This window comes from Undibacterium sp. Ji42W, assembly GCF_049340405.1.
Classification (GTDB): Bacteria; Pseudomonadota; Gammaproteobacteria; order Burkholderiales; family Burkholderiaceae_D; genus Undibacterium.
In genome coordinates this window covers 1-115,343 of the sequence record NZ_JBMPOV010000004.1, presented here as the reverse complement: position 1 = coordinate 115,343, position 115,343 = coordinate 1, and the positions used below count along the sequence as shown (strand labels likewise).

The following is a 115,343-nucleotide window of genomic DNA, read 5'->3' as shown; positions in this document are numbered from 1 at the left end:
CTCACGGCTAAAACCACGGCGCTTCAAACCTTCGACATTAATGCCATGGGCAGCGGCTGGATTGCCGTTCAACATCACAAACGGCGGCACGTCCTGCAACAAGGAGGTACCCATGCCGCACATTGCATGTGCGCCTATCTTGCAGAACTGGTGGACATTGGTAAAACCACCTAAAATCACCCAGTCACCCACATGTACATGACCAGCCAAAGCGGCGTTATTGGCGAATATGACGTTGTTACCAACCTGGCAGTCATGCGCCAGATGCACATAGGCCATGATCCAGTTATCGTTACCCAGACGGGTCACGCCATTATCCTGAACTGTGCCCAGATTGAAGGTACAAAATTCACGAATAACGTTGTTGTCACCTATTTCCAGACGTGTAGGTTCACCCGCATACTTCTTGTCTTGCGGTGCTGCACCTATCGATGAGAACTGATAAAAAGTATTGTTGCGGCCTATCGTTGTATGCCCTTCAATAACAACATGCGGACCTATCTTAGTCCCCTCAGCTATCGTCACATTGGGACCGATAATGGAATAGGCACCCACTTCCACTGTGCTATCCAGCTTGGCTTTAGGGTCAATCAGCGCGCTTGGGTGGATATGCATTGTCTAGCCCTCCTTGGCTTCATCTTTCGTACGCATGGTGCACATCAGTTCACCTTCTACTGCCAATTGGCCATCCACAGTTGCCCTGGCCTTGTATTTCCAGATGCCGCGTGCAACCTTGATGATTTCAACTTCCATCTTCAGCTGGTCACCAGGTTCAACCGGACGCTTGAAACGTGCGCCGTCAATGCCGAGGAAATACACGATAGTATTTTCATCCGGCTTTTGGCCCATGGTCAGGAATGAGAGTATGGCAGCAGTCTGCGCCATCGCTTCTATCATCAAGACACCGGGCATCACGGGTTTGTTCGGGAAATGCCCGTTAAAAAATTCTTCATTCGCCGTGACATTCTTGATAGCGGTAATGGTCTTGCCATTTTCCCAGCTCAGTACGCGATCCACCAGCAACATCGGGTAACGGTGTGGCAGGTATTCTTTGATTTGATTAATGTCCAGGCTATTCATGATCTTTTTCAGTCAGTGTTTTCATTGTTTTTTCAAGGTAACGCATCTTTTCGCGCATACCCGATAAATTACGTACGATAGCAGCAGTTTTTTCCCAGTCAGCATTTTTCGCCAAGGGATAGAAGCCAGTGTATTGCCCCGGCTCCAGTATGGAGCGCGACACCATGCTGGCAGAAGAAATATGTACATTATCGACGATGGTCAGATGACCCAGCACCATGGCTGCGCCACCAAATGTGCAATATTTGCCTATCTTGGCACTACCCGCCACGCCTACGCAGCCAGCCATGGCAGTATGCGCGCCTATATGGCAGTTATGGCCTATCTGTATCTGGTTATCCAGCTTGACGCCTTCTTCTATGATGGTATCAGCCAAAGCGCCACGGTCTATACTGGTGTTCGCGCCGATTTCGACATCGTCACCTATCAGCACCCGGCCCGTTTGCGGGATTTTTATCCATTGGCCTTTTTCATTGGCAAAACCAAAACCATCAGCGCCTATTACTGCACCAGAATGGATAATGCAACGCTGCCCCAGGACACAATGGTCATAAATGCTGACATTTGCATGAATCAGACTATGGTCACCAATCACAACGCCACGGCCGATCACCACACCCGGCTTGATGACAACATGCTCACCAATCACTGCTTCAGCATCGATGCTGGCATTAGCTCCTATGCTGGCAGTGGCAGCGACTATCGCGTGAGGACTGACCCATGCCGCAGGATGCACGCCGACCGTTGCGGGTATTGCATTGAGTGACGCAAAGTACTGCGCCGCACGGGCAAAATACACATAAGGTTGCGGGACAATGAGACAAATGCCAGCATAGTCTTTGCCAATTTGCTCGAAATCGGCTTGCGTCAACATCAATGCAGCAGCCTGGGTAGCCGCTGCCTTGTGACGGAACTTGGGATTGGACAGAAAGGTAATATGCTGCTCACTGGCCTCATCCAGAGGGGCAATGCCAGTGACAGTAATATCAGGTGAACCAGTCAATTGACCACCGAAGCGATCGACCAATTCACCCAGCCGAATGCTCGCGGTCATAGAAATTATTTGGAGAGTGCTTTAAGAACTTTATCAGTAATGTCAATACGGGCGCTGTGATAAACAGAATCTTGCAAGACCAGATCAATTTTTTCGGCTTCTGCAATTTGTTTAATCACTTTCTGCGCACGTTCTACCAATGAGGCAATTTCTTCATTCTGACGCTGATTCACATCTTCATTGTAAGAACGCTGCTTGCGCTTGAAAGCTTGGTCCAGTTCAGTAATTTCACGCTGGCGGACAACACGATCAGATTCTGACAATAAAGGCGCGTCTTTTTCATACTTTTCAGCTGTCGTCTTTAATTTCTTTGCCAGGTTTTCCAGTTCTTCGCCACGCTTTTGAAATTCAATTTTCAGTTTGGCCTCCGCCGCTTTTGCCGGAACGGATTCGCGCATCACTCTTTGAGAATCAAAGATGGCTATCTTGGTATCTTGCGCCTGGGCTTGAGCAACGCTGAAAACGCAAGCCGCACAAACCATCAAGCGTTGCAACAATTTGGTCGGGGTAATATGTTGACTCAAAATAATCTCCGTAACACGTACTAAAACAAAAACACAGCCAAACATAAGCAATTAGAAACCAGTACCCATCTGGAACTGGAATGTTTGCTTCTTGTCGTCTGCCTTGGCATTCAAAGCTTTACCAAAACTCAGCTTCAATGGGCCAACTGGCGATATCCAGCTTATACCTATACCAGCGGAAAAACGTAAGTCTTTCGCGCGAATTTTTTGACCTTCATCAAATACATTACCACCATCCACAAAAGTGAACCAGCGCAAAGATTTGTCGGCACCCGGGAAAGGAATCTGCAATTCCACATTGGCCAGCAAGCGGGTAGCACCACCAAGAGCATCACCATTTGGATCTTTAGTACCCAAAGAAGATGGCTCATAACCACGTACTGAGCCTATACCACCCGCATAGAAGTTCTTAAACAGTGGATAAGGCTTACCACCCAGTCCATGTCCATAATCAACTTCGCCATTCAATGCCAAAACCACAGAGCGATAAATAGGCTGGAATAATTGTGCATTATAAATTGCACGATAATATTTAAAGCTGCCTACAGCTGCCAGTTCCAGATTAGCCCTTTGGTAACGACCAATTGTAGGCGTCAACACGCTGTCGCGGCTATCCCTTTGCCAGGCTGCAGTCAATGGAAATGAATTAGTTACAGCCTCACCAATACCATAGTCAATCGCGGCTGTATCCTTGGAACCAGTGCCGTAATCCGAAACATATTTAAGGTAACGGTATGGGCTGCCAAAGTAAGTTTCAACCTTGGTACGTTCAAAACCAAGACCAAAAAACACCGTATCGACTTCAGAGAATGGTACACCGAAACGCAACGCGCCACCGGTAGTCTGAATTTTATAGTCACCGACACTGCCGATAATCGGACGCGTTGTACGGATATAAACTTCCACATTGCGGCTAACGCCATCGTCCGTGAAATAAGGATCGGTATGAGACAGCGCAATTGTACGATTTTGGCGGCTGGTATTGATATCAAGGCCTATCGTATCACCACTACCAAAAGCATTGGCTTGCTGGATAGAGCCAGTCAGCGTCAATCTTTCGGCGCTGGAGTAGCCGGCGCCAAACATGAGATTACCGGTAGGTTTTTCAGTGACCGTCAGGTTCACGTCAACCTGATCAACGCTGGTTGGCACTTCAGGTGTTTCTATAGTGACATCTTTGAAATAGCCAAGACGCTCTACACGGTCACGTGAGGTTTTGATTTTCTCGCCGTCATACCAGGAGCTTTCAAACTGGCGGAATTCGCGACGGATAACTTCATCACGCGTGCGGGTATTACCAGCCAGATTAATGCGGCGCACATAAACGCGTTTGCCCGGATCAACAAAGATGGTGAAAGCAACTTCTTTCTTTTCTTTATTCAAGACAGGATTTGCATTCACATTAGCAAACGCATAACCAAAATTACCCATGCGTTCCGAAATACGCTTGGTGCTTTCCGTCAGACGGGCAGCATTATAAATATTGCCTTTTTTGAGCAGCAACAAAGAGGCTAACTCTTCTTCCCTGCCCATAGTATCGCCTTCAAGCTTGATATCGGAGACGGTATATTTATCGCCCTCATCAATATTGATCGTGATGTAGATGTCTTTTTTGTCTGGCGTGATGGAAATCTGTGTGGATAAAATCTGCATTTCGAGATAGCCACGGTTTTGATAGAACGAGCGCAAGGTCTCGATATCGCCGGAGAGTTTTTGCTTGGAATACTGATCTGCCTTGGTATACCAGGTAAACCAACCCGGTGTCGTCAAGGTCAACAGATCACGGATTTCACCGTCAGAAAAATCTTTATTACCGATGATATTAATCTGGGCAATCTTGGCTACTTCACCCTCATCTACCGCAAACGTAACATTCACACGATTACGTTCTATCGGCGTAATGGTGGTCGTGATTTGCATGCCATACAAGCCCTTGGACAGGTATTGGCGTTTGAGTTCTTGCTCGGCACGGTCCACTGTTGCCTTATCGAAAATACGTGATTCACCAACGCCTATGTCTTTCAAGGCTTTGACGAGTGCATCTTTTTCAAATTCTTTAGTGCCAGTGAACTCCACACCAGCGATGGTAGGACGTTCCTCCAGCAAGACGATCAAGATGCCGTCCTGCACTTCAATCTGAACGTCCTTGAAGAAACCCGTTGCATACAGGGATTTGATCGCAGTTGTACTTTTTGCGTCATCAAATTGCTCACCGACTTTGACTGGCAAATAACTAAATACGGTACCAGCCTCCGTCCGTTGCAAGCCTTCTACACGTATATCCTTGACGGTGAAGGGCTCAATCGCCAATGCGTTTCCGGTGCAAAGTGCTAATGCAGCCAAAGATAAAGCATGACGACGAAAATGGGCTAAAGTGAACTGCTCGATATGTAATTTCATTGGGTATAAATTTCTTTCAATACTCTCAATATTGCTATCTAAAATGAGTTTCTGTCATCAAGCCAGCTATTATGACATTAGTCGGGCAATGTCATTAAAAAAAGCTATTGCCATCATCGTCAATAACAAAAAAAATCCGGCACGCTGCCCCATTTCGACATAACGGTCCTGCAAAGGTTTCCCAGTCAAAACTTCCAGCGAATAATACAACAAATGCCCCCCATCCAAAACGGGTATTGGTAGTAAATTCATCACGCCAAGGCTAATACTGATCACCGCAATGAAGCCAAGATAGACAATCATGCCAGTTCTGGAGGTTTGCCCGGCATAATCAGCGATGGTCAAAGGTCCGGTTATATGCTTCAGAGAAACACTACCCGTCAGCATTTTCCCCATCATTTTCAGGCTGAAGATGCTGGTATCCCAGGTTTTTTCAACAGACTTGACAAATGCCTGTGGCAGGTTAGCCTGTACCACCGTCATTTCCGGAACCATAGGCTGCAATTTCACTTTCATCAATCCCACTGTCTGCCCGCTTACTTCCTGACTGACAGGTGTGACTTCCACCTCAAATTTGCTGCCATTCCTTTGCACCATCAACCTCAACGGCTTATCAGGATTAGCGTTGACGATTTGCCGGAAATCTATTATATCAAGCAAGGTTTTCTGTCCTATTGCCAGAATACGGTCGCCAACCTGCAAACCTGCCTGCTTCGCGGGACTATCCGGCAAAAATTCCTCCAGTATAACTTCACTGCTTCCAGCAAGACTCAAGCCAATATGCTGCAAAATATCAGCATCAACTTCACTTGAACTTAGTTGTTGAAGTGGGATTTCTACAGAAATTGGTGCGTTACTACTAATGTTGCCAGTATTGGCATGCTGTACTTCAAGTACTGGATTACGCCTACTGACACCGGCCTGCATCATTTTCCAGCGGAACTCTGACCAGCTTTGTATTTGCTCACCATTGATAGAAGTAACCAGGTCACCATAGCGCAATCCCGCTTTATAAGCGATAGAGGCCTCTGATGCTACGCGTACTTTGGAAACTGCTTCTGGCACACCATGGACAAACAAAGCGGTATAAAGGAAAATCGCCAATAAAAAATTGGCCAAAGGGCCCGCAGCCACGATAGCTATACGCTTCCAGACCGATTGCTGGCAAAATTCGCGGGATAGTTCATTTGGGGCGATTTTTTCTGCACCGATCTCACGGGCGTCCAGCATTTTGACGTAACCGCCTAGTGGCAAGAGGGAAATGGCCCATTCCGTCTGGTCTTTACCCAAGCGCTTGGAGTAGATGACTTTCCCCATCCCCAGGGAAAAACGCAGAACTTTGACACCGCACCAGCGTGCAACAATATAGTGTCCAAATTCATGGATAGTGACCAGTATGCCCAGGGTCACCAGAAAGGCCAGTGCGTTTTGTAGCCATGTCATAAGGAGATCATCGCCTCTGCAACCCGGCGTGCTTCAGTATCGCAGGCAAGTATGCTTTCCAAGTCCGGCGTCTCGCTAGCAGCAAGTTTGCTCAGCGTATAGTCTATAACCTGATTGATCATGCGGAAGCCTATTCTCTTGTCCAAAAACGCTTGGACAGCGATTTCATTACTTGCGTTCAATATGGTTGCGGCAGACTTCCCCTCTTTTAGAGCATCATAGGCCAGTTGCAAGCATGGGAAACGCTGGAAATCTGGCTTGATAAAATTCAGGCTGGCGACCTTCAACAGATCCAAAGGTGCGACTCCTGAGTCTATGCGTTCAGGATAGGCCATACCGTAAGCGATAGGGATGCGCATGTCAGGGTTGCCCATTTGCGCTATCACTGAACCATCCATATAAGACACCATGGAATGAATCACACTTTGTGGATGGATCACCACCTCAATCTGCTCTGCCGGCGTAGCAAACAGCCAGTGCGCCTCGATGACCTCCAGCCCCTTGTTCATCATCGTCGCTGAATCGACCGAGATTTTACGACCCATGACCCAGTTGGGGTGAGCCACGGCTTGTTCAGGCGTGACATCATCCAGGGTATTGACATCCCTGTTCAAGAACGGCCCGCCAGAGGCGGTCAATAATATCTTGTATATACCATGCTGGCCAGGTTGACGGTTATAGTTGCCAGGCAAGCATTGAAAAATGGCATTATGCTCACTATCAATGGGTAGTAAAGCAGCGCCGCTGTCTTTGATGGCATCGATAAACAGCTGACCAGACATAACTAGTGCTTCTTTGTTCGCCAGCAAGACTTTTTTACCTGCCTTTGCAGCAGCCAAAGACGCAGGCAAACCGGCCGCACCAACAATGGCTGCCATCACGCTATCGCATTCATTTGCACTGGCAACGGCACACAAGGCCTCAGGGCCAGACAATATCTGAATTTGAGACAAATTTAATTCTTTTAACAGAATCGCCAGTTCATCAGCAGCCTTCGCATTACCAACCACTGCAACCTGAGGTAAAAACTGCGCGCATTGCTGAGCCAGTTTTTTTACCTGGGTATGTGCAGTCAAAGCAAAAACGCCATAGCGCTCAGGATGACGTGCGACCACATCCAAAGTCGATACGCCTATGGAGCCGGTAGAACCTAAGATGCAAAGCTGCTGTTTTTTCTGCATGTATTTTATCGCCACAAATCGACCAGAGCTGCCAGGGGAAGCACTGGTATCAATGCATCTATCCTGTCGAGTACACCACCATGCCCGGGCAAGAGGTTGCTACTGTCTTTCATACCGACACGGCGTTTCAATGAAGATTCAAACAGATCGCCCACTACGCTGGCCGCAGTAATCAAAGTCATGGCACCAACAAAGATAAGCCAGCCTTTTCTGGCAACTAATTGCGCAGTGAAAGTATTTTCCAAAGCGGGAATAAAGCTGGTCGCTGTCGCCAGTGCCAGTACGCAGATCCAGCCGCCGATAGCCCCCTCCCACGATTTACCGGGAGAAATTGTTGGCGCCAGTTTACGCTTGCCGAAAGTTTTGCCAGAAAAATAGGCGCCAATATCAGCAATCCAGACGATGGACATGACAGAAAACAGATACATTGGTGATTGCTTAAAGAAAACAGCAATCGCCACGAAGCAGGCAAAAATGCTGATGCCATACAAGGTACTCAGCATGCCGCTGGAAAAATTATGCGTCTCAGGCAAGCCTCTTGCCAGCGTAGGAACCAATCTGAAAGCCCAAAATGCCGTACTCAGCGCAAATAACAAGGGATAGGAAAAATCTGTCAGATGGAATAAACAATACACCAGCAAGCCTACCCACAGCACTGCCATGATGATGGGGCCAGGCTTTTTAAACAGTCGCTGACATTCCCACATCGCAGCAGCAAAAAAAGCGACCGCCAATACAGCGAAAGCATAAAAATTAGCCGAATACAGTACTGGCAGCAAAATGGCCAGCAGAACCAGAGCAGTCAGGACACGGGTTTTAAGCATTACTTGCTTTCTTGCTGGGCAGATTGTTCGGTTACTTGCGCGCTGGTACGTCCAAAGCGACGTTCGCGGTTTTGATATGATAATATAGACAAGTCCAGAGCAGCTGCATCAAAATCAGGCCAGAACGTATCCGTAAAATACAGCTCACTATACGCCAGTTGCCAGAGCAGGAAATTGGAAATGCGTGTTTCACCGCCGGTACGGATAAACAGATCCGGCTCAGGCGCATAAGCCATCGACAGATAGGCTGCAAGCTGGTCTTCTGTTATTTCCTGATCAGTTTGCCCTGCTGCTACCCGCTCTTTTTGCAAGTGGTTCATGGCTTGCATGATGTCCCAGCGCCCGCCGTAATTGGCGCAGATGGTCACAGTCAAGCCTTGATTATCGGCAGTTTTTTGCTCTGCAGCAGCTATCATTTTCTGCAATTGCGGGTCAAAGCGCGTGAGGTCTCCAACCACCTTCAGACGTATATTATTAGCGTGCATTTTCGCCACTTCTTTTTCAAGAGCGGTCACAAACAAACGCATCAATAATGAAACTTCTTCGGCAGGACGGCGCCAGTTTTCTGAGCTGAAGGCAAAAAAGGTCAGATAAGAAACGCCGCGGCGGGCACAGGCTTCGACAATACCCCTGACCGCCTCAACGCCCTTTACATGCCCGGCGACACGGGGCAAAAAGCGCTTGGTCGCCCAGCGCCCGTTGCCGTCCATAATAATTGCGATATGTTGAGGAATTGCGCCAACTGCCGGAATTTCCTTGGTGGAACTTGTATGGGTCATGTAAATCCAGAATGTGTTGATACGCGGGCGACGACTATACTGTCAACACTTCTTTTTCTTTGTCAGCCAGCAGCTTGTCCACTTCGGCAACAAACTTGTCTGTCAACTTCTGGATATCATCTTGTGCACGACGCTCATCATCTTCCGAGCATTCTTTTTCTTTCAGCAACTTCTTCAACGATTCATTAGAGTCACGACGAATATTACGTATCGCGATCTTGGCACTTTCGCCCTCCGTCTTGACCAGCTTGACCATTTCCTTGCGGCGTTCTTCTGTCAACGGCGGGGTTGGTACACGAATCAGCTCACCCTGGGATGATGGGTTCAAACCCAAATCTGCATCACGGATGGCTTTTTCAATCGCACCCAGCATTTTCTTTTCCCAAGGCTGCACACCAATCGTGCGCGCATCAATCAAAGTCACGTTGGCAACCTGGGTAATGTGGGTAGGTGTGCCGTAATAATCAACCTGGACATGATCCAGAATGCCGGTGTGGGCACGGCCAGTACGGACTTTAGACAAATCAGCTTTCAAAGTCTCAATGGACTTTTGCATACGCTGATCAGAACTTTTTTTAATCTCTGCTACGCTCATAGCGCTCTCCTGTACATCTTGGCATGAGCGGCGGGCCTTGCCGCGCTCCTTGCCGAATTAATATGAAACAATCCAAAGTGCAGGATTATACGTGCACTAAGGTGCCTTCGTCTCCCCCCAGAATGACATTCTTCAATGCACCCGGTTTAATGATGGAAAATACCTTGATAGGCAGCTTCTGATCGCGGCAAAGCGCAAAGGCAGTCGCATCCATGACTTGCAGGTGACGGGCAATGGCTTCGTCAAATGAAATCGTCGTATAACGCGTTGCTGCAGGATCTTTTTTAGGATCGGCCGTATACACACCATCAACCTTGGTTGCCTTCAAGACGATTTCAGCGCCAATTTCTGAACCGCGCAAAGCAGCGGCTGTATCGGTAGTAAAGAAAGGATTGCCAGTACCTGCAGCAAATACAATGACTTTGCCTTCTTCAAGGTATTGCAAGGCTTTAGGGCGTACATAAGGCTCAACGACCTGATCAATGGCGATAGCTGACATGACGCGTGAAGTCAAACCAACCTGACGCATTGCATCCGACAATGCCAGTGCATTCATGACTGTCGCCAACATACCCATGTAGTCAGCAGTAGCCCTGTCCATGCCTTGCGCACCAGGCGCAACACCACGGAAAATGTTACCACCACCGATAACGATGGCCAACTCTACGCCCATTCTTGATACTTCGGCCACATCAGCCACCATGCGCTCTATCGTCGCACGGTTAATGCCAAACGGATCATCGCCCATCAGGGCTTCGCCAGAGAGCTTCAAGAGCACACGCTTGTAAGCAGGTTTTGTCATGATAGGACTCCTTCTGGTAGTTTAAATAGTTTAAAAGAAATGCGTACTGGATGAAGCAACCTGGATAAGGCGCTTCAATGACCATTTGATTTGTAAACTAGCCCGGCCAGGCAATATACAAAGCAAATGGAGCACCATCCGCTCATATTTACACCTGAATACCTAAATTTGATGCTCAGACACAAATACTTACAATCGCTGGATTTAAAAAAACGGGCCTTTCGGCCCGTTTTTTTATTTCGGCAATTACGCTTGTTTTGCTGCAGCCACTTGCGCGGCCACTTCTGCGGCGAAGTCATCTTGCTTCTTCTCAATGCCTTCACCAACTACAAACATAGTGAATGCCTTGACAGTTGTATTAACAGATTTCAACATCTGCTCAACTGTTTGCTTGTCATTCTTAACGAATGTTTGATTCAGCAAAGAAACTTCCTTCAGGAATTTCTGTACGGAACCTTCAACCATTTTTTCAACGATCTCTGCTGGCTTGCCAGATTCTGCTGCCTTCAGAGCCGCTACAGAGCGCTCTTTTTCGATCAGATCAGCGGGCACCTGGTCAGAAGACAAGGAGACTGGCTTCATCGCAGCGATATGCATCGCTACGTCTTTACCAACTTGCTCATCCGCACCGTCAAATTCAACGACCACGCCGATACGTGTGCCGTGCAGGTAAGAAACCAGCTTGGCAGTTGTATCAAAGCGAACAAAACGACGGAAAGACATGTTTTCGCCGATTTTACCAACCAGTGCTGCGCGCACTTCTTCAACTGTTTTGCCATCCAGTGGCAACGCACCTAATGCTGCGATATCAGCAGGATTGTGCTCAGCGATCAGTTTTGCACAAGTATTTGCCAGCGCCAGGAAATCATCATTCTTGGTCACGAAGTCTGTTTCGCAGTTAACTTCGATCAGGGAACCAACATTACCAGCGATGTGAGATGCGACAACACCTTCTGCAGTAATGCGGGAAGATGCTTTAGAAGCTTTGCTACCCAGTTTTACACGCAGAATCTCTTCCGCACGGTCCATATCGCCTTCTGCTTCTGTCAGCGCTTTTTTGCATTCCATCATTGGCGCATCTGTTTTTGCGCGCAGTGCACCTACCAAAGCTGCTGTAATCGCTGCCATGTCATTCTCCTAGTTCAAAGGTGTTTAAAAAAACACCGATATCAAATTTTGTTTAAAAAAAAGGGCGAACGACTGTTGCCCCATTTTTTGTTTCAAGCCGCCATAGGCGGCTTGAAACCATGTGCCAGAACAGGCAATTAAGCTTGTTCTACTTCTACAAACTCATCAGAACCTGGCTTAACAGCTTCCAAAACTTCGTTCACTGCGTTTGCACGGCCTTCCAGGATGGAGTCGGCAACACCGCGAGCATACAAAGCGATTGCTTTGGAGGAATCATCATTGCCTGGGATGATGTATGCAACACCTTCTGGGGAGTGGTTAGTATCAACCACGCCGATAACCGGGATACCCAGTTTCGCCGCTTCAGTGATCGCACCTTTGTGGTAGCCAACGTCAACTACGAAAATTGCGTCAGGAATGCCGCCCATATCCTTGATACCACCGATGGATTTTTGCAGCTTGATCATTTCGCGCTGGAACATCAAAGCTTCTTTTTTGGACAGTTTCTCAACAGAACCGTCTTCAATGGAAGCTTCCATGTCTTTCAAGCGCTTGATGGATGTTTTGACTGTTTTGAAGTTAGTCAACATACCGCCCAACCAGCGTTGATCAACGAAAGGCATGCCAGCACGTTGTGCTTCTGCTGCGATGATGTCACGGGATTGACGCTTGGTACCAACCAGCAACACTGTGCCGCGATTGGAAGACAATTGACGGATGTACTTCATCGCGTCCTGGTACATTGCCAGAGTTTTTTCCAGGTTGACGATATGAATCTTGTTGCGATGGCCGAAGATGTACGGTGCCATTTTTGGATTCCAAAAACGAGTTTGGTGGCCAAAGTGCACGCCGGCTTCGAGCATTTCACGCATTGTTACAGACATAATAACTCCAGGGTTAGGTCTTGAATCCAGCCAGTGATCTGAGCGGCTTAATAGTTACCTAAGCTTAACGCTGCAAGACACCCTTTTCGACCGGATTCGATTGATAAAATATAAATTAGCAAGTACCGCATTTCTATACATCTACAAGCTAACCATCTATTCTACTATAAAAACAGTATTTTCCTCAAGTGCTCCGAACAAGAAGCCAGTACAGTAGTACTGTCAGGGCAATGCGGCACAGCCTTTCATAGACTATAATTCCGGTTCTGCAACACTTTCGCAATTTTACTCAGCCCAAGACTTTAGCTGGTCAGCGAACCTGGCAGCGCCGGCAAAATGCCTGGTCTATGTCATCTGTTCGCTACGCAAGTCTTGGCAAACGACAAGAAAACGTATGGAAGCTATCACTATAAAGACGCCGGAAGATATCGCCGGCATGCGCATTGCCGGCAAACTGGCTTCGGAAGTCCTTGATTACATCACGCCATTTGTCAAAGTCGGTGTGAGTACTGGTGAGCTCGATCGCCTTTGCCATGAATTCATGACCAATGTGCAAGACACCATCCCTGCCCCACTGAATTACTGCCCGCCAGGCTACACACCTTATCCCAAAGCCATTTGCACATCGGTCAACGATGTTATCTGCCACGGCATTCCTGGCGACAAGGTCTTGAAAGATGGCGACTCAGTCAATCTGGACATTACCGTTATCAAAAATGGCTATCATGGTGATACCAGCCGTATGTTCCTGCTGGGCGAGCCATCTATCTTGTCCAAGCGTCTGAATGCTATTACTTATGAATGCATGTGGCTGGGCATCGATAAAATCAAACCTGGCGCACATTTGGGGGACATTGGTCATGTTATTCAACAGCACGCTGAACGTGCGGGTTACAGCATCGTACGTGAATTTTGCGGTCACGGCATAGGCAAGATATTCCATGAAGCACCTCAAGTCATGCATTATGGCAAACCGGGCACCATGGAAAAGCTGTTACCAGGCATGATTTTTACAGTAGAACCCATGGTCAATGCTGGTCGCCGCGACATCAAGGAAATGCCTGATGGCTGGACCATCAAGACCAAGGACCGTAGTTTGTCGGCACAATGGGAACATACTGTGCTGGTGACGGAAACCGGCTATGAAGTGCTGACTTTGTCGGCAGGTTACCCACCTATTCCGGAATTCATCAAACTCGCTTAAGACCCTGGCCACATGCAGACACCGGCACTCTCTTTCAAGGAAGAACTGAAATCAGCGCAACTGATCGTCATCAATGCGTTTAAGGAAAATCATAAGGCAGAACAACTGCTACATGATTTGTGCCGGAATGTAGATCAGCAGCTCAGCAAAATCTGGCGTCATTTTGATTTCCCGAAAGAAGCGGCGCTGGTCGCTGTTGGTGGTTATGGCCGCGGCGAATTATTCCCCTACTCCGACGTTGATGTACTGATTTTGTTGCAGCAAAGGCCAGACGCCGTCTTGCGCGACAAGCTGGAAAAACTGGTGCAGCTATTCTGGGATATAGGCCTCGATATTGGTCATAGTATACGTACCATTGATGAATGTTTGCAAGAATCTGCAGCCGATATCACCGTGCAAACGAGTTTACTGGAAGCGCGCCTGGTAACAGGCAGCCGCAAATTATTCAAGGAAATGCAGCAGCACTATGCGGAAGCCATGCATCCGCAAAAATTTTTCCAGGAAAAATTGCTGGAACTGCAGCAGCGTCACGTCAAATATGAAGATACACCGTATAGCCTGGAACCCAATTGCAAGGAAAGCCCGGGCGGGCTGAGGGATTTGCAAGTCATACTCTGGGTGGCTAAGGCGGCCAATCTTGGCAATTCCTGGCGCGAACTGGCAGAGCGCGGACTGATCACCGATGTTGAAGCCCGGCAGTTGAAACGCAATGAGCGCGCCTTCAAGGATATTCGCATACGACTGCATATTTATGCAGGACGCCGTGAAGATCGCCTGATTTTCGATGTGCAGACAGCAATAGCAGAAACATTTGGGTTCAAGACCACAGAGTCAAGGCGTGCCAGCGAGCACCTGATGCAGCGCTATTACTGGGCAGCCAAGGCAGTCACCCAGCTAAATACCGTGTTACTGCAAAACATAGAAGCCGTTTTATTTCCACAGCCTTCAGTGCCCCGCCCTATTAATGAACACTTCAATGAAGTAAACGGCTTCATCGATATCGCCAGAGATGACACCTTTGAAGCCAACCCATCGACCATACTGGAAATATTTCTGGTCATGGCCAGGCACACTGAACTCAAAGGCATGACGGCCAGAACCTTGCGCGCCCTGTGGCATGCGCGGTTATTGATTGATGCTGAATTCCGCCATGACATTTTCAATCGCTCGCTATTTCTGCAAATTCTGCAATCGCCGCAAGGGATTACCCATGCCTTGCGCCGCATGAATCAGATGAGCATATTGGGTCGCTACCTGCCCAATTTCCGCCGCATCATAGGGCAGATGCAACATGATCTGTTTCATGCCTACACGGTAGACCAGCATATCCTCATGGTTGTACGCAATTTGCGCCGCTTCACCATGCCCGAGCATGCGCATGAGTACTCATTTTGCAGCCAGTTGATGGCGAATTTCAATCAGCCCTGGGTTTTGTATATCGCAGCTTTATTCCATGATATAGCCAAGGGGCGCGGTGGTGATCATTCGCTATTGGGCATGGCAGATGCAAAAAAATTCTGCTACGACCATGGTTTGAGCAAAGCCAATACCGAGTTGATTATCTTCCTGGTGGAAAAACACCTGACCATGTCGCATGTGGCGCAAAAACAGGATTTATCTGATCCAGACGTGGTGCAGAATTTTGCCAATCTGGTCAGGGATGAACGCCATTTGACCGCGCTGTATTTACTCACAGTCTCTGATATCCGCGGTACCAGCCCCAAAGTATGGAATGCCTGGAAAGGCAAGCTGCTGGAAGATTTGTACCGCATGACACTGCGTGTACTGGGTGGTGAAACGCCGAGCAAGGACAGGGAGTTAAAGAATCGTCAGGAAGAAGCCTTAAAAGCCTTGCGCCTGTATGGTCTGGCACCTGATGCGCATGAAAAATTCTGGCAGCAACTTGATGTCGCGTATTTCTTGCGTCACGACTCCTCTGATATCGCCTGGCAAACGCGCGCCTTGCATGACCGCATAGACAGTCAGGCACCGGTGGTGAAATGTCGCCTATCACCCATAGGTGAAGGCTTGCAAATCACTGTCTATGTCAAAGACCAGCCCGACCTGTTTGCACGCATCTGCAATTATTTTGATGGCAAGAATTTTGGTATTCTTGATGCAAAAATCCATACTAGCAAAAACGGCTATGCCCTTGATACTTTCCTGGTGATAGAGCCTGCTTTTGCAAATAATTACCGTGACATCATTAATTTGATAGAGCACGAGCTAACAGAGATTCTGACACGCCAGACACCTCTTTCTCCACCTAACCGTGGACGTTTGTCGCGCATGTCACGTACTTTCCCTATCGTGCCTACAGTCGATTTGCGGCCAGATGATCGCGGCCAGTATTATTTATTGTCTATCTCTGCGAATGACAGAAATGGCTTGTTGTATGCCGTGGCAAATATACTAACCAAATATAAAATCAATTTACATACTGCAAAGATCATGACCCTGGGCGAAAGGGTGGAAGACGTTTTCATCGTCGATGGCCAGGCTTTGCAAGGCGCCCGCAGCCAGATACAGTTTGAAACCGACTTGCTGGATGCGCTGAGAATTTAAACGCTGACAACGCAATACTACAACCGAATAATCAACACTCTTGCCTGATCCGCAACCAGACTCAGGCAAGACTACTCTAAAAGCATCATGACTGAACTTGTAAGACTCTCCAAACGCATGTCCGAACTTGGTCTTTGCTCCCGCCGTGAGGCCGATGAATGGATAGCACGCGGCTGGGTTAGGGTTGACGGCAATGTCATCTCAGAACTGGGCAGCAAGGTATTGCCTCACCAGAAGGTGACGGTGGAAAGACAAGCCGCCGCAGAACAATCGAAACGCGTGACAGTCCTCATCAACAAACCCGTCGGTTTCGTCAGTGGCCAGGCTGAAGATGGTTATACACCGGCAATCGCCCTGATCAAACCAGAAAACCGCTGGGCAGAAGATGAGGTTGATACCCAGTTCCACCCTACCCAATTGCGCAGCCTGGTGCCCGCTGGCCGCCTGGATATCGATTCAGTCGGTTTGCTGGTGCTAACCCAGGATGGCCGCATCGCCAAACACCTGATAGGCGAAACTACTGTGGTGGAAAAGGAATATCTGGTGCGGGTGCAATATAGCAAGCCAGGACGTTTGCCAGATGCAGAACTGCGTCGCCTGAATCATGGCTTGTCACTCGATGGCAAGAAACTCTTGCCTGCCAAAGTCACCTGGCAAAATGAAGATCAGTTGAATTTCATCCTGCGTGAAGGCAAAAAGCGCCAGATCAGGCGTATGTGTGAAATGGTGGGCTTGAGAGTCATAGGACTGAAGCGCGTGCGCATAGGCAAGATCAAGCTGGGTAAATTGCCAGAGGGCCAATGGCGTTACCTCCGCGAAGATGAGCAATTCTAATTTGCACTCTTCAAAAAACAAAAGGGCAAGAATGTAGATTCTTGCCCTTTTGTTTTTGATACTGAAGATTCAATCGATTCATTCGTCGTCGTTTGGATACAACTCCGGGAACAAGACTTCAGTAAAACCAAATTGTGTCAGATCACGTATGCGCATTGGATACAAAATCCCATTCAGATGATCACACTCATGTTGTACGACGCGGGCATGGAAGTCATCTACTTCGCGTGAGATGCGCACACCGAACTGGTCATAGCCCTCATAACGCAATGCACTCCAGCGCGGTACCAGGCCACGCATGCCTGGCACTGATAAACATCCTTCCCATGCATCATCCGTCTCTTCAGACAAAGGTGTCAAAATTGGATTAATGAGTACAGTCTCTGGAACTACAGGCGCATCAGGATAGCGCGGATTGTTCTTGAAACCAAAAATCACCAGTTGTAAATTCACGCCAATTTGCGGCGCTGCCAAACCAGCGCCATTGGCGGCAATCATGGTCTCGAACATATCCTTGATGAGCTCATGCAATTCTGGAGTATTAAACGCTGTAACTTGTTCGGCAACTCGTAACAATCGTGGGTCGCCCATTTTCAGGATAGGATGAATCATGGTGCACCAGATTTTGTATAAATTATTTAATGGATGGCTATATTTAAAACCACGGCCAGATAGTGCCTGGCCATGCTTTCATGTTACTTACTTCAAGGACTGCAGATATTCAGAGAACTCCGCACTGGTTTCCTTGTGCTTCAAGCCGAGTGCAACACTGGCTTTCAGATAACCCAGTTTTGAACCGCAATCATACCTGGTTGCATTCGGCCGGAAAGCATAGACCGGGAAGTCTTTCAGCATGGCAGCAATACCATCCGTCAATTGAATTTCACCACCAGAACCTTTCCCCAGGTTTTCCAGATAAGTGAAAATACGGCCAGACAAAATATAGCGACCGACTACTGCCAGAGTAGACGGAGCAACATCGGGCATAGGTTTTTCAATGATGCCCTGCACTCTCTCCAGGCTATCGGTGTAAGGCGTACCACTGACGATACCGTATTGGCGGGTAAATTCACGCGGTACGTTTTGTACAGCAATAATGCTACCGCCCTCAGCTTCATACTGATGTGCCATCTGAGCCATGACAGAAGGTTGGCCAACATCCGCATCCATCAAATCATCCGCCAGCAAGACTGCAAATGGATCATCACCAATCACTGGACGAGCGCACAAAACCGCATGACCTAAACCCAGAGCTGCTGTCTGACGGATATAAATGCAATTGATGTTCTTGGGGATGACGTTCCTGACCAGATCCAGCAATGCTTCTTTGCCTGCTGCTTCCAGTTCGCTTTCCAGTTCATAGGCTTTATCGAAATGATCTTCGATCGCCCGCTTGTTCCTGCCGGTAATGAACACCATTTCAGTAATGCCAGCTTCTACTGCCTCTTCAACCGCATATTGTATGAGTGGCTTATCAACGATAGGCAGCATCTCCTTGGGTTGTGCCTTCGTGGCAGGCAAGAAACGACTACCCAAACCAGCTACTGGGAATACGGCTTTTTTAATTTTTCTCATTTCAGCTCCTGGAGCAAAGTTGAAGCAATTCTGCTTCTGTCAAAATAGTTAAACCCAATTCTTGCGCTTTCACCAGCTTGCTTCCTGCATCATCACCAGCAACCAGATAACTGGTTTTTTTTGATACTGAGCCTGATACCTTACCACCGGCTTTTTCTATTATTTCTGTCGCCTGGTCGCGGCTCAGCGTAGGCAACGTTCCTGTCAGCACCAACGTCTTGCCAGCCAATACCTGCTCACTTTTTTCCTGCACTTCTATCTCAGTCCAACGTATACCAGACGCCAGCAATTGCTCCACCAGCTCCACATTAAGCGGATCAGAAAAGAAGCGGAGTATCGACTTGGCAACCACAGGGCCAACATCCGATACTTTCAGCAATTGTTCTTCTGTCGCTATCATCAATGCATCCGTATTACCGAAATGCGCTGCCAGATCTTTTGCTGTCGATTCACCAACGTGGCGTATACCCAGTGCGTATATAAAGCGGGGGAAGCTAGTCAGCTTTGAGGTTTCCAACGCTTTCAATACATTTTGCGCAGACTTCTCTGCCATACGGTCAAGCTCAACCAGCGCGCGCAGACCAAGCTTATACAAATCTGCTGCAGTTGTAACCACATTCTTGTCAACCAACTGATCAATGAGCTGTTCTCCTACACCATCAATATTCATTGCCTTACGTGAAGCAAAATGCGACAAGCCCCCCTTGCGCTGTGCTGTACATTTTATCCAACCGCCGCTGCAACGCGCAATCGCTTCATCTTCCGGTTTTTGTATGGGTGAGCCACAAATCGGACATTCAACTGGCATGACAAACTGGCGCGACTCCACCGGGCGTTTTTCCAATATGCTGGCGACAACCTCCGGTATCACGTCCCCCGCACGACGCACAGAAACCGTATCACCTATGCGTATATCCTTGCGCTGTATCTCTTCTTCATTGTGCAGAGTCGCATTGGTTACAGTGACGCCACCAACAAAGACCGGGGCCAGTCTGGCCACAGGCGTAATCGCACCTGTTCTGCCGACTTGCACTTCTATATCCAGCACAGAAGTTAAGGCTTCTTGCGCGGGGAATTTGTGAGCGATTGCAAAACGTGGCGCGCGGGATACAAAACCAAGCGACTGCTGGCTGGCAAAATCATTGACTTTATAGACTACGCCATCGATCTCATAATCCAGGTTGTCACGCCTGGTTTGAATCGCCTTGTAAAATTCCAGTAAACCAGATGCACCACTGACCAAGGCATTTTCTTCACAGACAGGGATGCCTGCCTGTTTATACCAGTCCAGCAAGGCACGATGAGAGAGAGGCACGCTCATGCCTTCCAGTAAACCTATGCCATAGGCAAAAAAACGCAGGCTACGCTGGGCAGTAATTTTTGAATCAAGCTGACGCAGGCTGCCAGCCGCCGCATTACGTGGATTGGCAAACTCTTTGGCACCAGCATCTCGCTGGCGTTGATTGAGTTTTTCAAAATCGCGTTTGAACATCAATACTTCACCACGCACATCCAGTATCTTTGGCGGGTTTTCTACCCTTAAGCGTAACGGGATGCTACGTATGGTGCGGATATTTTCAGTGACATCTTCGCCAGTAAAACCATCACCACGCGTTGCTGCCTGTGTGAAGACGCCATCGATATAGCGCAAATTGATGGCCAGGCCATCAAACTTCAAATCTATCGCGTAGACAATTTCATTTTGAACATCCAGCCCCTCGCGGGCACGGCGATCAAAATTGATGACGTCATCATCTTCAAAGCCATTATTTAGCGACAGCATCGGCACGGCATGCTGCACCTGGCCAAATTCTGGCAAAGGTACCCCGCCTACCCTATTGGTGGGTGAATCAAGCGTTTTTAATTCGGGATGCGCTTCTTCCAGTCGCTGAAGCTCTGAAAACAATCTGTCATATTCAGCATCTGGCACGCTGGGGTTATCCAGCACATAATAGGCATGTGCATGCCTGTTCAACTCTGCGCGCAGTTGTTCTGCGTGTGCAGCTGTTGTTGAGGTGTCTGCTACCTTGGCGGCAGCATCCAAAAGATCATTCTGCATGTCTACAATAATTAACTAAATAGTCGTTGCGCACGCAAGGAGCCAGCTGGAATCTGCGCCTCTGCCATTGCTGCATAAAATTCATGAACCTGGCCAGATATCTCATCGAGTGCCAGTTTGGAGATGGGTTGATTGCCATCGTCGACCACAGTACCGCTGAGGCGGGTAGCCAATGAGCGGGCGCAAGCGGCCATGGCACCAAAGCCGTCGCGCGCAGGAGCAACGCAGGGTACATCCAGCAGCAGGGTCAGGCGCGAAGTCATGGTCTCACTGACGCTGACATTAGTGGACAAAGTAAACAGGCTGCCGCCATCGCCATCAGGCATCATCAAACGGCCATCAGGCCGTTGATCAAAACCCATTTTCTCCAATGCTGCGAGTAAAGTATTCAATGCCCATGGCGCACCATTGGCAGTGATATTGACGCTCAATTGTGCGTCATGCTCAGCAACGAATTGATGTAGTTCGCGAGCGTTGACCATGACTTTATTCATGTCAGGAATATCTGGGTGCGCGCTCAGATTGTCAGCAATCGCCCGCAATTTCATGATGAATTCAGAGTATTCCAATTCATTCAGCGGGCCGTTGCGGCTGACCATCTGCACGCCGGCAAACAGGCAAGTGTAAGCTCCACCAACGGCAATTACATCACGCTCGCCGCTATGACTCTGGCCTATGAAATGCACAGGTTTCTTACCCACATATTTAAGGTCAGCAATTTCCACGAGGATTTTCTCACCACGTACCGGTGTTTCAAATTCCAGTGGAATCACACAATCGATCAATTCATCGACTGGCAATTCTTTATCCTGAATCGCTACCGGAGCTTCCATTTCAGCCTCTACATCTGCATGCATGGGCACATGGTGCTGTTGCACATCTTCAGCTGGTTGCACATCGCCATCAAGGCTAGGTTCATGCCTGACTATGGATTCCACTGGTGCATCAGGATTCATAAGGACATCATCATGTCCATCACCAAACGCATTTTCAACGGTTTTTTTGGCTTTGTATTCTTGCCATTTATTAAAAATAAGGACGCCGACTACCAGCGTTCCACCTATTGCCAACAAACTGATTTGTAGATCTGTCATGCTGCTTGAACCTCAGTAGCAAAATTGACGGCAGATTCCATATCTACCGCCACGATTCGTGAAACCCCCTGTTCTTGCATGGTGACACCAATCAATTGTTGTGCCATTTCCATCGCAATCTTGTTATGGGAGATAAATAAAAATTGTGTGTTTGCCGACATGCGTTTCACCATGTTACAAAAACGCTCGGTATTTGAGTCATCCAGCGGCGCATCAACTTCATCCAGCAAGCAGAAAGGTGCAGGATTCAACTGGAACATCGAAAAGACCAGTGCCGTTGCCGTCAAAGCTTTTTCACCACCAGACAGCAAATGAATGGTTGCATTCTTTTTGCCAGGGGGCTGCGCCATGACTTGCACACCAGAATCCAGAATTTCATCACCAGTCATGATCAGTTTCGCCTGACCACCGCCGAATAAAATCGGGAAAAGTTCAGCGAAATGATGATTCACCTTGTCAAAGGTATCTTGCAACAAGTCGCGTGTTTCAATATCAATCTTGTGAATGGCATCCTGCAAAGTCGTGATTGCCTCGGTCAGATCAGCATGTTGGGCATCCAGGAAAGTCTTGCGTTCAGTTGCCTGCGCCAGCTCGTCAAGAGCAGCCATGTTCACTGCACCGAGTGCTGCAATCGCATTGGTCAGACGGGTCACTTCACCCTGTAAATAAGATGGCTTGAGATCATCATGCAATTTTTGCGCCAGTACCTCTTCATCAACTTCAAAATTGCGTAACTGCTCTGAGAATTGTTCCTGGCTCAGACGTGCGGCCTGCTCTTTCAATTGCAATTCGACGATGCGGTCACGCTGAGGTTGCAGGCTGCGCTCCACCTGCATTTTTGATTCTTCGTGATGGCGCAATTGCTGTGTCAACTGATCCAGTTCGTGGCGGGCATTTGCCAAGGCCACTTCCTGAGAGCTACGCCTGTCCAACAAATCTTGTAAGCCGGCTTGTGCAGTCTGGTCATCCATAGACTCCAGCTCCAGTTGACCTTGTTGCATACTGGCAAACAATTGTGCAGATTGTTCGAGTGCCGTTGCAATACTGCGACGTAACTCCTCCATCTTGCTGCGATGGGATTTTTCTGCAAAGGCAGCTTCTTGCGCAGCCAGTTCAAGGTCGCGCAAACGCTGCCTGGCTTCATTCAGTTGCTGTTCTTTTTCCAGATAAGCGGTCTGACCTTCTTCATGGGCTTCCTGCAACTCTGCCAGGTCCATATCTAGTTGCTCAAATTTTTGCTCGGACTCGGCACGGATTTGCTGCTGCTCACTCTCTTGCGCAGCGATTTCTGCCAGGTCAGTGCCTATCTGCGTGCTCCGCTGATTAAAGCGCTCCTGCACTTCAGACAATTTCATAAATTCAATTTGCAGACTATGCGTAGTCTGCGTCAGGCTGCCCACGCGCTGGCGCAAGTCTTGCAATTGCTGCGTGGCCTGAGTGTAAGCAGATTCCGAACGTACGGCGCGGGTCTTGGACTCGTCCGCCAGCATGTGCTTGGCACGACATTGCTTGGTGATGTTTTCTATCTCTTGCTGACGTCCCAACACGCCATCTTGCTCAGAGTCTGCAGCATAAAAGCGCACACTTGAGCGGGAAATAACATGACCTTGTTTGGTGATAAAACAGGCACCGGCTGGCAATTTAACCCTGTCCATAAAGGCAGAGGTAATATCCTCAGCGATATACACCTGATGCAACCAGTCCTGCATCAAACCGCGCAAACCTGCGTCATTGAGTTGCAGCAAGTCGATGAAGGACTTGAAACCAGCCAGAGGTGCAACGCTTTCTACCACTATCGTGGGAGCGCACACAGCCAGTTTGGCAGGCGGCGCATCACCAAAAAAGGCTTTGGCCCAGTCAAGATTCGACATTTCCAGCGCGGCAGTTCGCTCGCGCAAAATGGATTCCAGCGCGGTTTCCCAGCCAGCTTCGATGTGCAATTTCTGCCAGATTTTTGGTAAGCCACTCAATTCGTGTTTTTCCAGCCATGGCTGCACCTTGCCCTGACTTTGTACTTTTTCCTGTAATTGCTTCAAGGCCAGCAGACGAGCTTCCAGTTGCGCATATTCAGCGCTATCCTGGTTGACTTGTTGCTGTGCCTGTTTACGCTCGTCTTCCAGCAAAGGCAAGCGCTCTTGCGCCTCCTCCAGTTGCATGGTGAGCTCTTCCAGTACTTGCTTTTTCTCTTCAAGCTGCATGGACAGATTGTCCAGATGCGTCGTATCCGGCAACATCAGGCCCTGTTTTTCCTGCATCAGGCGCTCGCGCCGGGTTGTCAGGGTGTTCAGGATATTTGACGCATTGCGCTGATGGGCAGATTCCAGCTCTATCTGCTGTTGCATCTGCATGATTTTGGCGCGTGATTCTGTCGTCTTTAATTGCGACTCACGCCAAATTTGTTCCATTGCGGGCAGCTTGTCTTGCTGCTGCTGGCTGACTTCCAATGCCTGCTCGGCACGCATGGCCAGCTCTTCGACATGGATTTCGCCCTCAGACAAATCATCCTGGAATTGCCGGCTCTGGTTTTGCCATTGATCACGTTGCGCAGTCAGTGACTGCAATTGTGATTGCAAACGGCTACGCGATTCGATGACGAACTTGATTTGCGCTTCCAGGCTGCCAATCTCGGCATTGGTCTGGTACAAATGCCCCTGCGCCTGGTGCATACGGTCACCGACTGCATAGTGCGCCTGGCGCATTTGCTCCAACTCCAGCTCGACATGGCGCAGCTTGGCTGTTTGTTCTTCGAGGTCGGTCTGGGTCTTTTCTATCTCGGCAAAATGCTTTTTTTGTTCATTTTCTGCTTCTTTTTTACGAAGCAACCACAGCAGCTTTTGCTTTTCTTCCTGGTCTGTCTGCAATTCGCGGAATTTATTGGCAACGACGGCTTGCGCACCCAACCTGTCCAGGTTGTTATTCAATTCGCGCAGGATGTCTTCAACACGCACCAGATTCTCGTGGGTGTCATGGATGCGGTTTTCCGTCTCACGGCGGCGTTCTTTGTAGCGGGAAACACCGGCAGCTTCTTCAAGGAAAATTCTTAATTCTTCTGGGCGGGCTTCGATGATGCGCGAAATCATACCCTGACCGATAATCGCATAGGCGCGCGGCCCCAAACCGGTACCGAGAAAGATGTCCTGGATATCACGGCGGCGCACTGGCTGACCGTTAATGTAATACGTGGATGTACCATCACGGGTCAAGGTACGTTTGACGGCAATTTCACCGTATTGGCTCCATTGGCCAGCAGCTTTGCCCATGCTGTTATCAAAAACCAGCTCTACCGACGAGCGGCCAGCGGGTTTGCGGTGGGTAGAACCGTTAAAGATAACGTCCTGCATGGATTCACCACGCAGCTCAGAGGCTTTGGATTCACCCAAGACCCAGCGCACAGCATCAATAATATTGGATTTGCCGCAACCATTAGGGCCGACAACACCAACCAGTTGGCCAGGAACCTGAAAATGGGTGGGATCTACAAAAGATTTAAATCCCGCTAATTTAATAGAAGTTAATCGCACTTTATATAATTTTATTATCTTTTGCAGTCAAATCTACCGCGTATCGTATATATGCCAAGGCCATCAATGCCAGCCGCGTTCCTGTATCGCTGCATCATACCATCGTAAGAGCAAAATTTTCAGTTTTCAAACTTATGACACAATTTACATATTAATCAGTATTTCACGCAAGTACAGGTGAAAGCCTTTCTCTATAGAATCCTCAGGACGCTATAATACGGATTACAAATAAAAAGCAGCAAAATCAAGCAGACCAGAGAAATAAGCTAAAAAGCCTGTTTAGCGTCGACAACAATTCGAAAAATGACATTTAATCCCTACCTCAGTAAGTTGCAGCCGTATCCGTTCGAGAAACTGAAACGCCTGTTTGCCGATGTTGTGCCAAATTCCAAGTTTCCAGCCATCAGCCTAGGCATAGGCGAACCCAAGCACCCTACTCCCGCTTTGATCAAGGATGCCATCGTCGACAATATGGCAGGTCTTGCCAGTTATCCGTCCACTGCTGGATCAGATGCCCTGCGCACCTCCATTTCTGCCTGGCTGGGACGTCGCTACAATATACTGCCGCTGGATGCAGCAACCCAGATTTTGCCCGTCATCGGTTCACGCGAAGCTCTGTTCGCCCTGGCGCAAACTGTCATAGACCCCAGTGACTGCAAAAATGGGCTGCCATTAGTGGTATGCCCCAATCCTTTTTATCAGATTTACGAAGGCGCAGCCTATCTGGCCGGGGCTGAGCCCTACTTTGCCAATGCTGATCCTGAGCGTAATTTTGCACCGGACTACAAGAACATCCCAGAATCAATCTGGCAGCGCGTACAACTACTGTATATCTGCTCACCTGGCAACCCTACTGGTGCAGTATTGGATCTGGATGACTGGAAAGAACTATTTACCCTGTCAGACCGTTATGGTTTTGTCATTGCGGCAGATGAATGCTATTCCGAAATTTACTTTAAAAAAGAAGCCCCTCTGGGTAGTCTGCAGGCCGCGCACGAACTGGGCAGGAACGAGTATCAACGCCTGATTACCTTGTCCAGTCTGTCAAAACGCTCGAATGTACCTGGCATGCGTTCCGGTTTCGTAGCGGGGGATGCGGAAATCATCAAAAAATTCTTGCTGTACCGGACTTATCATGGCAGCGCCATGAGCCCGAACATTCAGGCTGCATCAGTCGTGGCTTGGAATGACGAAGTACATGTACAAGAAAATCGCGACGAATATATACGTAAATTTGCCCAAATCACACCCATCCTACAAGAAGTGCTGGACGTGAAGCTGCCTGACGCTGCCTTTTACCTTTGGGCGAAAATTCCTGATGCCCTGGGTTTGTCGGATACAGAATTCGCCCGTCGCCTCTACGAGGAATATAATGTAACAGTGCTACCCGGCAGTTATCTGGCGCGCGAGGCCCATGGCATCAACCCTGGGCAAAACCGCATACGCATGGCTTTGGTGGCTGAGCCTGAAGAATGCCTGGAAGCAGCGCAAAGGATAGTGAGTTTTTGCAAGAATTTTAGGCCAGTACCAGTCTGATACTGCGACCAGACAGCACACACAAGATTATTTCGCTTTATATTTTTTACATTTTCATTTGAAGACACTCAACATGACTCAACAATTACAGCAAATCATTGATCAAGCCTGGGAAGACCGCACAAATTTCTCGCCAAAATCTGCACCTGCAGAAATCCGCGAAGCCGTTGCCCATGTCTTGAGCGAACTTGACGCAGGCACTCTGCGCGTTGCGCAAAAAATAGAAGGTAGCTGGCAAGTCAATCAATGGGTCAAAAAAGCTGTATTGCTGTCTTTCCGCCTCGAAGACAATATCACTATGCCTACTGGCGACCATATGCAATTCTTCGACAAGGTACCAACCAAGTTTGCCAATTACACGGCTGAAGACTTCATCAAAGGTGGCTTCCGCGTGGTGCCACCGGCAGTAGCACGCCGTGGCAGCTTCATTGCCAAAAACGTAGTGTTGATGCCTTCTTATGTCAATATAGGCGCTTATGTCGATGAAGGCGCAATGGTTGATACCTGGGCGACAGTCGGTTCATGCGCGCAAATTGGTAAAAACGTGCACTTATCTGGTGGTGTTGGCATCGGTGGCGTATTGGAACCTATGCAAGCCAATCCTACTATCATTGAAGACAATTGCTTTATCGGTGCCCGTTCAGAAATCGTAGAAGGCGTGATCGTTGAAGAAAATTCCGTGATTTCCATGGGGGTGTATATCGGCCAGTCCACCAAGATTTACGACCGTGCCACTGGCGAAGTCAGCTATGGCCGTGTACCTTCAGGTTCAGTCGTTGTTTCCGGCAATTTGCCATCTCCCGATGGCAAATACAGCCTGTATTGCGCAGTGATTGTGAAACGTGTCGATGCACAAACACGCTCCAAAACAAGCATCAATGAATTGTTGCGCGGCGCTTGATTTAGTACTTTTTCGCGTCATTTTTACGTTGTTTTTTAATAATTAGCTCAGCTTAGGGACACATCATGGCAGCGATGGAGAGGTTATTTCAATTGATGAAGGAAAAACAGGCCTCTGACATGTTTTTCGCGATGAATTCGCCCATACATTTGAAAATCAATGGCAATCTGCTCCCTATCAATCAGCAGAAGATGGATCAGACAAACATCCTGTCGCTGCTCAGTGAAGTAGTAGAGTCTGAGCACATGGAGGAACTGGAAGAAAAAAACGAACTGAATATCGGCATTGGCGCGCCAGGCATAGGCCGTTTCCGTCTTTCGGCCTTCCGCCAGCGTGGTTCGATATCTGCTGTTTTCCGTTACGTTCCTGGGGACATCCCAAAACTAGATACCTTGCACTTACCACCGGTGCTGGCTGAGTTGATTATGGAAAAACGTGGCTTGATCTTGCTGGTCGGTTCTACCGGCTCAGGCAAGTCAACTACGATCGCATCCATGCTGGACCATAGGAATGAAGTCAAAACCGGTCATATCCTGACGCTGGAAGACCCGATTGAATTTTTGTTCCGCAGCAAAAAATCCATCGTCAACCAGCGTGAAATTGGTAGCGATTCTGAAAGTCTGAAAACAGCGTTGAAAAACTCGCTGCGCCAGGCGCCAGATTGCATCCTGATTGGGGAGATTCGTGATCTGGAAACCATGATGGCAGCGATTGCCTATGCACAATCTGGCCATCTGGTATTAGCGACTCTGCATGCCAATAATAGTTACCAGGCGTTGAACCGTATCATCAGTTTCTTCCCTATGGAAACCCGCAGTGCCTTGCTGCTGGATTTGTCGTCTTCCATACGTGCGATCATCTCCCAGCGCCTGATACGCGCTAAAGATGGTGGCCGCGCGCCTGCGGTCGAGATCATGCTCAATACCCGTTATGTGGCTGAGCTGATAGAACAAGGTGATATCTTCCAGATCAAGGAAGCGATTGAAAAAAGTCTGTCGCCTGGCTCGCAAACTTTTGAACGCGCCCTCATGCATTTGATCAGGGAAGGCTTGATCACCCAGGAAGAAGGTCTGGCCAACTCTGACTCTGCGAATAACTTGTTATGGTTGCTGAACAATGAAGCAGCAAGTGTTACTGCTCCAAAACCAGAACCAGAACCAGAAACCAAAGAAGAAGCTTCTTTCACAGAATTTACCCTGAACGTATAAAAAGTATGACGCGAAGCATTACCTTGTTTGGTATCCCAAACTGTGACACCGTAAAAAAAGCCCGTACCTGGTTGCAAGAACAGGAACTGGCTTTTGAATTCCATGATTTCAAAAAACAAGGACTGAACCGTGCCGCCATAGAAACATGGCTGGAACATCAAAACCCGGATGTACTGATTAACCGCAAAGGTACAACCTGGCGCGCGCTCAGCGATGTAGAAAAAGCCTCTGCCACAGATACTGAACAAGCCATTACACTTATGCTGGATAAACCATCTGTCATCAAACGCCCGGTATTGCTAATCGATAATGATGGCAAATCCCAAGTCAATGTCGGTTTTTCCGTGCCGCAGTACCAGTCCATTTTCCATAAGTAAACATGAGTAAAACACTAGCCCTGACCGAACAGCTGATTGCGCTGGACTCGGTCACACCTGAAGATAAAGGCTGTCAAAACACTTTGATCGCCCTGCTGGAGCCTCTGGGGTTTCAGTGCGAAACCATACAATCCGGTGATGTGACCAATCTGTGGGCCAGACGTGGCCAGGCTCAGCCTTTGCTAGTGTTTGCTGGTCATACTGACGTTGTACCCACCGGCCCGGTGACACAATGGGAGTCTGCCCCATTTACACCGACTCACAGGGATGGCAAGTTATACGGTCGTGGCGCGGCCGATATGAAAACCTCAATCGCTGCGTTTGTCGTAGCGACAGAAGAATTCGTGGCTGCCCACCCAGATCATAAAGGCTCTATCGGCTTCCTCATTACCAGTGATGAAGAAGGCCCGGCTACGGACGGCACAGTTGTTGTCTGCGAAAGACTCAAGGCGCGTGGAGAACGGCTTGATTACTGCATCGTTGGTGAGCCAACATCCGTCGACAAGCTGGGCGACACCATCAAGAATGGCCGTCGCGGCACCATGTCGGGCAAACTGACTGTTAAAGGCGTGCAAGGCCATATAGCCTATCCACAACTGGCAAAAAACCCTATCCACCTGGCAGCACCTGCCATGGCAGAACTGGTTGCTGAAGTATGGGATGAAGGTAATGACTATTACTTGCCAACATCCTGGCAGATGTCGAATATCCATGCTGGCACCGGTGCCTCCAATGTCATACCTGGCGAAGCAGTTATCGACTTCAATTTCCGTTTTTCCACCGCCAGCACAGCCCAGGGCTTGCAACAGCGTATGCATGCCATACTCGATAAACATGGCCTGGAATATGAGTTGAAATGGACAATCGGTGGACATCCGTTCCTGACACCAAAAGGCAGCCTGAGTGATGCACTGGGCGATGCAATACGTGCTGAAACTGGCATAGAAACCGACCTCTCTACCACCGGTGGTACATCTGATGGCCGTTTCATCGCCAAGATCTGCCCACAAGTGGTGGAATTTGGCCCACCAAATGCCAGCATCCATAAAATTGACGAACACATAGAGCTGCAATACATAGACCCGCTCAAGAACATTTATCGCCGCACTCTGGAAAACCTGCTGACCTGATCAGCTTACCACTGGCCGATAAGGAAACAATATGACTACACCCGCTACTACCTTTCTGACCATGCGCGATCTTTTGCGCTATGCCGTCACCCGTTTCAATAAAGAGAAACTGTTCTTTGGCCATGGCAGTGCCAATGCATTGGATGAAGCCGCTTATTTGCTGCTACATACTTTGCACCTGCCGCTCGACAAGATAGAACCTTTCCTCGATGCCCATTTATTGCCATCAGAAATAGACGCCGTATTGCGCGTGATTGACAGGCGTGCAGTAGACCGCGTACCTGCTTCCTACATCACAAATGAAGCATGGCTCGGCACTTACAACTTCTATGTGGATGAACGCGTCATCGTGCCGCGTTCATTCATCGCCGAACTGATACCCGAACATTTTTCACCATGGGTGACAGACCCGGAAGCCATCACCAATATCCTCGAGCTGTGCACCGGTTCTGGCTGTCTGCCCATCATGCTGGCTGATATGTTCTCTGAAGCACATGTGGATGCAGTCGATATTTCCAAGGACGCGCTGGAAGTGGCAAAACGTAACGTGGCGACCTATGAATTGCAGGACCGCATTACCCTGATTGAGTCTGACCTGTACAGCAATGTGCCGGATAAAAAATATGATCTGATCATCACCAATCCACCCTATGTGAATTCTGGCTCCATGGCAAAACTGCCCAAGGAATACATGCACGAACCGCAAATCGCCCTGGCTGGTGGTAATGACGGTATGGACCTGGTACGCAAGATCGTCGCGGGCGCATCACGACGCTTGACCGAAGATGGCTTGCTGATGGTGGAAATTGGCAATGAACGTGCCTTTGCCGAAGCCGCTTTCCCAGAACTGAACCTGACCTGGCTGAGTACCAGTGCCGGTGACGACATGGTATTTTTGGTAGAGGCTGACCAACTGACAAATTTCACTGCATAAATTTATGTAACTCAGTGTAATAAGTACATTGAAGACGGGCAAAACCAGTTTTGCCCGTTTTTCCATTTTTTTGCATCAACAAAACAGCATTACCTATTAATTAAGTTTATATGATACGTCTTCAACAAGTCGTCCTGGCGCGCGGCATTAAACCATTATTTGACAGCGTCGATGTGACGCTCAATCCCGGCGACAAGATAGGCTTGATCGGATCCAATGGTGCAGGCAAATCCAGCCTGTTTGCCATGTTGCGTGGCGAATTGCATCCCGATCAGGGCAGCATCGATTTCCCTGCCAAATGGCAGCTTGCCCACGTTGCGCAGGAAACGCCGCCACTAGAACGCAGCGCCATTGATTACGCAATAGACGGTGACGTCGCCTTGCGCAAACTGGAAGCGCAACTGGCAGAGCTGGAAGCCCAGCCAGAGAGTCATGACAACGGCATTGCCATCGGCAATATGTATGGTGCACTGGCCGATGCCGATGCCTATACCGTGCGCCCGCGTGCAGAGCAATTGCTGCTGGGCCTGGGTTTCAAGATCAATGAACTGGAACAATCAGTCGCCAGTTTTTCTGGTGGCTGGCGTATGCGCTTGAATTTGGCGCAGGCGCTGATGTGCAAATCCGATTTGCTGTTGCTTGATGAACCAACCAATCACTTGGATCTGGATGCCATCATCTGGCTGGAAGACTGGCTCAAGCGCTACGAAGGTACGTTGATCATCATTTCCCATGATCGCGATTTTCTCGACGGTGTAGTGAATGTGATCGTCCACATTGATGAGCGCAAGCTCAAGCGCTATGGCGGCAACTATTCCGGCTTTGAACGCCAGCGTGCGGCACAACTGGAACTGGCGCAAGGCATGCTGGAGAAACAGACCCGCAAGCGCGCCCATCTGCAATCCTTTATTGACCGCTTCAAGGCCAAGGCATCCAAAGCCAAGCAGGCGCAAAGCCGTATCAAGGCTCTGGCGCGCATGGAGGAAATGGCACCTTTGCGGGCTGCTGCCGAGTTCTCTTTTGAATTCCGCGAGCCATTGAGCGCACCAAACCCTATGCTGGTGATGGAAGATGTTGATTGTGGCTACCGTGTAGAATCAGAAACTGATCATAGCTTCAGCGAGAAAAAAATCGTGGGAGATGTCAAGTTCACGCTGCAAATTGGCCAGCGTATTGGCTTGCTAGGTGTGAATGGCGCGGGTAAATCCACCCTGATCAAAACAATCGTTGGTGATATCGCTCCTTTAAATGGCGTCATGCAAACCGGCAAAGGCTTGTCCATCGGTTACTTTGCCCAGCATCAGGTTGAGATGCTGCGCCATGATGAATCGCCGCTGTGGCATCTGGCGCATATTGCCCCGGATGTGCGTGAGCAGGAATTGCGCAACTTCCTCGGCGGTTTCAACTTCCCTGGCACCATGGTGAGCAGCCCGATCAAGCCATTCTCAGGTGGTGAAAAAGCCCGCCTGGCACTGGCAATGATCGTCTGGCAGCGCCCCAACCTCTTGCTGCTCGATGAACCGACCAATCATCTGGATCTGGAAACCCGCGAGGCCCTGACTGATGCCCTGGCGCAGTTTGAAGGGACGCTGGTCGTCGTTTCACATGACAGGCATTTGCTGCGCGCCACGACGGACCAGTTCATCATCGTTGCCGATGGCAAGCTGCAACCTTTTGATGGCGACCTGGACGACTACAAAGACTGGCTGTTCAAGAATAAACTGGAAAAAGCTGCCCCTTCCCTGCCAGAAAAAACCAAGGCTCAGGAAACCGCTTTGCCATTGGCAAAACCTATCCCTGTTGCCAAGCCAGATGACAAGGAGCAGCGCAAACGCGACGCTGATGATCGCCTGCGCCTTGCTAATCTGCGCAAACCTATAGAAACACGCATCAAGCGTCTGGAAGAACAGATGGCCAAGTTGAATATCAAAAAGAAAGACTTAGATGCACAACTTGAAGACGGTGATATCTATAACGATGCCAACAAAGAAAAGCTGAAAGCCTTGTTACTTGATCAGGCTTACGTCGTCAAGGAACTCGGGCAGATAGAAGCTGACTGGCTGGAGCAGCAGGAGTTTCTGGAAGCAGTAGAATAAAGCAAAGGGGCGCATACAGCGTCCCTTGTTTTTTGATTCAAGAATTACACCCAGTCACATGGATCAACCTGATAATACGCCCGCAACTGCCCATACAAATCGGGATGGTAGTGCGCAAGATCACGGCTTTTCTTGAAGAATGCCTCAGTCACGACAGCAAAAAATTCTGCCGGATTGGTCGCACCGTAAGGATCAATGATAGTAGGAATATCGTTGGCTATTGCCTGATGTAGTTGGGCATACTCTCTTTCCATCAACGCAGACCATGCCTTATAAGCTGCTACTGACCTCAAGGCTGGCGCGCCATTGGTCGCTCCCGTTTCACTATCAAGCTGGTGAGCAAATTCATGGATGACAACATCCTGCCCCCGCGCTTCATTATCAGGATTATGCGCTGCCTGATCCCAGGCCAGAATGACACGGCCATCACTCCATGATTCGCCACTGAGCCCCTGATTGGTATGCGTCACGATGCCATCATGATTCATTTGTGTTCTGGGTGCCACAAATGCCGACGGATAAACCAGCACATGTGTGAGCTGCGGATACACATCCGATTCACGGTTCAGCAACAGCAAGCAAGCCTTGCCGGCGATCGTTACCCTGATTTCATCAGTGATAGTCAAACCACCACAACCAACAAAAGTTTTTTGATAGAGAAATTGACGTATACGCTTTTTCAATTGCATTTGCAGATCAGTAGGCATACGCGTGTAGCCTGGCAGGTTTTTTCGCAAAATTCTAGAATAATTCAGCGGAAAGGCCTGCGATAGAACATGTCGCAAACGCAGCTTGGGCAAGACAACAATGCCAAATACGAGTAAAACAATAATAATGAGTAGCCATTCCATATCAACAACCTAATCAGGATTGCGAATGTGATTTTCATCTAACATTCGTTTGTCAGATGCAAATGGGCGTGACGAAGTCAAACTCAATAGCAATTAATATATAAGCGCCTGGCTCTTGAAAATCAGCTTATCAGATCACATGGCATTAAATAATATGAGTAAGATAATTTCATGGGAACATGCGATGCATTGATTTTTTCCATCACAAGCTTGGGCCTTACTATGAAATACTGGGAAACTTTAAGCTCAAAATTACTAATCGACGATAAATGGTTAAAACTGACAGCAGATACCTGCCAACTCCCTGATGGACGAACAATCGAACCTTATTATGTGCTTCATGAAGCAGGCTGGGTACATGTTTTTGCCCAAGCCGATGATGGCAGTATATTGACGGTAAAACAGTTTCGTTATGCGGCAAAAGAGATTTGCATAGAATTACCCGGCGGAGTCATTGATGAAGGTGAGACACCTCTTATTGCCGCGCAAAGAGAACTATTGGAAGAAACAGGTTATAGCGCTATTCACTGGCAATCGGTAGGAGCCATGTATGCCAACCCGGCCCGTCAAACTAATACCATTCACTTGTTTTTTGCTACCGGGCTCAGTTTAATGGGGCAACAGCAACTAGATGTATCTGAAGATATAGAATTCAATTTTCTGTCAATTCGTGAAATACAGCAAAAAATTGAATCCAACGAGTTCTCTCAAGCGCTGCATATTGCCTCGTTTTACCGTGGGTTGCACGCATTAACCTTGAATACGAATAAATAATGAGAAGTAGTCTGAGAAAAAAGATCATAGAAGTATGCGATACCAAGATCGAACAAAAAGGCAGTAATGTTGGACTATCCTTTTACGCTTTCTTTGCCAATAAAAACGATGACCCGCACTTATTGATGGAAGCTGCTATCTGGTGGATTATGGAAAACAAGTTCGATCATTTTGAAAAAGCAGTCAAAATCAAAGAAATTGTTGAAGCACTGGAAGCAAGTTAAAGAAAATTCTGTCTCCTGCAGCAAAAGAAAAGCGCAGGCATAATGAAGAAATCAGATTGTTTCTTTCATTCAGGTATTTTTCAAAAACATGAGCGCCCTCTTCTCTCCAATCAAGCTTGGTTCGCTGAGTTTAAAAAACCGCATCATCATTGCACCCATGTGCCAGTACTCTGCGGAGGATGGCAAGGCGACTGATTGGCATCTCATTCATCTGGGTGGGCTTGCTTTGTCAGGTGCTGGGCTATTGATACTCGAAGCCACTGCCGTTGAAGCCATAGGCCGCATCTCTCCTGGCGACCTGGGTTTATGGTCAGATGAGACTGAAGCTGCGCTGGCTAACGTATTGGCATCGATACGTCAGCATTCTGCCATGCCTATTGCGATACAACTGGGGCATGCTGGACGTAAAGCTTCGAGCCAGGCTCCGTGGCATGGTGGTCAATTAATCTCACTTGAAGATGGTGGCTGGCAAATGGTAGCACCGTCTGCCGTACCTCATGCGCAAGCTGAGCGCGCACCATTGGCATTGGATGATGCTGGCATGCAACGCGTGAAACAGGCTTTTGTTGATGCTGCGGTACGCGCGCACCGCTTGGGTATTGATGCAATTGAGATACATGCAGCACATGGTTATTTGCTGCATCAATTTTTATCTCCCATTTCCAATCAGCGCACAGATCAATATGGTGGCTCGGTCGAAAACCGTTTACGGTTTCCCCTGGAAGTATTTGATGCTGTGCGGGCGGCAGTTCCCAAAGACAGCATGGCAGTTGGCCTGCGTCTGTCAGCGACAGACTGGGTGGAAGGTGGTCTGGATATCTCGCAAAGCAAACTCTTTGCCCAGAAATTGCAGGAGCGCGGCTGTGACTTTATCCACGTTTCCAGTGGTGGGGTTTCACCAGAACAAAAGATTCCCTTGGGCCCAGGCTATCAGGTTCATCTGGCAGAAGAAATCAAACAGCATTGCAGCATACCCGTCATTGCAGTCGGCCTGATCACGGATGCCCAGCAGGCAGAAGATATTATTACAGCAGGTAAAGCAGATGCCATCGCCATCGCCCGTGGCATTTTGTATGACCCACATTGGCCCTGGCATGCAGCAGCGCAATTGGGAGCTAAAGTAGATGCGCCAAAGCAGTATTGGCGCTCACAACCGCGCGATCAGAAAAACCTGTTTGGCGATACCCGGATAGGACAAAGATAGTCAACAAGCATGCGCTATGTGCCACATATCAAGACTGTGCAATCACAGCCTTGATTTTTTATCAGGCGGGCACTTGCTCATCTGCCCATTGATTGCGCATGGCATCGCTATCGATACGACGACCCAGCCAATTTTCAAAACCGAGGCCATCAAACTGCACGACGTTGCATTTTTCTACCGAGATCAGATGCGCTACCACAGACTGCTGCGGCCTCCACATGATCGATTCACGATATGGCAAGGTGCACCAGTCTTCAAAGCTGTCGTACCAGACAAGTGCTACTGGCTTTTTACTGACACCAGGCGGCATTTGCTGGTAGTAGGTTTTTATCGCTGCCTGCGTCTCTGCAATTGCTTTCTTGCGGCACACCATGAGGTAATTAATCATGGATATCACATCTTGCGGTATCCGTTGCGTACCTGCCTCCCAGCTACTCCAACTGCGTAACGTGACACCACCGATTAACTCAGCCGCTTCATGTTGGCTGAAATGTAGCAAACTGCGGATAGCCTTTAAAGTTACACCATTCATTTTTATCCCTTACTCAATTATCGTTATCTCTGAATGCCCTCAAAAATATCAGTTCAATTTTTTCAGAGCTTCTTTGACATAGCTGGCATTCGGACTATTTGGCGATAACTCCAGGAAGCTCGTGTATGCCTTTTTGGCTTTTTCATTGTCATTCAAAAGCGCCCTGGCATCTCCCAGATTCAAATAGGCAATTGAGCGGGAAGGATCAATCTGCAAAGTGTTTTCAAACCAGCGCGCTGCCTCTGCATATTTTTGCTGTTTGAAATAAACAAAGCCAAGGTTGTTTGCTGCCAGACCAAAGTCAGGCCTGTACTTTAAAGCCTCGGTAAATGCCGCTTCTGCCTGGGCATATTGCTTCTCTTTATATAATTGCAGTCCATGGTCATTGGCTCTTTGTGCCAGCTGCCTTGATGAACCATCCACCATTTTGGGTGCTGCGATTTTTTGCTCACCGCCAGTCAGGTTCTTAATGACAATAGGGGTATCACCGCCTGCTTTAGCTGCCCCATCCAGCTTACTGTTAAGCGCAATGGCATCAGCAGACAACTGATTGGTTTTTGCATTCAGGAATTCACCTTCCCCACGTATTTCAAAAACAAATTCTCCGCCTTCAGAGCCTGGCAAACTTCCAAATGCCGGGGTTTGTTGCGACACGCTTGATACCGCGGGCGCAATATAAGCGGCCAACTCTGTTGCAGTGATCATGCCATCGCCATTCATGTCGGCCTTGCCACTCAGGGCTTGCAGCAAAGTCCAGGTAAAGACAGAGTGCCCATTCGGCCCACCGTCAGCAACCAGTTGATCTGCACCTCCTGCAGTCAGCATTTGACGCCCTAGACGCTTGCCATTTTCACGCAGGAATGCACTGGTGCCACCACCGCGCGTCAACCCCAGCCCGCTATAACATGCATCCATGACAAACAAGATATGCTTGGCATTGAGGCTCTCGGCAATGTTCTGCAAATCTGTCATGGGGATGGCATCGACAGACAATTGCTCAGGGTCAGAATCAACGGGGATGATATAACCCAGGTTACGGCCAGAACTCAGCTTTCTGGTTGCACCATGGCCTGCAAAAAAGACGAAGACCCTGTCATCTCTTTTCAATTGACCATGTCCCAGTTTTTCATGGAACAAGGCCAGGATATTATTGCGGGTCGCATCTGCATTGGTCAGTGTCAATACCTTGTCACTGGCAAAGCCCATGCGGTTGATCAGGGTGTCACGGATGGCATTGGCATCTTGCACAGCATATTGCAGTTTGGGCCACTTAGCATAGTCGTTGATACCAATCACGATAGCCCAGCTATTTTGATAGTCGGTACTAATACTGACTTTTTCAGGTGTAGGTTTGCCGCCTTTGGCAATCTTGAAGTCCGTGCCATCCCATGATGCAAAACTATAACCGTCAGCAATCAGTTTATCCAACACCAACGGTAAGGCCTTTACTGTACGTTCATGGATATCATGGAAGAGGATAATACCGCGTTGCTCTTTTTCCAAAGTGCCAAGTACACGACCTGCAATCGAATTAGGTACTGGGTCAGCCCAGTCCAGGGAATCGATATTCCACATGACTGAGCGCAAGCCCAGCTTGTGCAGGATTTGCATACCCTCCTTGTTCTTTGCACCGTAAGGAAAACGGAACAGAGCTGATCTTGCAGGGTCTATCGCCTTCAGCAATTTATCTGTCTGCTCAATTTCTGCATTCAGATTATTGCCGCTTTGCTTGGACAACAAGGCATGACTGAAGCTATGGTTGGCCAGCACATGGCCTGCGCTCAGCAGTTTTTTGCTGGTTGCGGCATTTTTATTCAGTGATTCTTTGCCTTGCGCATCAACACTACCAACGTTCTTACCCACCTGGAAAAACACGCCTGGCACATTGTATTGTTTGAGTATCGCTGCAATTTCATCGGTATAGGTAGCATGTGGACCGTCGTCGAAGGTCAACACGACGGTTTTTGGCGGCAAGCCCTGACCAAAGATCTCCTTATCCTTTTCATCGGCGGCTTCCGGTTTTTCCGGGTAAGGCAGGATGAAGCCGTAATCCTTGAGGATTTGTTCGCGGTTATACAGCTTGCGCAGTTTGGCGATGTAGTCATCCCAGCGCTCACGCTTCAGTTCTATGGAACGGGATTCAAAACGCGAGAAAATTTCTTTGAGTTCTTTGTCGTATTCTTTTTCGATTTCACTGAGTGCAATCAAGTCGTCGGTGACGCGCTTGTGCAACTTGATAGCTGGCAGGGTCTGCTCTGTCGCTATCAGTGTTTGCATCTTGAGCAAAACTTCGCGGAATGCTAGACGGTCTGCATCATATAAATCTTCACCAGATTCTATATAGGTCAGGATAGTGTCAAAGCTGGCTTCGCGCTTGGCATTGCTGAGTGACTTCAATTTACTGAAAAAAGTGTCCAGATCATTAAGCCTGACCAGATTTTCATGGAACAAAGCCTGCCCTACCCGATTTGCCTCATTACGCTCTTTGGGATTAAGTTTTTTCTCATCGGCCAGCAAGATGATGATTTTGCGATAAGCAACCAACAAGCCATTCAAGTCTTCTGGCAATTTGGCAGGATCAAATGCATCTTTTTGCTCAAGCTGGGAGCTTACCGCTTTGCTCTCTGGAGACTGATTAGATTTTTGTACGACAAAATAAGAAGCGACAGCCACGCCAATAACGGCGATGGCAGACAAGATAAGTTTTTGAGGTTTCATCAGGAAAAATACAGGCTGGCAATTAACAAACAAGCGATATCATATTGCAAATGCCATACAGCATGGTTGCTTAATGTGCTGCTGCGGAAGGAACTGCAAAGTTTTTTGTAACTATTTCCCTAATTTCTCCAAGTTTTTAGCAGCTTCGCGGTATGTCAGGCCAGAGAAGCGACCCTGGTTTTCTTGCAAAAAGTCTCGTATGGCAGCAGGATCATGCCAGGCATAGTCACGCAAGGCCCAACCTATCGCTTTACGGATGAAAAACTCTTTTTCATCTGCTAGCGCCAGGGCATAGGCAAATAATCTGTTCACGTCGGTCTGTTCGCGCCAGCCTAACTGATGTAATAAGGCGATGCGCCTTACCCAAAAATCGGGATGCCCAAGCGCTTTGTCCATGCCAGCTTGCATATCCCGGCTCGCTATCAAATTTTGCCGCAATACGTCACCGACCACACTGGCGAGACCATCGACAGTATCCCACCAGGATTTTTGCTGCACTAATGCGAGCAAGGCTGGCACATCTTCCAAACGTAAGCGCCGGTAATGCTTGACCAGGATATCCACTGCCAGATACTGATATTCGCGCTGTTCACAGGCCCACAAGTCATTTGCGATCTGTAAAAGTTCATCCGCATCAGTCGTTTTCAATTGCCGGATAATATCTACACACGCCTTGCGTCTGTCAGGTGCGGGAATACCCAAAAATTCAAAACGGTTTTTCATATAGGTACGCATGGCCTGTGCGCGTACCGGGTCTGCAAGCGACGATAAGCTAAGCTGACATTGACTGATAATTTCCTTCATATCGATTGCTCCAAAAATTGTGAAGATGCCGCAAAAAACAAACAGTCTTAAAAGAATCAGGTGCGCTCAAATATTTTCAAGCACATATTCTTTTATGTTAAAGTCATTACGTTTTGTTCATTTTTTACTGCCGCATTTCGTCTGCATATCCCCCAATCATATCAAGCCAGCGCAGGAGTCGTCTCATGTTCGCAGCCATACCTGAAACACCGCAGCACGCCATCAAGAATCGTCCCCTCTCAGAATTCAACACCGATGCCGCAGCCGTGAGGGCAATTGCCCAGGCGACTGTCAGTGTCGAATTATTTACGATACCCTTGTACATGAATTCCATGTATTCGATCTTTGGCACGCATCAGATCAATTCCAAGGGTAATAATTATTACAAGGGACGCCAATGGCCAGGAATGGCGACCACAGCAAAAGCCGTTACCGCCAACGAGCGTGCCTTCAATATTATTTTCAGTGTTTTCATCCAGGAAATGCTGCACTTGCAGATGGCTGCCAATATCGCCACGGCTATTGGTGTTGACCCCAGCTTCACTGAAAAATCAGGTCTGCAAAACAGTGAGCGTGGCTGGATTTGCTACAGTCCAGATAAGCACACCATACCTTGCATTGTTGATCTCAGGGATACCAACAGCTACAAAGATGTCAGGGTCAATCTGGAATCATTGAATAAAAACCAGATTCAACTGTTTTTGGCAATCGAGCAGCCAGAAAAACAGGCACGCGAAGAATTGCGCCACAATGCCGATAAATATTTCCCTGATATACCACTGGCTAACTGGAATCCGAACAAGGGATTTGCTGACCTGCCTCTATTCGGCACTATAGGCTATATGTATGAATGCTATGCCAAATACATCAGCATGGAATATACGGACGGTCAGACGCTGTGGGAAAAACTGTTTGATAACAGTGCCGTACAAAAAGACATGTTCAATGTTCACAGTACGCCTAAAGATCCTAACGACAGTCATCCCGAAAAAGAATACCCGCAATTTGACACCTTGTTCGGCCCTGATGATCTTGACGGCGGCAAGGCTGGGTCGCAAAACAAAGCTATTGATATGATGTGCGCTATTACCGATCAGGGCGAAGGTAATTCCGCAGGGATCAAGCACTACCGTCGCACGCAATTGCTGCGTGCCGTTCAGCCCGATTATCGTGAATCTGACGAAGCCCTGAAGGTAGATTATCCCTCGTATGATGGCAATGGCAAATTAGACGAATCAAGAGATGCAGCAGCACGTTTCCATAGCGCGGCATTTGACCACTATGAACGCTTCGAAGATATCAGGAAAGACATGGAGCATTCTGGAGGAGGCACCTCTGATCACTTGTTTACTTGGGAACAATGGCACGCGGTTGCAGGCAATCACTGGACCGCCGCCATGCTGACCAATAAGGATTACGATGCAGCCTCAGCACCAAAAAATATCCCGACACCTGACGATGTTGCCGGGGCGCTGAACCGCCTGAAAAGCGAAGGCGAAAAAACCGTGCAGATGTTAAGTAGCGTATCTGCAGGTGCGATTTACGGCATCACTTCGGTACTGGATGAATACTGGACAAATAAGGACGCAGCTTTCCCCTATCCATCCATGGTCGGATCAGGTGACCGTATGTCGATTTGCTGGGCGATTACAGGTTGCTCACCGGACTTATCAGTCAGCGTTCCGCTACCAGACAAGAATATTTTGTACCACTCCTGTCAGGGTCTGGATTTCAACGCCAACAAGGTAACAGACTCAGAAGAAGCAAATAATCAATGCGCTGCAATTGCGGTTTATCACAGCTGCCGTGGCTCAAATAGTTGTGAGGCCCAGGGTGGCTGTGGCTTTGCCCAGATAGACATGGTTGTTAAACCTGAAAAAGAGCCGCTTCTGATCGCAACGCCAGACCGCGGCTCGCACGGCATTTGCGGCGCGCCGCCGGGTCCTCCACCTACCGGCACCTTATATAGCGCGCCAAGTGACAACCGCTGCAGAACGTTTGGCGGCTGTGCTGTGCCTATCTCTGCATCGCAACTGTTTCCCGCGAGTGGCACAATGACTTTATATACTTTTGATGACGCGCCGCCTCATGCAGAGCATCTATTGAACAAGAACATCAAATTCAAGCAAGGCGACAGTGTTTTTGACACAGCTTGGGCAGCCTATAGCACGGTGATGACAACGCGTCATAAAAATCCGGGTGAAATGCCCAAGCCAAATGATTTGCGCCTGGCTTTGCCACCATCAACCTGATGATTAAACATGCCTGAGCAGTATTCTATGTACACTTTGCAGCCACGTCTGGGCCTGCCCAACCTGGGCCTGGGTGTTGGTCTGCGCAACACGCACTTTGATCACATACTTGAACATGGTGCCGGAGTAGCCTGGTTTGAAGTGATTACAGAAAATTTCATTGATAACCATGGTTATGCACGTCATGTGCTGGAACGCATCGCGCAAACCTGTCCTATCGTCATGCATGGTGTTTCGTTATCCATAGGCAGTACAGATGCACTGGATTTCGACTATCTAAAAAAGCTCAGGCAACTGGCAGCGGAATTACAACCAGTTTGGGTATCAGATCATTTGTGCTGGACAGGTGCCGCAGCGATGAATACCCATGATCTGCTGCCACTACCATTGAATGAAGCCACGCTAGCGCATGTGGCTGAACGTGTACGCATAGTGCAGGATTTTCTGGAACGTCCATTGATTATAGAAAACCCAAGTACCTATGTAGAATTTGAACAGTCAAACATGGCAGAGGATGAATTTTTAAGTCGTTTAACTGAAAAAACCGGTTGCGGGCTACTGCTGGATGTCAATAATGTTTATGTGTCGGCCTACAATCACTGCTTTGATGCTGAGCGTTATATACGCAACCTGCCTGCGAACCGCATCGTGCAAATTCATCTGGCGGGGCCAAGTCATCATGGTGACTATATGATAGATACGCATGATCAGCCTGTGCCAACACCAGTCTGGCATTTATATGCACTGGCACAAACCTTGACGGGCGGTGTTTCTACACTGCTGGAATGGGATGCCAACATCCCGGCTTATCCTGACTTGCTGGCAGAACTGGATAAGGCACGCTTGGTCATGACTGGTCATTTTCCAGAGATGAAAATCAATGCTGCATCAGGTACAAGCATTTCTACGCCGCTGCATTTTCAACTGGAAGAACTCAGCACCTCATGAGTCAATCTGCGCCTGATCCATCGCTATCGCAATTGCAGCACTGGTTTTTAACGGTGATGACTGCGCCCGGTGGCCTGGCGAGAGGTTTGTCGCTGGCACAGGAACATCTGGGATTGGACGAGTTGGCCGTAATAAAAATCGCGTCAGGCAAGCAATCTCGCATGCATATTTATGCACATGGCTACATCCTGCGTTTGCAGGAATGCCTGCAAGCTGACTTCCCAGTTTTACATCGCTTGATGGGCGATGAGTTGTTTAATTTTTTTGCCCATAACTATATTTGGCGACATCCTTCCCGTGCGCCTTCTTTGTATGATTTAGGTGCTGGTTTTGCCAGATTCCTTCTGCAGAGTCAACCCAAAAATACAGATGGAGTAAAGACTGGGGAAGCAGACCTGCTATTGCAGTTTCCGGTCGAGATAGCAAACATGGAACGGGCATTTACCGAGGTAATACGGGCACCTGGACTGGAGAATAACCGTAACATCAAAATCCACAATGCGCTTGACCTGCTGATGGGTTCAAATGCAGACATCCATATCCCGGCCTGCGTACGCCTGCTAAAAACCAGCTTTCCTTTACTGAAGTATTGGGAGCAGGCCAAACATGCGCCTGCCGACCAGGATTTACCAGTCCCGCCAGAACCAGAAACCAGTTACCTCGCATTTACCCGCCAGAATTACCGCGTGCAACTGATCCCCCTGCTTGCATGGCAATATCATTTTTTACAGGCTGCTTGCACCAATCCAGATATACATGAGTGCGCAGTCAAGTCATCACAAGAAACCGGTTTGGATATTAAAGCACTGCTGGCAGATATTTGTCTGTGGCAGCCACAGGCCCAAACGCTTGGCCTGCTGACGACAGAAGAAGTGGCTTTGACCTGATAAAAGCCACTTCTGAAATGCAAATTTAACCGGCATTAATAATTGTGGTCCTGCCCTCCCCTTTATTCAATAAGTCTTTTGCAGCGAGTGCCAGGAAAGCATCGACGGCTGAACTGCTACCACTCCCACCAGTCTGTATGCTTGGCACCATGGCGATATGGCCTTTTTCTATCGCTTCAGCAAAGCGCAGCAAAACTGTTTGCTGGAATTGCAGTTCTGGACCACCATACGCTTCTACGTTTAACTCCGTCGCTTTCGCCTGCGCCTCACCTATCTGCTGGATTTGGTAAGCCTCGGCATTGGCCAGGGTACGTTTGGCATCTGCCGCGCCAGAAGCAACCTGGCGCGCTTCTTCTGCTGCCTTGATGGCTTTTTGCACAGCGGCACTACCGTGATTTTCTGCAATCTTGACAGCCAGTTCTGATTCGGTGATAGAGGTCTGCTGTTTTGCGCGAGCTTCTGCTTCGCGCAAGATACGTTCTTGTACTGCCGCGGTTTCCTTGGTTTTATAAGTTTCCAGTTGCTCTCTCGATACCTGGCGTTCGCGCAATTGTTTCAGAATAACTTCAATCTGGGTGTCACCATTCTTGGCGCGCGGTGTGCCTATCAAAACCTCATTGAGGGTCAAGTTATAGCCTTCAAAATTCTTGCGCATTTCTGCTTTGGCACGCTCTTGTATGTCTGAGCGTTCTTGCAGTAATTCGATCAGTGTCTTGCCCTGGCCTATGTTCTTAAAATATGCCGCTACCATCGGGTCCAGTGTTTGCTCTACCAGCTTCTGGATATCGCCAAATCTTTGTATGACCAGCGGTGCCATTTTATAGTCGATATTGACTACAACGGACAAAGGCAAGTCAGGCTCGAACGCATCTTTGGTAATCAATGACACTTCGCTCAGATGTTTGTCCAATTCATGCGAACCAACCTGGCCAGACTGCCATTTCAAGATGAAGTTGGTTGTTGGGACATCGATGACACGTTTGGCATAGGGATTCAGCGCATATTTGCCGGGCAACAGTGGAGATACCTGTACACCTTTTTCATCACTGCTGACCAGTTCACCGTGGCGATATGCGTCGCCAGTCACATCGTTACCTGCCTTACCGGTGTAAGACACGACGACACCGACATAGCCAACCGGCACTACGCGTTTTTCTACTATTTCATAACTGGCGAAACGTGCGTTCAGATAATAGGTGCCTTCCACCAATACCTGCAACTGACGGCCTTTGTAGCCACCAGCTTCGATAAACACTTCAGGATTTTGGAAGTCATGATGATAGTTGCGACCTTCATGCGGATCAGCTCCCACCACTGGGGCAACGATAGTACCCTCGGGCAAAGACTGTCCTTCATGCGTGGTGATGACCGCCAGTTTATCGTCGCGTATCACCAAGGGCAGGAAACCATTACGTGTACGCAGTTCATCCAGCATTTCTGCCAGTTGGCCAACGACGATGCCATCGTTACTGATATTCCCGTCACCAGGCAGAGGCAAGGCATAGACACGCTCAGCAGTCAGCACCACAAATTGTGCCAGGTTGATCGCGTAAGTACCTTCACGCAGTATCTTGCGTTGCAAACCTTTTTGACCAGCATTGGTCAGGAAGCTGCGGACATCGGTAAAGTCATTTGCCTCCTTATTGCAAGCCAGATTTTGTGTAGGAGCCATGGCTTGCCCATCGCGGGCAAATACATAAGCCAGAGTGCCTTGCTGTATCGTCACCAGATCATGTCTGTGTATGGAATATTGAAACGGGAAGAACATATGGAAACCGCCACGCAACACTTCAGGCTGGAAACCAGCCTCGCCATTCAGTGCAATAAACCCATGCTGGACAGAACCACTGGCCGACCATTTCTTTTCAACGATACCGATTTTTTCATTCGAGATATATACGAGCACATTACTGCTATACAACAGCAAAATAAGAACAACAACGATGGTTGCCAAAATAATTTCAAACATACTTAGCCTCTTCTTTTTAAAAATTCCGGTTTGTTCCGGACATGCAGCAGCGCTACTGGCATCTGGTAGATGCCAGCAGTACAACGGGGATTTGTGTAGGTAGTGTTACGATAATGAGGAGCCTGTCACGCCCCTCATTGGATCAGACGGGTCGTCGTGGCGACTCGATGACGGTAGGTTTTTGAGATTTGACAACTTGCATGGCAGTGGCGATCAAGCCACTCATATCACCCAGATTGGCCGGGATGATAATCGAGTTATTAGTTTTGGCCAGATTGGCAAATGCTGCGACATATTGCTCAGCGACTTTCAGGTTCGCTGCATCAGAACCACCTGGTGATTGTATTGCTATGGCAGTCTTGCGTATCGCTTCTGCGCTGGCTTCCGCAATCGAAAGAATAGCGGCAGCCTGACCTTGTGCGCGGTTGATCGATGCCTGTTTTTCACCTTCAGATTTGGCAATCGACGCTTCACGCTCACCTGTCGCGATATTGATCTGCTCTTGCTTGCGGCCCTCTGATGCGGCGATCAGGGCACGTTTTTCACGTTCTGCCGTAATTTGCGCCTGCATCGCATGCAAAATTTCTTTTGGTGGCGTTAAATCCTTGATCTCGTAGCGCAAGACCTTGACACCCCAGTTGGCAGCAGACTCATCAATTGCATTCACGATCGTGGTATTGATGTGATCACGTTCTTCAAAAGTCTTGTCGAGCTCCATCTTGCCGATGACTGAACGCAAGGTAGTTTGCGCCAATTGAGTAATCGCCGCAATATAGTTTGAAGAACCATATGAGGCGCGCATGGCGTCCGTGATCTGAAAATACAATATGCCGTCCACTTGCAACTGCGTATTGTCCCTGGTGATACAAACCTGTGGAGGTACATCCAGCGGGATTTCTTTCAGTATGTGTTTATAAGCGATGCGATCAACAAAAGGCACCACGATATTCAAGCCTGGCCCCAGTGTGGCATGATATTTACCCAGACGTTCCACTACCCAGGCATGCTGTTGTGGTACGACATTGATGGTCTTGAAAACGAATACCATTGCCAACACTAATAAAACCAGAGCGACGCCACCTATATTTTCCATATCCTTACCTTTATTGTTATGTAGACTGTCTTATATTGATCTATATTGATTTTTGTACTGCTATGAAGGTTTCACTATCAAACGGCTACCTTGTATTTCTTCAATCACATAAGCACCGGGATAGCCTGCCGAGTGCTGTAATTCAACATCCCACATGGCACCGCGATACATGGTTCTCGCGGCAAACTTGCCATTACCTAATTCCTTCCATTCATTGACTTGCAAGGTTTGACCGATATCCATATTCACATTCGGGTCACGGGCCGCATTGGCATTTTCTTTCCAGCCATATTTGCTCTTGTGCAAGGCTGCAGTCGCGAGTGCGCCAACAACAGCCGCTACGATCATTTGACTTTCTGTGCCCAATTGAAAAACAGCAGCTACAGCCCCTGCAACCAGACCAATTGAAATCATTAACAAGTAAAACGTACCCGTGAACAATTCAGATATCACGACTATGCCCGCCAGTATCATCCACATCATCCATCCGTTCATATTCTTATTCTCCTTATCAATTTTTGTATTTATAAATTCTGCTACTTTTGCATTTTCCACGACTGGCTTATATTTTTCATCGGTAATCGCCGTAGAAATTTACCCACAAAAAAGCCCCCGTTACCTAGCGTGGTAACGAGGGCTTTTCCAGGAATTTTGTTGAAGTATTGATTTTCTTTTTCTTTAATTTCGACAACAGTAGTCTAGTCTTAATTTAAAAATATACAAGGGCCTCGATTGACCTATGTTGCGGCGCACCAACAAGAAAAAACGGGAATTCTTTTGCAAGACATTCCCGTTTTTACTTCAAGACCAGAACTATTTATTTTCCAACTGCAGCCAGTTTCTGCCAGGTATCAATCACAGAATCAGGATTCAGGGAAATTGATTCTATCCCTTCTTTCATCAGCCATTCAGCAAAGTCAGGATGATCTGATGGGCCCTGACCACAGATACCAACATACTTGTCGAGTTTGCGGCAAGCAGCGATAGCGCGTGACAGCAAGGCGCGCACTGCAGGGTCGCGCTCATCAAAATCTGCTGCCAGCAATTCCATGCCGGAATCGCGATCCAGGCCCAGCGTCAACTGCGTCAAGTCATTGGAGCCAATAGAGAAGCCATCAAAGAATTGCAAGAATTCTTCCGCCAGAATTGCATTCGATGGTACTTCGCACATCATGATCAAACGCAAGCCATTTTCCCCGCGCTTGAGACCATTTTTTGCTAGCAGGTTGACGACTTTTTCAGCCTGACCCAGAGTACGCACGAAAGGCACCATGATTTCTACATTGGTCAGGCCCATCTCATTGCGTACACGTTTCATTGCCTGGCATTCCATTTCGAATGACTCGGCAAAATCCGGTGCCAGATAACGGGCAGCGCCACGGAAACCCAGCATAGGATTCTCTTCATCCGGCTCGTAGCGTGATCCACCTATGAGTTTCTTGTATTCATTCGATTTGAAGTCAGACAAGCGAACGATGACTTTCTTGGGCCAGAATGCAGCAGCAATGGTGGCGATACCCTCTGCCAGTTTGTCGACATAGAAGGCTCTTGGGGAGGCATGTCCACGGGCCACAGACTCGACCGCTTTTTTCAAGTCAGCATCAATATTCGGATATTCCAGTATCGCTTTTGGATGTACGCCGATGTTATTGTTGATGATGAATTCCAGACGTGCCAGGCCCACACCTTCATTCGGTACAGACTGGAAGTCAAATGCCAGTTGAGGATTGCCGACATTGAGCATGATCTTCAAAGGCAACTTGGGCAACTCACCCCGCAATTCTTCAGTGATTTCAGTTTCCAGCAAACCATCGTAAATCTTGCCTTCATCACCTTCGGCACAAGAGACTGTGACCAGAGTGCCGTCTTTCAGTACATCAGTCGCATCTTCACAACCAACGACAGCAGGCACGCCCAGTTCCCGGGCGATGATCGCTGCGTGGCAGGTACGGCCACCGCGGTTGGTGACAATCGCGGCGGCGCGCTTCATGACAGGTTCCCAGTTAGGATCTGTCATGTCGGCAACCAGTACATCGCCAGGTTGCACTCTTTCCATCTCGGATGGGTCATGAATAACGCGCACGCGGCCTGCACCAATTTTTTGACCAATCGCACGGCCAGAAGCTAATACCGTGCCACTGCCCTTCAGTTTGAAGCGCTGTTGCGCATCAGTAGGTTTTTGTTGCGACTTAACGGTCTCTGGACGAGCTTGCAGGATGTACAGTTTGCCGTCACGACCATCCTTGCCCCATTCGATATCCATAGGACGGCCATAGTGCTTCTCGATGATGGTCGCATATTTGGCCAGCTCTACCACTTCAGTGTCATTCAATGAATAGCGGTTACGCAATTCAACTGGCACATCCACAGTTTTTACCGAACGGCCAGCCTTGGCTTCGCCAGTAAATTCCATCTTGATGAGCTTGGAACCGATATTGCGACGGATAACTGGCAATTTGCCCAATTCCAGCATAGGTTTGTGGACATAGAATTCGTCGGGGTTGACTGCGCCCTGTACCACTGTCTCGCCCAGACCATAGCTGGACGTGATGAAGACCACGTCTTTGAAACCGGATTCTGTATCTATCGTGAACATGACGCCAGCGGCACCCAGGTCAGAACGTACCATGCGCTGCACGCCGGCGGACAAGGCGACTTCAGCATGGGTAAAACCTTTATGGACACGGTAAGAAATCGCTCTGTCGTTATACAGCGAGGCAAATACATGCTTCATTGCCTCCAGAATGTTGTCAATTCCAACAACATTCAAGAAAGTTTCTTGCTGACCTGCGAAAGACGCATCAGGCAAATCTTCTGCCGTAGCAGAAGAACGTACTGCGAATGACATTTCAGCCGTAGAGTCAGATACCAGCTTGTTGTAGAACTCTTCTATCTCTGTCAGCAAGCGTGGCTGAAATGGCGTGTCGATGATCCATTGGCGGATATCGGCACCGGCTCTTGCCAGTTCCTTGACATCGTCGATATCAAGGCCCTCAAGGCGGTCGGCAATGCGTTTTTCCAGTGGCAAACCGCCATCAATACTATGCGTCAGGAAATCGCGAAAAGCTTGTGCCGTGGTGGCAAAACCACCAGGAACCCGCACACCGGCAGTTGCCAGTTGGCTGATCATTTCGCCTAAAGAAGCATTTTTTCCGCCGACGGATTCAACATCCGTCATGCGTAAATGCTCAAACGAGGCAACATAAGTTGCTTCAGTAATTGCTGCGTTGGACATAACAACCTCTTTTTGATGGTAAGAAATCTTTGCTGTTCCATGCTATTTAAAGCCGTGCTGCTTCGTATCCCGCTGTTTTTTTGTTATTCTTGAGGCGAGCTACGCTGGACATGCTGTTGCAGCATTTTACATTGTGTCCTGCAAGATTTATCTAAACGGAATAAGAATTTGCAGTCTTTTTTGTTTCTAAGAGTACAAATATATTCCGTCCAGTCTATTGTCATTATTCATATAAAACTATTATGTCAGATACTCCCCAGCAAGCACGGCCTGCAGCTAACCGTACCGTCTTTTTCGTCTCTGATGGTACTGGTATCACTGCGGAAACCTTCGGTCACTCGGTATTGACGCAATTTGACCTGAAATTCAAGCAAATTCGCCTGCCTTTTATCGATACGCTGGAAAAAGCCCACGAAGCCGTGCGCAAGATCAATGATGCCTATACGGCTGAAGGCAATCGCCCCATCGTCTTTTCCACACTGGTCAAAGCTGACCTCGCTGGCGTTGTTTTTAAATCCAAGGGCTTGCACATGGATTTGATACAAACCTTTGTGTCACCACTGGAACAGGAATTGGGTGTCAAATCCACCCACACCATAGGGCGCAGCCACAATATTACGGACTCTGAAGAATATAAAAACAGGATAGAAGCCATCAATTTCTCTTTGGCACATGATGATGGTCAATCCAACAAAAATTTATCGACGGCAGATGTGATACTGGTGGGCGTGTCGCGCTCAGGCAAAACCCCAACTACCTTGTATCTGGCCATGCAATATGGCATCAAGGCAGCAAACTATCCATTGATTCCTGATGATTTTGAACGCGGCAAGTTGCCATCGGCATTGCCTGAATTTAAAGGCAAGATTTTTGGCTTGAGCATTGCGCCTGAACGCCTGTCAGAAATTCGTAATGAACGTCGCCCCGGCAGTAAATATGCTTCACTGGAAAACTGCCGCTATGAAGTCAACGAGGCGGAACTGATGATGAAGCGCGAAGGCATACGCTGGCTGTCATCCACTGCAAAATCGATAGAAGAGATCTCAACCACGATTTTGCAGGAAATTAAGTCTGACGTACGGATTTACTGAGTTCTTACGTCCAATTGCTGCCGTACCTGCTCAAAAAAGCAGATGGCAGCACTGGCAGCCACATTCAGTGACTCTATCGCCGCTTGCTGGGGTATAGTCACTGTGCTGGTGGCCATGGACATCAACTCAGGTGAAACACCCTTTCCTTCATGACCAAACAGCCAGACTACTTCCTGGTTTAAATTGCTTTGATAAATAGTCTGCCTGGCATGAGAACTGGTGGCCAGCACTGGTATCGTGGCGTTACTCAGCAATGCTGACAAATCGACATTTTCAAAAATATTCAACAAAAAATGCGCCCCCATACCTGCACGCATGACTTTGGGTGACCAGGCAAATGCGGTACCAGGGCTACAGAATATATTTTGAATACCCGCCGCCGCCGCGCTGCGCAAGATGGAACCAAGATTGCCAGGGTCCTGCAAGTTGTCCAGCACGACAGAAGATGAAGCCAAGGCTGCTGGAAATTCAGGTGCAGGCGTAGTAATGATAAACATCACGCCTACCCCATGCTCGACCTGACTGAGCGCCTTGTACAGGGCATCTGGCAGGCAAATACATTGCGCTCTCTGTTGCTCGCTTTGTACCAACACTGCGGCCACCTCTGCATGATGGAGGCTGCTTTCAGCAACGATGCAATACTCTGGAGCACCAAGATGCTGAAAGTAGGCTTCGCACAGATGGACACCATCAAGCAAGGTGCGACCAGCCTTGCGCCGCGCCTGCGAACTGGTGGCAAGCTGCTTGAATTCCTTGTAGAGAGGATTGTCGCGGGAAGTAATCGATTTCATTTATTTAAGCAAGGCTTTCACTGGCGCATAAGATTTTCTGTGTATCGGTGACACACCATGCTCACGCAAACGCTCCAGATGCAAGGCTGTTGGATAGCCTTTATGCTGATCAAGCGCGTATTGAGGATAGGTTTCATGCAACTGCATCAAGACATGGTCTCGGGCGGTTTTTGCGAGTATGGATGCAGCCGATATCGCAGGCACCTTGTCATCACCCTTGACAATGGCTTCAGAAGCGATCGCCATTACAGGACAGCGATTGCCATCGATCAGTGCAAGTGTGGGCGTGATGGACAAACCTTCTACTGCACGGCGCATGGCCAGCATGGTGGCTTGCAGGATATTTAGGTCATCAATTTCCTGTTCAGAACATTCTGCAATGCACCAGGCCAAAGCGTGTTCCTTGATCTCTACCGCCAGCAATTCACGCTTTGCTTCGCTGAGTTTTTTTGAATCTCGCAAGCCTGCAATGGGGTGATTGGGGTCAAGGATCACAGCTGCTGCCATGACAGGGCCAGCCAATGGCCCCCTGCCCGCTTCATCCACACCGCAAATCACTTCATTTTCATAATCAAACAGAGATAAACCAGGTGTCAGGTCATGCATGGAAAAAAGCTTTCAGTGCTGCGGTGTCGAGATAGTAGTGGCAAATTCTTTGCTGATTCTGGCCTTCTTTTTGACCTACCAGGACGGGCACCAGCTCATCATACAAGGCCAGCACCTCATCATCCTGATCGACATCGACCACCTTGACGGTGAAGCCATATTCAGGGCTATAGGCTTGCAGTTGCTCAAGCATGTCATCGCAGAGATGACAATAACTGCGTGAATAAAGGGTAAATTGAATCATCATTTTTGCCTAAAGTGGTGGGTACGCCAAGAATACATGCGCATTCCCATGACTCCATTATAAGTCTACCCTATGAGACCTACAAAAGAAAAAGGCCACCCGCAATGCAGGTGGCCTTACTTTACTTGAAAAGTTTATTGATTGGTCGGACGTACTGCCACGAATTTAGACACATCACCGCGCTTGACCAATAACAAAAGAGGTTTCTTTTGATCAACTTTCGCCATCACAGCAGCGAATTCCTTGACATCCCTGATATCCGTGTTAAAGACACGCGTGATGATGTCACCAGCTTGCAGACCAGCACGGGCCGCACCACCTTCAGCGCTTTCCAGGATCACACCGCCATTGACATGGGCATCACGTTTCTGTGCTTCAGTAAGGTCAGTAATCGACAGTCCAAACACATTGGTAGCTGGCTCAACTTTTTGCTTGCCTGTTTTCACCGGAGCTTTTTCTGCATCGGCTTCAGCTACGGTAATGATGATATCTTTGGCACCACCTTTACGCCACACTGTCACGGTTGCTTTACCACCAGGTTTGATATCACCGACTACACGGTTCAAATCAACCGCCTTATCAATCACAGTGCCGTTAACCTTTTGAATCACATCCCCGACTTCGACACCTGCTTTTTCAGCCGGCGAGCCTGGCATGACGCGTTGTATCAGTGCGCCCTGTGCTTTTGCCAGACCCAGGCCTTCTGCCACTTCTTTCGGTACGTCGATACGCTCTACCCCCAGATAACCACGTACAACCTTGCCCGCAGACTTCAACTGCTCAACAACGCGCATGGCTTCATCAATCGGGATGGCGAATGAGATACCCATATAACCACCAGAACGGCTGTAAATTTGCGAGTTCACGCCTATCACCTCGCCACGCATATTAATCAGGGGGCCACCAGAGTTACCTGGGTTGACCGCCACATCAGTTTGTATCAATGGCAGGTAGTCGCCAGTGTCACGCGCCTTGGCAGAAATAATGCCCGCAGTCACGGTATTGTCGAGATCAAAAGGAGAACCGATGGCAATCACCCATTCACCCGCCTTGATCTTGTCTGAATCACCTATGGTAACGCGGGGTAATTTGCTGCCATCAATTTTCAAGACTGCTACATCAGTACGGCGGTCTGCGCCAACCACTTTAGCCTTGAATTCGCGCTTGTCTGTCAGCTTGACATAGACTTCGGAGGCTCCTTCAACCACATGCGCATTGGTCAATACATAGCCATCCTGAGAAATGATGAAGCCTGAACCTACGCCACGCGGTACTTCTTCCTCTTGTTGCTGAGGCGTCTGTTTGCGGCCTTTTGGAGTGGGCTGTTGTTTTGGCGTAGGCATAGGGGTACCAAAGAAACGGCGGAAAAATTCCTGCATCTGCTCATCTTCGGCACTACCGCCATTTTGTCCTGCCTGAACCTTTTCTGTAGTCCTGATATTCACGACAGCCGGGCCAGATTTCTCAACCAGCTCGGTAAAGTCAGGCAAGCCAACTGTGGCAGCGGCTTCTGCAACAGGAGTGGCATTGATTGCGGTCGGTGCAATAAAACCCACACAGGCACTCAAGACCAGGGTGGAAGCAATTTTTTCAATTGGAAAAAGTTTATTCGCTTTCATGGTGTCATTCGCTTATTTAGGTTTAAATTCAATTGAGTTCATTACTTGCCGGATTGCGGTGGCTGGCACTTCACCCACGACTGTAAGCCAGTATTCTGCATGGCGCTTGCCCATAATGGTCATGGCGCCTTGTTGCAAACTGCCTTCAGTACGGTTTTCACTATCCGGTTCAATAAAAACGGAAATCGCTGCCAGACCATCAGAAAAAATCATTTGCACTACCTGATGCGATTTGATCGCTTTTCCATCACTGTTTTTTGCATTGCCGGCAGCAGGAATCAGTCGCTTCATTTCGCGGGTTTTCTTGAAACCGGCTGGCAGGGATTTCACAACCCATCCTGAATGAATATTGGATTGCACCGTCAAATTTTCAACCTGCCACTGTGAAGTATTTTGAAAAGTAGGTCTTACCCTCTGCTTATCGATGTCGCCAATAGTCAACTGAGTAAAGGCGATTTGCTCTATGACTTCATTTTTGGTATTGACAGTTTGCGCACGCAGCAGCAGGCCAGAATTTTTTTCTACACAGAGTCGATAACCATAGCGAAAGCCATCACGAGGATCCAGCAAATACGTCTGGCATTCGATACCAGCTACTCGGCTGAGATCAGCTTTTTTTATTGCGTAAAAATCAGGGAGGGATTGCGCATTCGAGGTCAGCAAGGCGGGGAATACTTCTTGTGTCGCATTTTTCTCTATCTGCAAGGTTTTGCTTTCAGGCAGATAGCAGGTTACTTCTTCGTTTTTTCGCAAATATTCACGGGGTTGACCATCAAGAATTTCCAGTTTTTCCAGTTCATTATTCCCATCAAGAACATGGGTGATTCTGGAAGTTCTGATTTGATTGGCCTGCTGATAAACAAAGGTACCTGAATAATTCATTTTTTGTGCCGAAGACTGCATTTTACGCAACACACTATGCACTTCACGCTTATCGTCTACTGTGTCCTGTGCCATGGCTGGTGCCAATAACCCCAGCAGGCACGCGGACCCAACCAATGCGATATTAAAACGCCATACGCACATCATATTTATTTTTCCGAAGCAGATGAAACAGCGTTAGCGTGCGTAACGTATTGTGCTCCGTTATTGATGGCAGGAGAAAAACGCTGATGCGCCATCAGATAGCTGTCAATTCTGGGGTCGCGCAGCATATCCAGTTCTGCGACTTTTTTATCGCTGCCCTGTGCAAGCTGGGCAGGTTCCCTGGCCTGCTCATTTACTGCCATAGTATTAGCGTTCTGCTTGTTGGTATGATTGGCTAACTGCACACTACCCGGGTTTACCGCTCTGCTGCTGATCTGACTCGCAGCATCAGGCTTAGCCTGAAAGGACTGCAATTGCGGGATCATGATAAAAGCAAACACGGCAGCGGCTGCCATACTGGCCACGGCTGCATAAGCACCGAGAAACTTGTGTTTTCTTTGTTTGTCATGAGCATCTGTCTTTTGCATGGCTGTTGGTGCCAGGATGACGGGTTCGGCACTCAATTTTGCCGAAAACCGCTGAGAGAAATCAGCGCTGAAAGTGACTGCCAATTCCTCTGAGCGAAGCACATCGCCTATCTGATGATACATTTCCCATGCATCCTTGCTTTCTGCGTCATTTAAACTCGCAAGCAGGGAATCCAGCTGGGCATCACTCAATTCGCCATCTGCCATGGCTGAAATGCTCTCATGTTGATTTGTGCTTTTGTTCATCATTTTCACCTTTTACCACTATTTTTAAATTCGTTTGCACTACTTTTCATTTGGATACAGACTTTGACCCATGCTCTACCAGCGTTGTTCCAGTGTCGTCCCCAACAAGGGGCGCAATTTCTCTGCTATCGCCTCTCGCGCCCTGAATATTCTGCTTCTGACTGTCCCTATCGGACATAGCATGACTTCCGCAATTTCATCGTAGCTCAAGCCTTCTATCTCCCGCAGGGTGATTGCATTACGCAATTCTTCCGGCAAGGTGGACATGGCCGAATTCACGGTCTCAGCTATCTGTTTGCTCGCCAGTAAGGATTCCGGCGTATTAATATCTCTTAGTCCATCTGCATCAACAAAGGACTCTGCTTCATCCACATCAGATTCTGTTGATGTGGGAGCCCTGCGCCCTTGCGTGACCAAATGATTTTTCGCTGTATTTACCCCGATACGGTATAACCAGGTATAAAAAGCTGATTCACCACGAAAATTCGGTAATGCCCTGTACGCCTTGATAAATGCTTCCTGCACCACATCTTCCGCTTCGGCGTGGTCATAGACGAGCCGGGACACGAGCCGCATTAATTTCCTTTGATATTTGGAAACCAGAAGCTCGAATGCTTTTTTGTCACCACGCTGGACGCGCTCAACCAATAGCTGATCAATTTCGCGTTCTGTCGTCACTCATTCATTCCTAGATTTGCATGGGAAGAGAAACGCCCACCCCAAATGCATGTTATTACCGTCAACATACGCGATTTATATACTGTCAGAGTCCGCATCATTCCTAAAAGTTCCTCGGCAGAAGTAAAATTCATGTTACATCGTCTGATGTTGACTAATCCATATCAAGCTCACTCTTAATGCCCGGAATGCAGCAGGACTTAATGAGTCTGGCAGTATAAGCAACTTATGTTCCTTGCCAGCTTCATCAAGTAAAAAAATTGATAAAAAGTATGGCCAAATACGACTTTTGTGACTTAAACGCACATTCAACCCCTTTAGTGCCCTTACTTCCCTCATCTGCATATCTTTTTGCATCTCTGGCTGGGGCAGCAAATACAAAATCATTTCACCCATTGCAGAAATACTCAATTGCCGGATTTGTTGGATACCCTGCCAATATCTGAAAACAAGGCAGTAGCTGCAGCAAAATGAACTAGCGACAATCAAGCAAATAAAAACCAGCGACATTGCCTTGTAGCTCAATAGAAGCCATATACTCATATGCACCAATGCCAGCATGCAAAAGCATGCCATTAGTAGCCTGCGTGAAGCCCGGGTAGTTATATGGAGCGCTATCGTCATGGCAAAAAAAATGGCACTTCATTTCGCTTGAAATGAAGTGCCAAGGCTAATTTTTAAAAAATCAGACTTTTGCAAATATCAGCGTGCCATTCGTTCCACCAAAACCGAACGAATTTTTCATCGCATAATCTATTTGCATATCACGCGCAACATTTGCGCAATAATCGAGATCACATGCCGGATCCTGATTAATGATATTCATGGTCGGTGGTGAAACCTGGTTATGCAGGGCAAGAACCGTGAACAGGGATTCGAGTCCACCAGCACCGCCCAACAAATGCCCAGTCATCGATTTGGTCGAATTAATGGTCATTTTGTATGCGTGATCAGCAAAGGTTGCCTTGATTGCGTCCGTTTCGTTCTGATCACCAATTGATGTAGAGGTGCCATGCGCATTCAGGTAACTGATTTGCTCAGGGTTAATCTCCGCATCTTTCATGGCATTGATCATACTGCGGCGTGGGCCATCCATGGTCGGTGTCGTGATGTGATAAGCATCACCACTCATGCCAAAGCCAATGACTTCGGCATAAATCTTGGCACCACGCGCTTTGGCATGTTCATATTCTTCCAGGACCATAACACCTGCGCCCTCACCGAGAACAAAACCGTCACGGTCTTTATCCCACGGACGAGAGGCCGTAGCAGGATCGTCATTTCTGGTTGAAAGCGCTCTTGCCGAAGCAAAACCACCCAGACCCAGAGGAGAAATCGTTGATTCGGCACCACCGGCAATCATCACGTCAGCATCGCCGTATTCAATCATGCGGGACGCAGAACCTATGCAATGCAAACCTGTCGTGCAAGCCGTGACGATGGACAGATTAGGGCCCTTTAAACCATACTTGATCGACAGATTGCCAGAAATCATATTGATGATCGAGGCCGGAACAAAGAAAGGGCTGATACGGCGTGGTCCACGCGCAATCAAGGTTTCCTTGGTCTCTTCTATCAATGGCAAACCGCCAATACCTGAGCCTACGATGACGCCAATACGCTCTGCATTTTCTTCGGTGACGACAAGACCAGAGTCTTGAAACGCCTGCATCCCTGCGGCAATGCCGTAGTGAATAAAGGTGTCCATATTGCGCGCTTCTTTTGCCGGAATATAATCCTCGACATTGAAGCCCTTCACCTCACCTGCAAAATGCGTCGTGAAAGGAGTTGCATCAAATTTGGTAATCGTTGCGATGCCGGATTTACCTGAAGTGATGGCACTCCAGGCATCTGCAACATTATTGCCGACTGGCGAAATACAACCGAGCCCGGTTACAACGACTCGACGTTTAAGCGAACGACTCAAGCGCTTCTCCTGGATTTGAAAAAATTCGACTAATTAAGCCTTCAGATGGGCTTTAGCGTAGTCAATCGCTTGTTGAACAGTAGTGATTTTCTCAGCTTGTTCGTCAGGGATTTCCATTTCGAATTCGTCTTCGAGTGCCATCACCAGTTCAACGGTGTCCAAAGAGTCTGCACCCAAATCATCTACGAAAGAAGATTCGATTTTGATGTCAGCTTCAGCGACGCCCAGTTGTTCAGCGACGATTTTCTTAACGCGTTGTTCGATATCGGACATGTGTGTCTCCAGTGAAAAAATCAAAAAAATAAGGGCCTACAGAAAGGTGCGCGCATTTTAGCAGGTTTGTGAGCAAAAAAAGCAAGCCTCTGATCCCCGGCAACAACTCCTGCTATTTTCGTCGAAGTTGCCTATAAAAATCAACAAAATGATTAGGCCAGGTACATCCCGCCATTCACATGCAATGTCGTTCCCGTGATATACCCAGCGTCTGGCGATGCCAAAAACACTGTTGCTGCGGCAATATCTTCCGGACGACCGAGTTTGGCGAGTGGAATTTGCTGCAAAATGGCCGCTTTTTGGTCTTCATTCAAGGCTCTGGTCATGTCAGTATCGATAAAACCAGGAGCAATACAGTTAACCGTAATATTGCGGCTGCCTATTTCCCTTGCCAATGCACGGCTCATGCCTGCCACACCGGCCTTGGCAGCAGCATAGTTCATTTGCCCGGGGTTACCAGAAGAGCCCACTACAGAAGTAATATTGATGATACGGCCATGCTTGGCCTTCATCATGCCACGCAACACAGCGCGCGATAAGCGTGCGACCGAAGTCAGATTGGTAGTGATAACGCTATCCCATTCCTCTTCCTTCATGCGCATGGCCAATTGATCCTGGGTAATGCCGGCGTTATTGACCAAAATGGACAAGCTGCCAAATTCTTTCTGGATTTCATCGACGAGGCCAGCAGTACGCTCTATGTCATTGACATTGAAAGCCACGCCCTTGCCTGAGCCCGGCGCCAATTCTTCCAGATAAGCAGTAATTGCCGCTGCGCCAGATTCCGTCGTCGCAGTACCTACAACTTTAGCGCCTGCCTTGGCCAGGCCAATAGCGATTGCCTTGCCTATGCCGCGGGATGCACCAGTAACCAGTGCCACTTGATTTTCTAATTGTTGAGTCATTTCAAGAGCTCCAATACTTTTTCCAAACTTGCCTGATCAAATACAGTGTCGCCGGTCAATTCTGACTGAATACGCTTGGTCAGGCCGGTCAAAACCTTGCCCGGACCGCACTCAATCACATGTGTGATGCCATCGGTATGCATCTTGTTAATGGTTTCTACCCAGCGTACGGGACTGGCCGCCTGCCTGACCAGCGCATCCTTGATCGCTGCCACATCATTCACAATGGCAACATCGACATTATTAATCAATGGAATTGCTGGCGCAGAAAATGGGATGGCTGCCAGATAGTCACGCAACTTGTCTGATGCAGGCTTGAGCAAGGATGAATGAAAAGGAGCGGACACTGACAAAGGCAAGGCGCGCTTGGCACCTTTTGCTTTGGCAATCTCGCAAGCACGATCCACCGCAGCTTTACTGCCGGCAATGACCACTTGTGCTGGCGCATTGAAATTTACTGCCTCAACTACTTCACCTGGCACTGCGGCCATTGCCTCAGCACAGGCTGCCAGTACATCCTCGTCCGACAAACCCAGAATGGCAGCCATGCCACCCTGCCCTACGGGCACAGCATCTTGCATGGCTTGCGCACGAAAGCGCACCATAGGCACGGCGTCTTTAAACGCAATAACGCCAGCTGCGACCAGGGCAGAATATTCACCCAGACTGTGACCAGCCACCAGTTTGGGTGCAGCACCACCTGCGGCGACCCAGGCACGGTAACAAGCTACGGCTGCCGTCAGCATGACAGGCTGGGTATTGGTAGTCAGGTCCAGCGCTTCTTTGGGACCTTCATTAATCATCTTGCCCAAATCCAGTTGCAGCGCATCAGATGCTTCAGCAATGGTTTGTTGCACGACAGGATTATCAGCAAAGCCATTCAACATGCCTATCGCTTGCGAACCCTGCCCAGGAAATACAAATGCAAATTGCGTCATTTCTTATCTCTAATGTTTATTATTGATTGCTTAATTCTTTTTGCGGAAAATTTACATCTTGACGATGGCCGCACCCCAGGTGAAGCCACCACCCACGCCTTCCAGCATCACCGTATGGCCAGGCTTGACCCTGCCATCGCGCACAGCCAGATCCAGAGCTAGTGGTATCGAAGCTGCAGAAGTATTGCCATGCTGATCGACGGTAACCACCACTCTATCCATAGGCATGCGCATTTTTTTTGCCGTGCTTTGCATGATGCGTATGTTTGCCTGATGCGGTATCAGCCAGTCGATCTGATCTGTAGTCAGGCCAGCGATTTCCAGCGCTTCGTTGGCGACCTTTTCCAGCAAATTAACTGCCAGCTTAAAGACGGCCTGTCCATCCATATACAAAAATGCACTGCCTTCAACTACGCCACTCTGGACATTGCCTGGCACGCATAAAATATTGGCATAGCTGCCATCCGCATGCAATTTGGTCGCCAGGACACCAGGCTCTTCTGAACGGGACATGATGATCGCACCAGCGCCATCACCAAACAAAACGCAAGTAGTACGATCTTCAAAATTCAGGATGCGGGAGAATACCTCAGCACCAATCACCAGTACGTTTTTATGGTTGCCAGCCTTGATCATGCTGTCAGCGATGGACATGGCATACATGAAGCCGCTGCACACTGCCTGCACATCAACTGCGGCCGCACCATTGGTGATGCCCAGCTTGTTTTGCACTACGCACGCAGTACTGGGGAAGCCGCCGAGAAAATCAGGGGTGGAAGTAGCCAGCACGATCAGATCAATATCGTTGGCCTGCATGTTGGCGGCATCCAACGCACGCTTTGCAGCTTCCACCGCCATATCACTGGTTGCAACAGAAGGTTCAGCATAGTGACGGAAGGAAATCCCGCTACGGGAAAATATCCATTCATCCGAAGTTTCTATGCCTTTCGCCGCCAGTTGATCAGTTAATTCCTGATTACTTACTTTTTTGGGAGGCAGGTAACTGCCTGTACCTATAATTTTGCTATAGAAAGTCATGCGGTTTTCTGTACCAAGAGTTCATTATTGTCTGGAGCAACTACTTCAGCATCTGCCATCGGCATCAATTTTGCCATTGAAGTTGCAATGCGTGACAATACATCATTTTTAGCGGCATCGAATGCGCGCTGTATCGCCCACTCATAACTATACTTGTCTGCACTGCCATGGCTTTTAAATACCAAGCCACGCAAGCCCAACAAACTGCCGCCATTGTAGTTGGAGGGGTTCATGGTACGCGAGATGGATTTCAAAGCGCCCCGGGCAAAAATAGCACCTAACATATTTAGGGGATTGCTCTTGAAAGCGGCTGTCAAGGTAATTTTTACAAATCTCCCCATACCCTCAGCTGCTTTCAGGGTGACGTTACCGACAAAGCCATCGCAAACGACGATATCGGTCGTTCCTTCAAAAATATCATTGCCTTCGACATTGCCATAAAAATTCAGCAAACCGCGCTCATGGTCGGCACGTAATAATTGCGCTGTTTTTTTGACGACATCATTGCCTTTGATATCTTCTTCACCTACATTCAATAAACCTATGCTGGGCTTTTCCTTGCCTTCCAGCGCAGATACCAGGGCAGAACCCATGATGGCAAACTGATGCAGGTGCAGAGGCTCGCAATCTACATTTGCGCCCAAATCCAGCATATAGGTAGGAAGATTTTTCTGATTCGGCAAGATACTACAAATTGCAGGCCTATCGACCCCAGGCATGGTTTTCAATACATAGCGGGAAACCGCCATCAACGCACCCGTATTGCCCGCAGAAACGCAGGCCTGGGCAGTGCCTTCCTTAACTTGGTTGATAGCGACGCGCATAGAGGAATCTTTCTTGCGGCGCAAGGCAACTTCTATTGGGTCATCCATCTCCACCACTTCTGTGGCATTGATAATTTTTAAGCGTGTATGTGCACCGGCATGTAGCTTCTTCAGCTCGGCCTGAATGATAGATTCAGAGCCCACCAGGAGAAATTCGACATCAGGTTCGCGATTGGCAAAAGCAACGGCTGCTGCCACTGTAACTGCCGGACCATGATCTCCGCCCATGCAGTCTATGGAAATTTTAATTGTCATGTAGTGATACGAAACTTCAATCTGAAACAATGAGTGTATCAAACCGGAACAGACATCATCCCGAATTAATTTTTTCAAAAGCAGGATTATCTCAAAAATTCAAAGACTCACCGACAACAATTCAATCAAAAAAGTAAATTAAGGACTCACTTGATTCTGCAAGAATGCAATAGCCATGCAGCAGACAAGTTATTTCAGAATGTTAACGCAAAAAAGCGGCGCCAAGTCAGGGACTCGTCACGCCGCTTCTTTACCAGGAACAGAGATTACTCGTCGTTCTTGGTTTTCAATACTTTACGACCACGGTAAAAGCCGTTAGGGCTGATGTGGTGACGCAGATGTGTTTCACCAGTTGTTGGCTCGATACCCAGTTGCGGTGCAACCAGAAAATCGTGGGAACGGTGCATGCCACGCTTGGATGGGGATTTTTTATTTTGCTGAACTGCCATGATAACTCCTAATACTTCAAAAAAATGTTTCTAAAATTTAACACGCCTGGTTGAAGAATGCGAACATCGCCAACCAAGAATCCCTAACAATACTTCGACCTGAGTGTTTTTTCAGAATAATGCCACTAGGTACGCCCATTAATTTTCTTCAGCACGGCAAAAGGTGAAGCTTTTTTACCGACTTCCGCGTCAATCGCTGCAGTAGTATCTGCTGAAGCCAACGGTAGATCCGGGCATACTGCATGTTTGGGCGATTGGGGTATTGCCAGTAGCGCCTCATCCTCTATCAAATCCATGACATTGAATGTTTTGCTACCTACTACAACATCGATCTCGTCATCTTCGAGCAATGCATCAATTTCATCTGCATTTTCTTCGTTTTTGGCAAGTATCAATTTGGATTCAGAGTCAATATCAAATGCAAACGGTGTCAAACAACGCTGACACATCAACTGTACCGAACCATTCACAGACAATTTCAACTGCGCATGGCCCAGCTTGTCATTTCCACCCTGCAGAGACCAGTTCAACTCACCTTCGGTGTTTGCACTTTCTTCTGACAGGCGAGGTAAATCTGCGACTAAAATGCTTCCCGAACGCTGCTCTTCGAGCCGGGAGAACGTGAAAGCGTCAATCACAAATGCTTGCATAGGATTATTTGAACCCAGAAAACCTGCGATAATAACAGGATTACACCTAAGTAGTCAAAGAATTGGCGCGATTTTTTAACGCCACAGCTATGAAAATCATAGAAAATGTTTTCACAATGCAAATAAATAAGCAGCAAAGCAAGTTGATACTTGCATCAAGCTCAGTTTACCGCCGTGAATTGCTGGCAAGATTGCAATTCAAGTTCGAAAGTATAGCACCTGAACTCGACGAAAGCCCTCAGTCTGGTGAAAGCCCGGAACAAACCGCCCTTCGCCTGGCACAACAAAAGGCTGAAGCGATAGCAAAAAATCAGCCAGAAGCCATTATCATAGGCTCAGACCAGGTCGCAACGCTAGACGGCCTGCAAATTGGCAAGCCTGGCAATCATGATGCAGCTTTAAAACAATTGCAGCTCATGCGCGGGCGTAAAGTGGCATTCCACACAGCTTTGTGTGTTTTAGATAACCGTCAACACGCACCAGTCCCTGTACAAATTCAGGATATCTGTACGAAGGTCAGGTTCAGGAATTTAAGCGATGCAGAACTGAATGCTTATTTACGCATAGAACAGCCATATGATTGCGCAGGCAGCGCCAAGAATGAAGGTCTGGGCATCGCTATCATAGAAAGTATCCAAAGTGATGACCCTACAGCGCTGACTGGCCTGCCACTTATTGCATTGACCGGTATGTTGCGCAATACCGGTCTGAGCTTCTTCAATCTTTGAACTTATCGCTTTATCCATTTCATAAAATAAAAAATTGAACCCATGACAGGCACGCTTTATTTAATCCCCAATACCCTGGGTCTGAACGAAGATCAGCAAGCTAATTTACTTGCCAGCATCATCCCTGATACCGTTCAAAAAATGACAGCAGAACTCAGCCATTTTGTCGCTGAAAATGCCAAAACCACGCGCGCTTATTTGAAATACCTGTCGCAGGCACATCCTCTGCAAAAAGCCATGCAGGAAATCCAAATCAACGAGTTGAATATCAACACGCCTGCGCAAGCACTGGAAGGCCTGTTGCAACCCCTACTACAAGGTCATGACGTGGGCTTGATATCTGAGGCTGGTGTGCCCGCCGTTGCTGACCCTGGTGCCAACCTGGTCAGGCTCGCTCACCAGCGCAATATCAAGGTGCGCCCTCTGGTTGGCCCTTCCTCGCTACTGCTGGCTTTGATGGGCAGTGGCCTGAACGGGCAAAGCTTTGCTTTTCATGGTTATTTGCCGACAGATGCCGCGCTGCGGGCAAAACGCATTAAAGAACTCGAAGAAAGATCAAAAAAAGAGAAGCAAACGCAATTACTGATAGAAACCCCTTACCGCAATGCAGCCATGCTGGAAGCACTGAGCAATCACTGCAATCCAGGCACCCTGATATGCGTGGCAACAGATTTGAGCCTTGACACCGAATCATTGCAAACAAAAACTGCTGCCGAATGGAAAAACACTTTGAGCAAGCAACAAGGCCCTGATTTCCATAAAAAACCGACAGTTTTCTTATTCTTGAGCAATTAAAAAGCGCACGACCGGTCGATTTTTTCTATTTGCGCTAAGATGTCTTTTTCTGGAGGAATGCACATGCTGAATTTTGATTTTTATAACCCGACACAAATTCTGTTTGGCAAAGGGCGCATAGCCGATCTGAACAAGGCCATCCCGGCTGAAGCCCATGTGCTGATGCTGTATGGTGGTGGCAGCATCAAACAAAATGGTGTTTACGATGAAGTCATCGCCGCACTTGGCACACGCCAGGTGACGGAATTTACTGGCATAGAACCAAATCCCAGCTATGAAACCCTGATGAAGGCTGTCGAACTCACCAAGCAAAACAAGATAGATTTTTTGCTTGCAGTTGGCGGCGGCTCTGTGATCGATGGCACCAAATTCATCGCCGCTGCAGCCTTGTTTGAAGGCGATGATCCCTGGGTCATCATGGAAAAACGTGGCAGTAATGTGACCAAGGCCATGCCATTTGGCAGCGTACTGACTTTGCCGGCGACTGGTTCTGAAATGAATAATGGCGGCGTCGTCACCCGCAAATCGATCAAGGCAAAAATGGCTTTCTCCAGCCGCCATTGTTTCCCGCAATTCTCCGTCCTGGATCCAACCAAGACCTTCACCCTGCCAGTACGCCAGATAGGCAATGGCGCAGTTGATGCCTTTGTTCATATCATGGAACAGTACCTGACCTACCCAGTGAATTCACCAGTACAGGACAGATTTGCCGAAGGTCTATTGCTGACTTTGATAGAAGAAGGCCCTAAAGCCCTGGCGGATCCAGAAGATTACGACGTGCGCGCCAATCTCATGTGGTGTGCCACCATGGCCCTGAACGGCCTGATCTCGACTGGCGTGCCGCAAGATTGGGCCACGCATATGATAGGTCATGAACTGACAGCCCTGCATAATATCGATCACGCCCAAACCTTGGCTATCGTGCTGCCTAGCATGTTACGGGTGCGAAAGGAAGGTAAACGGGCAAAGCTGCTGCAATTTGCCGAGCGAGTCTGGGGCTTGCACGATGGAGATGAAGACAACCGCATAGAAACTGCCATCAGCCGCATGCAAGATTACTTTGAGCAAATGGGTGTCAAAACCCGTCTCAGCGATTATCAACTCGGTAGCGACGACATTGCACCTATCTTGTCAGCACTGGAAACCCATCGTATGGTCAGCCTGGGTGAGAAACGTGATGTGACGCTGGATGTCAGCCGTCAGGTATTGGAATTGAGTTTATAACGTGCATACATGGGATTTGCCATCTTTTGAAATGAAAGGATGGCAAATCCCGGCAAATGCTACCGTTACGTTTTAACAACATCACCTTCTGCGATTTTTGAAATTTTCATCACAGACCCTTCCTTCCTATCCCATCCCTCAAGCAATATCTGCTGCACTGCAACTCACTAACAAGTCAGCCTCCACCTCATATTCCGCCTGGGGCTCAACGCCATTGCACGCATCCCAAAGTTTGCATCACAGCAATCAAAAAGATTGTTTTTTCTTATATCTACGCACAAAAAATGACATATTGATTACGGAAAACTAGAGGTCACCTTCTAGAAAAAACAGTAATGCCGCCGTTTTCGTCCATGTTAAAACGCTAATTCGCTGAAATTATTTAATTTCCAATATCTGCACATGCCAGCGGCTGCTTCCGGTTTCGCTCTGTAGAGGGCGGGAGTTTGTCATGGCAATCATTTCAGCGGTCTGAGTTTCGCTCCTTTTCACAAATCAAACCTGAAGGACGTTCCATGAAATCCGTTTTTAAACTGGCTGCTGTCACCGCCTTGCTCTGTTGTTTCACCCCTGCACATGCTTTCCTGCAAGAGACCCATCGCCGTATCGCTATTGATGCCGTCAACTTCATGAAAAACAACCCTGACAAAACCAATTACAAAGCACTGGCAAGTGGCCTCGCGCGCGCAGGTATTACCGTGGATCAGTTCGCCACGGCCATGGGCCAGGGTGCCTATGATGTTGATGATTTTGCCGATACTTACATTTGCGGTGCAGTGACCGGCGATTGCCAGTTGGCACCCATCTGGGGCGCAGCACAAAGTATCGTCAAATATACTTCTTACTGGCATTTCCAAAACCATACCGCTGGCCCTGATGTGCATGGCAATCCATTTGGTGGCTATAACTATGCCAAACTTACTGTCGCTGGCGATGTGGATAATCTGGCAGCGTCCTGGCTGGTCGGCGATTATCTTGATGACGGTCCTGGCGGCATGAAGGGCTGGTTTGGTGACAATAGCAAGTACAACACTTACGGCGTCACCGAAGCGCATTACCGTCTGGGCGGCTACTCCACACCCAGTCAGTATGCTGATTTTGAAAAAATCCCATTCCAGCCCATAGACAACCTGGCGCAATACTGGTTCCAGCAGTTTCTGGGCAGCCCCAGCCTGCAAAGTCTGGGGTTTGTCATGCATTCCACCGACTTGTTGCAGCCTCATCATACCTGGACTACATCAGCCCGCAATCATTCAGGTTGGGAGCAATGGGTCAGTAGCTATTACGATAGCCAACAACTGAATGACCCAGCTCTGGTTGCTGCAGCGATGGCTGACTTCACTCCTTTGGCTGCAAATGCGACTGACATACGTCAGTTGCTGACACAGGGTGGCACATATTCTTACCAAAACGGCGGCATCGTGCTCTCCTCCACCGACCAGAATGACCGCGTCCGCGTTGGTCGCCTTGTAGTGCCGCACGCCATTGCCATGATGGTTCATGTATTGAACCGCGCTGCCAACCGTCTCAATAGCTGAGGTTACTATGTACAGACCAGGTCATAGCCTGCAATGGAGTATACGCATTACAGGCTGCTGCCTGTCTGTCCTGTGTCTGACAATGTCTGCCGCCGCCGTGGCGGTAGATATTGCCCCAGCGACGAAACTGAATCAACTAACACTGCAGCCCGAGCTGGCCGCACATCTCAATGGCGCGCCGGTTTACAGGCTGACACTGGATGTGCTTACCCAGATGGCCAAATTGGAGAAACCCAAAACCAGAAGCACTGATATCCTTGACAACATCATCAATAATCGTCTGCTCACTGAAAAAACGCGTAGCCAGTTTTCTGATGAAGAACTGCAAGCGTCCCGCCGGGTAGCCTTTGAACCTGATGTGGTGCTGGACAATCAGCTAAGCGGTTATTTGCGCACCGTTTATCGCAAGGATCTGGAAATCTCCATCAGCAAGGTTCCGGGTGCCAAGCTAGATGCACTGATTCAGGAGCAGGGCAAGCTGGGAGAAGATGAACTGAACAGTGTTTTTGGTGCCAGGAACAGAGTGATACTCGACTATACCCTGGGCACAGCCCAACAGGCTGCCGCCGCACAAGTGACCGTACTGCGCTACAACTTTGCAGCCGCCACCACCATCAGCCTTTATGATGTATTCCGCCGCCAGAATGTACAAGGGCGAGTAGAATTTTTTAGCCGCAACCGTGACTTCATCCGTCAGCAAGCCCAGCTTTATCTGGCCAACCTGTATGTGCTTGACTGGGCGCGACTGCGTTTTGGCGATGCGGCACTCAAAGATTTACGGCAGGCAGTTGAGGAGCAAAATTCGGTCAGAGCTATCAAGAGTCTGCATGGTATAGGCGCTGATACCGATTCAGAAAGCCGGCTTTTAAACCAGCTCGCTGCTGAGGTAAGACCAAAAGAAGTGTCAGCCTATTTTCGCAGCCATAAGGAAGAATTTAAACGTATTGTTTCTGTCAGATCGCGCCACATCCGCCTCGACAATGAAGCACAGGCAAGGCAGGTAGCCGAACTGGCGCGCCAAGGCAACAATTTTGCCAGTCTGGCACAGCAATATTCCACCGCAGTCGATGCCCGGGAAGGTGGCGACATGGGCATGATTGTTCACAGCGGGCAATTGTCCTGGCTGGAGCAACTGGCTTACATGCAGGAGCCTGGCAAAGTGTCCGCCCCCATTCGCGCCGCGGTTGCACCTGATGAAAAAGCCCACTGGGAAATCGTTCTGGTGGAACAACGCAATGTAGGCTACCAAGACCCAGGCTCAGAAGAGGTACGTTATCAAGCCAGCCGGGCGCTAGCGCAGGAAAAAGCGATCAGCCAGCTATCTGTTCTGCAAATACAATTACGTAAAAGCGCAAGAATTGACGTTAACAAAACCGTACTGGCAAATTAATTGAAATTGTGAGGCAATGTATTCATGAACAAAGACATACTCATTACAATGACCATCCTTGCAGCTGCAACAGTGATGATCTTGCAATTTTGGCCGCAAGCTGAAGATAGCCAAGTCAGTCGCCCAGGAGCAGTGTCTACATCCAGCGCCATTACAACCGGAAAACCTGGACAGATGCGAACATCTTCCTGGCCCCCACCATTTCCTGAATCGATAGAGGAGAGAAAATTCGTTCCACTACTGCCCACCGGGCCTGAGCTTTCTGCGGCCCAGAGCCTGGTAGCAACCCGCGATGGCGATCCGCGCACGCCACCCATCCAGCATGAGGAACCGATGCCGGAAACACCTACGGCAGCCGAGCTTGCCGACGCCAAGACTTACCAGCAATATGAAAACAGGCAAAATAGCCGCCTGTATGCGGCTTATGTGAAAGCTGCAGATGAGGAAATACCACGCCTGCGTGAAGCAATAATCCGGGCACGCGATATGGGCATTCCGGCAGCAGATATTGCAAAGGGCGAAGAGAAACTACGCCGCATCACTGCCATGCAAAGTCAAATGCTTGCAGAGCATCCGGACCTGCAAAATACCTCAACTGCCAAGGCAGGTCAGAAATGAAGTATTAAATTCAAACCGAAAAATATCGACCTGATACGGTATCTTGTCAGGCCCGAAATGATCCAGAAGCATGCCGGATTAAATTGCAGCCAGAACTTAATCCGGCATCAGGATTTATTTCTTGACTGTTTTTTGAATATGACAATTCGCATCCAGGAAACGCATGGCCCCGGTGTAATTGGTATCCCAATCATCCATTAAATAATTACCTGCTTCTTCGACGAAATTATTCCAGTCTTCCAGCAAGCCTTCCTGCTTTTCGTGAGGTGCTGCTGTTTTAATCCAGTCTGTGGCCAGTTCAGGATTAAATCCTTCATCACGGAATTTTTTGACCAGGCTTTTTGCCGTTTTTTCTGGCAAGGTCGTTTTTGGTGTAATGCCACCGACAATACAGACAAACAAAGTCAGCAAGGAATCGATGTCGGTTTTACCCTTGGTCAATTTCGTCCACTCCTTGGACACCAGGGCATCGTATTCAGAAGTATCTTCGACTTCATGGTCGCGCAAATAATAGCGATCCTTGAGTTCATACACCAACTTGTCGAGAGAGGCAGATTTATCTTGCAGACGCGGCAGATCATGGGATTTGATTTCACCCAGCACGCGCTCAACGATGGCATGAAATTTTTCTGGGATATCAGCCAGATCAATCGCGGACAAAGATTTTTTCAACTTTGCCACAGTATATGTGCGGATAGCGTCGATCAGGCTGGCGAACTCCACCTGGTTTTGCAGTGTAGCCTCAGGCTTACCAAACATCTGCAGCAACAAGGCAGTGCGAACTACAGATACGGCCTCGACATCTTCTTCTTTCAGGTAACTGGCAGACAAGCCCAGTTCCTCGCCAAACCAGTAGCCAGCCTCGATTTCCAACGCATTCATTTGCCGGTGTTCCAGAGTATTCCTGTACTCAATCGGTTTTTCCTTGAGTGACCAGGCTTCCAGAAAATCCTCGACCTTCCCTTTGGCCTCGTGCCCTAGCAAGGCATATTCAGGCATGGCAAACAAAGCCTTTAGCAAACCTGAGCCACCACGAGACAAAGTCAGAAAGGTATTGTCACGTATCATCTTGGCGGCCAACTCCAAATCACCTTTGGTGGTCTCGATCAGATACAAACTGGTCAGGTTAACGATACGTTTGCGTGCCGCTTCAATTTCAGGGCGCAGGTATTTACTGCCGAAAGCATCCGCTATCTGCACCATACCTTTTGGGGCTTCGGCCTCAATAGCAGCAATCTTGGCTGTAGGGATAATTGCCTTTTGCACGCCATAGCGTAACGCTAATTCAAAATAAGGGCGATTATCAAGCAGGGCAATTTCAAAAGTATTTTCAGGCATAAATACCAGAATAGAGGCAGGCTATGGAATTGAAAGGCAGGCAGAAAAACTCCTGCCTGCCACACGCATCAAAATAACATCAAACAAATAACATCAAGGATTACAAGGCAGACTCTTCGTCATCATCCTTGTCGTCGCCATCATCATTGTTTTTTGGACGTTCTTCCTGCTCTTCTTCAGCAATCCCCTCGCCACCTTCCAATAATTCATCTTGCGCCAGGCTTGCTTGATAAGCTTTGTAACGTGCACGCAATTTCATCAGCACTTCGCGGAAAATTTCTGGCAATTCATAACGAAGTATGTAAGTCACCTGCATCCAGTCATGATCTTCCAGATTTGCCATATCCAGCGGTGACGCCAGGCTCTCGGTGTCGCGCGTCAGATTCAACAAATCATCATCCAGCGCCTGGGTTTTGTTGTCGTCGCCGTACTCATACAAGTCAAAGGTCGCATAGCGGTAGAAATGCTCTACCATTTGCGCCCTGTCGAGCAGGTAATCGACAAGCGCATCATAACCGCCATCCACTTCTGCGATTTCATACAAAAATTCTGCCGGATCAGCACCTTCACGGAAAATGACGGAATTGACCATGCCACGCAATTGCTCATGAGTCTGGTCGCCATAGCGACGCTCCAGCACCACGGCCTGGGCAAATTGCTCAGGCGTGACCAGCAGGTTGACCAAAGACTCTTTGGATGCATCGTATTCACGGATAATTGCCAGCAGATCTTTGGCTGGAAATTCATCCAAGGCGGCTACCAGTGCTTTGTCGCCTTCAGTTTCGGCAAGATTGGCAAGGGCGTGTTCAGCACCGGCGATATCTCCGGCCTTGACCAGGCTTTGGGCTTCGATTAATGCAGGATAATTCATCTGTACTCCTTATTCTTTACGGTCAAAACCTTGCTCAGCCAACCAGTCTGCACCGGCTTCGCCCAGATCATAATCATCACCATCATCACCGTCATCGCGACCATGCCTGCCGTACCGGCCATCAAGATCGCCATGTTCTTTCAGTTCTTCATTTTCCTCGTTGGCTTCTTTATCTTCATCCTCGTCAGCACCGGCAGTATCACTGGCACCAGCTTTACGTGTGACATTGCTACGATTCAGATATTCCAGCGCTGCAGCCGTCACCAGGAAAGTTTCACCATCAGGGTCTTTCAAGACGATGCGGCTCAAGGGTTCCGCCCATGGCTCCAGCTTGACTGCAGCCGATACAGTTTTCCATGAAGGGAAGTTGCCTGCTTCTTTGGTAATCAATGATTCCATGATTAGCGGGTTCATAAAAATAAAGCCCTCATGAAAAGCCACTGCCAACATTTCAGGGTTGCTCGCCATCATGGGAAGCAACATAGGCAATTGTTCGGCCTTTTCGCGCAATCTGGCCTTGAGCACATTCTTGCCCTCGGAATCGGACTTCAAATCCTCCAATTCAGCTTTGTAGAGCGGAATAATATCTTCGAAAAAACGCGACAATTTCACTGCAGTACTCCTGATAAATAATTTTTCCAGATTTCGGTCGCTGTCTCTATAGGAGAATCCAGCAAATTGCGCCTGCGATTTTCGTCGTAGGCAGTACGCGCTGCTTCATCCGACAAAATATCGTAAGCTTCTTTGACCGCATGGAATTTTTCCGGTGCCAGCTCAGAATCATTCCTGTCTGGATGAAACTCTGCCGCCTTTTGACGAAACGCCTTCTTGACGTCTGCCAGACTGGCATTGGTAGCGATACCGAGAATAAAGTAATAGTCTTTCATACACACCTTTGGCTTGCACTAGGACTTGAATTGATACTGCAGATCAGCAGCGAAGAACAAGAGGAACCACTTGCATGGCTTCCCCTCTGCAGGAGCAAGCCAGAATCAGCTACTCCTGTAAATGCGTCTTAATGGTGATGACCGTGTTCGCCATGCACATGACCGTGCACCACTTCTTCATCAGTGGCTGCACGTACTTCCAGCACTTCTGCATCGAAACGTATGGTCATGCCAGCCAGGGGATGGTTGCCATCGACAGTGACCACGCCTGCATCGATTGCAGTAACGCGGAACTGCATGGTTTCACCAGTTTCTGGCTCCCGTGTTTCAAACATCATGCCAACGTCGATATCAGGTGGGAAAGCGCTGATATCTTCTTCACGCACGAACTCTGGGTCAAATTCACCAAAGCCATCTTCGGGAGCCAACGTCACAGAGACTTTGTCACCTACGGTTTTGCCATCCAGCGCTGCTTCAACTGCTGGCAAAATGTTATCATATCCGCCATGCAAATAAACGATGGGCTGCTGATTCTGGTCTATGACCTCGCCCTCAGCACTGAACATGGTGTAATTCAAAGTGACAGCGGTATTTTGTGTAATTTGCATGACAAATAAATAGAGTAATTGCGCATTATTGCGACAAGGTTGAAATGAGTAACCCAGATATCCAAATATATATAGCCTACAAGCACCCATTTCAATAGGCTAACCGCGTATTGTAGCAGAGCTGCCCTCTATTTACTGAGTTTGCTGTCCTTATAGTCCTGTCTTGCCTGTTCGAAACGCTCTTTGGTCAATGCCTCGTCACGGTCGCCAAAGGCATAATTTGCTTCCAGCCACATGACATTGATAATCCCAAAAGCCAGCGCCAGGCCTATACCCAGTATCCAGTTGAAATACCACATGATTTAATCCTTTTTAGCTATTTTTTTCAGTCTAATATGCCGAATGCTCGTTAGCATTGATATGCGCTTCGCCCACCTTGCCGCGCAAGATACGATAAATCCACGCGGTGTAGACGATGATGATGGGCAAAAAGATAACTACCACCCAGAACATCACACCCAGGCTTTTATGGCTGGCAACCACATCCCATGCGGTCAAACTGCTGGATGGATGCAGCGATGATGGCATGACAAACGGGAACATAGATGCACCCGCTGTCAAAATCACCATAGCGACGGTAATGCCACTGCATAAAAATGCCGTAACGTCCCTATTCTTGTATGCAAATATCGGGCTAAATACGCTGGCCAGCAGACCTATTGCTGGCAAACACCAGAGCAAGGGCATACGTGAATAGTTATCCAGCCAGGCACCAGTAGCACGCTCTACGGTTTTCATGGTCGGCATGAAAGATGAATTCACATCTGGCATGCTAACGATGCGATAGCCTTCAATCCCGTAAGCTATCCAGATACCTTCGATAAGAAAACTCAGGAAAGTCACAATGGCTGCGGCCAGCAACATGACTTTTGCCCTGTCCCTGACTATACCGTCAGCCTTGCAGCGCAAGAAAGCTGCGCCGTGCATGACCAGCATGGCCACACTTAATACTCCGGCCAGCAAACCAAAAGGGTTCAGCAAGCCAAGAATGCCACCTATATATTCCAGGCGCATGGTGTCATCATAATGAAAAGGCACGCCTAATAACAGATTGCCGAAAGCTACCCCAAAGATCAGCGGTGGCACAAAACCGCCTACAAACAAGGCCCAGTCCCAGGCTGATCGCCAGCGTGGGTCTTGCACCTTGCTACGATAATCAAAACCCACAGGGCGAAAGAACAGAGAAAACAGCAGCAACATCAGCGCTACATAAAACCCCGAAAACGCTGCTGCATACGCCAGTGGCCAGGCAGCAAACAGCGCACCGCCCGCAGCAATGAACCAGGTTTGATTACCTTCCCAGGTGGGACCTATGGAATTGATGACGATACGCCTTTCGATATCTTTCCTGGCAACGAATGGCAGCAACATACCCACGCCAAAATCAAACCCGTCCATCAGGGCAAAGCCGATAATCAGGACGCCGACAAAAGCCCACCAGATGATCTTTAATGTTTCGTAGTCAAACATGATGATTCCTTATGCCTTTGCGGGTTCATTGGGTAGAGCTGTATTAGCCAGATCAATCTCAAAATGGTACTTGCCAGTATGCAAGGCGCTAGGCCCCAGTCTGGCGTACTTGAACATCAAATACAATTCCAGCACCAGCAGTAGCGTATAAAAGCCCATGAACCCCGTAAGGCTGAAATACAGATCATTCACCTGCAAAGTCGATGCAGACAAGTGCGTGGGCAAAATGCCAGAGATAGTCCAGGGCTGGCGACCATACTCAGCAACTATCCAGCCTGTCTCGATGGCCACCCAGGGCAAGGGTATGCTATACAGCGCCAGTTTCAATAACCATCTTTGCTTAGCCAGCCGACGACGTATTAAAAAATAAAAGGATGAGGAGAAAATAAACAGAAACAGGATACCCAGCCCCACCATTAGCCTGAAGCCCAGGAACATGGGCGCAACCTTGGGAATGGAATCGTGACTGGCTTTATCAATTTGTTCTGGCGTTGCATCCACCACATTTGCCGTATATTTTTTCAGCAACAAGCCATAACCCAGGTCTTTTTTTAAACGCTCAAAATCTGCCCGCGCTTCCAGGGATTTATCGCCACTTTTCAAGCGTGTCAGTGCGGCATAAGCAGCCATGCCATTGATAATGCGCGCCTTATGCTCCTGTTTTAAATCCTTGATGCCTGTCACTTGCGTGTCCAGAGAACGGGTCGCAATCAAACCCATCAAATAGGGTATCTTGATGGCATAGTCGATACGTTCCTCTTGATCGTTCGGCAAGCCAATAACAGTAAAAGGTGCAGGTGCGGGCACAGTTTCCCACTCGGCCTCTATGGTTGCCAGCTTGACTTTATTGACTTCACCAGCGGTATAACCAGACTCATCACCCAGTACGATTACTGATAAGGTTGATGCCAGGCCAAAGGCTGAGGCTACCGCAAATGAACGGATTGCAAATGCCGTATCCCTTGCCTTGAGCAAATAATAGGAGGACACACCCAGCACAAACATCGATGCAGCGACATAACCGGCAGCTACGGTATGCACAAACTTGACTTGAGCAACAGGGTTAAAGAAGACGTCTTTCAAACTGACGAGCTCCATACGCATGGTCTCGAAATTGAAATCTGCACCAACGGGATTATTCATCCAGCCATTGGCTATCAATATCCACAGGGCTGAGAGGTTGGAACCGAGAGCAACCAAAAAAGTTACTCCCAGATGGGCTGGTTTGGATAAACGGTTCCAGCCAAAGAACATCAGACCAACAAAGCTGGATTCGAGAAAGAAGGCCATCATGCCCTCAATTGCCAGCGGCGTACCAAAGATATCACCAACATAATGTGAGTAATACGACCAGTTGGTACCAAACTGAAATTCCAGGGTAATGCCTGTCGTGACTCCCATGGCAAAGTTAATCGCAAACAGCTTGCCCCAGAACTTGGTCATGTCCCTGTATATTTCGCGGCCAGTCATGACATAGACAGCTTCCATGATGAACAATATCCAGGACAAGCCCAGCGTCAAGGGGACAAACAGAAAGTGATACATCGCTGTCGCAGCAAACTGCAGGCGCGACAGGTTGACAACTTCTTCAATGGGAGCCATTTTTTTCTCTCAATTCGGGTTGATTTTCTAACTTGTTATTGTTTTGCATAGCCGTCCCTGGCAGCTCTTTAGAATTATTCGAATCCGTTTTACTCAAGAGTTGCTGTTCGACTTTTTCTGTGGGCAAACGCATGTGTTTTGTTTGCGGTTTGGAAAAGAAGGCATTCCAAAGCAATGTCAGTATGACGACCTTCACCAGCAAGACCAGCGTGATTTCTGCCCACAAAGGCAAACGCCAGGCAGCCCTGGGTTTATCGGTCGCCAGCATTATTCGTTCCGCTTCACTGCGACCTCTTCTGTCGCATGTTCGGTCTCTGCCTGGCTACCACCGCCAAAGCGGAACTTATCGCGGATATCGAGTATGGTTTTGACCTTGGACCCCATTTTCATCAACGATGCCAGGGTTTCTGGCGACAGGCGCTGCACATCGTCAAACCAGGAGGTGGATAGCTCAATAAGTTGATACATTTCCCGCATACGTTCTTGCGCCTGCTTGTCAGCCTCGCTGGCCGGGCTTTCAAGCAAGGCGTCGCGCAGCATGGACAAGGTCGGTTCTATTTCACGGCGGCGGCGCTCTTCCAGCAAGGCTTTGAAAATATCCCAGATATCTTTGGGTGGCTCAAAGTATTCACGTCTGTCACCTTGCTTATGTAAAAGCTTGACCAAACGCCAGGCTTGCAACTCTTTCAAACCCATACTGACGTTAGAGCGCGAAAAACTCAACGCCTCGGCAATATCATCCGCATTTAAAGCTCGACCTTGCACATATAGCAAGGCATAGATTTGGCCGACTGTGCGGTTGATACCCCAGCGGCTGCCCATTTCGCCAAAGTGCAAGATGAATTTTTGTGTTAGTGGACTTAGCGTTTCCATCTTCAATTTCTCCAATTTTCTGAATTTTCACTAATTACTGAAATTATAGAATATTCTGGAATTTATTGCCAAGCACCATAAAAAGGGTAGCATTCAGATAATATATTGCAAGACTTATTATTGAACAGGAAATAAAAAAACCGCCGCAGCGGTTTTTCAGAGTGAAGGGGGATATTAAGCTTGATGGATTAAACACCAATTTTTTCAAGCATGGTGCCCAGTTCACGCAAAGCCGGTTCCAGCTTCGGATGTTGCGCAGCGAATTTCGCTGACAAGGCCTGCGATCGCTCACTCAAGGCAGCGAATACAGGGTCATCATGATTCTGCGTCGTTGCGAGGACGTGGTGAATATCCTCGTTCAATTTCTCCAGCAAGGACTTCAACTCATCATCAACAACTTCAGTGCTCGCTAGTTCTTGATGCAACAGGCCCAGCAAATGCTTTAATTGCTCTTGTTTCATATCATATCTCCTTGATGGAACATTTTTTGTTTAGTTGCAGCTTAGTTGGAGTTTAGTTGTTAATTCTCGGAAAAACCAGTACCACGGCCTCGGCTGCAATGCCCTCTTCCCTACCCAGATAACCAAGACGTTCATTGGTTTTTGCCTTGATATTGACCTGATTGATATCGACCTGCATATCTTCTGCAATATTTGCCACCATACCTGCAATATGCGGCGCCATCTTGGGGGCCTGGGCAATAATGGTGGCATCCAGATTACCCACTTCATAACCGGCAGCATGAATACGTTTGACAGCCTCACGCAATAAAACACGCGAATCTGCACCAGCAAAACGGGTATCGGTATCCGGGAAATGCCTACCTATATCACCCAAGGCCACGGAACCGAACAGCGCATCGGTAATCGCATGCAATAACACGTCCGCATCTGAATGACCAAGCAAGCCAGTAGTATGCGGGACAGTCACTCCACCAATAATCAATTTGCGACTGGGTACCAGTGCGTGACAGTCATAACCCTGACCTATCCTGAACGGTAACATCTTATGTTGCATCAAGCTTCCTTTATTCTTGCAGGCTATTCAAATACTGGGCAATCAATGCCATATCGCTGGGCAAAGTCAGCTTCATGTTTCGTACATGCCCCTCAATCAGTATGGGGGCATGGCCAGCAGCTTCAATAGCACCGGCTTCATCAGTGACCTGATCTGCCGCATCCAGAGCGTCGCACAATAGCTGATAGCGGAACATTTGCGGGGTTTGTGCCAGCCACAAGCCATCACGAGGTATGGTTTGTACTTTGCCGTTCTCCACTCGTTTGACGGTATCTACTATCGGCAAGGCCAGCAGGCCACCGACTTTATCGTCAGCAACACTATCAATTAAATGTTGCAGCAGGTCAGATGTCAAACCTGGCCTGGCGGCATCGTGTACGAGTACCCAATCATTTCTTGTTAGTTCGCTGGCTATTTTGCTCAAGCCATTTTTGACCGTATCACGACGGCTAATACCACCGCAACGCAAGACACTCAGGTTTTTCGCTTTTGCAAGGCATTCATCAACATAAGCATCATCTCGGCTGACCACGACATAGGTATGCTGTATGTTTGAAAACCCAAGAAATGCATCGACAGTGTGCTGCAGGACTGATTTACTACCTATACGCATATATTGCTTAGGTGTTGTTGAGCCCATACGCGAGCCCACGCCCGCAGCGGGAATCAGCGCAATATAGCGAGGCGTATTTGCCACCTTTTCAACTTCAAAATGATGTTCTTGCAATTGTTTTTCCATGAATGCCACAAGCTCTTGAAGCTGCCCCGATAAGAAAGAGCCCCTTCGTTTATAATTAGGCGCTCATTTTAACCGCGTATCTTGTTCCGTAAGCAGCTTTTACGGCATTCCACATGTATAGCCGCAATGTCATTTGATTTCAGCAAATCCTTAGCAAAACCCGGCCATAAACTGGCACTCCCCAATTTGCATGGTTCTTCCGATGCTTATGCCTTGGCACAAGCCGCGACGACGCTCAAGGCAGACAAGCGCATGCTGACCATTTTTGTCGCCAACCCGGGAGATGCCCAGCGCCTGCTGGATGAAATCCCCTGGTTTAATGCGGAATTACGCTGCCATTTGCTGCCAGACTGGGAAACCCTGCCTTACGACGCCTTTTCACCACATCAAGACCTGGTGTCTGAGCGCCTGGCCAGCCTACATGAAATCCAGAATGGCAATTGCGATGTCTTGCTGGCACCGGCAACGACGGCCTTGCTGCGCATGGCACCACCCTCTTTTCTGGCAGCCTACACCTTCTTTTTCAAAAAAGGTGACCGTCTTGATGAGGCAAAGCTAAAAACTCAGCTGACGCTGGCAGGTTATAGCCATGTCAACCAGGTCATGTCGCCGGGTGAATATTCTGTACGTGGTGGTTTGATCGACTTGTTCCCCATGGGTTCGACCTTGCCTTACCGTCTGGACCTGTTTGGCGACACCATAGAAACCATACGCACCTTTGACGCCGATACACAGCGTTCGCTCTACCCTGTGCCTGAAGTGCGCCTGCTGCCCGGGCGTGAATTCCCTATGGATGAACCCGCGCGCGCAGCCTTCCGCAGTCGCTGGCGCGAGACCTTTGAAGGTGATCCGTCACGATCCAGCATCTACAAGGATATAGGCAATGGCATCCCCTCAGCCGGTATAGAATATTATTTGCCGCTGTTCTTTGAACAAACCGCCACCCTGTTTGATTACCTGCCTGAAGCGCCGCATTTTGCCTTGATAGGTGATATCGACGATGCGATTAGACGTTTCTGGAACGATACCCGCTCACGTTACCAGTTTTTAAAGTCCGACCGCGAACGCCCGGTGCTGGCACCGGAAACTGTATTTTTACGCGACGAAGACTTCTTTGCCGCCATGAAGCCATTGGCGCGCTGGACTATCGCAGAAGCGGACAAGGCTGCTGGCGCCTCTGAAGTATCCAGCTTTTTACCAGATATCGCCGTCAATCGCCGCGCGGATGATCCGCTGACGAACTTGCGTTCTTTCTTGCTGCAAACAGATAAACGCGTAATGATTTGCGCCGAGACGCTGGGCCGGCGAGAAACCTTGCAGCAATATTTCACTGAATACGATATCCGCCTGAGCCTGTGTGAAGGTTATACCGACTTTGCCACAGCAGATGCCAAGCTCATGCTGGGCGTTGCACCCCTGCACGCTGGCTTTGTGCTGGCCGATGGCCTGGCCTTCGTTACCGAGGCCGAGCTTTATGCCGGCAGTGGCAAGCGCATAGGCCGTAAAAAACAGGAAGCAGTCACCCAGGTCGAGCACATGGTGCGCGACCTGTCAGAATTGAAAATCGGTGATCCTGTCGTCCATAGCAACCATGGCATAGGGCGCTACATGGGCCTGATCAGCATGGATCTTGGCGAAGGCGAAACCGAATTCCTGCATCTGGAATACGCCAAAGATACCAAACTGTATGTGCCGGTATCGCAATTGCACGTCATTTCTCGCTATTCTGGTGCTTCGCCTGATGATGCACCTTTGCATAGCCTGGGTTCAGGCCAATGGGAAAAAGCCAAGAAAAAAGCGGCGCAGCAAATCCGTGACACCGCTGCCGAGCTGTTAAACCTGTACGCTCGCCGCGCTGCGCGCCAGGGCCATGCGTTTGAATATTCTGCGCGTGATTATGAAGCCTTTGCCGATAGTTTTGGCTTTGATGAAACCCCAGACCAGGCAGCCGCCATCACCGCTGTCATTGGCGACATGACCTCAGGCAAGCCTATGGACAGGCTGATTTGCGGCGACGTTGGCTTTGGCAAGACAGAAGTAGCCTTGCGCGCTGCCTTTGTTGCCGTCATGGGTGGCAAGCAAGTCGCCATCCTTGCGCCGACCACCCTGCTGGCCGAACAACATGCCCAGACCTTTGCAGACCGATTTGCCGCCTGGCCAGTGAAAATTGCTGAATTATCACGATTCCGTTCTGGAAAGGAAATTAGCATTGCCATGAAGGGCATGGGCGACGGCACTGTCGATATCGTCATCGGCACGCATAAACTGCTGTCTGGCGATGTCAAGTTCTCCCGCCTTGGCCTGGTGATTATTGACGAAGAACATCGCTTTGGTGTACGTCAGAAAGAAGCTTTAAAAGCACTGCGTGCCGAAGTCGATGTACTGACGCTCACAGCAACACCAATTCCACGCACCCTGGGAATGGCATTAGAGGGTTTACGTGACTTCTCCGTCATTGCTACCGCGCCGCAAAAGCGCCTGGCGATCAAGACTTTTGTACGCGGCGAAGATGATTCCGTCATCCGCGAAGCCTGCTTGCGTGAACTAAAACGTGGCGGCCAGGTGTATTTCCTGCACAATGAAGTCGAAACCATAGAAAACCGCAAGGCCATGCTGGAAGCCCTGCTGCCAGAGGCACGCGTGGTCGTGGCACATGGTCAGATGCATGAACGTGACCTGGAAAAAGTCATGCGTGACTTTGTGGCCCAGCGCCATAATATTTTACTGTGCACTACGATCATCGAAACCGGTATCGACGTCCCCACCGCCAATACCATCATCATGCACAGAGCCGACAAATTTGGCTTGGCGCAGTTACATCAATTGCGCGGTCGTGTCGGTCGCTCGCATCACCAGGCGTATGCCTATTTATTGGTGCATGACGTGCAGAGTCTGACCAAGCAGGCCAATCGCCGTCTGGAAGCCATCCAGCAGATGGAAGAATTGGGTAGCGGCTTTTATCTGGCCATGCATGATCTTGAAATCCGCGGTGCTGGCGAAGTACTGGGTGACAATCAGTCTGGCGAAATGCATGAGATAGGCTTCCAGATGTATTCCGACATGCTGAGTGAAGCAGTACGCTCGCTGAAGAATGGCAAAGAACCCGATCTGGCTGCACCGCTATCAACCACGACAGAAATCAACCTGCACATCCCTGCCCTGCTGCCGAATGAATTCTGTGGTGACGTGCATGAACGCCTGTCCATCTACAAGCGCCTGGCCAATTGCAGCAGCGCAAACGCTATTGATGACATGCAGGAAGAAATGATAGACCGCTTTGGCAAACTGCCGGAACCCGTGAAATCACTGCTGGAAACGCATAGACTGCGCGTCGCAGCCAAGCCGCTCGGCATCATCAAAATCGATGCGCATAGCGAAGCCGCGACCCTGCAATTTGAACCCAAACCGCCAATAGATGGCATGCGCATCATAGAACTGGTGCAAAAAAACAAGCACATCAAACTCAATGGCCAGGACAAGTTGCGCATCACAGCCGCCATGCCCGACCTTGCCAGCCGCGTGGCCCAGATCAAGGCGACCATCAAGGCGCTGCACTAAATAATCGAATAAAATAAGTGAATAAAATAAGTGAATAAAAAGAGACCACCATGCATTTGACCATACAAGGCCTGAACAACACGCTCAGCAATAACATCGCACTCGTTCAGGACATCGCCAGCCAGACCAGGGCGAAACTGGTGCAATTGAATGCCCAGGCAGTGCGTCTCGATGATGCAGAATGTGATGAACAGACCTTGAGCGCAATACGCGAGTGCTGCTTCGCTGCCCAACTGGATGTCACGGCTCTGGACAGGCAACGTAGTCTGGCAGATTTCAAGCTGGTCGCCATGGACATGGATTCAACCCTGATCACCATAGAATGCATCGATGAAATCGCCGACATGCAGGGCCTGAAACCGCAAGTGGCAGAAATTACCGAAGCCGCCATGCGCGGCGAACTGGAATTCCAGGAAAGCCTGATCCGTCGTGTCGCCTTGCTTGAAGGGCTGGATGCAGGCGCCCTGCAACGCGTGTATGAAGAACGTTTGCAATTGTCTCTGGGGGCAGACCAGATGCTGAAGACCATACAGCAAGCTGGTCTCAAGACTTTGCTGGTATCCGGCGGCTTTACTTTCTTCACCGACCGCATGAAGTCCCGCCTTAATCTGGATTACACCCACTCCAATGTACTTGAAATCCAGGATGGCAGACTGACTGGCAAAGTCATAGGCACTATCGTCGATGCTGATGAAAAACAAAGAACCGTGGAACGCGTTTGTGCCGAGATGGGTATTCCTGCCAGCCGGGCTATTGTCATGGGTGACGGCGCAAATGATTTAAAGATGATGAAAATTTCTGGCCTGTCAGTCGCATTCAGGGCCAAGCCTGTGGTGCGTGCGCAGGCAGATGTGGCTTTGAATTTTGTCGGGCTGGATGGGGTATTGAATTTACTTTAATTAAAGTAAATTGTTCAGTAGCTTGCGCAGTGATTGTTAAAGAAACGTAAGCCACTCATTCAATTGAGCTTGTCTGAGAATATCAACTCCAAGTAATTCGGTGAATAGGCAGGATTACGATTTTTGTTATCAAATATAGAGGAATTAATGGTTCGCCCCCAAGGTCAGGGTGCTATTAGCTTATTCACTAAGCGACAGTGACCAGAAGGCAGCAATGACTTTGCTCTGCTTCTCTTAAGGCATCAAGTAGCGAATTAACTGTCCTAACATCATCATCTTCCCCTTTTAAAATATCTTCGAAAGAAGAAAGCTCAGCTTTTAACTCGACAATTTCATGGGGATAGAGCCAAGATAAGCAAAACGTTCCACGACGTGAAGTGAAAGAATAATCTGGGTATTCAGCTAATGATCGCCCTTTAAATAAAAGCATCTGATAGTAATCGGATGCGCGATTAGAGCAAGCAGGTAAAGCATCTGAAAGCACGCCCGGATAGCGATAGTATTTTATAGACGAGCTAATATAATCATTTTGTTCATTATGGAACAGATCCCAATATTCAAAAGTAATCACATCGATGAGTTCTGCTTCTTCGATATTCGAAGTAATGAGCGCATCCGCTCCTCTTTCAATAATGTCCAATACTTTCTCTTTAAATAATTTAGGGAAATCGTCTGACCACTCTTCCATAATTGGAAAAATTTCTTCTGAAAATTTCTTGATGTTTGCAAGAAAGCACTCTCTGAATCCATCGGCTCCTATCAACTGGTATTGAACGCGTATTCCCATAACTCGTTTCCACTTATATAAAATTCATCTCCAGATAATATAACGGTATCAATGGGATGAACAAATGCGATTCAAATAATAGTACGAACGTTCTATTATTTGAGTTAGAATAGTTTCAGCTCATCCAGCACATCCATCTGTGCCAGGAGTAAGATCATACAAAAACTGAAACAATGGGGAGACACCGATGTTTGAAGAGTTCATGGGCACCATGCCAGTGGCAGAGCGTCAAAAATTTGATGTAGCGGCACTGGCAGACTATATGCGTCAGCATGTGGAAGGTTTCGACGCTACGCTGGCAGAAAAGCTGGTGGTGGAGCAATTCAAGGGTGGGCAATCCAATCCTACTTTCAAACTCAGTGCGGGCGACCAGCGTTATGTCATGCGTGCCAAACCTGGCCCAGTTGCAAAACTGCTGCCTTCTGCCCATGCCATAGAACGTGAATTCAAGGTCATGAATGCCTTGAACAAGGCAGGCTTTCCTGCTGCACGCCAATATGCACTATGCACCGATGAAGATGTTATAGGCCGCGCCTTCTACGTCATGGAATTTGTCGATGGCCGTGTACTGTGGGATCAATCACTGCCTGGTATGACGCCTGCTCAGCGCGGCGAAATCTACGATGAAATGAACCGCGTCATCGCGCAATTACATACCATTGATTATGCCGCCATTGGTCTGGCGGACTATGGCAAGCCTGGCAATTATTTTGCCCGCCAGATAGACCGCTGGACCAAGCAATATCGCGCTTCCGAGACTGAAAAGATAGAAGCGATGGACAATCTTATTGAGTGGCTGCCACACAATATACCGCCTGGCGACGACACCAGTATCGTGCATGGGGACTATCGCCTCGACAATATGATGTTCCACCCGACCGAGCCACGCATCATGGCGATACTGGATTGGGAACTGTCTACACTGGGCCATCCACTGGCTGACTTCTCTTACCACTGCATGAGCTGGCATGTCACGCCAGGCCAGTTCCGTGGCATTGCTGGTCTTGATCACAAGGCGTTAGGCATCCCCAGTGAGCAGGAATACATTGCCAAATATTGCGAACGTACAGGCAAAACCATACGTCAGGAAGATTTCAATTTTTATCTGGCTTATAACCTGTTCCGGATGGCTGGGATTTTGCAAGGCATCATGAAACGCTATGTCGATGGCACGGCATCCAGCGCGCAGGCAAAGAAATCTGGTGAAGCGGCACGCCCCATGGCTGAGCTGGGGTGGAGTTACGCTAAAAAATAATCATCCATTCAGACAGCACATTCTCTCAGTTCCAAAGCAGCAAATAAACGACAATATCATTGGAGACAATATGGAATTCGAATACTCAGATCGCTGTAAAGACTTGCAAGGCAGGCTCTTGCGCTTCATGGATGAGCATATCTATCCCAATGAAAAAGCCTATAAGGAAGAAATCGACCGCAATGGACTGGAAAAAGGTAATCGCTGGATCGCGACCCAGATCATTGAAGATTTAAAACCAAAAGCCCGTGCCCAAGGTTTATGGAATTTATTCTTGCCAAAATCGGTACGTGCGCCAGAAGGCTTGTCGAACCTGGATTACGCTCCCTTGTGCGAAATCATGGGTCGTGTAAGCTGGGCACCGGAAGTATTCAACTGCTCAGCACCTGACACCGGCAATATGGAAACCATAGAACGCTATGGCAGCGAAGAGCATAAGAAGCAATGGCTGGAGCCACTGTTGCGCGGCGAAATCCGCTCTGCCTTTGCCATGACAGAACCTGGGGTTGCCTCATCTGATGCCACCAATATAGAAACCCGCATAGACCGCGATGGTGATGACTACGTCATTAATGGCCACAAATGGTGGATATCCGGTGCCGGGGATCCGCGTTGCGCTGTGTATATATTGATGGGTAAGACTGATTTCAATGCAGCCCGCCACTCACAGCAGTCTATGATACTGGTGGATGCCAAAACCCCTGGCATTACGGTAGTCCGCCCTCTTCCCGTGTTTGGTTACGACGATGCACCTCATGGTCATTGCGAAATCCTGTTTGAGAACGTGCGCGTGCCTGCATCGAATATTCTTTTAGGTGAAGGCCGTGGTTTTGAAATTGCCCAAGGCCGTCTTGGCCCTGGCCGCATCCATCACTGCATGCGGGCTATAGGTGTCGCGGAGCGTGCGCTGGAATTGATGTGCAAGCGGCTGAACAGCCGCACTGCTTTTGGCAAAAAAATTTCTGAACAAAGCATCTGGCGTGAACGCATTGCAGAATCGCGAATACAAATCGACACGGCACGTCTGCTGACCCTGAAGGCCGCGTACATGATGGATACGGTAGGCAACAAGCATGCGCAGGCAGAAATAGCCATGATCAAAGTCCTGGCACCAAATGTCACCCAGCAAGTGCTGGACTGGGCGATACAGGCTCACGGCGCTGGTGGCGTTTCTGGCGACTTCCCGCTGGCGGCGCAATGGGCTGGCAATCGTACTTTGCGCCTGGCAGATGGCCCGGATGAAGTACACAGAAACGCGATTGCAAAACTGGAACTGGCCAAGCATATCAGCCTGACTGAAGATCTGGGCTTGCCGATTACCCGTTCTTAAGCAAGCAAGACCAGATTGACTTTGTGCGCAATTCGATAACAACATGAATTGCGCACGAGACTATCATCTGATTTTATTTGATACGATAAATCACATTAACAGATTTTTTGTACATCAATGCACCAGGCAGTGACAAATCGCTCATGGTAGGTTTGTCGCCCGCATTGACACTTGACCCGGCATTATTTTGCACGAGCCTGGCTCCATCCAACCCTAGCTCACTGTCTATCCGGCTCAAAGCCTGCTCTGAAACTGCCGTTGGCCCCAGCAGTTTTACAGCGAAGCCAGCAGCTAATTCTCTGGCCCTGTCCCTGACATTTTCTGCCGCTTTGGATGTCAGTTGATGTTCAATTTCCGTATAGTCTGTCCGCCCAAACCGCACTGAGAAATTACCTAGATAAGGCCTGGAAAGCAGGTATTGCGTCATGGCATTCCATTGCACCAGATTTTTGACGTAGATATGAAAAGTTCTGATCAGGCGATGACGTTGCAGGCGCTGGTCGCTTGTCTGCATCTCGTTCGCGCGACTAATTTCCTGGTGTCATGCGCTTCAATATCCGCGGCGATAATCTGATAAGCTGACAAAAATTCCAGCACTTCACTGGATTGTGCATTTAACAGTGTCAGCGTTTCATCTGCACTTGCCTCGAAAGATGTCAGCTCAAAATCCATTTCGGCGATGTTGGCCGGTAAAGTAATCGTGGCACTTCCATTGACGTGGATGAAGGGATAGGCAGGTAATGTGCCAGCTTCTGCACTTATGGAAATCAATGCGAAAAGAAAAAACCTGAAATGGCGAAACATCATATTATCTTTGCTATTTTTAATTGAACGCTGGTGACAGACGCACCGCTACCAGCAGAGCATGGCACTTACTTCAATTTCCAGACATACTGTAATTTCACCCACAACATGGCATTTTCACCATTCACCTGACCTGGAATCGCCTTGACAGCGCAATTTTCAAGGGCAGTAGTAACCGCATTGTCCAGATCAGGAAATCCAGTCGAACGATCTACTTTAGCCTTTAAAATCCGTCCGTCTGAAGCAACCAATACCGATGTTTGGACAACACCACTTTCTTCGCGCCTGATTGACCCCCTGGGATATTCTGGCTTGCAGTTTTTAAAATCGATGATTGGTTTTTTATCTCCATCTCTTTCAATTGCCAACTTTGCTGCATCCATGGCTTGCTGACTAATATCGACTACTGCGACTGCTGTTACAGGTACATTCGCATTGGCGTAAACTGCCAGGCAACTGGTAGCAATTCCCAATATGGCAACCGCGGCCCTCCAGTTGACTGTGCTTACTTCGGGTTTGACAAGACGTTTGATACGAGACATAAGATTTCCTCCATGTGCCGCCTGGGCTAGTTGAGGAGTTGCGAATTGGAAACTGGCCAATTCAGAAAGTGCAAGAGCAAGACGCCGCGGTTCGCCTGTGACTCTTGCGGCAAGATCATCCGCAATTTCCTCTCTGTTATTGCGAATTTGCTTTGATATCCACCAGACTGCCGGGTGGTAAAACAAAATCATTTCTATGACAGATTGAATCAAATTCAGTAAATAATTATGTCGTTTGATATGAGCCATTTCATGGGCCAGCAGCATTTCCAGCAAATCAACTGGCATGCCGCTCAACATTGCCGCAGGCAACATAATCATAGGGCGAACTACACCTGCCGTGACAAGGCCATCCAAATCTTCGACTACCCTGAATATCACTCGTCTGCGGATATGAAATTGCTGGCTCATCTGATCGATACGCGCCTGCCAGAATGGGTCAGGTTTGCTGCGTTTGGGGTGGGTATAAGCAGCTATCCAAAGCAAGCCCATGCACATGCGTATAGCCAGAACTGCGACGCATATCATCCATGCGACTACAATATCGTTCATATGCACGTCCAGCCAAGTCATGAAATCAAGCCAGATTGATGTGGTATCAAGCCCAAGTTGAATCGGTATTTCACTCGATGCCGAAGCCTCTTTACTCGCATATTTCTCACTCATCCTGAACAAAAACTCTTTGGCTGGAAGACAGATACAAGTAATCAGGGCAATATACGCAGTGGCATAACGCGTTCTGACATGAGCGGACGCTATAAAATTCAATAACACAGCCAATAGCAGCGCGATCAACAGGCCTTGCCAGACAAAATGCAATAATGCCCAACCAAGCGCATTCACAGCTTGTTGAAAAAATGGGCTCATTTTTTGTCCTCATTCAGTAATTTTTGAATTTCTTCCCGTTCTTCTTTACTGACATGGCCACGCAAAGCCGCCATAACCAGATCCTTGGCTGATCCTGAAAAAGCCTTATGGATCAAATCTTTCAGCAGATTGGTTTGCAAGGAATCTTGTGCCTGCGCTGCGGCATACACATGGGAACGCTGGGTCTCGTCCCTGCTGAGCAGACCTTTGGTATGCATGACCTGCATGAGCCGCAATACGGTTGCATATGACAGTTCTGGCCTGTCTTGTACCGCAGCCTGATGTACATCCTTGACAGTTGATGGTCCTAATTGCCACATCAAGCGCAACAAATCCAACTCTGCTGTCGTCGGTTTACGTGAAATTATGTTGCCCATATCTTGTTCTCGTCGATAATTAATTAAGATGTAGATTATATGGTCTAGATAACTTTGTCTAGATTATTTTGTCTACTTCTTGGCGTAATTAAATAAGTGCTAAAAAGATACAAGCGGAAGGGTTGAATGGAAAGCTAGCAGTAAGAATAAGCTAGTGCACTTGATGCTGATAACTGGCGTAAGCAGTCGCCGCTAGTATGATGAAAGCACCAGCAAATTCACGCATACCAGGCATTTCTTGTAAAAACAGGAATGCCAGCAACATGCCGTACACCGGCTCCAACGAAGTCACGATGCTAGCGAAACTGGTGGATAAATGACGCAGGCTGAACATGAACAAACCATGAGATAAGGCTGTCAACACCACACCCAGCAAAATCAGTCCGGACCAGACTTGTGCACTATTGCCTGCCAGGTCACCTGTCACTAATATCAAAGGGAAAAGCAAGATAGCTGCCACACCATTTTGCAAAAACGCCAGTTTACATGGAGGAATATGCCCACCTTGCCAGCGATTCACCATTGCCAACAAGGCGAAACTGAAGCCGGATAATATACCCAGGCCTAAAGCATAAACAGCCCCATCACCCCATGATGTGGCGCTGACCATCACCACCATACCGATGACTACAAATATGGCGGCCCAGGCGTCATGTGTCCGCCTCGGCTCTTTAAAAAACCAGGGTTCCAGCAATGCGACAAACAGAGGGAAACTGGCAAAGCCCATCAAGCCAAAAGCAACCGGTGCAAAATTGAGTGAGGCAAAAAAAGTCAGCCAGTGCATAGCCAATAGAAAACCGCAAAGGACGTCACTCTTTGAAACATCTCGAACATGCAATTGCCGCTGATATGCCAACACTGGTATCAGGCAAAGAGCGGCAAACAAGGTACGTCCAAATACCAGCATTAAAGAACTGACGGCCAGTGACTTGCCAAGCACGCCTGCAGCACCGAATAAAAACACGGCAATATGCAGGGCAAATAAAGCAGGCAGTGCAGTTTTTCTCATATCATCTATTTGCTTGACGTGCGCCAACTATAAAGCCGAAGTATAAGCCGTTCATGCAATATGTCAGATACAGGTGCAGCACTTTTATTTTGGATTAAAGCGCAAATGCATGAATCTATGCATAATGGATACTTGCTGTTTTCATCAACCCATTAAAGAGGGAAGCAATGATAGACGTTTATTCCTGGCCGACACCAAACGGACACAAAGTACACATCATGCTGGAAGAATGCGGCTTGCCTTACCGCGCCATTCCAGTTGATATTGGCGCTGGCGATCAATTCAAAGCCGATTTCCTGGCAATTTCACCGAACAACAAGATTCCTGCCATCGTTGATGCAAATGGCCCTGATGGTAACCCTATCGCCTTGTTTGAATCGGGCGCAATCCTGATTTACCTGGCTGGTAAAACGGGTTTATTCCTTGGAAAAACCGACAGGGAAAAATACAATGCGCTGCAATGGCTGATGTTCCAGATGGGGAGTGTTGGCCCCATGCTGGGCCAGGCGCATCATTTCCGCATCTATGCGCCTGAAAAGATAGCCTATGCCGTTGACCGCTATACCAACGAAACAAAGCGCATCTACGGTGTCATCGATAAACAGCTGGAGAAAACCACTTATCTGGCGGGAGAGGAATATGGCATCGCCGATATAGCAACTTTCCCATGGACACGTTCATTCGCCAATCAGGGTGTAGACTGGGCAGAATTCCCGAATGCCAAGCGCTGGTTTGATGCCATCAGCCAACGCCCTGCAGTACAACGCGGCGTGCAAGTATTAGCTGACTTGCGCAAACCGCTGGAAAATAATGACAAGGCAAGAGAAGTTTTGTTTGGAAAAACACAGTACGCAAAGAAATAAACTCATTCACCGGGGGCGAGGCAAATTGCCGTTACAATGGGCTTAACCCCCTCTACTCTATTTCAGTATGCGTCGCCCTATAAAAAAAAATCGTCTTAAACTCGCCGCTGAAAGCCAGCGCGTCGCCAATCTTGCGCTTGCAGTTGCACAATCTGCGAGCCGTTTAGAAGACCTGGACTGGCAGGCCAAACTGGATGCACTGGTAACCAAAAGCCTCAAACAACACCATCAGGATATGCTGGAGGCAGCCACCGAACATTTGTTCCAAACTCACCCCAATGGCTATGAGGTCCTGACTGAAACGCTGGAATCTGTGAGCACCTGCGCGCAGTTTGAGCATGATGGGCAATCTTATACCAGCTTGCTGATCGCCGCCCCCATATTGGCATGGACGCGCTTTGAAATTGCTTCGGGCAGCATCCCGACAGAAACGCTGAGCATATTGCACACGCAATTAAATGCGCATTTGCTAGCAGATGAAGCGCAATTATGCTTGCTACCAGGTTTGTACTCCATAGATCAATTGCCGCGCAGCCATGTAGAAACCTATGCTTTGCTGGAGCGGCATAGTCTGGCCATGCTAAAACATCTGCCTGCACCGGTAGAAGCTGAACGTGCTCATACCATTCCATTTTTGGCAGATATACGGTATGTGCTTGGTGTGCTGCTTGTCAAAAAAGGGGCTCCACTCTTCCAGTGGCAAACTATTGACGCACCCTATGATTGCGCACAAGCCAAGAGTGATGCTTTGCTAGGGTGGCAGCAACAAACCGACGCAACCATCAAGCGCCTATTACCCGGATGTGGCATAGAAATTTTACTGCCCGAAGCTTATTACACCGCCTGTCGTGAAGCAGATATCAGGATACGTCCAGCGACGATACGCTCTGCCATGTTTTATCTCACGCAAACTCTAGGTAAAGAGGCAGATCAGTTCACTGTCATCATTGCATCTTTTGGAGAGCAGGAAAATCCCGGGCAAGTTGATGAATACCGCATCAGTTTTTGCCTGCGTGATGCGCCTGAAGTGATCTATGGCGTAGTCTGGCCTCTGTATCAGGCAGAAGATCAGATCATTGCTGTCAATCAGGACGAGAATGAACAACTTGCCGGAGAAATTCCAGGCATCTTGCAAGAATGCGGTGTCACTGACATCCTGCAACTGGAAGAAATTTTTGCCATGGAATTCTGTGATGATTGCGGCACACCCTTGTTTGCAGACCGGGAAAATGATCTGGTACATACAGAAATGCCGGATGACGCACCAACTCCAGGTGCAACACACTTTCACTGAGCATTGACATTTGTATAGCCTGATGTGATGGATGGAAGCCATAGACAGACACACAAATGCAAGCGAGCAAGCCATCTCTCGTATGAGCCCTGAATTTCATTTCAGAGATGGCTTGGCTGCTGACGCATTGATCATCAGTCAGTTGATCGCTTCGTTCGCCTGGGATTTTTGCGTCAATCCGGATGGCAGCGGCGCCGATTTAATTTTTCAGTCAGTATCAGAATCTGCCGAACTTTCTTATCTCTCAGATACACGCTATCGTTTCATACTTGCGTGGCATGAAGAATCGCTGGCTGGCTTCATCGCCATGCGCGACCTGAGCCATCTGTTTCACCTCTTCGTCCATCCCTCATATCAGGGGCAAAAATTGGCAAGCAAGCTATGGCAGTGTGCCCGCCATCGTGCTTCCGCACAAGGGCATACAGGTAATTCACTGTCAATTCCTCCTTGAATACCATTCCTGTTGATGAGCGCTTTGGCTTCATGGCTAAAGGTGAGATACTAGAAATGCATGGGATTGCTTTTTTGCCCATGCAAATGCCATAAGCTCATCGTTAGCAAGTTTTTACTGCTCAAATGCGAGCTGCCAATTTTGCTTGGCACATTTGTGAAAATCCGTTGTACAATTAGTTTTGAACGGTCGTGCTTTTTTCTGCTTTTTTTCTTTAATCGCTTGCTGCGGCCATTATAAACAGGAGACAACATGGATTTAAACTATACGACAGGAGACCTTGCCTTCCGGGATCTGGTACGCACCTACCTGGAAGCCAATCTTCCACAAGACCTGCAGCAAAAAGTATTGAATCATAAACGCCTGTCCCGAGAAGACTTTGTTCGCTGGCACAAGATATTGGCCAAACAGGGCTGGGTAGCTACAGGCTGGCCAGCAGAATACGGCGGCACAGGCTGGACAGCCACCCAACGCCATATCTTTGAAGAAGAATGCGCCCGCGCTGGCACGCCAGCCATCCTGCCATTTGGTGTGAATATGGTGGCCCCTGTCATCATGGCCTTTGGCAACCAGGCACAAAAAGACTACTACCTGCCACGCATACTCAGTTGCGAAGACTGGTGGTGCCAGGGTTACTCAGAACCAGGCTCAGGCTCTGATTTGGCATCCCTGAAAACCCGCGCCGAGCGCGAAGGCGATCACTACATCGTCAATGGCCAAAAAACCTGGACCACCCTGGCCCAGCATGCCGACATGATTTTTTGCCTGGTGCGCACAGACACTGGCGTACGCAAGCAGGAAGGCATCTCCTTCTTGCTGATCGATATGAAAACACCTGGTATTACCGTGCGCCCGATCATCATGCTTGACGAAGAGCATGAAGTGAATGAGGTGTTCTTCGACAATGTCAAAGTTCCGGTAGAGAACCTGATAGGCGAAGAAAACAAGGGCTGGACTTATGCTAAATACCTGCTCGGCCATGAACGCACGAATATCGCTGCCGTGGGCCGTGCCAAACGGGAACTGCAATTCCTCAAACGCATCGCCGCCAAACATCAAAAGAACGGCTTACCGCTGATTGATGATGCGGTGTATGCCTGCAAGGTCGCCAGCCTGGAAGTGGAATTAATGGCGCTGGAAATTACTGTACTACGTGTCATTTCTCAGGACAGTGGCCGTCCTGGCCCGGAAGCATCCCTGCTGAAGATCAAGGGTACGGAAATCCAGCAAAGGCTGACTGAGTTGATGGTAGAAGCAATTGGCCCTTACGGCCTGCCATTTGACCCAGCCTTCCTCGACGGCGAGACTGAACATAGCATAGTCGGCGACGATGATGCTGCGCCTTTGGCACCATATTACTTCAATTTCCGCAAGACTTCCATTTATGGCGGTTCCAACGAAATTCAAAAAAATATCATCACCCAGATGATTCTGGGTCTGTGAGGAGAGCAAAATGGATTTCAACTTAACACAAGAACAAACACAGTTTGCTGATGCCTTGCGCCGCTGGGTAGAAAAAGACTATGGCTTTGAACAGCGCAAACAGATTATAGAATCGGCTGAAGGTGTATCTGCAAAGGCGTGGGGTGGTTTGGCAGAACTGGGCGCGCTTGCCTTGCCTGTACCTGAAGAGCAAGGTGGCTTCAATGGTTCTGCCATCGACATGCTGGTCATCATGCAGGAACTGGGGCGCGGCATTGTTATCGAGCCCTACTTTGCCACTGTCATGGGTGCAGAGTTCTTGAAAAAATCCGGCAAGCATGCGGATGTACTGGAACACATCGCTGCTGGTGAAGTCAAACTGGCGAATGCACTGGGCGAGAGACAATCACGTCACGACCTGTTTGACGTTGCCACCACCGCTGGCAAAAATGGCGATGGTTTTGTCCTCAATGGCAGCAAGACAGTGGTGCTGCACGGCGCCCAGGCAGACAAACTGATCGTCTCTGCACGCAGCAGTGGAGCGCAACGCGATACGAATGGCATCAGCCTGTTTATGGTTGATGCTAATGCAGAAGGTATTAGCCGTCGCGATTACCGCACTATCGATGGTTATCGAGCTGCTGATATTACATTCAGCAACGTACAAGTAAGCCAGGATGCACTGTTAAATGCAGTGGATGGCGGCTGGGAATTGCTGGATGCGGTGGCCGATTACGGCGTTACCCTGTTGTGCGCAGAATCCATAGGCATCATGGAAGCGATTACCGCAGCCACCCTCGATTATCTGAAAACCCGTCAGCAATTTGGCGTGCCTATCGGCAAATTCCAGGTCTTGCAACATCGTATGGCAGAAATGTTCATGGAGATGGAACAGGCACGTTCGATGGCAACACTGGCTGCAGTCAAGATAGCCTCTGATGATGTGGAAGAACGCCGCCGCACGGTATCCGCCGCCAAGGCCAGAATAGGGCAGGCCGCCAAATACATAGGCCAGCAAGCAGTGCAATTGCATGGCGGCATGGGCGTCACCAATGAACTGCCGGTTGCCCATATGTTCAAACGCTTGACCACAATAGAGCTGACACTGGGTGACACTGATCATCACCTGGCCAGATTTGTCGCACAACCCGGCTTTAAAAACGCAGCCTGATTGCTGTAGAAAAATCCCGACTGTGTTCGGGATTTTTTTTGCCTTTTAAAACAGTCAGCAAATAACGAGGACACACTATGAGCATCAAAGCAGATCGCTGGTATTTTGAAGACTTTGTTCCCGGCACAGTTATAGAACTGGGGCAGCGCGTAGTCACGGAAGAGGAAATCATTACATTTGCCAGGCAATTTGACCCGCAATCATTTCACGTCGATAAAGAGGCAGCGAGTCATTCCATCTTTGGCGGCGTCATCGCCAGCGGCTGGCATACCTGCGGCATGATCATGCGTATGGTGGTCGATGGCTTCCTGGCCAATTCAAGTAGCATGGGCTCGCCTGGCGTGGATGAGATACGCTGGATACTGCCAGTGCGCCCTGGCGACACGCTGACGGTCACAGCCGAGACCACGGGCAGCAAACTCTCTACCTCAAAACCAGACCGCGGGGTCATCAACACTTTATGGAAAGCGCATAACCAGGAAGGAAAACTGGTCTGCACGATCACTGGCATGGGCATGTTTGGCCGCCGCCCCGACTGATTAAAACAAAAAAACAAGGAGACATGATGAGAGAATTTAATAGCCTTGCTGAATTAAAAGACTTGATAGGCCAGGAAGTTGCGCAATCAGAATGGGTAGAAATCAGCCAGGAAAGAGTGAATACCTTTGCTGATGCCACTGGCGACCATCAGTGGATACATATTGATGTAGAAAGAGCCAAACGTGAATCCCCTTTTGGAGGCCCGATTGCGCATGGCTTTTTGACTTTATCCTTGCTCCCCATGCTGGTTGCCAATGCCATCAAGCTTACTTACGTCAAAATGGGCGTGAACTATGGACTCAATAAAGTTCGCTTCCCCTCCCCTGTGCCTGTTGGTAGCCAGTTACGCGCCCGCTTGAAACTGCTGGAAATCGAAGACATCAAGGATGGTGCCCAATTCACATGGGAAGTCACGATAGAATGTGAAGGCCAGGATAAACCAGTCTGCGTGGCAGAATCGATTTCACGCTGCTATTAATATGCAACGGCACACTTATCTGAGAACGAATCCATGCCAAGTCCAGACACATTGAAACGCTTCATCGCCAAGGTAGAAGAAAACCAGCACGCAGCAGCGTGCGAAGAATTCTATACTGAAAACTCCAGTATGCAGGAAAATCAGGGCAAGCCTAGGATAGGCCGCGCGGCGCATGTGGATGCTGAACATGCGGTCATGTCTCGCGCCAGATCAGTCACTTCTACCTGCGTACATCCGGTATTGGTGAATGGCGATCATGTCGTCATCCGTTGGATTTTCAGATTCGAGTGGTTGGACGACAGTGTTACGCAAATGGAAGAACTTGCCTATCAGCGCTGGGAAGGTGAATGCATAGCGGAAGAAACCTTTTTCTATGATCCTGCGCAGCGAATACCACAAAGACCCAGCGTCTGAAATGCATTAAGGCCAGAGTGCATACTCTGGCCTTAATGCCTCATGTGAACGAGATCAATAAAATTTGACGGCGTAAATCGGTGGCAAATTAGCTGATATCTGGTACCAGTCATCGCCCTCGTTCTCACTTGCCCATAAATTGCCCGTAGTCGACGCCATCAGCAGATTTTTGCCATTTTCTGACACAGCTAGACCGTGGCGATATACCAGGTCATAGCAATCTTGTTGTGGGAGTCCGCTTCTCAAAGAATCAAAGGTCTTGCCACCATCCCGTGTACGGGTGACACTCATGGCACCATGCAAGGGCACGCGCTTTTGATCTGCTACGGCAGGCACAAACCATGCAACATCGGGGTTACGCGGATGTGCAGCTACCGCAAAGCCAAAGTCTGGAATACCTTCAGGCAAATGCAATTGTTGCCAGCTTGCCGCATCATCTTCACTGCGCCAGATGCCGTTATGATGCTGGCACCATAAAACATGGCTGGCGAATTTGCTACGAGCGATCAGGTGTGGGTCCTGGATATTTTGCTTGTCTGCCATGTCGGGCGGCATATAGGCGGCATGCATACCAGATGCACATAATCCCCAGTTCTTACCACCATCTTCAGTTTTCCAGGCACCGCCACAGGAGATACCCAGCAAGATATGCAGAGGATTGCGCGGGTTGACACAGATCGAATGTATGCCAGGTGTGTCATAACCACCGCCCATCCACTCTTTGCGCTCTTCCCTATCCCATAGACTGCGCACCAACTCCCAGCTATTGCCACGATCAGTTGAACGAAACAAGCCACCTGGCAAGGTACCGGCCCATAGCACACCCGGCTCTTCACTGCCACCCGCTTCCAAAGACCAGATGGCCTTCAACTTCCATTCGACATCGTCGTCTGTCTTTGCGTGTTCAGGATAGGCTGGCACGGCGATCTCTGTCCAGTCGTCACGACCTTCATCGCGTCTGTGCAGCTTTACCCCAAAGTGTCCGAGGTTCAATGCCGCATACAGAGCGCCATCGCGTTTGTCATGCAGGCACATGCTAAGAGGTTCACCCAGAAAACTGATCTGATCCAGCTTCCATTTGCCATCCATATGGATCAATTCAAACAAACCCTTGCGGGTTGCTACCATTGCTTTCATCATTAACCTCCTGAAAGAGCCTGCAAGACATAGACTTTGCTATTTGAATCTAAAGGGTCGCGCAAGCCACTGCGCTGCAGAACACGGTTGCCATCTATAAAAACCACCACATGAAAACGCAGATCACCCTGTTCATCCAGGATGTAGCCGCGCAAAGTAGGGTTGACCTGAAATGCAGCCTCCAACGCATCACGCAGATTATCAGCTACAGTTTCCACCTCAGGAACTTCAATAAAGCGACTGAGTTGCTGGGTGAAAATCAGCCTGGCCATGATTATGCCCAATCCTTGTATGGATGCTTGAGCAAATTCGCATTTGCATAGCGCCTGTCGTGACTGACTTCTTCACCCAGCCATGCCGGGCGGTCAAATTGCTGCTGTTCAAATTCCAGTTCGACCTCGGCAACGATAAGGCCAAGATTATCACCAATGAATTCATCCACTTCCCAGACCAGACCTGCAAGAGTAATGCGATAACGTGTTTTTTCTATGAGGGGTTGCTGGCAGACTGTGTCCAGCAACATTTGCGCATCGGCCAGTGGGATGGGATATTCCCATTCGCCACAGCTAATGCCAGTCGATATACCCTTGATGGTCAGCATCGCACGCTCAGCTTCTATGCGTACCCGTACGATGCGACCTGGGTCAGAACAAATATAAGCCTGGCGCAGAAATGTGCCCTGCCCCTGTTGCTTGAAATCCTGATTTACAACAAGGAATTTGCGTTCAATTTCTACGCCCATCACTACTCCGATCACTAAATACCGGAATTATGCACTCAATGTCGCCAAAATCGGTTGCAACATTGCTTCACCAAGTTTGATACTGCGCGAACCATCCCAGCCCACTTCAGCATCTGGCAAATTGGCATTATCCTTGAATGGCAATTCCAGCGTCAGTGATACGCACTTGAAAGTATGACCAATATACTTGGATGCCAGCTTCAGCACATCTTCATTGTATTTCGATGCTTCATAGCCGTATTTGGTCTGGAAGTCAGGACTTGCCAGGCAAAAGCTGTCAACGAAATGCTGCTGCTCTTGCATCTGCTTTTCGCTAAAACCAGCCAGCATTTCGCTACCGGCCACGAAAATGTAAGGCAAGGCTTCATCACCATGGATATCCAGGAACAGGTCGCAACCAGTTTCATGGATCTTGTTCTTGACGTAATACACTTCCGGGCTGGTTTCCAGTGACGGTGTCATCCATTCACGGTTCAGGTTGGCACCTGCGGCATTGGTACGCAGATTGCCGCGTACAGAACCATCCGGGTTCATGTTAGGCACAATATACACAACCGCTTTATCGAGGATGCTGCGTGCGATTGGATTGGATGGATCCAGCAAGGCATTCAAAGTACCTTCCACCAGCCATTCAGCCATGGTCTCACCTGGATGCTGGCGAGCAATGATCCAGACTTTCTTTTCAGCCGCGGGGTCACCGACAACGATCAGGTTCAGGTCACGGCCATCAATGGTATTACCAAGGTCTTCAACACGGGCAACAGAAGAATTCTCTACCCCGCCAAGCAAGGCCAGGTGACGCTCCCAGGTGTAAGGCTCAAAATAGGCGTAATACACGCTGTCGCGCTCAGGCGTATGACGTATGGTCATGACCTTGCCATCAAACTCGGTATCGACGCGGAACCAGTTGGCCCTGTCATAACTGGCTACTGCGCGATAGCCTTCCCAGCCCTTGGCATAAGTAGCATCACCCGCATTGAGGATACGCATGACAGTCTCTTGACCGCGCGCACCCTGCAAGCGAAAGTGAAACCATTGCCAGATGTCGGCATGTGTATCCTTGCGCAAATTTAAATCGATGGCCCCCGCCTGTTCCGCCTTGACGACTTCGATCGCTCCCGCGTCGAAGTTCTGACTGATTTTAATTGTCATGTTGTAATTATTCAGAAATGTTTTTAAGCACCGTAGTAATACGGCGACCTAGGTTGAGTATTTTCACAGTTTTTTCTCAATTATGAAAATATTTCAGTCAAATAATGAATAAAATCGGACAAATATTTTCACCAAGGCAAGCATTTAAGAAGTTTCTGGCCAAACATAGCAAAATTCGCCACGATATACTATAATCTTTCGCTCAGTGTCGGGGCGTAGCGCAGCCTGGTAGCGTACGTGCATGGGGTGCACGGGGTCGGAGGTTCGAATCCTCTCGCCCCGACCAATGAATACAAAAAGGCTTGCAGATATCTTATCTGCAAGCCTTTTTTATATGTGTATTTGATGCAAATAAGCCGTGTTACCCGCAATCGTATTGCAGCAACAGCCCACCTCAATCCAGTTTTTGAACACGCACATTGCGCAGCTCATATGCTGTTCCCTCAAGCTGAAAACCGATTTGACCAGAATCTGGGCTCGCCTTGCTGATCTTGTTTTGGACGATGCCGTTGATGCTGACTTCAACCATGCCATCTTTGGCAAGAATATCGCAACTATTCCATTCTCCAACCGGTTTTTCACTATCTGCCATTTTTGCCTTGATGAGTGGATATGCGCCTTCGGCTGTAGTCAGCGGCTCAGCAAAACTTGCACCCGCCATAGGGAGCAAATCACCAACATTTTTGTGCTTGGTCTGAATTTGCAAACTGAGTGGCCAAACCTTGTCTTTGGGGCCGGAGCTAATATGTATCAGCACGCCACTATTGCCAGGCACTGCAACCCAGCGCCATTCTGCATGAAGAATAAAATTCTTATAGATTTGTTTAGTAGCGATATAACCAGAGGGTTTGCCAGCAGAGGCAATTACACCATCGGGCTTGATACTGAACACTTCACCTATAGCGCTTGAGGGTGCGCTGACAATTTCCCACCCCTGAAAATCACGTCCATTAAACAGATCGCCTGCGATGGCTGCCTGGCTTGCAATGGCAAATATACTTACAAAGGCAGCCCCAACTGCGCGTCGAAACGGGTTAATGCGATAACAAAATCGGGACATGGCACTTGGCTTTCAAGGTAAAAAATGAGTTCTAATAATATCCATTAATTGCGTCAGCATATTGGTTTTTAACATGCTCATTTGTTAAACCTGGCACATAACATACTGATACAAACCAAGTCAGGTGACATTAACTTTTTTGCGGCATAGTGTTGGCAATTTTTCATATCAGCATTTAAATAAATTTAAATCATGACTTCAGGCAGTAAAACGACAAAAAAACTGGTCCTTGCTGTATTGATCGCCGAAGCGCTCTCTAGTGGGCAATTTGCAGTTGCCCAGGCCGTGGTCAAACCTGCTGTGGCAGCCCAGCCCTCCACTACTCCTGCAGCAAAAACAGGCAATCCGACAACGCCAGCTAAAACAGAAAACAAACCAGAAGACGCTGATAATAAATCGACGACGCTCAATAAAACTGAAAGCAAGCCAACTGACAATGCCGACATTCCCTCCGTCACGGTACAGGCAGAGCGTCCCAGCAATCGCATAGACCGGCAGGTTTATGATGTTAAATCAGATGTCGCCAGCACAAATGGCACAGCGGCTGATGCACTCAACAATATTCCTTCCGTATCGGTTGACCCAGACGGTACCGTCAGCCTGCGTGGCAGCACCAAAGTGCAGATTCTGATCGACGGCAAACCGTCCGCCATGATGCAGGGCGATAACCGTGGTGCATCATTGAATGCCATGCCTTCGCATGACATAGAGTCCATCGAAGTGATCAATAATCCTGGTGCACAGTTTGGCAATGAAGGTGGCGGTGGGCCTATTCTCAACCTGGTCATGCGGCGCAATCGCCAGCCCGGTGGATACGGCGTGGTTAATGCCAATGCTGGCTCAGCGGGCCGCTTTAATACGGCAGTATCGGGCAGTTATCATGAAGGCCCGTTTGGGATACAAGGCGGAGTTAATTTTCGCCATGATGGCAGGAATTCTGTTGGCGAAGCAGTACGTGACGGTATCAACCCTATCACCACTAATAATCAACACAGCACGCAATCATCTAATTCTGCAGGCTTGAATGATTCCGCTGGTATTAATGGGACGGTAACTTACAATCTTGACACCAAAGATACCTTGGGTGCGAACTTCTCTTACGCCAGACGGAGTAATGATCAAAAATCGACAGATCATTACTTTACCCTTGAGCAGGGTAATCCATATAGTGATTATCTACGGTCCACGCAGCGCACAGGCGAAAGCACCAACTATAGCTGGGGTGGACGTTATGATCACAAGGGCGAGATCAATGGTGAACTCATGCGCCTGGATCTACGCGTTTCAGCATCGGATAATGCTAGCGAAAATAATTATTCAAATGTATATGCGGTGAACAAGGCTGGTGCAAACGATATTCATAGCAGGCAAAATAATGCCAACAATATCAAGATCGTTGACTTTACAGGAGACTATGAACGTCCTGACGATCAGGGGCTTTTGAAGATGGGCTACAAGATAGCCAACAACAAAAGCGAATTTGACACCAATTATTTTAATGTTGACCCTATCAACTCAATCGCGACAATCAACCCATCACGCACCAATCGTTACTCGCTTGATGAAGCTAATCTTGCCTTGTATGGTTCTTATCAATTACGCCTGAATGAGAAATGGGGAATACTCGCAGGATTAAGAACTGAATATACCCATATCGATATCCAGCAACTGACCGCGCAGATAGGTGCCACCAATCATTACATCAATTATATTCCCAGCTTCTTTGTCAGTTACAAAGCCAGCGACGACACTACTATAAGATTCAGCTATGCGCACCGGATACGGCGTGCTAATGCCAATGAGTTAAATCCCTTTGTCGTGTACCGCGATGAATTGAATGTATCAAGTGGCAATCCCAAGCTAAAACCAACGCAGACAGACTCCTTTGAACTGGCGTATGAAACCCGGGCGATGGGGCTGGACATGAATATCAGGGGATACTACCGCAAGGAAAATGATAGCATACTGTACCGCCGTACTTTTATCACCGATACAGTATTACTGACAACATTGGACAATGGCGGGGGCAATCATTCCAGCGGTGTTGAATTTACGCTTAGCGGTAAGATAACACCAAAGTTTTCCATCAATACCAGTGGCAATCTTTTATTCACTGAACAAACCGTGGTGACGACCTCCGGCCAGGAAATTCAACGCTCTGCGTCATCACTCAGTTTGCGCGGACGCTTCAATTATCAGCTTAGTGATCAGGATCATTTGCAACTTAGCCTGAATACACAAGGGAGAACCTTGTCTGGAGAAGGGTATCGCCAACCCAATTCCACTGCCAATTTCAGTCTGCGCCACAATATCACTCAAAACCTGAACCTGGTACTTAACGTAACTGACATATTCAACTCAAATAAAACAGAAACAATCATCGATACTGAGCCCCTCAAGGAACGCAATACACGGCGTTACGACGGCCGCCTGATTTACATCGGACTGTCGTACAAGTTTGGCGGCGCTGGTGGACAGGGCAATAATCGCCCCGAAATGCGTCGCCCACCGGGATAGTTGAATGTGTGCGGCAGATCAAGTCCGGTCTGGTAAAATCCGTGCACGCTCAAACTGCGATTGTTAATCCTGCCATGATGGCACGCTTGAATGGCAATCCAGTGCTGATTGATGCGCGTCATGGAGTCAGCTTGATTTCCAACTGATTTTGCCACCATTGCCTGCGGGATTTCCTATGCTCATTCGCAACATATTCATGAAGTCCATTAGCAAAGCAATGCAGATTGCATTTCTTGTAGGGATGGCCTCCATGGCCGCAATAGCCTCAGCCCAAGCCACCAAAGTAGATGACACAACGCTTGCTCCCGCAAATAAGCAACTGAGCGTATTGCCGACATTTTTTATTGTTGGCGATTCCACCGCTCACAGTGATGCGCCCATGCGTGGATGGGCGGATGAAATTGCCCCCTATTTTGATCTCAAAAAAATTAATGTTGTCAATCGTGCGATCAGTGGTCAAAGCAGCCGCACTTACATCCAGGAAAGCCATTGGGAAAAATTGCTCAATGAGATGAAGACAGGTGATTTTTTACTTGTACAGTTTGGGCACAATGACATTAGCCCTGTCGATGCCAGAGGCAATTTTCGCGGCAGTTTGCCCAGTGCAGGTGACGATACGGAGATCATCAACAGAACAGACACCAGCGTAGAAATTGTGCATAGCTATGGCTGGTATTTAAAGAAATACATACGGGATGCGAAGGCAAAAGGTATTTTTATTATCCTCGCCACGCCAGTGCCACACAAAGACTGGACCAATGATTTTGCCTTGCACCGCATACTGGCCAGCACAGTGGCGAAAGAAACCCAGGTTGCCTTGATTGATGTGACTGTCATTACAGGTAAGACTTATGATGCTTTGGGTAAGGAAAAAATTAATACCTTATTTAGCGACCAACGTACACATACCAATATTACCGGCGCCAGGATCAATGCCGAATCCGTTGTTGCTGGCATCAAGGGCTTAACAACGACTGACCTGAGCAGTTATTTGTCACTCAAGGCTGGCCTCATATCGCCACAGTTACCACAGCCAGAGTAAGCCTTACGCGGACTTCCGAAGTAAGGAAAAAAGCAAATTTGTTGTATCAGGCAATCACATCTGCGTGGAAAATAAATACTGGCATTCAAAATCGCAAGGAAAATAAATTCTTGCAGCAGATGTTTGAATCAAACTCCTATTCTTGCGATTATTTTGCGCTAAGATAATCTCCTTTCAAAGACTTTAGTCAGAATATCCCGCAACATAGGCATTTTTTCTGGCTCTTATCTCTTTCAACGAACATCGCAGTAACATCGATCAGAGGAGTTATTCCATGAAGATTTTTGTGCAAAAAAAACGCAGTGTAACTTTGTTGCAAGCCACACTTATTACCTGCGGCTTGCTGACTATTCCGATGGCTGCGACATCACAAACCAAACCTGCTGCCAGTGTGCAAGGCAAAACCGCTCCGGCAAAAGCTGGCACGCAAGTGGTCAAGCCGCCGATTGCTTTTGCTTACATCGATCTGGCCACCAATGCCAGTGATATGCCAGGTGGCATGATGGGCGGGGCGATGCAGGGTGCACAATCTGGTGGCTTCTTTGGTGCCCTGGGTGGCATGGCTCGCGGTGGCACTGGTAACAATGACAGAGGTAATGTTTTCGGAAATACGCATTCCATGGGGTTTGCCAGTGGTAAGTTCATGGATGTATCCGTATTCACAAACAAGAATACCTCGCTGATAGATGCCAACCAGATGATACCCGCTGGCATGAACCTCGGTGATAGTCTGAAGCTGGTAGCGCCGGCTCCAGAAAAACCAGTGCAATACACCCCTTCGGAAGAAACACCATCCGAGCCCAGTTATGAAAAACCCAAAGGCAAAATTTCGATTTATTGGGGCTGCGGCGAAACAATAAGACCGGGGCAGCCGCGTACTCTCGATGCTGCTAAAGCATCGCCAGAAGATTATGCAAAATTCTTTACCATGCGCGGCAAAGTCACCAAGGGCGCGCGTTCGCAGCCTGGCAATCCGGCATGGCCAAACAAGAATGATGACAGGAAAGTACCAGACACTGCTTCACTGGTTGGCCAGCATCAGTTTGTCGGCAACGGCATCCCTGAAAGCTTCAAACTCAATCTGGCGTCAAACAATGATTTGATGGCGTCAATTGAACTTGTACAAACCAAGAAGGCGGGCGGGGTTGGGCTGGAGTGGAAATCAGTGCCAAATGCGCGTGGTTATTTCATTAGCGTTATGGGTGGTCAGTCGGGTGGTGGCGACAATCCAGAAGTCGTCGTCTGGACATCCAGTGAGTTGCCGGACTTTGGCTTTGGCCTGGTCGATTACCAAACCAATGCAGACGTCGATAAATGGCTCAATGAAAAAGTCATCCTGCCCTCCGGCACGACCAAATGCGATGTTCCAAAAGGTATTTTTGGTGAACAGGGAGCGGGCATGCTGCGCATGATTGCCTATGGCTCAGATGCTTATTTTGCATACCCTCCCCGTTCCAGCGATCCAAAAATTGCCTGGGAACCGGATTGGCAAACCAAGCTGCGTATGAAATCGACTTATAGCTCCATACTAGGTGGCATGGGGGACATGGGCGGACGCAGATCCAACAATGCATCGCAAGCAGAGCAACAGCAAAGGCCTGAACAGAAAGAAGAACCCAAGGTCAAGGCAACAGATGTCTTGAAAGGTTTGCTGGGTTTCTGATTTAAGCTTGCAGCTTAGAGCGGCGGCTGAGCCATGTTGATCAATGCGTTGATGAATGCATTGATCAACACCTTGTCCGATGAACTAATTAATGTTCTGCCATGATATCAATGGAAAACATCATCCATTCATATCATTCAAAGTTCTTCCTTCAATAACCTTTTACTCTGTCTACCGTCACAGGCAACTCCCCCTTGGATCTATAAAGCCGGATATTATTGGCCACAATCAAAGAAGCTGTTTCCCTGTCTGTAGGTGCCGAGCAATGCGGCAATACCGTTACAGACGGATGCTGCCAGTGCCATGCAATGGCGGGCAAAGGTTCTGTTTCAAATACGTCGAGAACTGCATGACCGATATGCCCGCTATCTAAAGCAGTATGCAAATCATGATCATTGATGATGGCCGCTCGGGCAAAGTTGATCAGCGATGCGCCTTGCGGCAAGGCTTGCAGGGTTTGGACATTGATCAGTCCTTTGGTATCTGGTGTCAGTGGTAACAGACAAACCAGGATATCGGTTTTTGCCAGCATGACTGGCAATTCATCTATACCGGCAAAGCATTCGACACCGGCAAATTCTTTGCGATTGCGGCTCCAGCCGATGACATTGAAACCTGCACGCAGCAGGCTACTCGCCGCCGCCTCACCCAATGCACCGAGGCCCAGCAGACCTATAGTTTTTTGCTGAGGGCGCAAATATTCGCGTGGCTGCCACAGCTGCTGCTTTTGTTGCCTCGCGTAAGCTGGCATGTCTCTGTGCAGGTAGAGTGTCCATGCCAATACTGCTTCAGCCATGGTGGCGGCCAGTTGTGGGTCTATCAAACGGACAATTTTCAGCTCCGTGTCCGCCAAATCTGAAATCAGTCTTTCCACTCCTGCCCAGACACTATGCACCCATTGCAATTGCGGTAATTGCTTCAACTGGGCAGGATCAGGATTGGCAACGATGGCGACTCTACAAGTGACTTTGTCCTCATCGCTCATGCTGTCAAAGGCGACAATCTGCTCGTCTGGTAGATTCTTTTGCAGCGCATCTACCCAAGCCTGAGTATGGGAGTAAGCAGGCGCAGCCAGGAATGGAATGTTAGTTGAACTCATTTGTCGTAAATACTTTCCATGTTATTGAAACCTTTGATTTCTATAGGATTGCCTGAAGGATCAAGAAAGAACATAGTTGCTTGTTCACCCGGTTGCCCAGCAAAACGAATCGATGGTTCCAACACAAAGTCGAGATCATGACCACGCAGGCGATCGGCCAATATCGTCCAGTCCGTCATCGCGAGTATCACACCCAGGTGTGGCATGGGCACCAGATGATCCCCTACCCTGCCTGTATTAGTCGTAGCGAACGGCTGACCCAGATGCAAAGAAATTTGATGACCAAAAAAATCAAAATCTACCCAGGTGGCCGTACTCCGCCCCTCTTTACAGCCCAATATGCCTGCATAAAATTGCCGTGCCTGATCAAGATCATGCACATGATAGGCAAGATGAAATAAAGCTTTCATGGATATGGCTCCGTGTTGAATTATCACTGTTCGTATGGCAACTTACAATATTGGAATGCTAGCGCCATTTCTTCGTAAGAGATAGCATATTATTTTCAATCCATTCGAAAGAATTTTTTATGGATAGCCGCTATCTACAAAGCCTGATTGCCACCATAGAACATGGGTCTATCGCTGAAGCCGCAAGAGTTGAGAACCTGACCGCAGCGGCGATCAGCCAGAGAATTCAGGCTCTGGAGAGGGAGTTGGGCTTTTCCTTATTGTCGAGACAGACGCATGCAGCAAAGCCAACCCAAGCTTGCCTGCATCTGCTGCCACGGGCACGCAATATCGTGCGCGAGATTGGCCTGTTGGCTGGTGATGCCGACCTTAATGGCCTGACAGGCACAATAAAGATCGGCGCCATCTCCACCGCGATGACAGGTATGCTGCCAGCGGTATTACGGCACTTGACCAGACATGCGCCAAAACTGAAGCCAGGCATCGTACCTGGCACATCCCGCTCCTTATATCAGTCTGTACAGGATGAAGAGATAGATGCAGCGATACTCGTTGCGCCCCCATTTGATCTGCCAAAAAGCCTGATAGTGCACCACATAAAAGCAGAGGGCCTGGTCTTAATCTCCAGGCAAGCCCCGCAAAACGATGTCTTGTCCACGCTACAATCAAAGCCCTATTTGCGTTATGACCCGACAGCATGGGGTGGCCGTTATGCTGAGAAATTTCTTAAAGACCAGGGCCTGCCACTGGAAGCCATGTGCGACATGGATGCATTGGAAACTATCGCCATGCTGGTCGCAGATGATGTAGGCGTCAGTTTGGTACCGCATTGGTCAGGCTTGGAAAAATTGGCAAGACATTGCGTATTAACACCCATTTCCAGCCGTGCCTATGCACGCGAACTTGTTTTACTTAGCAAGATGCAACATCCACGGCCTGCAATGTTGGAGCTGTTGGTGCGCTCATTGAAAATCAAGTCTTAATCTGACCGCATCTGAGTAAGCGCATCAGCCAGTTGATTTTTGTGCCTGGGTACCCAGGACACACGCAACTGCTCAAATGCAGAGGCCAGTTCCTGTGCTTGCTGACGATACTGCTTCATGCGTAACAAGCTACTCACCTTGATATGGTTAAAGTCATCAATGACCACCTGGCTATCGCCATGCACAAGCAAATTCACTATCCTGAGTTGTCTCGCTTGCTGTAATAACAGTATCAAACCACTATATTCTGCGTCACAGCTGTCGCCGTACTCCATATGAGCTATGTATTCAAAATTTTGCCCGTCGGGCGCTTTGAGTATGCAGGCAATCCGACATTTCCCCGGGTTAGGCACAGCCGAGCCGTCGAACCAGGCCAGCCAGGTATTTGCTGGCAGCAAAGCTAAATCGAGATTTTTTTTACCCTTTTGCTGTGCAGCTTTCTTGACCAATCTTTGAGCAGCGTCCGCCACCTTTATGGCTTCCCGCTGTTGTGCCAGTTCTGAGATATCCTGCAAACCTGAATTCTGTGCTGCCGTTTCCAGCAGCTTAAAAAGCGCTTCCACAGCTTGCAGTTTCTCTTGCTTTGCCAACTGGCGACTAAGCGCATGCTCTTTGCGTGTAGCAATACTCACTAATTGTTGATATGTAAAATTGAAATCCATAAAACTTTGTGATTAGGTTTAGCAGATGTCCTGATATGACTGACTCTGGTCGCCATCTATGCTGGCGTATCCCATTCAAACTGATATTCTGTTTGATATTCACCCACAACAGAAAGGAAATGTATCATGCTTGAACTCAGGCCGAATTGTGAGCGCTGCGACTGTGATTTACTACCGAATTCTGACAAGGCCCGCATTTGTACTTTTGAATGCACCTTTTGCGTTGACTGCGTAGAGGATGCTTTACAAGGTGTATGCCCGAATTGTGGTGGGAATTTCGTCCCGAGGCCAATCAGGCCACAAAATAAGCTGCTAAACAACCCTGCATCAACCAAACGTGTACATGCAAAAACAAATTAAGCGTTAATCAACCCATGTCCAAATCTGTCCTTAGCACACGTCACATCCTGATCGCTGCCATAGTCATTCTGTTGTGGGGAATGAATTTTGTGGTGATCAAAATAGGATTGAAAGGCATACCCCCCTTCTTGATGGGCGCTTTGCGCTTTATGCTGGTGGCGTTTCCGGCTATCTTGTTTTTGCCACGTCCCAAAGTGTCTTTCAAACTGTTATTGGCGTATGCCATGTTCATCAGCCTTGGCCAATTTGCCTTTTTGTTTTCAGCAATGGCAGTCGGTATGCCAGCGGGTTTGGCATCACTGATTTTGCAAGCACAGGCTTTCTTTACTGTGGGCTTATCTGCTATGGTCTTTGGCGACAAGTTAAGACCCAGCAATTTGCTAGGCATGCTGGTGGCCGCCGCAGGTCTCATATTGCTGGGCAGCGCAAGCATTGCCAGTTCGGCCAGCCAGGTGACGCTTGCTGGCTTTGCACTCACCTTATGCGCTGCATTTTCATGGGCCAGCGGTAATGTCATCAATAAAAAAATAGGTGTGACAAATGTACTGAGCCTGGTGTCATGGAGTGCTCTTGTGCCCATCTTGCCTTTTATTTTTCTCTCTTATCTGTTTGAAGGTGGCGATGTCATATTGCACAGTTTACGCAATATGAATTTGTCATCAGGTCTGACCATCGTTTACCTGGCCGTTGCGGCGACCCTCGTCGGCTATACCTTATGGGGGAAATTATTGTCAAGTTTGCCTACCCACCTGGTCGCACCGCTGACGCTAATGGTACCGGTAGTGGGCTTGACAGCAGCATGGCTGATACTTGATGAGGCGCTGAGCAAAACCCAGTTATTGGGAGCTATTATAGTAATGGCTGGTCTGCTCATTAATGTATTCGGCGCAAAACTGGTTCATAACTTGCGCAATATGTTTGCCTGATTCACCATGCCCCGCATTCAGCCAGTTTATTTCCTGTTATTGCAAGACACTCTACTACTGGATATTGCCGGGCCAGCAGATGCACTTCTGTTTGCCAATCGTTACCAGGATGAAGTACGTTTTGAGATTCACTTTATCAGCTCACAGCAAAGCGTGAATTGTTCTGTCGGCCTGCAACTAGGCCCGCTGCTACCTTTGCCGGAACAATTGACTCCAGATGCCATCCTTATCTTGCCAGGCCTGATTGGCGGCAATGAAGTCTATGCTTTACCTGATGCGCAAATTGCCATCAGATGGTTGTCAGAAAAAGTGCATGCAAGCCACAGAGTGGTATGCATTTGTTCTGGCGCACTGATGGCAGCGCATGCCGGTTTACTGAGCGGGCGCCGGGCAACTACGCATCATAATCATTGGCATGAATTGGCTGAGATAGACAGCTCAATCAAAATAGAAGAAAACCGTATCTTCGTTGAAGATGGCCGCATCAGTACCAGTGCCGGCGTTACGGCAGGTATAGATCTCGCCTTGCATCTGGTCAGCGAACTTACCAGCCCTTTTGCCGCAAGTGCGGTTGCACGCAATCTGGTGGTGTACATGCGTCGTTCTGGCAATGACCCACAATTATCGCCCTGGCTCAAATACCGTAATCATCTGCATCCCATTGTTCACAAAGTACAGGATGCCATGGTCAGGAACCCTATTCACCCGTGGAATCTGACTGAACTTGCAAACCTTGCCTGTCGCAGCACGCGGCATGTTACACGCTTGTTTATGCTCCATGCAGAAGTGTCCATACAAACTTATCTGACTTCACTGCGTTTATCGCTGGCAGAGAAATTCCTGGCCAATACTGACTGGTCAATAGAACGTATCGCCGAAGCATCAGGCTTTGGTTCAGCAAGGCAATTCCGACGTATTTGGAATGCCCATTTCTCGGCTCCGCCATCTGGCAGGCAATTCAGGTAATTTACCCTATACACTTAAACTGAAAAAACAAACAAGCCCGGCACTTTACTGTGACGGACTTGTTTGTTTTGTAGATTTTCCTACTTCAATCCCGCCAAGAATTGCTTCAGGCGGGGTTGATACTACGTACACCGTATTAAGCGATGAAGTCGCCAGCAACGATGGAACCTGCGCCAATGATTTTAACGATAAAGTCAGTTGCATCAACAGTACCTACAGTGCCACCGATGTTTTGGAAAGCATAAGTACCAGCTGCTGTACCTGCGGCTACAGTGATCACGTAAGCCTGAGTATTCGCTGCCAGAGCCGCGCCAGCTGCAGTTGCTGCTGTAGCGATTGCTGCTGCCAGAGTAGATACATCAGCAGTAGCGATAGACAACAGGTTCAATGTTGTTGCTGCTGTGCCAGTTTTGAACACGTCAGCGCCAGAGATCTTAAAGCCTGCCACCGTGTCAATAGAAGAGATCACAGAACCAGCCGTAATCGTGTCAGCTCCAGTTGCGACTGAAGACAGGTTGATCGTATCAACACCGCTACCACCAGTGATGGTAATAGGTGTGACATTGGCTCCAATCACATTAATTGTCTGACCACCAGAACCCAGAACCACTACATCTCCTGTTGCACCTTTGGAGTAATTCAGAGTTACACCAGCACCGTTTTCATTAGTGAAGGTCCAGCCAGTTGCAGCAGAGCCAGTTACGTTCACTGTTTCAACGCCAGTTACCAGAGCAGAGATATTCAAGTTAGCACCGATAGCACCGATGTTCAGTGTATCTGTACCCAAGCCGCCGTCCAGCGTTGTTGCGCCGGCGATTTGTGTAGCTGTGTAGTTGAATGTATCGTTACCTGAACCACCAACAACGCTCACTGTGTTAGTACCAGCAGTGAATGTGTTAGTACCAGCAGCCAGAGTGAAGCGTTCGATCGCTGCGTTAGCAACGATAGTGCCGGCTGTAGTGAACGCGATAGTTTCTGTGTTGCCTGCAGTTACAGTGCCTGTAAAGGAATTGTATTGCGCTGCAGTCATGGTGTACACGCCTGTTGCTGCCAATGTCAGGTTTTCGAAGCCTGTGATGTTCGCACCAGCGATGTTGTCACCAGCACCCAGAACCAGAGTATCAGCAACGCCAGCACCTGCACTGAATGTACCGGAGTAAGTCTTAGCTGCTTCCAGTGTCAGTGTGTTGTTACCCAGACCCAGATTGACGTTACCAGCCAGCAGTGTGGAACCAGTGTTAGTGAAGTCTACGGAATCGTTACCTGTGCCGCCATTGATGGTAGTGATACCGGAAGTAGCATTAGCAAAAGTAACTGCGTTAGTAGCATTAGCCAAGTTCAATGTTTTGATATTGGAAATGATACCGCCTGTAGAACCATTATTCACGGCAAAGGCAAATGCATCACCCAGAGTGATCGCATCAGTGTCACCCAGATTACCGTTGACTGTTGTGCCATTCAACGTTGCTGTCAAGCCTGTGAAGTTATCGTTCACGCCTGCAACGCTGTTGAATGTACCGCCAGCTACCAGTGCTGTTGGAGACAAAGCAGAACCGCCACCGTTGATTGGGGATGTACCAACAACACCTGTTGTTACTGTTGCGCCGCCAGACACTGTTACAGCATTGCTGACTGTAGTGTTGTTGACGTTACCACCA

At 48.6% G+C, this 115,343-nt stretch carries 113 protein-coding genes and 1 tRNA gene (1 of these 114 running past the window's edge); 44 read left to right on the top strand and 70 right to left on the bottom strand.

Annotated features, from left to right (window positions below; genetic code table 11):
* From lpxA to rpsB, 13 genes are all read right to left on the bottom strand, one after another.
* Positions 1–615: the 5' portion of an acyl-ACP--UDP-N-acetylglucosamine O-acyltransferase gene (lpxA, locus tag ACO0LG_RS09850; protein ID WP_423025790.1), read on the bottom strand. The gene continues 174 nt to the left of window position 1, outside the view; the window shows 615 of its 789 coding nt (coding positions 1–615); it begins with the start codon at positions 613–615; the stop codon falls past the left edge of the window.
* A 3-nt stretch (positions 616–618) separates the two neighbouring features.
* Positions 619–1,080 (bottom strand): 3-hydroxyacyl-ACP dehydratase FabZ, encoded by a 462-nt coding sequence (gene fabZ / locus ACO0LG_RS09845; protein ID WP_422949882.1) that lies wholly within the window; start codon positions 1,078–1,080, stop codon positions 619–621.
* Positions 1,073–2,134, bottom strand: a complete 1,062-nt coding sequence (lpxD, locus tag ACO0LG_RS09840; protein ID WP_423025788.1) for a UDP-3-O-(3-hydroxymyristoyl)glucosamine N-acyltransferase — start codon at positions 2,132–2,134, stop codon at positions 1,073–1,075. The genes fabZ and lpxD overlap by 8 nt, the downstream gene beginning before the upstream one ends.
* A 5-nt stretch (positions 2,135–2,139) precedes the next feature.
* A complete protein-coding gene (locus ACO0LG_RS09835) occupies positions 2,140–2,703 on the bottom strand; it encodes an OmpH family outer membrane protein (RefSeq protein ID WP_423025786.1) in 564 nt (187 codons plus the stop codon).
* A 6-nt stretch (positions 2,704–2,709) separates the two neighbouring features.
* Complete coding sequence (gene bamA, locus ACO0LG_RS09830; RefSeq protein WP_423025784.1) at positions 2,710–5,058, bottom strand: outer membrane protein assembly factor BamA; 2,349 nt, start codon at positions 5,056–5,058, stop codon at positions 2,710–2,712.
* A gap of 69 nt (positions 5,059–5,127) precedes the next feature.
* A complete protein-coding gene (rseP, locus tag ACO0LG_RS09825) occupies positions 5,128–6,501 on the bottom strand; it encodes an RIP metalloprotease RseP (protein ID WP_423025782.1) in 1,374 nt (457 codons plus the stop codon).
* Positions 6,498–7,682 (bottom strand): 1-deoxy-D-xylulose-5-phosphate reductoisomerase, encoded by a 1,185-nt coding sequence (ispC, locus tag ACO0LG_RS09820; protein ID WP_423025780.1) that lies wholly within the window; start codon positions 7,680–7,682, stop codon positions 6,498–6,500. The genes rseP and ispC overlap by 4 nt, the downstream gene beginning before the upstream one ends.
* Before the next feature lie 5 nt (positions 7,683–7,687).
* A complete protein-coding gene (locus tag ACO0LG_RS09815; protein WP_423025778.1) occupies positions 7,688–8,506 on the bottom strand; it encodes a phosphatidate cytidylyltransferase in 819 nt (272 codons plus the stop codon).
* The gene (locus tag ACO0LG_RS09810; RefSeq protein WP_423025776.1) at positions 8,506–9,285 is read right to left on the bottom strand and encodes an isoprenyl transferase; all 780 of its coding nucleotides are present in this window, start codon (positions 9,283–9,285) and stop codon (positions 8,506–8,508) included. The genes ACO0LG_RS09815 and ACO0LG_RS09810 overlap by 1 nt, the downstream gene beginning before the upstream one ends.
* Positions 9,286–9,319: 34 nt before the next feature.
* Positions 9,320–9,880 carry a ribosome recycling factor gene (frr, locus tag ACO0LG_RS09805; protein WP_186951392.1) on the bottom strand — a complete coding sequence of 187 codons (561 nt, stop codon included), beginning with the start codon at positions 9,878–9,880 and terminating at the stop codon, positions 9,320–9,322.
* Positions 9,881–9,965: 85 nt separating this feature from the next.
* Positions 9,966–10,682: a UMP kinase gene (gene pyrH / locus ACO0LG_RS09800; protein ID WP_422949875.1), complete on the bottom strand. Its 717-nt coding sequence runs from the start codon at positions 10,680–10,682 to the stop codon at positions 9,966–9,968.
* Positions 10,683–10,928: 246 nt separating this feature from the next.
* The gene (gene tsf / locus ACO0LG_RS09795; protein ID WP_186951391.1) at positions 10,929–11,810 is read right to left on the bottom strand and encodes a translation elongation factor Ts; all 882 of its coding nucleotides are present in this window, start codon (positions 11,808–11,810) and stop codon (positions 10,929–10,931) included.
* Positions 11,811–11,947: 137 nt separating this feature from the next.
* Positions 11,948–12,694 (bottom strand): 30S ribosomal protein S2, encoded by a 747-nt coding sequence (rpsB, locus tag ACO0LG_RS09790; RefSeq protein ID WP_186951390.1) that lies wholly within the window; start codon positions 12,692–12,694, stop codon positions 11,948–11,950.
* A 394-nt stretch (positions 12,695–13,088) separates the two neighbouring features.
* Here rpsB and map point away from each other — a divergent pair, with 394 nt between their 5' ends.
* The 3 genes from map to ACO0LG_RS09775 all read left to right on the top strand — a co-directional run bounded on the left by map (position 13,089) and on the right by ACO0LG_RS09775 (position 17,297).
* Positions 13,089–13,898, top strand: a complete 810-nt coding sequence (map, locus tag ACO0LG_RS09785; RefSeq protein ID WP_423025773.1) for a type I methionyl aminopeptidase — start codon at positions 13,089–13,091, stop codon at positions 13,896–13,898.
* Positions 13,899–13,910: 12 nt separating this feature from the next.
* Positions 13,911–16,463: a [protein-PII] uridylyltransferase gene (locus ACO0LG_RS09780; RefSeq protein ID WP_423025771.1), complete on the top strand. Its 2,553-nt coding sequence runs from the start codon at positions 13,911–13,913 to the stop codon at positions 16,461–16,463.
* 87 nt (positions 16,464–16,550) lie between these two features.
* A complete protein-coding gene (locus ACO0LG_RS09775; protein WP_423025769.1) occupies positions 16,551–17,297 on the top strand; it encodes a pseudouridine synthase in 747 nt (248 codons plus the stop codon).
* A gap of 78 nt (positions 17,298–17,375) precedes the next feature.
* On the opposite strand, the gene def is transcribed toward ACO0LG_RS09775, so the two are convergent.
* The 5 genes from def to smc all read right to left on the bottom strand — a co-directional run bounded on the left by def (position 17,376) and on the right by smc (position 25,546).
* Complete coding sequence (gene def / locus ACO0LG_RS09770; RefSeq protein WP_423025767.1) at positions 17,376–17,909, bottom strand: peptide deformylase; 534 nt, start codon at positions 17,907–17,909, stop codon at positions 17,376–17,378.
* 87 nt (positions 17,910–17,996) lie between these two features.
* Complete coding sequence (gene galU / locus ACO0LG_RS09765) at positions 17,997–18,872, bottom strand: UTP--glucose-1-phosphate uridylyltransferase GalU (RefSeq protein ID WP_423025765.1); 876 nt, start codon at positions 18,870–18,872, stop codon at positions 17,997–17,999.
* A gap of 1 nt (position 18,873) precedes the next feature.
* On the bottom strand, positions 18,874–20,931 hold the full coding sequence (gene ligA / locus ACO0LG_RS09760; RefSeq protein WP_423025763.1) for an NAD-dependent DNA ligase LigA: 2,058 nt from the start codon (positions 20,929–20,931) through the stop codon (positions 18,874–18,876).
* 11 nt (positions 20,932–20,942) lie between these two features.
* Positions 20,943–22,025: a cell division protein ZipA C-terminal FtsZ-binding domain-containing protein gene (locus ACO0LG_RS09755; RefSeq protein ID WP_423025761.1), complete on the bottom strand. Its 1,083-nt coding sequence runs from the start codon at positions 22,023–22,025 to the stop codon at positions 20,943–20,945.
* The gene (gene smc, locus ACO0LG_RS09750) at positions 22,022–25,546 is read right to left on the bottom strand and encodes a chromosome segregation protein SMC (protein ID WP_423025759.1); all 3,525 of its coding nucleotides are present in this window, start codon (positions 25,544–25,546) and stop codon (positions 22,022–22,024) included. The genes ACO0LG_RS09755 and smc overlap by 4 nt, the downstream gene beginning before the upstream one ends.
* Before the next feature lie 303 nt (positions 25,547–25,849).
* Between smc and dapC the strand changes: the two genes are divergently transcribed.
* The 7 genes from dapC (at position 25,850) to ACO0LG_RS09715 (ending at position 33,728) form a co-directional block, all read left to right on the top strand.
* Positions 25,850–27,082: a succinyldiaminopimelate transaminase gene (gene dapC / locus ACO0LG_RS09745; protein WP_423025757.1), complete on the top strand. Its 1,233-nt coding sequence runs from the start codon at positions 25,850–25,852 to the stop codon at positions 27,080–27,082.
* 73 nt (positions 27,083–27,155) lie between these two features.
* Complete coding sequence (dapD, locus tag ACO0LG_RS09740; RefSeq protein WP_423025755.1) at positions 27,156–27,983, top strand: 2,3,4,5-tetrahydropyridine-2,6-dicarboxylate N-succinyltransferase; 828 nt, start codon at positions 27,156–27,158, stop codon at positions 27,981–27,983.
* Positions 27,984–28,048: 65 nt separating this feature from the next.
* A complete protein-coding gene (locus tag ACO0LG_RS09735; protein WP_423025753.1) occupies positions 28,049–29,191 on the top strand; it encodes a PilT/PilU family type 4a pilus ATPase in 1,143 nt (380 codons plus the stop codon).
* A 5-nt stretch (positions 29,192–29,196) separates the two neighbouring features.
* Positions 29,197–29,568 (top strand): ArsC family reductase, encoded by a 372-nt coding sequence (locus ACO0LG_RS09730; protein ID WP_423025751.1) that lies wholly within the window; start codon positions 29,197–29,199, stop codon positions 29,566–29,568.
* Between the two features lie 2 nt (positions 29,569–29,570).
* The gene (dapE, locus tag ACO0LG_RS09725; RefSeq protein WP_423025749.1) at positions 29,571–30,698 is read left to right on the top strand and encodes a succinyl-diaminopimelate desuccinylase; all 1,128 of its coding nucleotides are present in this window, start codon (positions 29,571–29,573) and stop codon (positions 30,696–30,698) included.
* 31 nt (positions 30,699–30,729) lie between these two features.
* Positions 30,730–31,632 carry a 50S ribosomal protein L3 N(5)-glutamine methyltransferase gene (gene prmB / locus ACO0LG_RS09720; RefSeq protein ID WP_423025747.1) on the top strand — a complete coding sequence of 301 codons (903 nt, stop codon included), beginning with the start codon at positions 30,730–30,732 and terminating at the stop codon, positions 31,630–31,632.
* Positions 31,633–31,742: 110 nt separating this feature from the next.
* Positions 31,743–33,728, top strand: coding sequence for an ATP-binding cassette domain-containing protein (locus tag ACO0LG_RS09715; protein ID WP_423025745.1), 1,986 nt, complete (start codon positions 31,743–31,745; stop codon positions 33,726–33,728).
* A gap of 44 nt (positions 33,729–33,772) precedes the next feature.
* Here the strand turns inward: ACO0LG_RS09715 and ACO0LG_RS09710 are convergent, their stop codons facing one another.
* Positions 33,773–34,579 carry a zinc-dependent peptidase gene (locus ACO0LG_RS09710; RefSeq protein ID WP_423025743.1) on the bottom strand — a complete coding sequence of 269 codons (807 nt, stop codon included), beginning with the start codon at positions 34,577–34,579 and terminating at the stop codon, positions 33,773–33,775.
* A gap of 222 nt (positions 34,580–34,801) precedes the next feature.
* Here ACO0LG_RS09710 and ACO0LG_RS09705 point away from each other — a divergent pair, with 222 nt between their 5' ends.
* The 3 genes from ACO0LG_RS09705 to ACO0LG_RS09695 all read left to right on the top strand — a co-directional run bounded on the left by ACO0LG_RS09705 (position 34,802) and on the right by ACO0LG_RS09695 (position 36,781).
* Positions 34,802–35,353, top strand: coding sequence for an NUDIX hydrolase (locus ACO0LG_RS09705; protein WP_423025741.1), 552 nt, complete (start codon positions 34,802–34,804; stop codon positions 35,351–35,353).
* Complete coding sequence (locus tag ACO0LG_RS09700; RefSeq protein WP_423025739.1) at positions 35,353–35,577, top strand: DUF6500 family protein; 225 nt, start codon at positions 35,353–35,355, stop codon at positions 35,575–35,577. Before ACO0LG_RS09705 ends, ACO0LG_RS09700 begins: the two co-directional genes overlap by 1 nt.
* Positions 35,578–35,665: 88 nt before the next feature.
* Positions 35,666–36,781, top strand: coding sequence for an NADH:flavin oxidoreductase/NADH oxidase (locus ACO0LG_RS09695; protein WP_423025737.1), 1,116 nt, complete (start codon positions 35,666–35,668; stop codon positions 36,779–36,781).
* A 61-nt stretch (positions 36,782–36,842) separates the two neighbouring features.
* Here ACO0LG_RS09695 and ACO0LG_RS09690 read toward each other — a convergent pair whose 3' ends face one another.
* From ACO0LG_RS09690 to ACO0LG_RS09680, 3 genes are all read right to left on the bottom strand, one after another.
* Positions 36,843–37,313, bottom strand: coding sequence for a DUF1870 family protein (locus tag ACO0LG_RS09690; protein ID WP_423025735.1), 471 nt, complete (start codon positions 37,311–37,313; stop codon positions 36,843–36,845).
* Between the two features lie 48 nt (positions 37,314–37,361).
* Positions 37,362–40,031 (bottom strand): polysaccharide deacetylase family protein, encoded by a 2,670-nt coding sequence (locus tag ACO0LG_RS09685; RefSeq protein ID WP_423025733.1) that lies wholly within the window; start codon positions 40,029–40,031, stop codon positions 37,362–37,364.
* Between the two features lie 111 nt (positions 40,032–40,142).
* Entirely contained in the window at positions 40,143–40,835 is a 693-nt protein-coding gene (locus ACO0LG_RS09680; protein WP_423025731.1) for a DNA alkylation repair protein, read from the bottom strand.
* 185 nt (positions 40,836–41,020) lie between these two features.
* On the opposite strand from ACO0LG_RS09680, the gene ACO0LG_RS09675 reads away from it, so the two are divergent.
* From ACO0LG_RS09675 to ACO0LG_RS09665, 3 genes are read left to right on the top strand one after another with little or no spacing between them, the layout of a single operon-like run.
* Positions 41,021–43,087: a ferritin-like domain-containing protein gene (locus tag ACO0LG_RS09675; RefSeq protein WP_423025729.1), complete on the top strand. Its 2,067-nt coding sequence runs from the start codon at positions 41,021–41,023 to the stop codon at positions 43,085–43,087.
* A 27-nt stretch (positions 43,088–43,114) separates the two neighbouring features.
* Positions 43,115–44,035: a DUF692 domain-containing protein gene (locus ACO0LG_RS09670; protein WP_423025727.1), complete on the top strand. Its 921-nt coding sequence runs from the start codon at positions 43,115–43,117 to the stop codon at positions 44,033–44,035.
* Positions 44,032–44,922: a DNA-binding domain-containing protein gene (locus ACO0LG_RS09665; RefSeq protein WP_423025725.1), complete on the top strand. Its 891-nt coding sequence runs from the start codon at positions 44,032–44,034 to the stop codon at positions 44,920–44,922. Before ACO0LG_RS09670 ends, ACO0LG_RS09665 begins: the two co-directional genes overlap by 4 nt.
* 25 nt (positions 44,923–44,947) lie before the next feature.
* Here ACO0LG_RS09665 and ACO0LG_RS09660 read toward each other — a convergent pair whose 3' ends face one another.
* The 4 genes from ACO0LG_RS09660 to ppsA form a co-directional block, all read right to left on the bottom strand.
* A complete protein-coding gene (locus ACO0LG_RS09660) occupies positions 44,948–46,891 on the bottom strand; it encodes an SPFH domain-containing protein (protein WP_423025723.1) in 1,944 nt (647 codons plus the stop codon).
* 142 nt (positions 46,892–47,033) lie between these two features.
* Positions 47,034–47,984, bottom strand: a complete 951-nt coding sequence (locus ACO0LG_RS09655) for an SPFH domain-containing protein (protein ID WP_423025721.1) — start codon at positions 47,982–47,984, stop codon at positions 47,034–47,036.
* A 60-nt stretch (positions 47,985–48,044) separates the two neighbouring features.
* Positions 48,045–48,539: an NfeD family protein gene (locus ACO0LG_RS09650; protein ID WP_423025719.1), complete on the bottom strand. Its 495-nt coding sequence runs from the start codon at positions 48,537–48,539 to the stop codon at positions 48,045–48,047.
* Positions 48,540–48,801: 262 nt separating this feature from the next.
* On the bottom strand, positions 48,802–51,219 hold the full coding sequence (gene ppsA / locus ACO0LG_RS09645; RefSeq protein WP_423025717.1) for a phosphoenolpyruvate synthase: 2,418 nt from the start codon (positions 51,217–51,219) through the stop codon (positions 48,802–48,804).
* A gap of 242 nt (positions 51,220–51,461) precedes the next feature.
* Between ppsA and ppsR the strand changes: the two genes are divergently transcribed.
* Positions 51,462–52,310: a posphoenolpyruvate synthetase regulatory kinase/phosphorylase PpsR gene (gene ppsR / locus ACO0LG_RS09640; protein WP_422949846.1), complete on the top strand. Its 849-nt coding sequence runs from the start codon at positions 51,462–51,464 to the stop codon at positions 52,308–52,310.
* On the opposite strand, the gene ACO0LG_RS09635 is transcribed toward ppsR, so the two are convergent.
* From ACO0LG_RS09635 to ACO0LG_RS09560, 16 genes are all read right to left on the bottom strand, one after another.
* Positions 52,304–53,101 (bottom strand): TrmH family RNA methyltransferase, encoded by a 798-nt coding sequence (locus ACO0LG_RS09635; protein ID WP_423025715.1) that lies wholly within the window; start codon positions 53,099–53,101, stop codon positions 52,304–52,306. The two genes, ppsR and ACO0LG_RS09635, sit on opposite strands and share 7 nt — an antisense overlap.
* The gene (rnhB, locus tag ACO0LG_RS09630) at positions 53,102–53,707 is read right to left on the bottom strand and encodes a ribonuclease HII (protein ID WP_423025713.1); all 606 of its coding nucleotides are present in this window, start codon (positions 53,705–53,707) and stop codon (positions 53,102–53,104) included.
* The gene (locus ACO0LG_RS09625; RefSeq protein ID WP_423025711.1) at positions 53,700–53,951 is read right to left on the bottom strand and encodes a glutaredoxin family protein; all 252 of its coding nucleotides are present in this window, start codon (positions 53,949–53,951) and stop codon (positions 53,700–53,702) included. The genes rnhB and ACO0LG_RS09625 overlap by 8 nt, the downstream gene beginning before the upstream one ends.
* A 134-nt stretch (positions 53,952–54,085) precedes the next feature.
* On the bottom strand, positions 54,086–55,570 hold the full coding sequence (locus tag ACO0LG_RS09620; protein WP_423025709.1) for a DegQ family serine endoprotease: 1,485 nt from the start codon (positions 55,568–55,570) through the stop codon (positions 54,086–54,088).
* 12 nt (positions 55,571–55,582) lie between these two features.
* Positions 55,583–56,599, bottom strand: coding sequence for a MucB/RseB C-terminal domain-containing protein (locus tag ACO0LG_RS09615; RefSeq protein WP_423025707.1), 1,017 nt, complete (start codon positions 56,597–56,599; stop codon positions 55,583–55,585).
* A gap of 2 nt (positions 56,600–56,601) precedes the next feature.
* Entirely contained in the window at positions 56,602–57,270 is a 669-nt protein-coding gene (locus ACO0LG_RS09610) for a sigma-E factor negative regulatory protein (RefSeq protein ID WP_423025705.1), read from the bottom strand.
* A 75-nt stretch (positions 57,271–57,345) separates the two neighbouring features.
* On the bottom strand, positions 57,346–57,948 hold the full coding sequence (rpoE, locus tag ACO0LG_RS09605) for an RNA polymerase sigma factor RpoE (RefSeq protein ID WP_162041316.1): 603 nt from the start codon (positions 57,946–57,948) through the stop codon (positions 57,346–57,348).
* Between the two features lie 135 nt (positions 57,949–58,083).
* Positions 58,084–58,572, bottom strand: a complete 489-nt coding sequence (locus ACO0LG_RS09600) for a protein YgfX (RefSeq protein WP_423025702.1) — start codon at positions 58,570–58,572, stop codon at positions 58,084–58,086.
* A gap of 61 nt (positions 58,573–58,633) precedes the next feature.
* Positions 58,634–59,875 (bottom strand): beta-ketoacyl-ACP synthase II, encoded by a 1,242-nt coding sequence (gene fabF / locus ACO0LG_RS09595; protein ID WP_423025700.1) that lies wholly within the window; start codon positions 59,873–59,875, stop codon positions 58,634–58,636.
* A gap of 33 nt (positions 59,876–59,908) precedes the next feature.
* Positions 59,909–60,148, bottom strand: coding sequence for an acyl carrier protein (gene acpP, locus ACO0LG_RS09590; RefSeq protein WP_110253556.1), 240 nt, complete (start codon positions 60,146–60,148; stop codon positions 59,909–59,911).
* Positions 60,149–60,300: 152 nt separating this feature from the next.
* Entirely contained in the window at positions 60,301–61,053 is a 753-nt protein-coding gene (gene fabG / locus ACO0LG_RS09585) for a 3-oxoacyl-ACP reductase FabG (RefSeq protein WP_423025698.1), read from the bottom strand.
* Positions 61,050–61,991 (bottom strand): ACP S-malonyltransferase, encoded by a 942-nt coding sequence (gene fabD, locus ACO0LG_RS09580; RefSeq protein ID WP_423025696.1) that lies wholly within the window; start codon positions 61,989–61,991, stop codon positions 61,050–61,052. Before fabD ends, fabG begins: the two co-directional genes overlap by 4 nt.
* Before the next feature lie 51 nt (positions 61,992–62,042).
* Positions 62,043–63,029: a beta-ketoacyl-ACP synthase III gene (locus ACO0LG_RS09575; protein ID WP_423025694.1), complete on the bottom strand. Its 987-nt coding sequence runs from the start codon at positions 63,027–63,029 to the stop codon at positions 62,043–62,045.
* Positions 63,026–64,108: a phosphate acyltransferase PlsX gene (plsX, locus tag ACO0LG_RS09570; protein ID WP_423025692.1), complete on the bottom strand. Its 1,083-nt coding sequence runs from the start codon at positions 64,106–64,108 to the stop codon at positions 63,026–63,028. The genes ACO0LG_RS09575 and plsX overlap by 4 nt, the downstream gene beginning before the upstream one ends.
* 266 nt (positions 64,109–64,374) lie before the next feature.
* Positions 64,375–64,557 (bottom strand): 50S ribosomal protein L32, encoded by a 183-nt coding sequence (gene rpmF / locus ACO0LG_RS09565; RefSeq protein WP_008449924.1) that lies wholly within the window; start codon positions 64,555–64,557, stop codon positions 64,375–64,377.
* A gap of 125 nt (positions 64,558–64,682) precedes the next feature.
* Entirely contained in the window at positions 64,683–65,207 is a 525-nt protein-coding gene (locus ACO0LG_RS09560) for a YceD family protein (protein ID WP_423025690.1), read from the bottom strand.
* A gap of 116 nt (positions 65,208–65,323) precedes the next feature.
* Here ACO0LG_RS09560 and ACO0LG_RS09555 point away from each other — a divergent pair, with 116 nt between their 5' ends.
* The 6 genes from ACO0LG_RS09555 (at position 65,324) to ACO0LG_RS09530 (ending at position 71,500) form a co-directional block, all read left to right on the top strand.
* Positions 65,324–65,935 (top strand): Maf-like protein, encoded by a 612-nt coding sequence (locus tag ACO0LG_RS09555; RefSeq protein WP_423025688.1) that lies wholly within the window; start codon positions 65,324–65,326, stop codon positions 65,933–65,935.
* Between the two features lie 42 nt (positions 65,936–65,977).
* Positions 65,978–66,730: an SAM-dependent methyltransferase gene (locus ACO0LG_RS09550; protein WP_423025686.1), complete on the top strand. Its 753-nt coding sequence runs from the start codon at positions 65,978–65,980 to the stop codon at positions 66,728–66,730.
* A gap of 63 nt (positions 66,731–66,793) precedes the next feature.
* Complete coding sequence (locus ACO0LG_RS09545) at positions 66,794–67,954, top strand: iron-containing alcohol dehydrogenase (RefSeq protein WP_423025684.1); 1,161 nt, start codon at positions 66,794–66,796, stop codon at positions 67,952–67,954.
* A 515-nt stretch (positions 67,955–68,469) separates the two neighbouring features.
* Positions 68,470–69,492 (top strand): phospholipase, encoded by a 1,023-nt coding sequence (locus tag ACO0LG_RS09540; protein WP_423025682.1) that lies wholly within the window; start codon positions 68,470–68,472, stop codon positions 69,490–69,492.
* 7 nt (positions 69,493–69,499) lie between these two features.
* On the top strand, positions 69,500–70,882 hold the full coding sequence (locus ACO0LG_RS09535) for a peptidylprolyl isomerase (protein ID WP_423025680.1): 1,383 nt from the start codon (positions 69,500–69,502) through the stop codon (positions 70,880–70,882).
* A 174-nt stretch (positions 70,883–71,056) separates the two neighbouring features.
* Positions 71,057–71,500 carry a hypothetical protein gene (locus ACO0LG_RS09530; RefSeq protein ID WP_423025678.1) on the top strand — a complete coding sequence of 148 codons (444 nt, stop codon included), beginning with the start codon at positions 71,057–71,059 and terminating at the stop codon, positions 71,498–71,500.
* A gap of 114 nt (positions 71,501–71,614) precedes the next feature.
* On the opposite strand, the gene ACO0LG_RS09525 is transcribed toward ACO0LG_RS09530, so the two are convergent.
* The 13 genes from ACO0LG_RS09525 to ispD all read right to left on the bottom strand — a co-directional run bounded on the left by ACO0LG_RS09525 (position 71,615) and on the right by ispD (position 80,905).
* Entirely contained in the window at positions 71,615–72,838 is a 1,224-nt protein-coding gene (locus ACO0LG_RS09525; RefSeq protein ID WP_423025676.1) for a hypothetical protein, read from the bottom strand.
* Positions 72,839–72,938: 100 nt separating this feature from the next.
* Positions 72,939–73,709 (bottom strand): hypothetical protein, encoded by a 771-nt coding sequence (locus ACO0LG_RS09520; protein ID WP_423025674.1) that lies wholly within the window; start codon positions 73,707–73,709, stop codon positions 72,939–72,941.
* Between the two features lie 9 nt (positions 73,710–73,718).
* Positions 73,719–74,321 carry a hypothetical protein gene (locus ACO0LG_RS09515; protein WP_423025672.1) on the bottom strand — a complete coding sequence of 201 codons (603 nt, stop codon included), beginning with the start codon at positions 74,319–74,321 and terminating at the stop codon, positions 73,719–73,721.
* Entirely contained in the window at positions 74,318–74,596 is a 279-nt protein-coding gene (locus tag ACO0LG_RS09510; protein WP_110253570.1) for a DnaJ domain-containing protein, read from the bottom strand. Before ACO0LG_RS09510 ends, ACO0LG_RS09515 begins: the two co-directional genes overlap by 4 nt.
* Positions 74,597–74,724: 128 nt before the next feature.
* The gene (locus ACO0LG_RS09505) at positions 74,725–75,204 is read right to left on the bottom strand and encodes an FKBP-type peptidyl-prolyl cis-trans isomerase (protein WP_423025670.1); all 480 of its coding nucleotides are present in this window, start codon (positions 75,202–75,204) and stop codon (positions 74,725–74,727) included.
* Positions 75,205–75,332: 128 nt separating this feature from the next.
* On the bottom strand, positions 75,333–75,503 hold the full coding sequence (gene cydX / locus ACO0LG_RS09500) for a cytochrome bd-I oxidase subunit CydX (protein ID WP_423025668.1): 171 nt from the start codon (positions 75,501–75,503) through the stop codon (positions 75,333–75,335).
* A gap of 31 nt (positions 75,504–75,534) precedes the next feature.
* On the bottom strand, positions 75,535–76,674 hold the full coding sequence (gene cydB, locus ACO0LG_RS09495; RefSeq protein ID WP_423025666.1) for a cytochrome d ubiquinol oxidase subunit II: 1,140 nt from the start codon (positions 76,672–76,674) through the stop codon (positions 75,535–75,537).
* Positions 76,675–76,683: 9 nt separating this feature from the next.
* The gene (locus tag ACO0LG_RS09490; RefSeq protein WP_423025664.1) at positions 76,684–78,276 is read right to left on the bottom strand and encodes a cytochrome ubiquinol oxidase subunit I; all 1,593 of its coding nucleotides are present in this window, start codon (positions 78,274–78,276) and stop codon (positions 76,684–76,686) included.
* Positions 78,263–78,544 carry a cytochrome oxidase putative small subunit CydP gene (gene cydP, locus ACO0LG_RS09485; protein WP_423025662.1) on the bottom strand — a complete coding sequence of 94 codons (282 nt, stop codon included), beginning with the start codon at positions 78,542–78,544 and terminating at the stop codon, positions 78,263–78,265. The genes ACO0LG_RS09490 and cydP overlap by 14 nt, the downstream gene beginning before the upstream one ends.
* Complete coding sequence (locus ACO0LG_RS09480) at positions 78,544–79,149, bottom strand: GbsR/MarR family transcriptional regulator (protein WP_423025660.1); 606 nt, start codon at positions 79,147–79,149, stop codon at positions 78,544–78,546. The genes cydP and ACO0LG_RS09480 overlap by 1 nt, the downstream gene beginning before the upstream one ends.
* Positions 79,150–79,337: 188 nt before the next feature.
* Entirely contained in the window at positions 79,338–79,610 is a 273-nt protein-coding gene (locus ACO0LG_RS09475; RefSeq protein WP_423025658.1) for a DUF4404 family protein, read from the bottom strand.
* Positions 79,611–79,662: 52 nt separating this feature from the next.
* Positions 79,663–80,166: a 2-C-methyl-D-erythritol 2,4-cyclodiphosphate synthase gene (gene ispF, locus ACO0LG_RS09470; RefSeq protein ID WP_423025656.1), complete on the bottom strand. Its 504-nt coding sequence runs from the start codon at positions 80,164–80,166 to the stop codon at positions 79,663–79,665.
* A 10-nt stretch (positions 80,167–80,176) separates the two neighbouring features.
* Positions 80,177–80,905, bottom strand: a complete 729-nt coding sequence (ispD, locus tag ACO0LG_RS09465; RefSeq protein ID WP_423025654.1) for a 2-C-methyl-D-erythritol 4-phosphate cytidylyltransferase — start codon at positions 80,903–80,905, stop codon at positions 80,177–80,179.
* A 126-nt stretch (positions 80,906–81,031) separates the two neighbouring features.
* On the opposite strand from ispD, the gene mfd reads away from it, so the two are divergent.
* Both mfd and serB read left to right on the top strand, forming a co-directional pair.
* Positions 81,032–84,463, top strand: coding sequence for a transcription-repair coupling factor (gene mfd / locus ACO0LG_RS09460; RefSeq protein WP_423025652.1), 3,432 nt, complete (start codon positions 81,032–81,034; stop codon positions 84,461–84,463).
* Positions 84,464–84,513: 50 nt separating this feature from the next.
* A complete protein-coding gene (gene serB / locus ACO0LG_RS09455) occupies positions 84,514–85,362 on the top strand; it encodes a phosphoserine phosphatase SerB (protein WP_423025650.1) in 849 nt (282 codons plus the stop codon).
* Positions 85,363–85,549: 187 nt separating this feature from the next.
* Here the strand turns inward: serB and ACO0LG_RS09450 are convergent, their stop codons facing one another.
* On the bottom strand, positions 85,550–86,149 hold the full coding sequence (locus ACO0LG_RS09450; RefSeq protein ID WP_423025648.1) for a hypothetical protein: 600 nt from the start codon (positions 86,147–86,149) through the stop codon (positions 85,550–85,552).
* A gap of 187 nt (positions 86,150–86,336) precedes the next feature.
* On the opposite strand from ACO0LG_RS09450, the gene ACO0LG_RS09445 reads away from it, so the two are divergent.
* Both ACO0LG_RS09445 and ACO0LG_RS09440 read left to right on the top strand, forming a co-directional pair.
* On the top strand, positions 86,337–87,404 hold the full coding sequence (locus tag ACO0LG_RS09445) for a phosphotransferase family protein (RefSeq protein ID WP_423025646.1): 1,068 nt from the start codon (positions 86,337–86,339) through the stop codon (positions 87,402–87,404).
* A 70-nt stretch (positions 87,405–87,474) separates the two neighbouring features.
* Positions 87,475–88,734 (top strand): acyl-CoA dehydrogenase family protein, encoded by a 1,260-nt coding sequence (locus ACO0LG_RS09440; RefSeq protein WP_305260073.1) that lies wholly within the window; start codon positions 87,475–87,477, stop codon positions 88,732–88,734.
* A 73-nt stretch (positions 88,735–88,807) separates the two neighbouring features.
* On the opposite strand, the gene ACO0LG_RS09435 is transcribed toward ACO0LG_RS09440, so the two are convergent.
* The 5 genes from ACO0LG_RS09435 to ACO0LG_RS09415 all read right to left on the bottom strand — a co-directional run bounded on the left by ACO0LG_RS09435 (position 88,808) and on the right by ACO0LG_RS09415 (position 92,333).
* Complete coding sequence (locus ACO0LG_RS09435; protein WP_423025643.1) at positions 88,808–89,248, bottom strand: hypothetical protein; 441 nt, start codon at positions 89,246–89,248, stop codon at positions 88,808–88,810.
* Entirely contained in the window at positions 89,209–89,505 is a 297-nt protein-coding gene (locus ACO0LG_RS09430) for an SIMPL domain-containing protein (protein ID WP_423025641.1), read from the bottom strand. Before ACO0LG_RS09430 ends, ACO0LG_RS09435 begins: the two co-directional genes overlap by 40 nt.
* Positions 89,506–89,606: 101 nt before the next feature.
* Complete coding sequence (locus ACO0LG_RS09425; RefSeq protein ID WP_423025639.1) at positions 89,607–90,947, bottom strand: M56 family metallopeptidase; 1,341 nt, start codon at positions 90,945–90,947, stop codon at positions 89,607–89,609.
* Positions 90,944–91,324, bottom strand: a complete 381-nt coding sequence (locus ACO0LG_RS09420; protein ID WP_423025637.1) for a BlaI/MecI/CopY family transcriptional regulator — start codon at positions 91,322–91,324, stop codon at positions 90,944–90,946. The genes ACO0LG_RS09425 and ACO0LG_RS09420 overlap by 4 nt, the downstream gene beginning before the upstream one ends.
* A gap of 151 nt (positions 91,325–91,475) precedes the next feature.
* Complete coding sequence (locus tag ACO0LG_RS09415; RefSeq protein WP_423025635.1) at positions 91,476–92,333, bottom strand: DMT family transporter; 858 nt, start codon at positions 92,331–92,333, stop codon at positions 91,476–91,478.
* A 167-nt stretch (positions 92,334–92,500) separates the two neighbouring features.
* On the opposite strand from ACO0LG_RS09415, the gene ACO0LG_RS09410 reads away from it, so the two are divergent.
* The 9 genes from ACO0LG_RS09410 to ACO0LG_RS09370 all read left to right on the top strand — a co-directional run bounded on the left by ACO0LG_RS09410 (position 92,501) and on the right by ACO0LG_RS09370 (position 98,966).
* Positions 92,501–93,196 carry a glutathione binding-like protein gene (locus ACO0LG_RS09410; RefSeq protein WP_423025633.1) on the top strand — a complete coding sequence of 232 codons (696 nt, stop codon included), beginning with the start codon at positions 92,501–92,503 and terminating at the stop codon, positions 93,194–93,196.
* A 67-nt stretch (positions 93,197–93,263) separates the two neighbouring features.
* A complete protein-coding gene (locus tag ACO0LG_RS09405) occupies positions 93,264–94,490 on the top strand; it encodes a DUF2863 family protein (protein WP_423025631.1) in 1,227 nt (408 codons plus the stop codon).
* 82 nt (positions 94,491–94,572) lie between these two features.
* Positions 94,573–94,941: a GNAT family N-acetyltransferase gene (locus ACO0LG_RS09400; RefSeq protein ID WP_423025629.1), complete on the top strand. Its 369-nt coding sequence runs from the start codon at positions 94,573–94,575 to the stop codon at positions 94,939–94,941.
* On the top strand, positions 94,938–95,036 hold the full coding sequence (locus ACO0LG_RS09395) for a hypothetical protein (protein WP_423025627.1): 99 nt from the start codon (positions 94,938–94,940) through the stop codon (positions 95,034–95,036). The genes ACO0LG_RS09400 and ACO0LG_RS09395 overlap by 4 nt, the downstream gene beginning before the upstream one ends.
* Before the next feature lie 157 nt (positions 95,037–95,193).
* Positions 95,194–96,384, top strand: a complete 1,191-nt coding sequence (locus ACO0LG_RS09390; protein WP_423025625.1) for an acyl-CoA dehydrogenase family protein — start codon at positions 95,194–95,196, stop codon at positions 96,382–96,384.
* 10 nt (positions 96,385–96,394) lie between these two features.
* Positions 96,395–97,534 carry an acyl-CoA dehydrogenase family protein gene (locus ACO0LG_RS09385; protein ID WP_423025623.1) on the top strand — a complete coding sequence of 380 codons (1,140 nt, stop codon included), beginning with the start codon at positions 96,395–96,397 and terminating at the stop codon, positions 97,532–97,534.
* Between the two features lie 77 nt (positions 97,535–97,611).
* The gene (locus ACO0LG_RS09380) at positions 97,612–98,073 is read left to right on the top strand and encodes a MaoC family dehydratase (protein ID WP_423025621.1); all 462 of its coding nucleotides are present in this window, start codon (positions 97,612–97,614) and stop codon (positions 98,071–98,073) included.
* Positions 98,074–98,099: 26 nt separating this feature from the next.
* A complete protein-coding gene (locus tag ACO0LG_RS09375; protein ID WP_423025619.1) occupies positions 98,100–98,552 on the top strand; it encodes a MaoC family dehydratase in 453 nt (150 codons plus the stop codon).
* A gap of 33 nt (positions 98,553–98,585) precedes the next feature.
* Positions 98,586–98,966, top strand: coding sequence for a nuclear transport factor 2 family protein (locus ACO0LG_RS09370; protein WP_423025617.1), 381 nt, complete (start codon positions 98,586–98,588; stop codon positions 98,964–98,966).
* A gap of 54 nt (positions 98,967–99,020) precedes the next feature.
* On the opposite strand, the gene ACO0LG_RS09365 is transcribed toward ACO0LG_RS09370, so the two are convergent.
* Genes ACO0LG_RS09365 through ACO0LG_RS09350 form a run of 4 tightly spaced genes read right to left on the bottom strand, consistent with a single transcriptional unit; the run spans position 99,021 to position 101,997 of the window.
* Positions 99,021–100,103 carry a WD40/YVTN/BNR-like repeat-containing protein gene (locus ACO0LG_RS09365; RefSeq protein WP_423025615.1) on the bottom strand — a complete coding sequence of 361 codons (1,083 nt, stop codon included), beginning with the start codon at positions 100,101–100,103 and terminating at the stop codon, positions 99,021–99,023.
* 2 nt (positions 100,104–100,105) lie between these two features.
* On the bottom strand, positions 100,106–100,375 hold the full coding sequence (locus tag ACO0LG_RS09360; RefSeq protein WP_423025613.1) for a MoaD/ThiS family protein: 270 nt from the start codon (positions 100,373–100,375) through the stop codon (positions 100,106–100,108).
* A 2-nt stretch (positions 100,376–100,377) separates the two neighbouring features.
* On the bottom strand, positions 100,378–100,845 hold the full coding sequence (locus tag ACO0LG_RS09355; RefSeq protein ID WP_423025611.1) for a CYTH domain-containing protein: 468 nt from the start codon (positions 100,843–100,845) through the stop codon (positions 100,378–100,380).
* 27 nt (positions 100,846–100,872) lie between these two features.
* Entirely contained in the window at positions 100,873–101,997 is a 1,125-nt protein-coding gene (locus tag ACO0LG_RS09350) for a M14 family metallopeptidase (protein WP_423025609.1), read from the bottom strand.
* A 209-nt stretch (positions 101,998–102,206) separates the two neighbouring features.
* Here ACO0LG_RS09350 and ACO0LG_RS09345 point away from each other — a divergent pair.
* Positions 102,207–102,283, top strand: a tRNA-Pro gene (locus ACO0LG_RS09345).
* Positions 102,284–102,391: 108 nt separating this feature from the next.
* On the opposite strand, the gene ACO0LG_RS09340 is transcribed toward ACO0LG_RS09345, so the two are convergent.
* On the bottom strand, positions 102,392–103,057 hold the full coding sequence (locus ACO0LG_RS09340; protein WP_423025607.1) for a 3-keto-disaccharide hydrolase: 666 nt from the start codon (positions 103,055–103,057) through the stop codon (positions 102,392–102,394).
* 192 nt (positions 103,058–103,249) lie between these two features.
* Between ACO0LG_RS09340 and ACO0LG_RS09335 the strand changes: the two genes are divergently transcribed.
* The 3 genes from ACO0LG_RS09335 (at position 103,250) to ACO0LG_RS09325 (ending at position 108,279) form a co-directional block, all read left to right on the top strand.
* Positions 103,250–105,574, top strand: a complete 2,325-nt coding sequence (locus tag ACO0LG_RS09335; protein WP_423025605.1) for a TonB-dependent receptor domain-containing protein — start codon at positions 103,250–103,252, stop codon at positions 105,572–105,574.
* A 250-nt stretch (positions 105,575–105,824) separates the two neighbouring features.
* Positions 105,825–106,616 (top strand): GDSL-type esterase/lipase family protein, encoded by a 792-nt coding sequence (locus ACO0LG_RS09330; protein ID WP_423025603.1) that lies wholly within the window; start codon positions 105,825–105,827, stop codon positions 106,614–106,616.
* Positions 106,617–106,890: 274 nt separating this feature from the next.
* Positions 106,891–108,279 (top strand): hypothetical protein, encoded by a 1,389-nt coding sequence (locus tag ACO0LG_RS09325; protein ID WP_423025601.1) that lies wholly within the window; start codon positions 106,891–106,893, stop codon positions 108,277–108,279.
* 151 nt (positions 108,280–108,430) lie between these two features.
* Here ACO0LG_RS09325 and ACO0LG_RS09320 read toward each other — a convergent pair whose 3' ends face one another.
* Together ACO0LG_RS09320 and ACO0LG_RS09315 are read right to left on the bottom strand one after the other, a co-directional pair.
* Positions 108,431–109,378: a 2-hydroxyacid dehydrogenase gene (locus ACO0LG_RS09320; protein ID WP_423025599.1), complete on the bottom strand. Its 948-nt coding sequence runs from the start codon at positions 109,376–109,378 to the stop codon at positions 108,431–108,433.
* Positions 109,375–109,788: a VOC family protein gene (locus ACO0LG_RS09315; protein WP_423025597.1), complete on the bottom strand. Its 414-nt coding sequence runs from the start codon at positions 109,786–109,788 to the stop codon at positions 109,375–109,377. Before ACO0LG_RS09315 ends, ACO0LG_RS09320 begins: the two co-directional genes overlap by 4 nt.
* Before the next feature lie 119 nt (positions 109,789–109,907).
* Between ACO0LG_RS09315 and ACO0LG_RS09310 the strand changes: the two genes are divergently transcribed.
* Positions 109,908–110,771 carry a LysR family transcriptional regulator gene (locus ACO0LG_RS09310; protein ID WP_423025595.1) on the top strand — a complete coding sequence of 288 codons (864 nt, stop codon included), beginning with the start codon at positions 109,908–109,910 and terminating at the stop codon, positions 110,769–110,771.
* On the opposite strand, the gene ACO0LG_RS09305 is transcribed toward ACO0LG_RS09310, so the two are convergent.
* A complete protein-coding gene (locus ACO0LG_RS09305) occupies positions 110,768–111,403 on the bottom strand; it encodes a ribonuclease HI family protein (protein ID WP_423025593.1) in 636 nt (211 codons plus the stop codon). The genes ACO0LG_RS09310 and ACO0LG_RS09305 overlap by 4 nt on opposite strands.
* 156 nt (positions 111,404–111,559) lie before the next feature.
* Here ACO0LG_RS09305 and ACO0LG_RS09300 point away from each other — a divergent pair, with 156 nt between their 5' ends.
* From ACO0LG_RS09300 to ACO0LG_RS09290, 3 genes are read left to right on the top strand one after another with little or no spacing between them, the layout of a single operon-like run.
* On the top strand, positions 111,560–111,793 hold the full coding sequence (locus ACO0LG_RS09300; protein ID WP_423025591.1) for a DUF1272 domain-containing protein: 234 nt from the start codon (positions 111,560–111,562) through the stop codon (positions 111,791–111,793).
* 14 nt (positions 111,794–111,807) lie between these two features.
* On the top strand, positions 111,808–112,719 hold the full coding sequence (locus ACO0LG_RS09295) for an EamA family transporter (RefSeq protein WP_423025589.1): 912 nt from the start codon (positions 111,808–111,810) through the stop codon (positions 112,717–112,719).
* 6 nt (positions 112,720–112,725) lie between these two features.
* Positions 112,726–113,685: a GlxA family transcriptional regulator gene (locus ACO0LG_RS09290; protein ID WP_423025587.1), complete on the top strand. Its 960-nt coding sequence runs from the start codon at positions 112,726–112,728 to the stop codon at positions 113,683–113,685.
* Positions 113,686–113,821: 136 nt separating this feature from the next.
* On the opposite strand, the gene ACO0LG_RS09285 is transcribed toward ACO0LG_RS09290, so the two are convergent.
* On the bottom strand, positions 113,822–115,343 hold a 1,522-nt coding region (locus tag ACO0LG_RS09285), incomplete at its 5' end, for a beta strand repeat-containing protein (RefSeq protein WP_423025585.1).

Bases quoted from the DNA above. Each gene is read 5' to 3' on its own strand.
- ACO0LG_RS09550 (WP_423025686.1), top strand. From the start codon at position 65,978: ATGACAGGCACGCTTTATTTAATCCCCAATACCCTGGGTCTGAACGAA.
- plsX (WP_423025692.1), bottom strand. From the start codon at position 64,108: ATGACAATTAAAATTTCCATAGACTGCATGGGCGGAGATCATGGTCCG.
- ACO0LG_RS09730 (WP_423025751.1), top strand. From the start codon at position 29,197: ATGACGCGAAGCATTACCTTGTTTGGTATCCCAAACTGTGACACCGTA.
- ACO0LG_RS09435 (WP_423025643.1), bottom strand. From the start codon at position 89,248: ATGCAGACAAGCGACCAGCGCCTGCAACGTCATCGCCTGATCAGAACT.
- rpmF (WP_008449924.1), bottom strand. From the start codon at position 64,557: ATGGCAGTTCAGCAAAATAAAAAATCCCCATCCAAGCGTGGCATGCAC.
- ACO0LG_RS09705 (WP_423025741.1), top strand. From the start codon at position 34,802: ATGAAATACTGGGAAACTTTAAGCTCAAAATTACTAATCGACGATAAA.
- tsf (WP_186951391.1), bottom strand. From the start codon at position 11,810: ATGGCAGCGATTACAGCAGCTTTGGTAGGTGCACTGCGCGCAAAAACA.
- ACO0LG_RS09810 (WP_423025776.1), bottom strand. From the start codon at position 9,285: ATGACCCATACAAGTTCCACCAAGGAAATTCCGGCAGTTGGCGCAATT.
- ACO0LG_RS09475 (WP_423025658.1), bottom strand. From the start codon at position 79,610: ATGAAACAAGAGCAATTAAAGCATTTGCTGGGCCTGTTGCATCAAGAA.
- ACO0LG_RS09340 (WP_423025607.1), bottom strand. From the start codon at position 103,057: ATGTCCCGATTTTGTTATCGCATTAACCCGTTTCGACGCGCAGTTGGG.
- dapE (WP_423025749.1), top strand. From the start codon at position 29,571: ATGAGTAAAACACTAGCCCTGACCGAACAGCTGATTGCGCTGGACTCG.
- ACO0LG_RS09675 (WP_423025729.1), top strand. From the start codon at position 41,021: ATGTTCGCAGCCATACCTGAAACACCGCAGCACGCCATCAAGAATCGT.
- fabD (WP_423025696.1), bottom strand. From the start codon at position 61,991: ATGACGCAATTTGCATTTGTATTTCCTGGGCAGGGTTCGCAAGCGATA.
- ACO0LG_RS09440 (WP_305260073.1), top strand. From the start codon at position 87,475: ATGGAATTCGAATACTCAGATCGCTGTAAAGACTTGCAAGGCAGGCTC.
- ACO0LG_RS09385 (WP_423025623.1), top strand. From the start codon at position 96,395: ATGGATTTCAACTTAACACAAGAACAAACACAGTTTGCTGATGCCTTG.
- ACO0LG_RS09365 (WP_423025615.1), bottom strand. From the start codon at position 100,103: ATGAAAGCAATGGTAGCAACCCGCAAGGGTTTGTTTGAATTGATCCAT.
- dapC (WP_423025757.1), top strand. From the start codon at position 25,850: ATGACATTTAATCCCTACCTCAGTAAGTTGCAGCCGTATCCGTTCGAG.
- ACO0LG_RS09735 (WP_423025753.1), top strand. From the start codon at position 28,049: ATGGCAGCGATGGAGAGGTTATTTCAATTGATGAAGGAAAAACAGGCC.
- ACO0LG_RS09545 (WP_423025684.1), top strand. From the start codon at position 66,794: ATGCTGAATTTTGATTTTTATAACCCGACACAAATTCTGTTTGGCAAA.
- ACO0LG_RS09450 (WP_423025648.1), bottom strand. From the start codon at position 86,149: ATGGGAATACGCGTTCAATACCAGTTGATAGGAGCCGATGGATTCAGA.
- ACO0LG_RS09355 (WP_423025611.1), bottom strand. From the start codon at position 100,845: ATGGGCGTAGAAATTGAACGCAAATTCCTTGTTGTAAATCAGGATTTC.
- prmB (WP_423025747.1), top strand. From the start codon at position 30,730: ATGACTACACCCGCTACTACCTTTCTGACCATGCGCGATCTTTTGCGC.
- def (WP_423025767.1), bottom strand. From the start codon at position 17,909: ATGATTCATCCTATCCTGAAAATGGGCGACCCACGATTGTTACGAGTT.
- map (WP_423025773.1), top strand. From the start codon at position 13,089: ATGGAAGCTATCACTATAAAGACGCCGGAAGATATCGCCGGCATGCGC.
- ACO0LG_RS09530 (WP_423025678.1), top strand. From the start codon at position 71,057: ATGCGAACATCTTCCTGGCCCCCACCATTTCCTGAATCGATAGAGGAG.
- dapD (WP_423025755.1), top strand. From the start codon at position 27,156: ATGACTCAACAATTACAGCAAATCATTGATCAAGCCTGGGAAGACCGC.
- rseP (WP_423025782.1), bottom strand. From the start codon at position 6,501: ATGACATGGCTACAAAACGCACTGGCCTTTCTGGTGACCCTGGGCATA.
- ACO0LG_RS09330 (WP_423025603.1), top strand. From the start codon at position 105,825: ATGGCCGCAATAGCCTCAGCCCAAGCCACCAAAGTAGATGACACAACG.
- ACO0LG_RS09670 (WP_423025727.1), top strand. From the start codon at position 43,115: ATGTACACTTTGCAGCCACGTCTGGGCCTGCCCAACCTGGGCCTGGGT.
- ACO0LG_RS09535 (WP_423025680.1), top strand. From the start codon at position 69,500: ATGTACAGACCAGGTCATAGCCTGCAATGGAGTATACGCATTACAGGC.
- ACO0LG_RS09600 (WP_423025702.1), bottom strand. From the start codon at position 58,572: ATGACGATAGCGCTCCATATAACTACCCGGGCTTCACGCAGGCTACTA.
- ACO0LG_RS09700 (WP_423025739.1), top strand. From the start codon at position 35,353: ATGAGAAGTAGTCTGAGAAAAAAGATCATAGAAGTATGCGATACCAAG.
- ACO0LG_RS09310 (WP_423025595.1), top strand. From the start codon at position 109,908: ATGGATAGCCGCTATCTACAAAGCCTGATTGCCACCATAGAACATGGG.
- ACO0LG_RS09615 (WP_423025707.1), bottom strand. From the start codon at position 56,599: ATGATGTGCGTATGGCGTTTTAATATCGCATTGGTTGGGTCCGCGTGC.
- ACO0LG_RS09370 (WP_423025617.1), top strand. From the start codon at position 98,586: ATGCCAAGTCCAGACACATTGAAACGCTTCATCGCCAAGGTAGAAGAA.
- ACO0LG_RS09520 (WP_423025674.1), bottom strand. From the start codon at position 73,709: ATGAATTATCCTGCATTAATCGAAGCCCAAAGCCTGGTCAAGGCCGGA.
- ACO0LG_RS09780 (WP_423025771.1), top strand. From the start codon at position 13,911: ATGCAGACACCGGCACTCTCTTTCAAGGAAGAACTGAAATCAGCGCAA.
- ACO0LG_RS09555 (WP_423025688.1), top strand. From the start codon at position 65,324: ATGCAAATAAATAAGCAGCAAAGCAAGTTGATACTTGCATCAAGCTCA.
- ACO0LG_RS09775 (WP_423025769.1), top strand. From the start codon at position 16,551: ATGACTGAACTTGTAAGACTCTCCAAACGCATGTCCGAACTTGGTCTT.
- serB (WP_423025650.1), top strand. From the start codon at position 84,514: ATGCATTTGACCATACAAGGCCTGAACAACACGCTCAGCAATAACATC.
- ACO0LG_RS09350 (WP_423025609.1), bottom strand. From the start codon at position 101,997: ATGACAATTAAAATCAGTCAGAACTTCGACGCGGGAGCGATCGAAGTC.
- fabZ (WP_422949882.1), bottom strand. From the start codon at position 1,080: ATGAATAGCCTGGACATTAATCAAATCAAAGAATACCTGCCACACCGT.
- galU (WP_423025765.1), bottom strand. From the start codon at position 18,872: ATGAGAAAAATTAAAAAAGCCGTATTCCCAGTAGCTGGTTTGGGTAGT.
- ACO0LG_RS09400 (WP_423025629.1), top strand. From the start codon at position 94,573: ATGAGCCCTGAATTTCATTTCAGAGATGGCTTGGCTGCTGACGCATTG.
- ACO0LG_RS09690 (WP_423025735.1), bottom strand. From the start codon at position 37,313: ATGAATGGTGTAACTTTAAAGGCTATCCGCAGTTTGCTACATTTCAGC.
- ACO0LG_RS09295 (WP_423025589.1), top strand. From the start codon at position 111,808: ATGTCCAAATCTGTCCTTAGCACACGTCACATCCTGATCGCTGCCATA.
- ispC (WP_423025780.1), bottom strand. From the start codon at position 7,682: ATGCAGAAAAAACAGCAGCTTTGCATCTTAGGTTCTACCGGCTCCATA.
- ACO0LG_RS09320 (WP_423025599.1), bottom strand. From the start codon at position 109,378: ATGAGTTCAACTAACATTCCATTCCTGGCTGCGCCTGCTTACTCCCAT.
- ispD (WP_423025654.1), bottom strand. From the start codon at position 80,905: ATGGAAAAACAATTGCAAGAACATCATTTTGAAGTTGAAAAGGTGGCA.
- ACO0LG_RS09610 (WP_423025705.1), bottom strand. From the start codon at position 57,270: ATGAACAAAAGCACAAATCAACATGAGAGCATTTCAGCCATGGCAGAT.
- rpsB (WP_186951390.1), bottom strand. From the start codon at position 12,694: ATGTCTGTAACAATGCGTGAAATGCTCGAAGCCGGCGTGCACTTTGGC.
- ACO0LG_RS09815 (WP_423025778.1), bottom strand. From the start codon at position 8,506: ATGCTTAAAACCCGTGTCCTGACTGCTCTGGTTCTGCTGGCCATTTTG.
- ppsA (WP_423025717.1), bottom strand. From the start codon at position 51,219: ATGTCCAACGCAGCAATTACTGAAGCAACTTATGTTGCCTCGTTTGAG.
- ligA (WP_423025763.1), bottom strand. From the start codon at position 20,931: ATGCAGAATGATCTTTTGGATGCTGCCGCCAAGGTAGCAGACACCTCA.
- ACO0LG_RS09660 (WP_423025723.1), bottom strand. From the start codon at position 46,891: ATGTTTGAAATTATTTTGGCAACCATCGTTGTTGTTCTTATTTTGCTG.
- ACO0LG_RS09445 (WP_423025646.1), top strand. From the start codon at position 86,337: ATGTTTGAAGAGTTCATGGGCACCATGCCAGTGGCAGAGCGTCAAAAA.
- ACO0LG_RS09420 (WP_423025637.1), bottom strand. From the start codon at position 91,324: ATGGGCAACATAATTTCACGTAAACCGACGACAGCAGAGTTGGATTTG.
- ACO0LG_RS09410 (WP_423025633.1), top strand. From the start codon at position 92,501: ATGATAGACGTTTATTCCTGGCCGACACCAAACGGACACAAAGTACAC.
- ACO0LG_RS09490 (WP_423025664.1), bottom strand. From the start codon at position 78,276: ATGGCTCCCATTGAAGAAGTTGTCAACCTGTCGCGCCTGCAGTTTGCT.
- ACO0LG_RS09695 (WP_423025737.1), top strand. From the start codon at position 35,666: ATGAGCGCCCTCTTCTCTCCAATCAAGCTTGGTTCGCTGAGTTTAAAA.
- acpP (WP_110253556.1), bottom strand. From the start codon at position 60,148: ATGTCCGATATCGAACAACGCGTTAAGAAAATCGTCGCTGAACAACTG.
- ACO0LG_RS09835 (WP_423025786.1), bottom strand. From the start codon at position 2,703: ATGTTTGGCTGTGTTTTTGTTTTAGTACGTGTTACGGAGATTATTTTG.
- ACO0LG_RS09425 (WP_423025639.1), bottom strand. From the start codon at position 90,947: ATGAGCCCATTTTTTCAACAAGCTGTGAATGCGCTTGGTTGGGCATTA.
- ACO0LG_RS09655 (WP_423025721.1), bottom strand. From the start codon at position 47,984: ATGGAAAATATAGGTGGCGTCGCTCTGGTTTTATTAGTGTTGGCAATG.
- mfd (WP_423025652.1), top strand. From the start codon at position 81,032: ATGTCATTTGATTTCAGCAAATCCTTAGCAAAACCCGGCCATAAACTG.
- lpxD (WP_423025788.1), bottom strand. From the start codon at position 2,134: ATGACCGCGAGCATTCGGCTGGGTGAATTGGTCGATCGCTTCGGTGGT.
- ACO0LG_RS09665 (WP_423025725.1), top strand. From the start codon at position 44,032: ATGAGTCAATCTGCGCCTGATCCATCGCTATCGCAATTGCAGCACTGG.
- ACO0LG_RS09290 (WP_423025587.1), top strand. From the start codon at position 112,726: ATGCCCCGCATTCAGCCAGTTTATTTCCTGTTATTGCAAGACACTCTA.
- pyrH (WP_422949875.1), bottom strand. From the start codon at position 10,682: ATGACAAAACCTGCTTACAAGCGTGTGCTCTTGAAGCTCTCTGGCGAA.
- cydP (WP_423025662.1), bottom strand. From the start codon at position 78,544: ATGCTGGCGACCGATAAACCCAGGGCTGCCTGGCGTTTGCCTTTGTGG.
- cydB (WP_423025666.1), bottom strand. From the start codon at position 76,674: ATGTTTGACTACGAAACATTAAAGATCATCTGGTGGGCTTTTGTCGGC.
- ACO0LG_RS09540 (WP_423025682.1), top strand. From the start codon at position 68,470: ATGAAATCCGTTTTTAAACTGGCTGCTGTCACCGCCTTGCTCTGTTGT.
- ACO0LG_RS09415 (WP_423025635.1), bottom strand. From the start codon at position 92,333: ATGAGAAAAACTGCACTGCCTGCTTTATTTGCCCTGCATATTGCCGTG.
- ACO0LG_RS09680 (WP_423025731.1), bottom strand. From the start codon at position 40,835: ATGAAGGAAATTATCAGTCAATGTCAGCTTAGCTTATCGTCGCTTGCA.
- ACO0LG_RS09715 (WP_423025745.1), top strand. From the start codon at position 31,743: ATGATACGTCTTCAACAAGTCGTCCTGGCGCGCGGCATTAAACCATTA.
- ACO0LG_RS09635 (WP_423025715.1), bottom strand. From the start codon at position 53,101: ATGAAATCGATTACTTCCCGCGACAATCCTCTCTACAAGGAATTCAAG.
- ACO0LG_RS09560 (WP_423025690.1), bottom strand. From the start codon at position 65,207: ATGCAAGCATTTGTGATTGACGCTTTCACGTTCTCCCGGCTCGAAGAG.
- rnhB (WP_423025713.1), bottom strand. From the start codon at position 53,707: ATGCATGACCTGACACCTGGTTTATCTCTGTTTGATTATGAAAATGAA.
- ACO0LG_RS09620 (WP_423025709.1), bottom strand. From the start codon at position 55,570: ATGAAAGCGAATAAACTTTTTCCAATTGAAAAAATTGCTTCCACCCTG.
- cydX (WP_423025668.1), bottom strand. From the start codon at position 75,503: ATGTGGTATTTCAACTGGATACTGGGTATAGGCCTGGCGCTGGCTTTT.
- ACO0LG_RS09755 (WP_423025761.1), bottom strand. From the start codon at position 22,025: ATGACAGATCTACAAATCAGTTTGTTGGCAATAGGTGGAACGCTGGTA.
- ACO0LG_RS09315 (WP_423025597.1), bottom strand. From the start codon at position 109,788: ATGAAAGCTTTATTTCATCTTGCCTATCATGTGCATGATCTTGATCAG.
- ACO0LG_RS09325 (WP_423025601.1), top strand. From the start codon at position 106,891: ATGAAGATTTTTGTGCAAAAAAAACGCAGTGTAACTTTGTTGCAAGCC.
- frr (WP_186951392.1), bottom strand. From the start codon at position 9,880: ATGAGCGTAGCAGAGATTAAAAAAAGTTCTGATCAGCGTATGCAAAAG.
- ACO0LG_RS09575 (WP_423025694.1), bottom strand. From the start codon at position 63,029: ATGACTTTCTATAGCAAAATTATAGGTACAGGCAGTTACCTGCCTCCC.
- ACO0LG_RS09390 (WP_423025625.1), top strand. From the start codon at position 95,194: ATGGATTTAAACTATACGACAGGAGACCTTGCCTTCCGGGATCTGGTA.
- ACO0LG_RS09375 (WP_423025619.1), top strand. From the start codon at position 98,100: ATGAGAGAATTTAATAGCCTTGCTGAATTAAAAGACTTGATAGGCCAG.
- ACO0LG_RS09510 (WP_110253570.1), bottom strand. From the start codon at position 74,596: ATGAAAGACTATTACTTTATTCTCGGTATCGCTACCAATGCCAGTCTG.
- ACO0LG_RS09505 (WP_423025670.1), bottom strand. From the start codon at position 75,204: ATGCAAATTACACAAAATACCGCTGTCACTTTGAATTACACCATGTTC.
- bamA (WP_423025784.1), bottom strand. From the start codon at position 5,058: ATGAAATTACATATCGAGCAGTTCACTTTAGCCCATTTTCGTCGTCAT.
- ACO0LG_RS09360 (WP_423025613.1), bottom strand. From the start codon at position 100,375: ATGGCCAGGCTGATTTTCACCCAGCAACTCAGTCGCTTTATTGAAGTT.
- ACO0LG_RS09300 (WP_423025591.1), top strand. From the start codon at position 111,560: ATGCTTGAACTCAGGCCGAATTGTGAGCGCTGCGACTGTGATTTACTA.
- ACO0LG_RS09525 (WP_423025676.1), bottom strand. From the start codon at position 72,838: ATGCCTGAAAATACTTTTGAAATTGCCCTGCTTGATAATCGCCCTTAT.
- ACO0LG_RS09335 (WP_423025605.1), top strand. From the start codon at position 103,250: ATGACTTCAGGCAGTAAAACGACAAAAAAACTGGTCCTTGCTGTATTG.
- fabG (WP_423025698.1), bottom strand. From the start codon at position 61,053: ATGACTCAACAATTAGAAAATCAAGTGGCACTGGTTACTGGTGCATCC.
- ACO0LG_RS09625 (WP_423025711.1), bottom strand. From the start codon at position 53,951: ATGATTCAATTTACCCTTTATTCACGCAGTTATTGTCATCTCTGCGAT.
- ppsR (WP_422949846.1), top strand. From the start codon at position 51,462: ATGTCAGATACTCCCCAGCAAGCACGGCCTGCAGCTAACCGTACCGTC.
- ACO0LG_RS09685 (WP_423025733.1), bottom strand. From the start codon at position 40,031: ATGAAACCTCAAAAACTTATCTTGTCTGCCATCGCCGTTATTGGCGTG.
- ACO0LG_RS09405 (WP_423025631.1), top strand. From the start codon at position 93,264: ATGCGTCGCCCTATAAAAAAAAATCGTCTTAAACTCGCCGCTGAAAGC.
- ACO0LG_RS09380 (WP_423025621.1), top strand. From the start codon at position 97,612: ATGAGCATCAAAGCAGATCGCTGGTATTTTGAAGACTTTGTTCCCGGC.
- ACO0LG_RS09710 (WP_423025743.1), bottom strand. From the start codon at position 34,579: ATGGAATGGCTACTCATTATTATTGTTTTACTCGTATTTGGCATTGTT.
- ispF (WP_423025656.1), bottom strand. From the start codon at position 80,166: ATGCAACATAAGATGTTACCGTTCAGGATAGGTCAGGGTTATGACTGT.
- ACO0LG_RS09480 (WP_423025660.1), bottom strand. From the start codon at position 79,149: ATGGAAACGCTAAGTCCACTAACACAAAAATTCATCTTGCACTTTGGC.